Origin of the sequence: Dickeya sp. MK7 (genome assembly GCF_000406305.1) — a bacterium.
Classification (GTDB): Bacteria; Pseudomonadota; Gammaproteobacteria; order Enterobacterales; family Enterobacteriaceae; genus Dickeya; species Dickeya fangzhongdai.
The window spans coordinates 4,196,172-4,311,514 of sequence record NZ_CM001984.1 but is presented as its reverse complement, the minus strand read 5'-3'; the positions used below and the strand labels follow the sequence as shown (position 1 = coordinate 4,311,514).

The window sequence follows — 115,343 nt, the reverse complement described above, 5'->3', positions numbered from 1 at the left end:
GGCGGCTGCGCGTTTGACGGCGCGCAGATCACGTTGCTGCCGTTGGCGGACGTCGCCCATCTGGTGCACGGGCCGATTGGCTGCACCGGCAGTTCCTGGGATAACCGCGGCAGCCAAAGCTCCGGCCCGACGCTCAACCGGCTTGGTTTCACCACCGATCTCAGCGAGCAGGACGTGATCATGGGGCGCGGCGAACGGCGGCTGTTCCATGCGGTGCGGCATATCGTCAACCGCTACCGCCCGGCGGCGGTGTTTATCTACAACACCTGCGTACCGGCGATGGAGGGCGACGACATTGAAGCGGTATGTCTGGCGGCATCGGAGGCGGTGGGCGTGCCGGTGATCGCCATCGACGCCGCCGGTTTTTACGGCAGCAAGAATTTCGGCAACCGGCTGGCGGGCGAGGTGATGGTGAAAAAGGTGATGGGTCAGCGGGAACCGGCGCCCTGGCCGCAGGACACCCCATTCGCTCCCGAACACCGGCACGATATCGGCCTGATTGGCGAGTTCAACATCGCCGGCGAGTTCTGGAACGTGCTGCCGCTGCTGGACGAACTGGGTATCCGGGTGCTGGGCAGCCTGTCCGGCGATGCCCGCTTCGCTGAAATCCAGACGATGCACCGGGCCGAAGCGAACATGCTGGTGTGCTCGCGGGCGCTGATCAATGTCGCCCGGCAGTTGGAGCAGCGCTACGGCATTCCGTGGTTTGAAGGCAGCTTCTACGGCGTGCGGGCGATGTCCGACGCGCTGCGGCAACTGGCGGAGATGACCGGCGATGCGGACCTGATAACCCGCACCGACGCGCTGATAGCCCGCGAAGAGGCCGCCGTGACGCGGGCGCTGGCGCCGTACCGCGAACGTCTGCAGGGGCGCAAAGTCCTGCTGTACACCGGCGGCGTCAAATCCTGGTCGGTGGTGTCGGCGTTGCAGGATCTGGGCATCACCGTAGTCGCCACCGGCACCCGTAAATCCACCGAGGAGGACAAGCAGCGCATCCGCGAGCTGATGGGCGACGACGCGCTGATGCTGGAAGAAGGCAACGCCCGCACGCTGCTGGATGTGGTTTACCGTTACGGCGCGGACATGATGATCGCCGGCGGGCGCAACATGTATACCGCGTACAAGGCGCGGCTGCCGTTTCTGGATATCAATCAGGAGCGCGAGCACGCTTTCGCCGGGTATCGCGGGCTGGTGGCGCTGGCGCAGCAGCTGTGCCTGACGCTCGATAGCCCCATCTGGCGGCAAACTCATCAACGGGCCCCGTGGCACTAAGGAGCAGCGATGGCACAGGTGATTCGCAGTAAAAAACCGCTGGCGACCAGCCCGATTAAAAGCGGTCAGCCGCTGGGGGCGATTCTGGCCGCTCAGGGCATCGAACACAGCATTCCGCTGGTACATGGCGCGCAGGGGTGCAGCGCGTTCGCCAAGGTGTTTTTCATCCAGCATTTTCACGAGCCGATTCCGTTGCAGTCCACCGCGATGGACCCGACCACCACCATCATGGGAGCGGACGACAACATCTTTACCGCGCTCGCCACGCTGTGCCAGCGCAATACGCCGAAAGCGATCGTGCTGGTCAGCACCGGGCTGTCCGAGGCGCAGGGCAGCGATATGGCGCGGGCGGTGCGGCAGTTCCGCGACGACTATCCGCGCTTTAAATCGGTGGCGATCCTGACGGTCAACACGCCGGATTTTTACGGATCGCTGGAGAATGGCTTCAGCGCGGTGGTGGAGAGCATTATCCAGCAGTGGGTGCCGGAAAAACCGCCGGTGGGGATGCGCAACCGGCGCGTCAACCTGCTGCTGAGTCATCTGCTCAATCCCGGCGATGTCGAGCTGATCCGCAGCTACGTCGAGGCGTTTGGGCTGCAACCGGTGATCCTGCCGGATCTGTCGCAATCGCTGGACGGGCATCTCGCCGGCGGCGATTTTCAGGCGGTGACGCAGGGCGGCACGCCGCTGCGCGGTATCGAGCAGATGGGGCAAAGCCTGAGCACCATCACCATTGGGGCGTCATTCCAGCGCGCCGCCAGTTTGCTGGCGATGCGCAGCCGCGGCCAGTCGCTCAGCCTGCCGCATCTGATGACGCTGGAGAACATGGACTGCTTTATCCAGCATCTGCAACAGCTGGCCGGGCGCGAGGTCCCGGCGTGGATCGACCGTCAGCGCGGCCAGTTGCAGGACGCGATGATCGACTGCCATATGTGGCTGCAAGGTCGGCGGATGGCGCTGGCGGCGGAGGGCGATCTGCTGGCGGGTTGGTGCGACTTCGCTCTCAGTCAGGGCATCACGCCGGGCCCGGTGGTGGCGCCGGTCAACCAGCAAAGTCTGGCGGCGTTGCCGGTGGAACAGGTGGTGATCGGCGATCTGGAGGATTTGCAGGATCTCCTGTGCGACAACCCGGCCGACCTGCTGCTGTCCAATTCCCATGCCGTCGATCTGGCGGAACAGTTCGGCATGCCGTTGATCCGCGCCGGATTTCCAATCTTCGATAAGATCGGCGAGTTCCGCCGCCCGCGTCAGGGTTATGCCGGTATGCGCGACACCCTGTTCGAACTGGCGAACCTGATGCTGGCGGGCCATCACCACCAGCCGGTTTACCACTCGCCGCTCAAGCAGCAGTTTGCGCCGCCGCGGCGTCAGGAGGCGGACCATGCAGCATGTTAACCGGCATCTCAGCGCCATCAGCGCCGGCGTCTGGTCAATGAAAGTGGCGTTCGCCAGTTCTGATTATCACCATGTCGATCAACACTTTGGCGCCACGCCCCGGCTGGTGATCTACGGCGTGAAAGAAGATCAGGTCACGCTGTTGAAAGTGGTGGACTTCAACGTGCGCTACGGTCATCAGGAGGACAAACTCACCTGTCGCATCGACGCGCTGGAGGACTGCGTCACGTTGTATTGCGTGGCGATTGGCGACGCCGTATTCCGCCAGCTATTGCAGGTGGGGGTACGGGCGGTGCGCGTACCGACCGATACGCCGATCGCCCAACTGTTGCAGCAGATCCAGCAATGCTGGCATGACGGCGAGCCGCGCGTCACCCGCCGCCAGCGCGACCCTAACCGTTTCGAACGGCTGATCGCCGAGCAGGAATGGAGCGAGGAGGATGATGTGTTGTGAGTGATGGTTGTGTAAGCTTCTGGGGACTCACGCGGTTGCCGCGTTACAAGGCTCGTCATGAGCCTTGCCCCTGAAGGGCCAACGTATGGCGTTGTTCAACACGCGATCGCTTTGTGCTTCGGCCTGAACTGATTTGGCATAATGTAATGAAAAATATAATTTATTTTCTTATTTTGTTTTTCTTGATCGCATCTGTCCTGCCTGAACATGTATTAAGGAATTTGGTTATCAGCCACTTAACCATCAGCGGTGATGGTGAGGAAGCAATGGATGATTTCTCTTTTTCAGTATTGATTACCAGGGTGCTGATATCATCCGTTCTGTCTTTTACCGTGACTTATCTGGGCGGAATACTGTTAAAAAAGAAAAAGTAGTTTTTTCTGTTAGTTTGCTGGTGAACCTGACCGTTGAACGCCGTGACTGGGGCGGTTAGCGGGTATCTGCGCGTATTCACATGCACGTCCCTGTTCCAGCCGTTTAGTGTCACCTCTCTGACAAAACCGACATAAACCGCGACATTGGTCGCGGTTTTGTTATCGGCTATCACTTTCAGTATTGATATAATCATCCTGATGAGGTTCTATTACATGCTATATCGGAAGCTTATAATGAATAATGAAGTGTTTTTATAAATGTTTGTTAATTAATGATATCATTTTGAATAAATTTTAATTATTCACTATTCTAAAATTATTTAGATAACGACCTAATTGGATAACTATCCAAGGATTATGTATTTATCTGCTAATTTAATTTCTTTGTTGAATGCTATTCATGTATTATTCGTGGACTACTATCAATGTAGTTTTTTGTACTATTTTTCACAAGGATGGTAATCAATGTCACATGTTATTTATCTGACTCTGGAAGGTAATCAGCAAGGGTTGATTTCTTCGGGGTGTTCAACATTTGATTCTATTGGTAATCGTTATCAGAAAGGACATGAGGACCAAATACAGGTGCTGGGACTAAATCATACGATAACCCGAGAGGAGAATGTGGCTCATCACCCTATACAGTTAATTAAACCGATAGATAAATCTTCTCCTTTGCTTGGTGTTTCGGTTACATCAAATGAGTCACTTACTGCTACTTTTTTCTTTTATCGGACAAACCAGGCTGGGCAATTAGAAGTTTTCTATGAATTAAAGCTCACTGACGCCAGAGTTGTTGAGGTATCAGCGACCTATCCACATTCATTAAATGATAGTGACTCTCTGCCATATGAAGTTATCATGCTCAGATATAATACTATAGCATGGACCCATAAAACCGCAGGTACATCAGGGTATAGTATATGGAATGATAGTCAATTCTGATTAATATGGTTTTTTATTAAAAGCCTGTAATGACAGGCTTTTACTTCAGAGTGATACACTTGTTATTTTCCCGGATTTTCTAATCAGAGACTCTTCCTTTTTCTCTGAAGATAGGCTTGTCACCATTATCTGTTGCTTTATAGACATCCAGAAACCATATGCTGTCATCATAATTATCTGCTTCTGGAGAGGGGGTTAATGTATAAGTATATTCTCCGTTTTTGAATATATATCCCCTGAAGTTTTTTGATGGTCCAATGTTTAATGTCTTCCCTTTTATATTTAGCTCGCTTTTGTTTTTTTTGTTAACTGAATGATATGTTATATCACCGCATTCGATATCATTCTGTGAGCAATTACCATAGGATAGATAAATATTATACGTTTTTCCTTCAAAGAATGGGAGATTTTCTTCTTTAGAAAACGCATTGAATGAAATAATAACTGCGATTATAGATATAATTATATTTTTCATAATTTCACATAGATACCTTTTTGATATACATTGAGTTCGCTTCTTCTTCTATTAACCAACCCTCGCATTTGGTGTCCCTGAGATATTGTATATCTCATCCATGCGTTATCTATGTTCTCTGATGATTCACCGTTTATTATTTTTAATACGGTTGAGTAATATAGCCCCCTGTGTCTCTGTCTATCTTTTATTCCAATATTGAAAGATAGCATGACGATTGCGTCAAATTCATTTTGAGTTATATCTACTTTAACAAAATTTCTAACCGCGAGTATGAATCTGTTGATATCCTGAGAGAATAACATGTCTGCTTCTGAAATAGCTATTCCCTGCTTATATCTTTCAAATTCATTCTCGCTAATTAAATGCCCATAGCCTATCGTAGCACCTACTTTCCAATATGTTGTTTCTCTCCCTGTTTGATCATCATAGGGTTTGGTTTTTAGTTTTTCATATTGCTTCATTAAATGAATACATTGAGAGCTGGGAGACATGAGGGATGCTCTTTTCCTTTCGCCTCTGGGATTTATTCCGGTTGAGCCATGAGGATTAGGTAGAGAGTCTTCATGCGATTCTGATGTAAGGTTTTCAATAGTTTTTCCGCCAGGATTTATAATTCCATAGGGAGGAAAATGAAAGTATTTTTGGTACGCAATAATTGCTCTTTTTGTGTTTCTCCCACAAATTCCATCCACGCGTAGATATGGGAAACCACTTTTTTTCAGTAATTGTTGTACGGTAGTAACATCGTTTTTTCTATTTATACCACCAAGGCCAACTGATGACTCAATAGTATCCATACCATCTCCTTATGAAAAAATTCATTTCTCCTTCACCTTCTAATTCGACGATCTTATATCATAAATAATATTTTTCTGAATTAAAATGGTTAAATAATTTTTCAATTCGATTATACATTAGCAGGGAATCTATTTCCCTGCTGTCAGCCTTCCGTGCCGGAAGGATTGCCTTTGATTAGTGTCACCTCTCTGACAAAACCGACATAAACCGCGACATTGGTCGCGGTTTTGTTATCGGCTATCGCCGCTATCTCGTTGATCTGCATTTGTTTCTGTGACTGGCATCACATTTGCTCTGACTCTGTTTACTCAGACCATGCAACGCGGGTGAGCGCCGGGCGGCTGGGTGCCCGGCGTTTTCACCCATTCAGTAGGGAGCAGAGCAGATGTGGAACTATTCCGAGAAAGTGAAAGACCATTTTTTTAATCCCCGCAACGCACGGGTGGTGGCGGAGGCCAACGCCGTGGGCGATGTCGGCTCGCTCAGCTGCGGTGATGCCCTGCGGCTGATGCTGCGCGTCGATCCGGACAGCGAAACCATCCTTGACGCCGGCTTTCAGACTTTCGGCTGCGGCAGCGCCATCGCGTCGTCTTCGGCGCTGACGGAGCTGATCATCGGCCGCACCCTGCGGGAAGCGGAACAGGTAACCAACCAGCAGATCGCCGACTATCTCGACGGCCTGCCGCCGGAAAAAATGCATTGCTCGGTGATGGGACAGGAAGCGCTGCGGGTGGCGATCGCCAACTACCGTGGCGAAACGCTGGAGGACGATCACGAGGAAGGGGCGCTGATCTGTAAGTGCTTTGCGGTGGATGAAGGGCAAATCCGCCGCGCGGTGGTGGCCAACGGCCTGACGACGCTGCAGGACGTGATCAACTACACCAAAGCGGGCGGCGGTTGCAGCGCCTGTCATGAGAAGATCGAACTGGCGCTGGCGCAGATCCTGAGCGAGCACGAGGCGACGCCGGCGGCGGCGACGATCGTAGTGAAGGATGCGCGCTGGCAACAGGTGGCGGAGGCGGTGGCGGAGCTGCGGCCGCACATTCAGGCCGACGGCGGCGATATGTCGCTGGTGAATGTCAGCGAGCGTCAGGTCACGGTCAGCCTGTCCGGCAGTTGCAGCGGTTGCATGATGACCGACATGACGCTGGCCTGGCTGCAACAGAAGCTGGTGGAACGCACCGGGCAGTATATGGACGTGGTGGCGGCATAACCGTCAGGCAAACAGGCATGAGGAAAACAACCATGAACAACGTTTATCCGGACAAAAAAAGCGCTCCAGACAAAAAAATCTATCTGGACAACAATGCCACCACCCGGCTTGACCCGATGGTGCTGGAAGCGATGCTGCCGTTTCTGACTGAACACTACGGCAACCCGTCGTCGATTCACGATTTCGGCACGCCGTGCCGCGGCGCGCTGGAACGGGCGCGCCAGCAGGTCGCCAGCCTGCTGGGGGCGCGCTATGACAGCGAGATCCTGTTTACCTCCTGCGCCACCGAAGCCACCTCCACCGCGATTCATTCCGCGGTGAATCTGGCGCCGGAACGGCGCGAAATCATCACCACCGCGGTGGAGCATCCGGCCACGCTGGAGGTGTGCGAGCACCTGGCGCGGCAGGGCTATACCATCCATCGGCTGGCGGTGTCGCCGCAGGGCGAGCTGGATCTGGCGGCATACCGCCGCTTGCTGAGCGATCGCGTCGCGCTGGTCAGCGTGATGTGGGCCAACAATGAAACCGGGGTGCTGTTCCCGGTGCCGGAGATGGCGGCGCTGGCGCATGAGCACGGCGTATTGTTCCACTGCGACGCGGTGCAGGCGGTGGGCAAGATCCCGATCGTGCTCTCCGCCACCGATATCGACATGCTCTCGTGCTCGGCGCACAAGATCCACGGCCCGAAAGGGGTTGGTTGTCTGTATCTGCGTCGCAACACCCGCTTTCGTCCGCTGCTGCGCGGCGGGCATCAGGAACGCGGCCGTCGCGCCGGTACGGAAAATATCGCCGGTATTGTCGGCATGGGCAGCGCCTGCGAACTGGCGGAGGTGCATTTGCCGATGATGACGGCGGCCGTGGCGCCGCTGCGCGACACCTTGCAGCACGAACTGGCTCGCCGCATTCCCAGCGTGATGGTGATGGGCGACGGGCAGCCGCGCACCCCCAATACCCTCAATATGGCGTTCGAATTCATCGAAGGGGAAGCGATCCTGTTGCTGATGAACCATGTCGGCATCGCTGCGTCCAGCGGCAGCGCCTGCACCTCCGGCTCGCTGGAGCCGTCGCATGTGATGCGGGCGATGGACATTCCCTATACCGCCGCCCACGGCAGCATTCGTTTCTCGCTGTCGCGCTATACCCGCGAAAAAGAGATCGACTATGTGATTGAACAACTGCCGCCGATTATTGCCCGGCTGAGAACGCTGTCGCCTTACTGGCAGCAAGACAAACCGGCGGCGCTGGCCGGGACGGCGTTCGCGCCGACCTACGGTTAAGGAGCGCCGACGATGGAGCAGGTGATCATCAACGACACCACGCTGCGCGACGGCGAGCAGAGCCCCGGTGTGGCATTTCGCGCCAGCGAAAAGCTGGCGATTGCCGAAGCGCTGGCGGAGGCGGGCGTGCCGGCGCTGGAGGTCGGTACGCCGGCGATGGGGCTGGAAGAGCGCTCACGTATGGCGCTGGTCAGACGGCGGCTGCCGGGCATCGTGATGATGGCCTGGTGCCGGATGAACGAGGACGAAATTCGTCAGAGCGCCGATCTGGGTATGGACTGGGTGGATATTTCGGTGCCGTCGTCCGATCGGCTGCGGCAGCAGAAACTGCGCCAGCCGCTGTCCGTGCTGTTGCCCCGGCTGGCGGCGTTGATTGCGCTGGCGCGTCAGTGCGGGCTGCGGGTGAGCATCGGGTGTGAAGACGCCTCGCGTGCCGGCGACGATGTGTTGCGCCAGCTGGCGCAGACGGCGCAGGCCGCAGGTGCGGAGCGGCTGCGTTTCGCCGATACGCTGGGGGTGCTGGATCCGTTCGCCACCTATGACCGGATTCAGGCGCTGCGCCAGTGCTGGCCCGGCGAGATCGAGATGCACGCCCATAACGATCTGGGGCTGGCGACCGCCAACACGCTGGCGGCGGTACGGGCGGGGGCCACCCACGTCAACACCACGGTGCTGGGGCTGGGCGAACGGGCGGGCAACGCGGCGCTGGAATCAGTAGCGCTGGGGTTGCAGCGCTGCCTCGGGCGCTCAAGCGGCATCCGCTTCGCGCAGTTGCCGTCGTTATGCCATCTGGTGGCGAACGCCGCGCAGCGCGCCATTGATGTACAGCAACCGCTGGTGGGGGAGCAGGTGTTCACCCATGAGTCCGGGGTGCATGTGGCGGCGTTGCTGCACGATCGGGAAAGCTATCAGGGCATCGATCCGCATCTGATGGGGCGGGAGTTCCGGCTGGTTCTGGGCAAGCATTCCGGCCGCCAGGCGGTGGGCGGTGTGTTCGCCCGTCTGGGCTACGGGCTGGATGCGCAGCAGGTCGACGCGTTGCTTGATGCGGTGCGGGTGTTCGCGGAAAACGGGAAACGCAACCCGCGGGATACCGAATTGCGCCAGATCTATCAGGATCTGTTTGGCGACGATCGGGCGTTGCGCTGTCAGGGGGGATAAGGCGATGGAGTGGTTCTACCGTTTGCCGGGAGTACAGGCGTTACAGGGCGCCGACGCTTTTTTTGCCTTTTTTGAGGTGCCGTACGACGCCGATCGGTTGAACCGGTGTCAGGTGCCGGTGCTGCGCGAGTTTCACCGTCGGCTGACGACAGCGGTACCGCTGCGCAACGCGCTGGACGATGCGCCGAACGCTGACTGGCAGTTAGCGCGGCGGCTGCTGGCGGAGAGCTATCAACACTGGGTGAAGGGAGGCCGCGATGACGCCGAGGTTTGAATGCGGCGATGCCGTGCGGGTGGTGCGCGCGCTGCGCAACGACGGCACGTTCGTCGGACGGGCGCGCGGCGAACTGCTGGTGCGGCGCGGCAGCGTCGGGTATGTGCGCGAGTGGGGGGTATTCCTGCAGGATCAGATAGTCTATCAGGTGCATTTTCTCGATCGGGATCGGGTCGTCGGCTGTCGCGAGTCAGAGCTGATCGACGCGGATCGGCCCTGGCGGGCGGGCGATTTTCAGTACGGCGATCGGGTGTGCAGCATGCAGCCGCTGGCGATCAATGGCGACATCGTTGTGACGATGGGCCAGCAGGGCGAGGTGCTGGCGACGGCGCAGGGCGAACGGGGAGACAGCTGCATCGTCCTGTTCGGCGAGCGGCAGTTTCAGGTGCCGATATCGGCGTTGCATAGCCTGGAGGTGGACGAATGACGCCACCGGCCTGGCAGCGCTTCAGTCGCCTGCGGCTGGCGCAGACCCGTTGGCATTGTCTGCCGGAGCAACTGCCTGAGCCGGATCGGCCGCGCTTTGAGCGCCAGTTGCAGCGTCAGTTGGCGCTGGAGCACGCGGTGGTGACGGCGGCCCGTCGGCAATCGCTGGCGGCGACAGGCGCGCAGTTGCAGCAGGTGGCGCAGCAACTGGCGGAGGAACTGACCCGCACCGGCTTTTCCGCCGACGAGCAACAGGCCATCGTGCTGCACCACGCCTTGATGGAACTGCAACTGGCGAGCGTTGGCGCGCAGGCCGGCGAGCCGGAACAGGCCGAGATTCGGCGCTGGTATCGACAACACGCCGGGCGTTTTTGTCGCCCGGAGCAGCGGCTGACCCGCCACCTGTTGTTGACCGTCGACGATAATCGCCCGGCAGTCGGGCAGCAGATGGCCGAGCTGTTGCGTCAGCTGCGCGCCGACCCGGAGCGTTTCGAATCGCTGGCGCGGCGGCATTCTCACTGCCCGACCGCGCTGGACGGCGGGCTGATGGGCTGGGTCAGCCGGGGTTTGCTGTTTCCGGCGCTGGACCGCTGCCTGTTTGCTCTGACGGCGGGGGCGCTGAGCGAGCCGGTGGAAACCGAACTGGGCCTGCATCTGCTGCGCTGCGAGGCGATTCGCCCGGCCGCGCCGCTGCCGGAGGCGGAGGCGCTGGCTAAAGCGGCCGATTATCTGCGGGCGCAGCGTCAGCGTCAGCACCAGCGCCAATGGTTGCAGATGTTGTTGCCGTGCTGACGGCATAACGCCGCTCGTGCTCCAGCAGCCACTGCTTGGTCGCCAGCCCGCTTGCGTAACCGGTCAGCGCGCCGGAGGTGGCGATCACCCGGTGGCAGGGCACGATGATGGAAATCTGGTTTTTGGACGACGCCATGCCTACCGCCCGCGACCCGTTGGGATTGCCGACGGCGGCGGCGATTTGCTGGTAAGTACGGGTAACGCCGTAGCCGATGTCCAGCAGCCGGGCGTAGACCTGCCGGCGGAACGGCGTGGCGTCCTGATGCAGCGGCAGGTCGAAGGTGGTGCGCTGACCGGCGAAATACGCCTGCAACTGCTGGCAGCAGGCTTGCGTGACGGCGTCCGGCCGGGTGGGTTTTTGCTCATTGCTGAATAGCACGCTGGTCACGCAGCCGTCTGCCGCGGTGACGTCGGCGTAGCGCCAGGGAAAGCTGTCTGGGCAGTCCAGTTGTTGCGTCGCCATTTTCACACGATTTTCCTCCACAGGATGTTTTTTCACCACAGGTTGCATGTTTACAGCGTGTTCCACAGATGAAGGGTCAGATAGCTTTTCCACGGCGCCGCGCGTTGCGGGTCGATCTCCCCCAACTGACGCAAGGCGTTGCGGATACCCAGATCGCCGCCCAGCCAGATATCGGGATCGTTGAGCGCTCGCAGTTTCAGATAATCGAGCGTCCAGCGACCGATGCCTTTCACCTCGGTGAGTCGATCGATGTCGCTGATGTCGTGGCGGCAGAACCAGTCAGCGACATTCGCCAGCGTGGTTTTTTTCGACCGCATGCTGCGCAGTTGCTCAACAATTTCTGGGGTGATGCGGTCCGGCGTTGGGAAGTAACGCTGGCCGTCTTCCTCGATGGCGCAGAGCGACACCAGTTGGTTTAGCAGCGTGGTCGCGGCACTGACGCTCACCTGTTGCCCGCAAACGGCGCGGATGGCGGCTTCAAACGGCGAGAACACGCCGGGAATGCGGATGCCGGAGGCGATCGGCAATGTCGGATAAGCCTGACGCAACTGATCCTCGATCGCGTCGATATTGACGTTAAGATCGAACATGTTGCGGATCCGCTCCAGCACCTGAGACAACAGCGTCAGGCGGCTTAGCGCGATCGTCACGTCAAACCCGCCGGTCGCCGGACGTATCTGAAACGATCCCTTCTCGCCGTTGAGGATAAAGCGGCGGCCGTAAGTCGCGCCGTCGATCCATTCCACGCCGTCGATCAACCGCCGGGACTGAAAAGCCAGAAAATAATCCCAATGGTAGCGGCCGCCGACCGGGAGGCGCAGCCTGATGTGTTCCGCCTTATCCCGGCTGTCCGGTGGCGACAACATCATCCGTTTGGGCGTAGTTTTCAGGTACTTGTCGATAAGCTGATAAAACCCGCTCAGGCCGTTAAACCCGCACGAGGCGGCGATGTCGGTGATGCTGAGGCTGGAACTCTGGAACAGTTTCTTGGCGAAAAAAATCTTCGCGATGTTCTGGTATTCCTTCACCGAACAGCCGTAATGCTCGCGGAACAGCCGGTTCAGGTAGCGGCTGGAGAGATGGTGGGCCGCGGCAATCTGTTCCACCTTCGACAGCAGATGTTCGCCGCTATCGATGGCGGCGGCGATGCGCACCGGCAGTTGTTGCTTGCGGTCCAGTTCGGCGAAACGCGGCGCGTATTCCGGCTTGCAGCGCAGACAGGGGCGAAAACCGGCCTGAATCGCCTCGGTGCGGGTGCGGTAGTAAACGACGTTTTTCTCCAGCGGCAACGGCGCCGGGCAGATGGGGCGGCAGAAGATACCGGTGGATTTGACGGCGACGAAAAAGGTGCCGTCAAAACGCGGATCGCGGCTGATTCTCGCCTGTTGCCATGTGGTCAGCACGGTATCGTTCATGTGGTTCTCCCCTGAATTCCGGCCTTCAGTAAACCGCAAAAGCGTTCCCCAATCTTCCGCGTTTCGGAACAGGATAGTGGTCTTGGTGAGGAAATGTGATTTTCGTCACAAAAAAACGTGACGGATATTTTTTGATTTTAAAAATCAAATAATTAGTGTTTTTGAGCAGGATGTACCCGACCTTTTCTCCGAGGTGCGGGAAAGGCCGGGTGGGTATTGGGCGGGGAACCGAATGCGCGTTACAGGATGGCGGGCTTGATTTGCGCCAGCCAACTGTCGAGGCGCTGTTCCGTCAGGTCGTGCTGGTTGTCCTGATCCAGCACCAGGCCGACAAAGCGGTCTTCCTGCAATGCGGCGGACGTATTGAATTCGTAGCCGTCGCTCGGCCAGTCGCCCACCACGCGCGCGCCCAGATCGGTCATCACGTCGTAGAGCGGTTTCAGCCCGCTGGCGAAATTATCCGGGTAGCCCTGCTGATCCCCCAGCCCGAACAGCGCGACGATTTTGCCTTTCAGGTCGGTGCCGGCCAGCTCATCGGCAAATTCCAGCCAGGACGGATTTTCACAACCGGCGTCGATACCGGGTAGCTGGCCGTCGCCCAGCGTCGGGGTGCCCAGCAGCAGTACCGGGTAGGACAGAAAGGTTTCCAGCGAGGTGCGGTTGATGTTGACCGGCGCGTCCGCCGCCTCGCCCAGTTTCTGATGAATCAGTTTGGCGATCTTGCGGGTTTTGCCGGTATCGGTGCCAAAGAAAATGCCAATGTTCGCCATAGCGTTGCTCCTGATTACGTGATGAAAAAACAGGTAATGAAAAGAGAAGCAGCCCACCCTGAAGGATCAGGCCGTTCATTCATTTGCCATTTGCGAATCCCGTGCCAGTTTTGACTGTGCGCAATATGGATTTTTCTGCACATTGATGGCGCATCGCTGCACTTTTATTGTGCTTTTTTTGTACTGGCGAGCCGGCGGTTTTTCACGGTCAGGGCGCATGGCAACAGGGATGGGCGCTTTTGGGCGGTAAAACAGGGATCCGGATCAATGTTTAGTCGGCTTAATCAATAAAAGGTGCAGTGTTTGCATGGTTATTCTCCGTTATTCGCCAGCCGGACGGGGTGTCGCAGCCTGCGACAAATTGTCGACAAGCCGACATCCCCGCCGCCAAACCGTAAGGGAGTCACCCCATGTCCATGCATTTGATGACGGAATCTTTTCCGCTGGGCGAAATCGCCAGCCATTTGTCCCGGCAGCATCCGTCGCTGTTTTCCACCGTGGTGGAACAGTCGTCGGTGGCGATCTCCCTGACTGACCCGCACGCCCATATCGTGTACACCAACCCGGCGTTTTGCCGCCTGACCGGCTACAGCCTGCCGCAATTGCTCGGGCAGAATCACCGCATTCTCGCCAGCCAGCAGACCCCGACCGAGGTGTATCAGACGCTGTGGCAGACGTTGCTGCAGGGGCGCGCCTGGCGCGGTCAACTGATTAACCGCCGCCGCGACGGCAGCCTGTATCTGGCGGAAATCGACATCACGCCGATTTTCAATTCCCACGGCGAGGTGGAGCACTACCTCGGCATGCATAAAGACATCAGCGCCGGTTATGCGCTGGAACAGCGGCTGCGCAACCACATGACCATGATCACCGCGGTGCTGAACAATATCCCGGCGGCAGTGGTAGTCGTGGACGAGCAGGATCGGGTGATCATGGATAACCTGGCCTACAAGACGCTGTGCGCCGACTGCGGCGGCCGCGAACTGCTGGCGGTGCTGGATTACCCGGCCAATAAGGCGGCGTTGCAGCAGGGAACGGCGCTGCCGGTCACCATTCGCGGCGCGGTGCGCTGGCTGACGCTCGGCTACTGGGCGTTGCCCGGCGTCAATGAGGAAGCCAGCCGCTATTTCACCGACACCGCGCTGCCGCGCACGCTGATCGTCATCAGCGACTGCACCGAACAGCAGCAACAGCAGCAGCAGGGGCGGCTCGATCGTCTCAAACAGCAGATGACCAACGGCAAGCTGCTGGCGGCGATCCGCGAGTCGCTGGATGCGGCGCTGATTCAGCTCAATTGCCCGCTCAACATGCTGGCGGCCGCCCGCCGGCTCAACGGCGCGGACCGCAGCAACGTGGCGCTGGAATCCGCCTGGCGCGAAGGCGAAGAGGCGGTGGCGCGGTTGCAGGCCTGCCGCCCGTCGCTGGATTTCGAACCGGCGGCGGACTGGCCGATCGGCGTGCTGGCCGAGGATCTGGCCGCGCTGTATCACACCCGTTTTACCGACGGCGACCAGCTGCGCTGCGAACTGGACACGCCGCAGCTGACCGGGTTCGGGCAACGTACCCAGATTCTGGCCTGTCTTAGCCTGTGGCTGGACCGTACGCTGGCGCTGGCGGGAGAAATCCGGCCTTTCGCGCTTTCGGTGCATCTGTTCGCCCGTCAGGACGGCGACTGGCTGGCGCTATATCTGGAAGACAATGTACCGCTGGAGCAGGTGCGCTACGTCAGCACCCAGACCGCGCTCACCACGCCGGGCAAGGGCATGGAACTGCGTTTGATCCAGACGCTGGTGGCGCATCATCAGGGGGCGATAGACCTGACGTCCCATCCGGGCGGCGGCACCTGTCTGGTCCTGCGCTTCCCCCTATCTGCTGCACTCACGGCACACTCGGCTTCACTAACCAGACTCCCCACTTCACTGACAGGAGGCTCAAAATGACACAGGCACCCGATACGGGGAACGTCGTATGGCGTTTTGATTTGTCTCAGCAGTTTACCGCGGTGCAGCGCATTAGCGCGGCGCTGAGCCGGGCCACCGACATCGGGCAGGCGTTACAGGCGGTGTTGCGGGTGCTGCATGATGATGCCTTCATGCAGCACGGCATGATTTGCCTGTATGACCCGCAGCGCGGCGGGCTGAGAGTGGAAGCGCTGTACTGCGAGGATCAGCGAGTCCTGTCCAGCAGCAGCCAGGTGTGCTACCGGCCGGGCGAAGGGCTGGTGGGCACGGTGATGACCCAGCGTCAGCCGCTGACGCTGCCGCGCGTGGCGGACGATCAGCGTTTTCTCGACCGGCTTAATCTGTATGACTACGAGCTGCCGTTTATCGGCGTGCCGTTGTTGGGCATCGAACAACAGCCGATCGGCGTGCTGGCGGCCCAGCCGATGGCGCGTTACGAGGAACGCCTGCCGGCCAGCACCCGTTTTCTGGAAACGGTGGCCAGCCTGATCGTGCAGACGGTGCGGCTGATGCGCGCCCCCGGCGCGACGGCGAATCACCGTCGGCGGCGAGCCGCCCGGCCGCCTGTAAAACGCCGCGGCCGTTCGGCTTTGACAACATGGTGGGGAAAAGCGCGGCGATGCGCCAGACGATGGAGATCATCCGTCAGGTGTCGCGCTGGGACACCACGGTGCTGGTGCGCGGCGAGAGCGGCACCGGTAAAGAGCTGGTGGCGAACGCCATCCACTACAATTCGCCGCGCGCGGCGGCGCCGTTCGTGAAATTCAACTGCGCGGCGCTGCCGGATAACCTGCTGGAAAGCGAACTGTTCGGCCATGAAAAAGGCGCTTTCACCGGCGCGGTGCGTCAGCGTAAGGGGCGCTTTGAACTGGCGGACGGCGGCACGCTGTTTCTGGATGAAATCGGCGAGAGCAGCGCCTCGTTTCAGGCCAAGCTGCTGCGTATCCTGCAGGAAGGGGAGATGGAGCGGGTGGGCGGCGACGAAACCCTGCGCGTCAATGTGCGGATTATCGCCGCCACCAACCGCCATCTGGAGGAGGAGGTGCGCGCCGGCCATTTCCGCGAAGATCTCTACTACCGGCTGAACGTGATGCCGGTGTCGCTGCCGCCGCTGCGGGAACGGCAGGAGGATATCGTCGAGCTGGCGCAGTTTCTGGTGAAGAAGATCGCCGCGCATCAGGGCCGGGCGCTGCGCATCAGCGACGGCGCCATCCGCCTGCTGATGGGGTACAACTGGCCGGGCAATGTGCGCGAGCTGGAAAATTGTCTGGAGCGGGCGGCGGTGATGACCGACACCGGGTTGATCGACCGCGACGTTATCCTGTTTAACCACCACGACGCGGCGCCGATGATGAACAAACCGACGCCGCCGGCCGCCGCCGAAGAGGGCTGGCTCGATCAAAATCTGGATGAACGCCAGCGGCTGATCGCCGCACTGGAGAAAACCGGCTGGGTCCAGGCCAAGGCGGCGCGGCTGTTGGGAATGACGCCGCGGCAGGTGGCCTATCGCATCCAGATTATGGACATCAATATGCACCGTCTGTAACCGGACGACGGGATTGTGGCATGTGGCACATTGTCGGCCGAATGCCGCAATCCCGACAAACCGCTTTGGCAGTTTTCCTTATTATCACGTTGTTTTTTCAATAATAAATTTTTTGGCTATACGGTATGGCGCTTGCACTCTCCGGATATGATTCCATCCTTTGATAGGCCATAACCATGACATCCTGCCCTTCCGCATCCGGTTGCCGTTCCGACCAGACCGACCGTTTTACTCCCTTGCAAGCCAGCAAAGTGGCGCATCACCCCTGCTACTCGGTGAGCGGGCACCATCACTACGCCCGCATGCATCTGGCGGTGGCGCCCGCCTGTAACCTGCAATGCCATTACTGCAACCGCAAGTACGATTGCAGCAACGAATCCCGCCCCGGCGTGGTGTCCGAACTGCTGACGCCGGAGCAGGCGGTGGCGAAAGCGCATCAGGTGGCGGCGGCTATTCCCCAACTGTCGGTGGTCGGCATCGCCGGGCCGGGCGACCCGCTGGCGAATCTCGCCCGCACCTTTCGCACCCTGACGCTGCTGCGCGAACAGTTGCCGGATCTCAAGCTGTGCCTGTCCACCAACGGCCTGATGCTGCCGGAGGCGGTGGATCGGCTGCTGGATGTCGGCGTCGATCACGTTACGGTGACGGTCAACGCGCTCGATCCGGATATCGCGGCGCGGATCTACGCCTGGCTGTGGCTGGACGGCGATCGCTATACCGGGCGCGAGGCGGGGGCGATCCTGCTGGAACGCCAGCAGGAGGGGATCCGGCGGCTGACGGAGAACGGCGTGCTGGTGAAGATCAACTCGGTGCTGATCCCCGGCATCAACGATCGGCATTTGTTTGAGGTCAGCCAGCAGGCGCGGCGCTGGGGGGCGTTTTTGCACAACATCATGCCGCTGATCGCCCGGCCGGAACACGGCACGGTATTCGGCCTCAACGGTCAGCCGGAACCGGACGCCGAGGCGCTGGCGGCGGCGCGGACGCAGTGCGGCGCGGCGATGCCGCAAATGGCGCACTGCCAGCAGTGCCGGGCCGACGCTATCGGCATGCTGGGCGAAGACCGCAGCCAGCAGTTTCGGCTGTCGTCGCTGCCTGCCGAACCGCAGCCTTACCTGCCGTTGCTGCGCCAGCGCGCGCAGGTACACGCCAGTATCGCCTCGCGCGGCGAGTCCGAGGAGCCGGACGCCTGTCTGGTGGCGGTGGCGTCGTCCGGCGGCGAGGTGATCGACTGCCATTTCGGCCATGCCGATCGCTTTCAAATCTACAGCCTGTCGGCCGCGGGGGTGATTCTGGTCAACGAGCGTTTTGCGCCCAAATACTGCCGCGGCGGCGATGACTGCGAACCGACCGACAGCGAGGATCGCATGGCGGCGATGCTGGCGTTGCTGGCGGACGTGGAGGCGGTGTTCTGCGCCCGCATCGGCTACGCGCCGTGGCAGAAGCTGGAACAGCAGGGTATCCAGCCCTGTGTGGAAGGCGCCTGGCAGAATATCGCCGAGGTGCTGGGTCGCTGGTGGCGGCAACGTCAGCAAGCGCAACCCGTCGGGGAACGCGCGCAGGGAGCGGCCTGATGGCCGGGGCGGAGTACTGGCTGCGGCGGCTGCTGGCGTTGCATGACGCCGGCGCGGCCTGCTTCCCCCGGCAAATGGGGTTGGATAACGCCGCCTGGCTGGCGCTGCGACAGCGGCTGAACGGGCCCGCGCCGGGGGAGAACGCCGCGCGGGATCAACGCCAGTCGCTGATGAGCGAACTGCAACAAACCCGGCGGGAAGAACGGGCGCAACTGGCCGACTGGCTGTACGGCTATCTGGCGGCGGACGGCGCGCCGATGCATCAGATCATCGCCAGCGCTTCGCTGGGCTTCAATCACCTGTGGCAGGATCTGGGGCTGGATTCCCGCGCCGAGCTGCGTCTGCTGATGAGCGACTGCTTCCCTGAACTGGTGGCGCTGAACCACCAAAACATGCGCTGGAAAAAATTCTTCTACCGTCAGCGTTGCCTGCATCAGGACGGTGAACTGGTGTGCCGCTCCCCCAGTTGCGACGACTGCTGCGAATGGGCGCTGTGCTTTGCGCCGGAATAATTTCATCCGACGACGCCCTGCAATGAGGCGTAAATGATGCATTTATACTACGACTGGTCCTGCGGATGGTTTCCTGCCGTTTCCACTTTTATTCTCTTTCGTTCCTCCCGCGTTTAAAAATATATTTATTTTAAATATCTTTCTTACTTATCATTTTCGAGCCGCCGGTTAAATAAAAAGGCGGAATGGCCGATATAGCAGGCATCTCTGCAGCGATAAAAGGAGGCGGATAACAATTAATTAAAATGAGAACGAATCAATAGCCATAAAACCAATAATCAATCGCATGTTCGAGAGGTATTAAATGAGTTTTATTTGTAACGTCAGGGTTAAAATTATGATGCTGGCTATCCTGATCATATTTACCTTGTTATGGGGCGGGGTGTCAGTTTTCTCTCTGTATTCACTGAATAGTCTGACCGGCGAGATTGGTCTGACGAATGTGCAGCAAACTAACGGCGATATTATTAATGGCGCCAGCGATCGTTACTACAAAGTTAAATTGTCGATGGACGAAGCCGTCATTGCCGGAAATAACAGTGAACGCGCTCGCACATTGCTCAACGACGCCACCGCGGACGTGGATTTTCTGAAAGGCGGGCTGGCGCAGTTCAAAGTGACCGACCACGCCAATATCAGCAGCAACACCATTGATGATATTTACAATAGCTCCTATCAACTGTTCAGCGAAGCGATTGTGCCGATGTTGGATGCGGTCAAACAGAATAACCACGATGTCTATGACAAACTCGTCAGGGAGAAATACAACCCGCTGCGGGTAAAATTCACCGCCGCCATCAACGAATATAATCAGATTATTAAAAATCTGAAAACAGAAGCGCAGGCCCGCATTTCAGCCTGGGTATACTGGTGTAAGGTTACGCTGATCGTCGCCATGATTGTTGGGTTGTGCGCGGTGATATTAACCGACCGCTATCTCGCTATTCAGATGGGCCGCCCGCTGGAGAGGGTGAAAGCGCATCTGCAAATCCTGTCGAACGGACAACTGGATTCGACAATCGGCGAGATGGGACGCAATGAGATTGGGCAGTTAATTCCGTTTGTTCACACCATGCAGAATAACTGGATAAAGACGGTGACCGATATTCGCCGCAGCGCCAGCGAGATTTATCACGGCAGCAGCGAGATCGCCGCCGGCAACAGTGATCTTTCCTCCCGTACCGAAGAGCAGGCCGCCGCCCTGAGTGAAACCGCCGCCAGCATGGAACAACTGAGCGCGGTGGTGAAACAGAACGCGGATAACGCCCATCAGGCCAGCTCGCTGGCGCGGGATGCGTCAAAAGCGGCCAACAACGGCGGCGACGTGGTGAAAGCGGTAAGCAACAGCATGCAGAACATCACCCACAGTTCGCAGAAAATCGTCGACATCATCAATGTGATCGACAGTATCGCCTTCCAGACCAATATTCTGGCGCTGAATGCGGCGGTGGAAGCGGCGCGCGCCGGAGAAGCCGGTCGCGGGTTCGCAGTGGTGGCGAGCGAGGTCAGAAATCTGGCCCAGCGCAGCGCTCAGGCGGCGAAAGAAATCAAAACCTTGATCGACGAGTCGGTAGACAACGTCAAGAATGGCTACGAGCAGGTGTCGCTGGCCAGCAAATCGATGGAGGATATTCTGAAGTCGGTCACCAATGTGACGGATATCATGGGAGAAATCGCCTCGGCGTCCAGCGAACAGAGCAAGGGGATTTCCCAGGTGGGAACCGCCATCACGCAGATGGACAGCGTGACGCAGCAGAACGCGGCGTTGGTTGAACAGTCTTCGGCAACCTCGTCTTCGCTGGAAGAACAGGCGCATCAACTGAACGAGATTGTCTCGGTATTCAAACTGCCGGGCGTGGCCGATGCAACGGCGGCGCGTCGGGAACTCAAACCGGCCGGGAAGGTAGCCGCGCTGGCGAACCTGAGCCCGGCATCCCGACAGGAGAAGGCCGGCGACGACTGGACGTCGTTCTAATCCCGGCGGCGTCGGCTTCACACGGCGCCTTTGGTACGAATTTTACTGCGGCGGCGACCTGCGGGTTGTCGCCGCTTTTTTGCCTCAGCGACGTGTTAAGCCATCGATGTGTTAAATCATTGATGTGTTAAGCCATTGATGTGCTAAGCCATTGATGTACTAAACCGTAGATGTACTAAACCGTAGATGTGCTGTTGTCTGGCGAAAAACCTGAGCCAGCGTGCATGGCGCCGATTACCGGCAATAGCGCCGAAACAGTTTGGCTAATTGGGCGCCCATCGGCGACAGCATGGTGTCCTTACGCTGAATCAGATAGAAGGTGGCTTTGGGCAGCGGCTGGTCCAGTTCCAGCACCCGCAGGCGTTCGCCGAGGATCGGGTCGCGGATGACATCCCGTGACAGGATGCTGACGAAGTCGGTTTTGGCGACCAGACTGACGCTGGACATCAGGGTTTCACAGGTGACGCTGACCCGGGGCGTGACCGGCAGTGTGGCGAACAGGTCAAACAGCTGTTTGTAGTAGCTGCCGCGCGGGGTGGGCATGGTCCACTCGTAGTCCAGTAAATCCTCCAGCGAATGCGCCCGTTGAATCGGGTGATCACGCCGCACCACCACGCAGTATTCCTTTTCCATCAGTTTTTCGTATAACAGTTCGTTATCATAGGATGAGCCGGAGTAGGTATTGACGGTGAAGTCCAGTTCTCCCTGCCGCAGCTCGTGGATCATCGCCACCAGTTGCCCTTCGGTGATGCGCAGTTTGACCTGCGGATAAAGCCGGTGAAAACGGCTGACGATCTCCGGCATCACCGTGTGGGCGATGCTGGCGCCGACCCCGATATTGACCCGTCCGCTGGCCTGCCCAAGCCGCTGCTGGATGTCTTCGCGCGCCACGCGCAACTCTTCCATAATCAGGCTGGCGTGGCGGAAATAGGCTTCGCCGCAGTCGGTCAGCGCCATCCCCTGGCGGTGGCGCAGAAACAGGCGTGCGCCCAGACAGGCTTCCAGCTCCTGAATGGATTTGGTCAGCGCCGGTTGCGACAGATTCAACTGCCGCGACGCGGCCCGAATGCTGCCGTGGCGCGCCACTTCTACGAATGATTGCAACTGATGCAGCTTTACGTTCTGAGTCATCTGGTTCTCTGATCGCCATTCTGGTGATAACTATGATTTATCACGCCAAAGATCCTGACATCTTATTCACACTGGTGGGTTTGTGTACATTTTTTTCAATTACGTGACAGCCCGTTGCGCGGGCGTCGTCGATCAGGACACCACCAGAGAAAACAGGCTTATGCACTCAGACGTTCTTTATTCCGATTTGTCACAACGCGTGGAAAAACTCATTCCGTGGCTGCGGGAAACGCGCCGCGATTTGCATAAATATGCGGAATCCGGCTGGCTGGAGTTTCGTACCGCCACGCGGGTCGCCGAAGCGCTGCACCAACTGGGTTATCCGCTGAAGCTCGGGCGGGAGGTGATCAATGCCGACGCCCGCATGGGGCTGCCGCCGGACGAGGTATTGCAGGCGCAGGAGCAACGGGCGCTGGCGCAGGGGGCGCTGCCGCAGTGGCTGCCCTATTTCTCCGGTGGTTTTACCGGCATCGTGGCGACGCTGGACACCGGACGCCCCGGCCCGGTCATCGGCTATCGCGTCGATATGGACGCGCTCGATCTTAACGAACAACTGGCGGACGATCACCGCCCGTTCCGCGACGGGTTTGCTTCCTGCAACGCCGGCATGATGCATGCCTGCGGTCATGACGGCCACACCACTATCGGGCTGGGACTGGCGCAGGTATTGATGGCGATGCGCGAGCACCTGTGCGGCACCATCAAAATTCTGTTCCAGCCGGCGGAGGAGGGCACCCGCGGCGGCAAATCAATGGCGGAAGCGGGCGTGGTGGATGACGTGGACTACTTCACCGCCATTCATATCGGCACCGGCATTCCGAATGGGCATCTGGTGTGCGGCAACGATACGTTTATGGCGACCACCAAACTGGACGTCAGCTACCGCGGCGTGGCGTCTCACGCCGGCGGTCGACCGGAAGAGGGCCGCAACGCCCTGCTGGCGGCGGCGCAGGCCACGCTGGGGCTGCATGCCATTCCACGCCACAGCGGCGGCAGCTCGCGTATCAACGTCGGCGTGTTGCAGGCCGGCACCGGGCGCAACGTAGTGCCGTCGCACGCCGCGATGAAAGTGGAAACCCGCGGCGCCACCAACGAGGTCAACGAGTTTATTTATCAGCAGGCGCTGAAGGTGATCGACGGCGCCGCCGCCATGCACGGCGTTGAGGTGGATATCGCGTTGATGGGCGCGGCGCAGTGCAGCCAGCCCAGCCCGGAATGGGTGGCGTTCATTCGCCGTCAGGCCGGGAGAGTCGGGGAACTGACTCATATCATCGACCGCAAAGACGGCGCGGCCGGTTCTGAAGACGCCACCTACCTGATGGAGCGGGTGAAAGCGCACGGCGGTCTGGCATCTTACGCGGTGTTCGGCACCGAACTCAGCGCCGGGCATCACAACGAGAAATTCGATTTCGACGAAAGCGTGATGGCGGTGGCGGTGAAAACACTGGCGCTGCTGGCGCTCAATATCCGCGAGTTTGGGGAGGCGCAATGACCCAGACAATCGTCGGATTTGTTAACGACACGCTGGCGGCACGCGCGCAACAGCTGGCCGCCATCGCGGATGATATCTGGGATCACCCGGAAACCCGCTTTAGCGAGCATTACTCGGCCGAACGGCTGGCCAGTGCCCTGGAAGCGGAGGGCTTTTGCGTGCAGCGCGGCATCGCCGGCATCGATACCGCGTTTGTCGCCAGCTTTGGCAGCGGCCAGCCGGTGGTAGCGCTGCTGGGCGAGTTCGACGCGCTGGCCGGGTTGAGCCAGCAGGCCGGTTGCGCCGCGCCGTCGCCGCTGACAGCGGGCGGCAACGGCCACGGTTGCGGCCACAATCTGCTCGGCACCGCCGGGCTGGGCGGGGTGCTGGCGGTGAAAGCCTGGCTGGAGCAACACCCGCAGGCCGGTACCGTTCGTTTTTACGGCTGCCCGGGAGAAGAGGGCGGTTCCGGCAAAACCTTCATGGCGCGCGAGGGCGTGTTCGATGACGTGGACGCGGCGCTGACCTGGCACCCGGAAACCTTCAGCGGCATGTTCTGTACCCCGACGCTGGCCAATATTCAGGCCGCCTTTCGTTTCAAGGGCGTGGCGGCGCACGCGGCGGCCGCGCCGCATCTGGGGCGCAGTGCGCTGGATGCGGTAACGCTGATGAACACCGGCGCTAATTTCCTGCGCGAGCACATCATTCCCGACGCGCGGCTGCATTACGCCGTGACCGACACCGGCGGCCATTCGCCCAATGTGGTGCAGGCGGACGCCGAAGTGCTGTATCTGGTACGCGCGCCGCAGATCGATCAGGCGCAGGCCATCTATGAGCGGGTGGTGAATATCGCCCGCGGCGCGGCGCTGATGACCGACACCGCCCTGACGGTGCGCTTCGACAAGGCCTGTTCCAACTATGTGCCCAACCGGACGCTGGAACAGGCGATGTACGGTTTTGTCGCGGCGTTTGGCGTGCCGGCGTACAGCGGGCAGGAGCAGGAGTACGCCGCCGAGATAGCCCGGACGCTGAGCGCCGAGGATATCGCCAGCAATCTGGCGACCATCGCCCGCACCGGCGGCGCGGCCGGTCAGGCGTTCAGCCGCACGCTGAAAGGCCTGGCGCTGACCTCGCAGGTCGCGCCCTATGCGCCGACCGAATCGTTGCTATCCGGCTCCACCGATGTGGGGGATGTCAGCTGGCTGGTGCCGACCGCCCAGTGCTTCAGCCCCTGCTACGCGCTCGGCACGCCGCTGCATACCTGGCAGGCGGTGGCGCAGGGCCGCACTTCGCTGGCGCACAAGGGCATGCTGCTGGCGGCGAAAGTGATGTCCGCCACCGCGCTGGCGCTGTTGACCGACAGCGCGTTGTTGCAAGCCTGTCGGCAGGAATGGCGGCAGCAACGGCAGGAAACGCCGTACCGCTGCCCGATCCCGGCCGGTATCCAGCCGTCGCCGTTGCAAGGCTAATGCTCCCGGTTTGTTGACCGTAGTCCGGCAATCGTTTGCTGTCGTTGCGTCGTTCCCGCAACCGCCGCAAACGTCGGAGAAACCGAGCAGGGGAAGGTCGCTATTACCCGACGGCAGGGTTTGGGGGCGAGTCAACGATGTGTTCAGAGAGATACACGTGAATCACCGCCCGATACCTGACCGTGTTTTACCTATAAATCACAACAAAACAACCACATAAAAATTCAGTACAGAGGGGAAAACCATGAGTGTGACAGCGGAAAGCAGCCAGCCGCAGCCGGGCGGGCTATTTCAGTGGGTAGAGCGGGTGGGGAACAAAATCCCCAATCCGTTTCTGTTGTTCGTATACCTGATCGCCGCGCTGATGGCGGCCAGCGCGCTGTTTTCCTGGTTTGGCATCACCGCCACCAACCCGGCCAACGGCGAGGTGGTGCGGGTGAAAAACCTGCTCAGCGTAGAAGGGTTGCAATGGATTTTGCCCAACGTCATCAGGAATTTTAGCGCCTTTACCCCGCTGGGCGCCATTCTGGCGCTGGTGTTGGGAGCCGGGCTGGCGGAGCGCGTCGGCCTGCTGCAAACGCTGATGTACAAGATGGCCTCGCGCGTCAGCGCCCGCTACGCCAGCTACATGGTGCTGTTTATCGCTTTTTTCAGCCACATTTCGTCGGATGCCGCGCTGGTGGTGATGCCGCCGCTGGGGGCGCTGATTTTTCTGGCGGTCGGCCGTCACCCGGTGGCCGGTCTGCTGGCGGCGATCGCCGGCGTCGGTTCCGGTTTTACCGCCAACCTGCTGATCGTCACCACCGATGTGCTGTTGTCCGGGTTGAGTACCGAATCGGCCAAGGTCATCAATCCGGCGGTACATGTCAGCGTGATTGATAACTGGTTTTTCATGGCGGCGTCGGTGGTCGTGCTGACCATTACCGGGGCGCTGCTGACGGACAAATTCATCGAGCCGCGTCTGCCGCCTTATCAGGGCGAGCGTAACGAACATCTGTCCCGGTTGACGCCGGAACAAAATCGCGGCCTGCGCGCCAGCGGTATCGCCGCGCTGGCGTTCATCGCTATCGTCGCCTTGCTGGTGGTGCCGGAATGGGGGCCGCTGCGCGATCCGGTCAAGCATACCGTGATGCCGTCGCCGTTTATTCAGGGCATCGTGCCGTTGATCATTGCGTTTTTCTTTGTGGTGTCGATTCCTTACGGCATGGTTACCGGCCAAATCAAATCCCAGAACGACCTGCCGCAGTTGATGGTCGACCCGATGAAGGGCATGGCCGGTTTCATCGTCATGGTGTTTCCGCTGTCGCAGTTCGTGGCGTTTTTCAACTGGAGCAACATGGGCAAGTTCATCGCCATCGGGCTGACCGACTTGCTGGAATCGCTGGGCATGACCGGGATACCGGCGTTTGTCGGGCTGATCTTTCTGTCGGCGTTCCTGTGCATGTTTATCGCCAGCGGTTCGGCCATCTGGTCGATTCTGGCGCCGATTTTCGTGCCGATGTTCATGTTGCTGGGTTTTCATCCGGCCTTTGCCCAGATCGTGTTCCGGGTGGCGGATTCGTCGGTGATCCCGCTGGCGCCGGTGTCGCCGTTCATTCCGCTATTCCTCGGATTTCTGCAGCGCTATAACAAAGAGGCGCGGCTGGGCACCTATTACTCGCTGGTGTTGCCGTATCCGCTGGTGTTTTTTACCGTCTGGCTGGCGCTGTTGCTGGTGTGGTATCTGCTGGGGCTGCCGATCGGACCAGGTGTTTATCCGCATTTATAATCGCCATACGGCATAACGTTGGCTGTAACCAGAGTTGGCTGTAACCAAAGTTGCCTGTAACCATAACTGACGGTAAATCGGCGGTGCTATCCGCCGGTTTTTATTTGTTATCAATGTATTAGGATTTTCTTTTTGGTTTTTGTCATTTTTTAATCTAAATCGTTTGCTATTTAATTTTGAGCGATGTAGAGTGGCGACCATGAACAGAAAAGATACCGACACCAAACCAGCACTGAGTGATGACGCCCTCCGGCTGGACGGCCAACTCTGCTTTGCGCTCTACTCGGCGAATCTGGCGATGAACAAGTTGTATCGCCGCTTGCTGACCGAGTTGAACCTCACCTATCCCCAGTATCTGGTGATGCTGGTGCTGTGGGAGCGCGACGGAATAACGGTATCTGAACTGGGTGAACGTCTGTTTCTGGATTCCGCCACCCTGACGCCGCTGCTCAAGCGCCTGCAAACCGCCGGGCTGGTGACGCGCCGCCGCGGTACTGAAGACGAACGTCAGGTGCTGATTGAGCTGACCGATGACGGTCGTGGATTGCAGAATAAGGCGAAGGCGGTGCCGGAAGGCGTGTTCTGCGCGGCGGAATGTAATATCGAGCAGTTACGCGCTATCAAGACGGATCTGGAAACGCTGCGCGCCAGTCTCATCAGACATATTTGATGATGGAGGTAGCGGGACGCGCGGTTGTTGATTATGTTTTTTTATATCCAATTAAGTAGTGTACGATTTAATTTTTATCGATTTAAATCGCCAACCCAATCCACTCAAAAGGAGTCACACCATGTCTATTGAAAAAGTTCTCTATGTTGCTCATGCCCAGGCTAACGGCGGTCGTGACGGACGTGCGGTCTCTTCCGACCAGCAGCTGGACGTCAAACTGACTACCCCGCGCGAGCTGGGCGGCGCCGGCGGTGAAGGCACCAATCCGGAGCAGCTGTTTGCTGCCGGTTACTCCGCCTGTTTCCTGGGGGCGCTGAAGTTCGTCGGCGCACGCGACAAAGTGTCGATTCCGGCGGCGACCACCATCAATGGCAGCGTGGGGATCGGCGCGATTCCGAACGGTTTCGGCATCGAAGTCGAATTGAAAATCTCTCTGCCGGGTCTGGACCGTGCGGTAGCGGAAGACCTGGTACAGAAAGCGCACATCGTTTGCCCGTACTCCAACGCGACGCGCGGCAACATCGATGTAACACTGACCGTTATCTGAGTCAGTGAGAAGTAAGTGTAAATAAATAAAAAATAAACTCTTTTTCACTTAACACCAGGGTAATTCATCATGAGAAAATGTCTTGTCGCGGCCTTGCTGGCCGCTGTAACGGGAAACGCCTCCGCCGCGGATAACAACGCGCCGTATGCCGAACGTCATGTGCAGGCGTTTCTGGATAAACTGAACGCGGGCGGCGGCAAGCCGATCGAACAGCTGTCGCCGGCGGAAGCGCGCGAAGTGCTGGTGGCGGCGCAGGCGGGCGCGAAACTGCCGGCGGCCGACGTCACCCAGAAAACCATTACCGTCGACGGTCAGAAAATCCCGCTGATCATCGTCAAGCCGGCGGGCAGCACCGGGGTTTTGCCGGTGTTCATGTTCTTCCACGGCGGCGGCTGGATTCTGGGGGATTACCAGACGCACGAGCGTTTCGTGCGGGATCTGGTGGTACAGTCCGGCGCGGCGGCGGTGTTCGTCGATTATTCTCCATCGCCGGAAGTGCATTATCCGGTGGCGATTCGTCAGGCGTATGCCGCGACCCGCTGGGTGGCGGAGCATGGTAAAGACATCGGCGTTGATGGTTCACGACTGGCGCTGGCGGGCAACAGCGTGGGCGGCAACATGGTGGCGGCGGTGGCGCAGCAGGCCAAACAGGCGGGTACGCCGCGTATTCGTTATCAGGTGCTGTTCTGGCCGGTGACCGACGCCAACTTCAACACGGCGTCTTATCAGCAGTTCCAGAATGGCTACTTCCTGAGCCGCAACATGATGAAATGGTTCTGGGACGCCTACACCACCGACAGCAAACAGCGTCGCGATATTCTGGCCTCGCCGCTGCAGGCGACCCGCGAACAACTGACCGGCTTGCCGCCGGCGTTGATTCAAACCGCCGAACTGGACGTGCTGCGCGACGAAGGCGAAGCCTACGGCCGTAAACTGGATGCCGCCGGGGTGGATGTCACCGTCACACGCTATAACGGCATGATCCATGACTTCGGTCTGCTCAATGCGCTGAGCGACGTGCCGGCTACCCGCGCCGCGCTGTTGCAGGCGTCCACCGAACTGCGTGAACGACTGAAATAACCCTCTCTCCCCGGCGTCAGCCGGGGAATCGGGACACAATCTATAGCACCTTGTTTAAAGCTATAGCACCTTGTTTAAAAAGCTGGCGGTGCGCGGATGGGCTGGATGGTTCAGCACCTGATGCGCGTCGCCGCTTTCCACGATTCTGCCGTCCACCATAAACACCACCCGATCCGCTACTTCGCGCGCGAAGCCGATCTCATGGGTAACGATCACCATCGTGACGCCCGATCGCGCCAGATCCTTGATCACGTCCAGCACTTCGCCCACCAGTTCCGGGTCCAGCGCCGAGGTCGGTTCGTCAAACAGCATCACTTTGGGGTTGAGCGCCAGCGCGCGGGCGATGGCGATGCGTTGTTGCTGCCCGCCGGACAGGTGGCGCGGGTAAGCGTTCGCCTTGTGGCGTAATCCGACCCGGTCCAGCAGCGCCAGCGCCACGCTCTGCGCCTGCGCGCGGCGATACAACCGATGTACCCGCGGCGCTTCGATAATGTTCTCCAGCACCGTCAGGTGCGGGAACAGGTTGAAGTTCTGGAATACGTAGCCGACGCCGAGGCGCTGGCGCAGGATCTCCCGTTCTTTCAGTTCGTACAGCGTATCGCCTTCGCGGCGGTAGCCGATGTAGTCGCCGTCGATGCGGATGGTGCCTTCGTCCACCCGCTCCAGATGGTTGATGGCGCGCAGCAAGGTGGATTTGCCGGAACCGGACGGCCCGATAATTACCGTGACCGAGCCGGGCGGCAGCGTCAGGTTGATGTTATCCAGCGCCCGGTGCGCGCCGAACCACTTGCCGACCCCCTGAATATCGATCCGGCCTTGTTCGGTCACGGCGCGTGGCGCGGTACGTGGGATGGAATAGAGATCAATGGCTTCAGACATGGTGCTTCTCCCTGAAAATCAGTGTCGGCGGCGTGCGCTCAGGCGCCGGAATAGCCGTTGCAGCGGATGAGGCGTTATTTCCCGCACCGCGCCGCGGGCGACGTAGCGCTCCACGAAATATTGCAGCACCGACAGTACGCTGGTGATCACCAGATACCAGACGGTGGCGACCATCAGCAGCGGAATCACCTGCTGGGTGCGGTTGTAAATCACCTGCACGGTGTAAAACAGCTCCGGCAGCGCCAGCACGTACACCACCGAGGTGCCTTTGGCCAGGCTGATGATTTCGTTGAAACCGGTCGGCAGAATCGAACGCAGCGCTTGCGGCAGAATAATCCGCCAGGTGCGGCGGTAGCCCGGCAGGCCGAGCGCGGCAGCGGCTTCAAATTGTCCGGCGTCGACGCCGAGGATGCCACCGCGGATGATTTCGGCGGTATAGGCCGATTGCACCAGCGTCAGCCCCAGCACCGCCACGGAGAACGGGCCGAGCACATCAATGGTCGGATAGCGGAAAAACTCGATGGACGTGAAGGGGATGCCCAGCGCCAGCGCGTCGTACAGGTACGAAAAGTTGTAGAGGATAATCAGCACCAGAATCAGCGGCAGCGATCGGAACAGCCAGATGTACAGCCAGGCCAGCGTGCTGAGTAACGTGGACGACGACAGCCGCGCCAGCGCCAGCCCGGTGCCGGCGATAATGCTGAACAGGGTGCCGAGCAGCGTCAGCAGCAGCGTGCGCCCCAGCCCTTCCAGAATCACCGGGTTAAAGAAATAGCTGGCGAACACCGACCATTCCCAGCGGCTGTTGAGCGCCACCGACTCGGCGATGCCGGCGAAAATAAACAGCGAAAACAGCGCGCCTGCGATACGCAGCGGATAACGCGCCGGCACCACGCGCAACGGAGCGGCAGGGATATCGGCCGGGTTCTGGGACAGTGAAGGATGGATGGATTGCGTCATGAGCTTATACCTTTACCCGTTCCTGTTGCGCCGCCCGGTTAGGCACCGGGCCATACAAGGGTTTGCGAAACGGCAAGCGGCCATCGTGCGGCGGCAGACTGTAGTATTCCGGGTCGACCTGGGTATCGAACTGCGGCTGATAGCCTTCGCTCAGGTACAGGCCGACCGCTTCCGGCTGACGGAAACCGGTGGTCAGGAATAAATCCCGGTAGCCCAGCCGACGGGCGTGCTGTTCCAACTCATGCAGCACCCGTTTGGCCAGCCCCTGACGGCGCAGGGTTCTGTCGGTCCAGATCCGTTTGAGTTCAGCGGTGGTGGCGTCGTAGCGCTTGAACGCGCCGGTGGCGATCGGCCGCTCATCACGCAGCAGCACAATGAAGATGCCGTCCGGCTGCAGATAGAGTCCTTCCGGTTCCGGATCCCGATGGGCGAAGTAATCGCCATAGCGCTGGCGGTATTCGGCGAACAGGCCGTCCAGTACCGGTGCAATGCGGGCGTCTTCCGGGTAGGTGATAATAAAGCGTTCGTCAGACATGGTGTCCTCCCTGTTCAGCCGGATACGGGTTACAGCGGCGTGTCGCCCAGGCCCGGCGGGTTGATCTCCGAACGGCTGATGCGTTCCACGCTTTCTCCCCAGCGGTTCAGCACCCGGTCGTACTCGCCGCTCTGAATCACGCCGTTGAGCGCGGTATTGAGGGCGCTTACCAGCCCGTTGCCTTTGCGGGTGGTCACCGCGATGTGCGCCACCTGCGGCCAGCCGCCGTTGACCGTGCCCACCAGCCGGGTTTGGCCGTTCAGCGCCGCTTTGTACGCGCCGGTGACGTTCGGACCGAAGGTGACGTCGGCGCGGCCGGACTGAATGCTCAGGTTGGCGGCGGCGGCATCGGTGACGTAGACCGGCTGAAACGGCGGCAGGCCGGCGGCGTGGTTTTGCTTGTCCCAGTCGAGCAGGATAGCCTCCTGATTGGTGCCGGAGCCGACGATGATCCGCAGCCCGGCGATGTCTTTAGCGCTTTGGATCGATTGGATCTTGCTGCTGGATTTCACGTAGAAGCCCAGCGTATCGGCGCGGTAGGTGGCAAAGTCAAAACGCGCTTTGCGCGCTTTGGTCACCGTCACGTTGGTGATGGCGACATCGTACTTGCCGGAAGCGACGCCCAGCGGCCAATCTTCCCACGACGTCGACACCAGCTTCAGCTCCAGCCCGAGGCTGTCGGCTACCAGCCGGGCGATGTCCGGCTCGCTGCCGATGACGCTTTTGTTGTCGTCCGCCAGAAAGGCCAGCGGCGGCGAGGAACCCAATGCCGCGACCGCGACGGTGAGTTTGCCCGGTTCGACAAAGGTAAATCCGGCCGGAATCTGGGCGATGGCCTGCGGGTTTTTGGGCGCATGGATCGGTTGCTGATTAGCCTGGAGGTCGATGCCGGCGGCGTGTGCGCTGCCGAGCAACAGCCAGCCGCCGAACAGCGTGGCGGCCAGACGGTAAAACGGACGAACGGCGAGAGTCTGCATAGCGTATTCCTTGAACATAAAAAATCGACGGTCGGCGCGAGCCGGGTTATTCGTCCAGACCGCGTGGGTTGACGTCGGAGCGCGTGACTTTTTCGTCATTCTCGCCCCAGCGATCTAGCACCTGCGCGTATTGCCCGCCGGCGATGACGCCGTTGAGCGCGGTGCTGATTGGCTGCGCCAGCCCGTTGCCTTTGCGGGTGGTGACCGCCACCGGCGCCACGGTGGGGCCGATGCCCACCATCCGCGTCTGGCCGGTCAACGCCGCTTTGTAGGCCCCGATGGAATGCGGGCCGAAAAAGGCGTCCACCCGGCCGGACTGAATACTCAGGTTGGCGGCGGCATCGTCGGTCACGTAAATCGGCTGTACCGGCGGCAAGCCCTGAGCGCGATTCTGGCGATCCCAGCCCAGCAGGATGTTTTCCTGATTGGTGCCGGAACCGACGATCACTTTCAGCCCCGCCACGTCCGCCGGCCCGCGAATCGCCTGAATCCGGCTGGTGGATTTGACGTAAAAACCCAGCGTATCCACGCGGTAGGTGGCGAAATCGAATCGCTCCTTGCGCGCTTTGGTCACCGCGATATTGATGATGGCGGCGTCGTAGCGGCCGGAGGCGATACCCAGCGGCCAGTCTTCCCAGGCAGTCGGCACCAGCTTGAGCTTCAGCCCCAGCGCGTCGGCAAGCAGCCGGGCGATGTCCGGATCGCTGCCGATGCGCGTCTTGTTGTCCTCCGCCAGCAGCGCCAGCGGCGGGGAACTGTGGTTGGAGATCGCCACCGTCAGCGTGCCGGGTTCGGCAAAGGTAAACCCGGCCGGGATCTCGGCGATGGCCTGCGGGTTGCCCGGCGCGCGCACCGGCAACTGGTTGGCCTTCAGGTCGATGCGGCCGACGGTGGCGGGTTCGGCGTGCCCGCCGGCGCTGAACAGCAGTGCGGCAAGCAGCAGCGGCGTGGCATGGTGCGCGTTCACTGTGCCGTTTCCTCTGCCGGTTGGTGGGTGGCGGCGTAGCGATTGGTCGGATAATCCAACGCCAGGCTTTCCCGCAGCGTGTAGCCGGGGTACTCCCGGCGGAACAGGCCGCGCTGTTGCAGCAACGGCACCACCTGATCGACAAAGCGGGTGAAGTTGCCCGGCGTGGCGCTCTGGATAATGAAGCCATCGGCGGCGCGCTGTTCAAACCACAGTTGCAACCCGTCCGCCACCTGTTGCGGCGTGCCGCTGAATAGCGGACGCGGGGTGGTGGCTTCCAGCGCCGCCTGACGCAGCGTCAGTCCGCGCTCGCGGGCGTTGCGCTTGATTTCATCGGTGGTGCTGCGAAAACTGTTCTGGCCCAGCGCGCCGATATTCGGGAAGGGTTCATCCAGCGGGTGCTGCGAGAAGTCGTAGTGTTCGAAGTAGCGGCCGAGGTAATTCAGCGCGTCTTCTATGGTCACCAGCGCGGCGGTGTCCTGATACTGGCGTTCCACGTCTTCCGCGCTGTCGCCTACCAGTACGCTGACGCCCTGAAAGATGTGCAACTGGTCTTCGCGTCGCCCTTGTTCCACCAGCTGTTGCTTAACGTCGCGGTAAAACGCCTGCGCTTCCGCCAGCGTGTGCTGGTGGGTGAAGATGGCATCGGCGTGGCTGGCGGCCAGTTTCTTGCCGTCATCCGATGCGCCGGCCTGGAAGATAATCGGGCGGCCCTGCGGCGTGCGGCCGATATTCAGCGGTCCGGCGACCGAGAAAAATTCCCCCTGATGATTCAGGGGGTGTAGTTTCTGCGGGTCGAAGAAGCGGCCGCTGGCCTTGTCGCGGATAAACGCGTCGTCTTCCCAGGAGTCCCACAGTCCTTTCACCACCTGCAAAAATTCATCGGCGATGCGATAGCGCAGGGCGTGTTCCGGGTGCTGGGCGCGCGAGAAGTTTTTCGCCGATCCTTCCAGCGGCGAGGTCACCACGTTCCAGCCGGCGCGACCGTGGCTCAAATGGTCGAGGCTGGCGAACTGCCGCGCGGTGGTGAACGGCTCGCTATAGGAGGTGGACAGGGTGCCGACCAGGCCGATGTGATGGGTTGACGCCGCCAGCGCCGACAGCAGCGTCAGCGGTTCGAACCGGTTGAGAAAGTGGGGAATGGACTTCTCGTTGATGTACAGGCCGTCAGCCACGAAGGCGAAGTCGAATTTCCCCTGTTCGGCTTTTTTCACGGTATCCAGCACAAAACCGAAGTTGATGCTGGCGTCCGGCACCACATTGTTGTGCCGCCAGGCCGACATGTTTCCGGCCGCGCCCTGCAATATCACGCCCAGCCTCAGCTGACGCTGGTCAGGACTCGTCTTTTGTCGGGGAATCGTTTTTTCACTCATCAGCATGCTCCCTACAGCGAAATTTGGCGAAAAGAAACCCGTCTCCGGCACGGATAAAGCGCTGGAGAAACCTCATGTTCAGGTGGTTAATGGAGAGTTAAGAAAACTGAAAAATACTATTGATGAGAGGCTACAGGATGTAAAACAACAAAATTGAATATGACAAAGCAAAAAAACGTCTCAGGGGGTTTTGTGATTTGTTTATTCAGGAATTGAAATTGACGCTTATGGCGTACGCCTATTTTTCGAACGCGAGCAGAATAAAAATTAAGTTAGGAAAGTATGCAGTTCACTACGCTGATTATTGTGATTCTCATTTTATTTATAGTGCGGATTTGTACTAACCAAACCCTGTTTTGTTATTTATGGATTTTTCCAGGCTATGAAAATATGCGGGAAATTTAGGCTGGATCACAGAAGGGAAATATATGAGTTATCGTCTTGGCTTATTGGATCAAAGCCCGATTGCGGAGGGGATGACCGCCGCCGATGCGCTGGCCCGGACCGTCGAGCTGGCCGGCCTCGCCGAAGCGTCGGGGTATTCCCGTTTCTGGGTGTCTGAGCACCACAACTCCGATGCACTGGCGGGATCGTCGCCGGAAGTGTTGATTGCCTGGCTGCTGGCCCATACCCGCCATATCCGGATTGGTTCCGGCGGGGTGATGTTGCAGCACTACAGCCCCTATAAGGTGGCGGAGAATTTCCATGTTCTGTCGTCGCTGGCGCCGGATCGGGTCGATCTGGGCGTCGGCAAAGCGCCGGGCGGTTTTCCCCTGTCGACCCGTGCGCTGCAACAGGAGGTTGACCCGGCGCGTCAGGTGTCGTTTGCCGATAAACTGCGGCAATTGCATGAGCTGCTGGAGCCGGGAGCGACACAGGATGCCGACTTGCGCGCTACGCCGTCGCCACCGGCGCCGCCCACGCGTTTTTTGCTGGGCGCCAGTGCGGAAAGCGCGCGTCTGGCGGCGTCGCTGGGCTGGAATTTTGTGTTCGCCGGGTTTATCCAGCCCAGTGAAGCCCTGTTGACGGAAGCATTGTCGACCTGGCGCGAGTACCAGCCCGAGCAGGCGCAGGCGCTGTTGTCGCTATCGGTGATCGTGGCGGATAGCCATGACGAGGCGAAAGCGCTGGCGGGCGAGCGGTATAACTACAAGGTGTATATCGGGGACCGGGCGCCGCTGAACGTGCTGTCGCAGGAACAGGCGGATACGCTGGTGCAGCAGTCCGGCAGTGCGCAGTTTCGTATCGAGAAGCAGGCGCAGAACATCCTGTATGGCACGGCGGCGGAGGTCCACCGCCAGTTGCAGCACTATCACCAGCGCTTTGGCGTCAGCGAGTTCATTATTCATACCCCGGTTAACGACCCGGCAGCGCGGCTGACGTCAATCAGAGGGTTGGCCGCCGGGCTCAGGGCGCAGGATTGACGGTAGCCGTCGACATTTCCCGTCTGGGGCTGTCCTGCCGGATGGCAAGCAGCATTTCCAGCAGGCTTGGGTAATCAGCCAGACCGGAAAAGTCAAAGGGGTGGGTCCCGTCGCGATTGGGCAGCAGGTGACATTGCAATTCCCGTTCGTAGTAACGCGGGTATTGCGCTTTTTCAATCGCCGACAGCGCCCGGTAGTTTTTCAGAACCTCGGTAAAAAAGCGTATTTGCCACTGAGGATGGCGGTAGTTCAAGCGGGCCTGCGTGACGACGTGCTGTCGCCAGGCTTGATCCTGGGCGTAGGCTTCACTCCAGGCGGCCCGGCGTTCATTCAGGGTAAACACGCCGCTTTCATCGTAGACAATCAGCGATAGTTGCTGGTAAGTCAGGCCGTTGAACGGGTTTGCGCCGTAGTCGTTGACAAAGGCGGAGGCCTGCCGGGCGCGCGCCAGCCGTTCAGGGGCATCGTCAGCGGGTTGCCCGGAGCGGTCATCCTGATAACTATCGTCGTTGTCTATACCGGTGAGCTGGTCGAGCAGCGCACGGGCTTTTTGATGCAATTCCTGACGGCTCAACGCTTCCGCCCGGGCGCTGGCGCGCCTGGCGGCATCATGTAATTGCCGTTCGAGCAGGGAAGAAAAAAATATATTGATATCTGGCATACGCGTTCTCTCCAGAAATGAGCCAGCAACCTGCTTCTCAAAAGCCTGCATAAAAGAAGAATGAAATAGTGGTTGTGGTGTTGTCGAGTAATAACGCTATGTGAAATTAACGGCTTTATTTTTAATTCATGACATCAACAGTGATTGATGCGCCATTAGATGTCGATTTAATTTGCCAGAATGCCAGCGTGTGCTCAATCAGATTTTATATCTACCGCATCTTATTCATTTCACTCGCCAGATATTACCGATAAACCCACGTGATGGCGAGCGTTCTAAAATGACAGTTATTCCACAGCGATATTATGACGCTGCGCAATAGATGGTAATGATTGGAGAAAAACTAAAATACGGAGAGTTGTTGCGCTGAATAACCATCTTGCCTGACAGATGGAAACCGGGAAGGCGTTGGCGTGGCCTCGGCCGCGTCGGTGTCATCCTGAGAACGGCGCCGAGGGCGGGAAAAGGGCGCGGGCGGCATTGCCGCGCTGTATCGCCAGCCGGGGGATGCGCAGTAACGGATTGTCGATATTATAAACAAACGAAACTAAAGGCACGAAAAAACACTTGCCATAGTGGGCGAACCGGTCCATAATCAGCGCCATTCCAAACGCCTTAAAGTGTTAAAGCCTTTTTAATCAGTTGGTTACAAAGAATTAGATGCTTCAAGGCGCTTTGAATAACCATCATACGCGGGAATAGCTCAGTTGGTAGAGCACGACCTTGCCAAGGTCGGGGTCGCGAGTTCGAGTCTCGTTTCCCGCTCCAAGTTTTCTCTCTGTTTTTTCTTATTTTCTTATCGTTTCCCAAACAGCCTCAGTCATAAGCCACTGCTATTTGGCGCTATCTCGATTTCATATATTATCGTCGCATGAGTTTTTCATAGACGACGAACATGACATCCATTCTGCTGTTGGACTCCCGTGCGGATGAGCTACGGGACGTGCTGCGTGAAGCGGCGCCGGACTTACCGTTGCTGATTGGCTCAGGTGAGGTTGCTCAGGCTGCGACCTGTGATATCTGGGTGGGCGAGCCGGATAAGGCTGCCCAGTTGCTGGCTCAGGGGGCGAAACCTCGTTGGTTACAATCGACCTGGGCCGGCTATAAACCTTTACTGGCAGCGGGGTTGCCGCGTGATTATCGGCTGAGCAGGGCTGTCGGGGTGTTTGGGCAGCCTATTGCTGAATACGTGCTGGCCTACTTGTTGCAACATGAGCTTCATTTATCACAACGGTTGCGGAGTCAGCAAAGCGGCGAGTGGAAAAAGATATTGCCGGGGTCGCTGTTCGGGCGTCGGGTGCTGATTGTCGGCGCGGGGGATATTGGCCGGGAGGTGGCGGCTTTTTTGCAGCCTTTTGGCGTGGAACTGTTCGGGGTTGCTTATTCACCGCGAGAGATGCCGATGTTTGCACGGGTAGAAGGGTTGTCATCGCTTGAGCAAGCGGTAGCGTCTGCGGATTACGTCATCAATATTTTGCCGGATACGCCGGCTACAACGGATATCTATCGCGCCGGCGTGTTTGCAGCGATGAAGCCTTCGGCGTTGTTTATCAACGTTGGCCGTGGCACCGCGGTGGTGGATACAGATTTGTGCGCAGCCTTGCACGAGGGGCAGATTGCCGGGGCGGTGCTGGATGTATTTCGGCAGGAGCCTCTGCCGGGCGATCATCCGTTCTGGCGGACACCGAACCTCACCATCACGGCGCATGTCGCCGGGCCGCTGGTACCTGCTCGGCTGGGGAAACTGTTTCTGGACAACCTGCCGCGCTTCCGACAAGGACAGACGTTAGCGGGAGAGGTGGATTTCGATAGAAGTTACTGATGCTAAGGCAGGAAATCAGGCATCCTTGCCGCCGGAAAAGGGGATGACTATACGTGCTCTCTATGCAGAAGCTTTTTGTAAAGATTGACGTAGTCATTCACCATTTTTTCAGCCGTGAATAACTCATGGAATCGTTTTTGGGCGTTTTGGCCCATTTCCTGCGCTTTTTCCGGGTTAATCCACAGATATTCCATTGCTTCACGCAGTTTTGCCGGATCCGATGGCGGCACGACAATTCCGGTTTGTCCATCAATGTTAATAAAAGATGTGCCTGTGCCAATTTCACAAGAAATCAGCGGTTTACCATACATTGCCCCTTCCAGCAGGGTGATTCCAAATGCCTCTGTTCGTAATTGAGACGGAAAAACAATGCCGGAGCACAGCTCAAGTAATGTGTTCTTATCGTTGTCAGGCAGTGCGCCAAGAAAATAGACATTTTCAATGTTTTTTCTTGAGACTTGTTCTTTTAGCTGTTTTTCCTGAGGCCCGGACCCAATAATAACAATGTTTATTTCCGGATTATTTTCTATGGCAGCTAAAAGCGTGCCCAGTCCTTTGTAATACCTTAGATTTCCGATAAAAAGCAGAAAGCGTTCAGGTAGGATTTTCTGCCATTTCAGCTTATTGTCATTATCAATAACCTGATGAGCACGGGAATCAAGCCCAATGGGAATCACCGAGGTTTTATGGCTGAATTTTTGCAGCGTCTCACTTGTTGCCAGATAGTTTGGCGACGTTGCCACAATTGATGTCACCGACTCCAAAAAATTGTACATCAGCGGCTTATACAATTTCAGCAGATACTTTTGTTTCAGGATATCAGAGTGATAGCTGACGACTGTCGGCTTTTTAATTTTGCAGATAAAATGCAGCATATCAGCAAAAGGATAAGGGAAATGGTAGTGAATGATATCTGCGGATTCTGCCAGCTTTTTGAATTTTCTTATAGAGGATAGGGAAAACGGGGTCGAAGATATTTCGAAAAGTTTATGGTCACAGGTAACGTTATGGTGGTGAAACTTTTCTATACCGCTGTCTTTACCAGGAGCAATATATTCAACCGTTGAGTTAACGTCATGATGAGCCGCACCCTCACAAAGCTGAAATATAACCTGCTCAATTCCACCATAAGTATAGGGATAGTAAGTTTTATAAAAATGCAGAACGTTAATCATGTTTTTCCCAGAAGATAACGAGCCGCCTCATAAAGAGACGGCTCTTTCGCTTTATTCTGTTGACAGCTTGATATAAAGCTCAGCCTGAGACTGAAGAGTATATTTCTTCTCTCCAGATGATGGTTTTTTGGGCTTGGCAGGAATAAAACGTGTTGTTTTGGTTGCCAGTTCCAAATAGTTACCGATATCGAATCGAGAATAGTTGCTGTAGTCTGGAATCAGACGGAATAATTCATCAAATGCAAATGACGAAGAACACAGCACTTGTTTGGATACGTCCATACAAATGGAGGCGATACCGGAACCATCCTGGCCGTTTTCCACATATGGCAACCAAACGTAGTCAACCGATCCTGCAAGGTTGATAAAATCTTCGTTATCGTATTCACCCATGAAGAAGACGCGGTCCGCGACTTTATCGCAATGAATCTGATGCTGAAGTGATGAAATGTAATGGTTAACCAGTTCGTTATTCTTGATCGTCTGAGGGTGCTGTCTGCCAAAGATCATTAATTTATAACCTTTCGGCATGCAGGATAACGTCTTGATCGCCATTGAGTGGCCTTTGTATTCATTCACAAAGCCAAACATACCGATGATTTTATCATTCTCACGGAATTTATATTTTACTCTAATCGCCTTCAGGAGATCCGGCGATGTTTCATGTGATTCATCAACGATTTTCAACGGATGTACATGAACGTTATCGTAATTAAAGAATAATTCAATTTGCTCCTTCGCTCTTAAGGTATGAGCGATAATATTGATTCTTCTTTTGATAAGGTTCTTGATAATGGTCGCGTTCAGGCGGGTCGATACATTACGTCTGAGTTCGGCGAAATACATTCTGATGGCTGTTTTGACGCGCAGCTTGAGAGCCTGTTTAATGGCTTCACGCTGTGACGCGCTATCGCTAACCAGTCTTGGGCTATGCAGCGTCACACTGGTGTGCGGGTTGGCGGAAACCAGTTTTAATGTGCGCTTGATGATATCGGACGGGATAGTGCCATAGAGTCCGGCTTCAAACTGAATATTCACACCGTCAAACTGTTTGAGTTTTTCACACAGATCGTCGATATGTTTGTCGGCTTTCTTTCTGATATCAGGGTTAACAGACTGAGTTAACAACAAGTTTAAGCTGAGACACTCAACATGAACGCCAGCATCTGTCATGGAGTCCATTAAAATCTTTGTAAAATAAGCATTGCCACAGCTTTCGGAGAAGCTGGAAATTATAGCTATTTTTTTCATTTTCTTATCCTGGAAACATTGTTCTCATACCAAGAAATTGTATCTGAGATTTGCAGGTTTAAATCAAACTCTGGCTGAAAGCCTGAATCATTCAAGCGTTTTATTGATACACTTCTTTTCGGAATTCCGATCGGAGCATTCGCGTCCCACACTGCCGTTATCTTGTTATCATAATAACGGGCAATCGCGTTAACGATATCTCCCATTGACGTTTCTACGCCGCTGGCAATATTGACCACACCGCTCAGGTTATTCATGACGTGTAGTGCTGCCAGACCAGCCTGCTTATTGTATAAGAAATCTCGTGTCGTTTCAGGTCTACCCCATACTGTCAGTTGATTATCACCGCGTTGCAAACTGTTGTATGTTTTATCGATCAATGAAGGAATGACATGTCCATTGATTGGATCAAACTTATCGTTTGCGCCAAACAGGTTGGTGAACAGGGCATAACAATAATCAACATTATGATACTGGTTCAATATTTTGAGATAGGCCAGGGCATGCCGTTTGGACATGGCATACCCATACTCGCCTCCATGAGGCTCGCCCAACATCAAGTCGTCTTCATCCAATGGTAGCTGAACATACGGGAAAGGATAAGAGGCGACGGTACCAGCAAAGAAGATTTTTTTTACGTTAAACTTATGGCAAGCCAGAATAACGTTCTGGTTGATAATGGTATTGTTGGATATCGATTTTAGCTGGTTATCCAGATTTCCTTTCAAACCGAATACAAGCGATGCCAGATGGAAAACATAATCAGGTTGGTGCTGATTAAAATAATCATCAACACTTTCCTGACTCAGGCAGTTCATCTCATTTCTATTCGGTGTGAGTACATTATCATAACCATTTTTCGCCAGCGCATCGATTAAGCCATATCCTAAGACACCGCCTGCGCCAGTGATTAAAATCTTGCTCTTCCTTTCCATTTATTCACCATTATAGATAATTATCTATCTCAGAGAGTGCCAGTTCTGTAATAGTTCCGTTCTGTAGTAAGAAGAACTTATTACAGTATTTTTTGATAATATCTTTGGAATGAGAGGCCAGTACCAGGACAGATGTATTGTTGATCATCTCTTCCAGTTTTTTCCCCATTTTTTCTCTGAAATAGGTATCGCCAACGGTCAGCCATTCATCCATCAGCAGAACACTGGGTTTCAGGATAGAGATGATGGAGAAGGCAAGGCGTAACAGCATACCGCTGGAATAGGTTCTGACGGGGAGATTGATATAATCACCGAGTTCACTGAATTCGATAATGTAATCGATATGCTTGGAGATTTCTTTTCTTCTCAAACCAAGCAGGATTCCTCGTATAAAAATATTCTGGTATCCCGTTGCCTCACTGTCCATTCCCATTGCCATATCGATGAGGGAGACAACTTCCCCCTCAATATTGATAGCGCCGGAAGAAGGGTGATAGACACCGGCCAGAACACGTAACAGCGTAGTTTTCCCTGCGCCGTTATGCCCTATCAGCGCGACCCGTTCGCCTTCATGTATATCAAAGGAGACATTATTCAGGGCCTTAACCGTGACATAACTTGTGCTATCGTTGAATCCACCCCCGACGGTACGCTTGAAAAGCATCTTTTTCAGGCTTCGCTGGGATGATGAATATATCGGAAACTCAACGCTGACGTTTACCGCCTCAATTATTTTCTTCATATATTAAAGCCAGTACGCAATCTTGGTTTTAGTCTTATTGAGAGTTATCATTGACAGTATAAACAGAACAACAGTTATCGCGGTCGCGATAATTATTGAGTTCTGGTCTGGCAAATGACCAAGCATGGGCTCACGGATAATGTTAAAGAAATGAACTAATGGATTGAATTGTACCCAATAAAGCCATTGTTCATTCAGTTGATCTGTTTTCCACATTATTGGAGTAAAGTAGAAACTGACGAGCAGAATATTTTGAATAATCATCTGCATATCTCTGAATCGGGTACATATGATACCTAAGATCAGAGAGCTTGAGACTAATGCCACTGATAGCAATACAAACCCTATAATGGATAGCAGGGCGGTAACAGTCCATCCTGGACCGACAAAGGTAATAACAAAGATAATAATAATGAAGTTATGAAGGAAAACAATAATGTTTCTACTTAATATTCTTAACATTATTGATGTGAAAGATATTTTCGACTGACGGATTATATAATCAAACTGAATAAAACCATTGCTGGCTTCTGTCAGTTGGGTAGATATATATGTCCAGAATACCTGACCAATACAGAAAAAAGGAAGGTAATCTTGTACATCCAACTTAAAGAGAGTTGACCACAATAAGCTCAACATCCCTACCAGAATAGCAGTACTGATCGTTACCCAAAAAGGGCCTAGTGTTGAACGTTTATATCTCTGCTTTATATCATACCAGGATAAAACGACCCACGACTCTGGGTTTTTTAACGCTGATTTTAAGTCATTTAACATGTAGGAAATGCCCAAATTAATAAAAGAGCTGATTAACACAGCTCTTTTAATTTGTTGTATCGAGTTATTCTACGCTTACGCTTACATCGTAACCGTTGGATTTCAGCAAAGCGAATTGCTTGGCTTTTTCCAGGTCATAAGCGACCATTTCATCGATCATTTCTTCCAGTGTTGTTTCCGGTACCCAGCCCAGTTTGTTTTTGGCTTTGCTCGGGTCACCCAGCAGCGTATCTACTTCAGCAGGGCGGAAGTAACGTGGGTCGACAGCCACGATCACATCGCCTACTTTCAGTGCCGGCGCATTATTACCGGTGATTTTGGATACTACTGCTTTTTCGTTGACGCCAGTACCGGTGAATTCCAGTTCGATACCCAGTTTGGCCGCAGACATTCTGATGAAATCACGTACGCTATACTGAACGCCGGTCGCGATGACGAAGTCTTCCGGTTTTTCCTGCTGCAGCATCATCCACTGCATTCTGACGTAGTCACGAGCATGACCCCAGTCGCGCAGAGAATCGAGGTTGCCCATGTAAATGCATTTTTCCAGGCCCTGTGCAATGTTGGACAGGCCGCGTGTGATTTTACGAGTCACAAACGTTTCGCCGCGACGCGGAGATTCATGGTTGAAGAGGATACCGTTACAGGCGTACATGCCATAGGATTCTCTGTAGTTTACTGTAATCCAGTAAGCGTACATTTTAGCTACGGCGTACGGGCTTCTCGGGTAGAACGGCGTGGTTTCTTTCTGCGGGATTTCCTGCACCAGACCATACAGTTCGGAGGTGGATGCCTGATAGAAACGGGTTTTTTCGGCCAGGCCCAGGAAACGGATGGATTCCAGCAGGCGAAGCGTACCGATAGCATCAACATCCGCCGTGTATTCCGGGGATTCGAAGCTGACTGCAACGTGTGACTGGGCGCCCAGGTTGTAAATTTCGTCAGGCTGAACTTCAGCAATAATACGAGTCAGGTTGGAGGTATCAGTCAGATCGCCATAATGAAGGTTGAATTTTACATTCTCTTCATGGGGATCCTGATACAAATGGTCAACACGCTGTGTATTAAAGAGTGATGAACGGCGCTTAATACCGTGAACTTCGTAACCTTTTTCCAAAAGGAACTCAGCAAGATAAGAACCATCCTGCCCTGTTACACCGGAAATCAAAGCAACTTTCTTCATCTATAATTCTCCAATATTATTTTACTGTCTTGATATTAAGATTTAATAATTTTATCTAGCTTCTCAACTTCGGCACGCAGTAACTCGCTGCTGTTGTTGGTCTCTACATTCAGTCTCAGAAGCGGTTCGGTGTTGGAAACTCGGACATTGAACCTAAAATCCTCGTATTCAATACTCACTCCATCAACATATTCTGCGCGCTTGGCATTACCTATATAGGCTTCTTCAATCCGGGACAGAACTTCTTTTGAATTCTCAACGCGATAATTTATTTCTCCGCTGCACGGGAATAAATTTACTCTTTCATTCAGGGTGTCTGAAAGCGTGGTTTTTTTAATACACAGTAACTCTGCAACCAACAACCAGGGGATCATACCGCTATCGCAGTAGGCGAAATCTCTGAAGTAGTGGTGTGCGCTCATTTCACCGCCATAAATAGCGTTTTCGCTACGCATCCGTTCTTTGATGAACGCATGGCCGGTTTTTGACATGACGGGAACGCCGCCGGCTTTCTTAACGATATCAATCGTATTCCAGGTCAGGCGTGGGTCATGGATGATTTTTGCGCCAGATTCTTTCTGCAGAAAGGCTTCGGCGAGCAAGCCGACAATGTAGTAACCCTCGATAAAATCGGCATGATTATCATAAAGGAAGCAGCGATCAAAATCTCCGTCGAACGCAACGCCCATATCCGCATTATGCTTGAGCATGGCATCAGAGGTATCTTTGCGGCATTCAGGCAGTAGAGGGTTAGGGATACCATTAGGGAAATTACCATCCGCCTGATGGTGTACCTTGATAAATTCAACCGGGGCGTTGGCTTGTTTGAATCGTTTCTCGATCTCATCGATAACGTGACCAGCGGCGCCGTTGCCAGAGTTGATGACCAGCTTGAGCGGTTGCGTGAAATTGTTGAGATCGATGTAGCTCATTAGATGGTCGACATACGCATTCAGTATGTTGATCTTCTTATAAGAACCGCGCTTTTGCGGATCAACCGCAGGGAAATTGTTTTCTTCCGCAAGCCGCTGAATATCTCGTAACCCAGTGTCGCCGCTGATCGGCTTTGCATTATCCCGGACTAACTTCATGCCGTTGTAATTCATCGGGTTATGACTGGCTGTGACCTCAATGCCGCCATCGAGGTTCAGGTGGAAAGTGGTGAAATACACTTCTTCCGTGCCGCTTAATCCGATATCCAGCACATCGGTGCCAGAGTCCATCAACCCGTTTGCCAGCGCCATTTTTAGGGATTCGCTGGTTAGACGAACATCGCCGCCTACGACTACCGTTTTGGGTGAAAGGAATTGCCCGTAGGCTCGGCCGATGCGATAAGCGATATCCTCATTCAACTCTTTGCCTAATTCGCCGCGAATATCGTATGCTTTGAAACACGTTAATGCTGACATATATCCCTTCTGAAATTTTGATTATCAGTTTATTTCAATAAAATCATCATCACCCAAATAGGAACCAGATTGGATTTCCAGCATTTCCAGCGGGATCTTCCCAGGATTCTCAAGCTTATGCATAGCGCCGATTGGGATAAAAGTGGATTGATTTTCAGTTAATAACTGGGTTTTGTCCTGAATGGTCACCTTGGCTGTACCAGACAGAATGACCCAATGCTCGGTGCGGTGATAATGCATCTGCAATGGGAATGATTCGCCGGGTTTTACGGTAATGCGGTTAACATTAAATCTGTCAGTGCGTACAATCAGGTCGCAGCGTCCCCAGGGCCAGTAAGTTTCCCGGTGACGGCGGTATTCGCGGCGGCATTTTTCTTTCAGGAATTCAACCACCCGTTTTACATCCTGAACCTGATCTTTCTGGACCACCAGCACTGCATCCTTGGTATTTACAATTACCAGGTTATCAACGCCGATTGCGGCAACCAACTGATCATCGGTATTGATATAACAGTTCTTGGTGTTATGCAGGAAGGTATCGCCTTTCAGGGAGTTGCCGTCGTCATCTTTGTCATTGACTTCCCATAGCGCCGACCAGGAGCCGACATCGCTCCATCCTGCGTCCAAAGGAACAACAACGGCGTCTTCCGTTTTTTCCATTACAGCGTAATCGATGGACTCATCCGGGCAGGTAATAAAGTGCTCGGTCTGGACATTAATAAAGTCCCCTTGCTGACTAACGCCATCAATAGATAATTGGCACGCTTTCAAAATATCGGGGCGGAATTTTTCCAGTTCCTGCAAATAACGCTTGGCACGGAACATGAACATACCGCTATTCCAGTAATATTCGCCCGATTGCAAATATTCCTCTGCAATCTCAAGGCTTGGTTTTTCAACAAACCGTAAAACCTTATGAGGCGCAAATTCGTCACCGGGTAATTTTTCGCCGCGCTGAATATATCCGTAGCCGGTCTCAGGGCCGGTAGGGACGATACCAAACGTGACCAAACTTCCTTTCTGGGCGTAAGCGATGGCTTTTTTGATGGAGGAGTGAAAGGCGGCTTTATTTTCAATGATGTGGTCGGCGGCCAGCACCAGGAGGAGAGGGTCTTCTCCCTGCCTGATCGCATTCAGTGCGGCTAACGCGATCGCCGGAGCGGTATTACGCCCCGCAGGTTCCAGAATGATATTGTTGGATAGCTGGTTAATTTGTCTCAACTGTTCTGCAACCAGGAAGCGATGTTCTTCGTTACAGATAACTACAGGCGCTCGTGTTTCAATACCACTCAGACGGTTAACCGTTTCCTGCAGCATGGAATTCTGACCGTGGAGACAAATGAACTGCTTGGGATAAAGTTCACGTGAAAGCGGCCACAGGCGACTACCTGTACCACCAGCCATGATTACGGGGAGTAACATCTTGTAATAACCTTGATTGTTTTCCGTTCGAAAAAGGGTTTTTCGAATCGCTTGGGGATATATTAATTCAGACAAGCTACCGCCCTTGGCTCACAGTTGCCAAAGCTCTGAATTGTATGGGTTTTATATATATCAAGCAGATGCGCCTGCATCGTCTATGTTCAGTACCTATCTTTTACTGCGCCGATTTTACAGGTTAAGTCACTATTTTACAGCAATGACAGACTTTTTTTAGTGGTGATTTTCCTATTTGCTATTTTCGATAATAAGAATCTTTATCGTTTACTACCTTATATAGTAGAGTGTTCTGAAATAGGACAGCGCTTCCTTACTTCAAAAGTAAGGCTGGATAAGTTTTTGCGTCATCGGCAGAGTACGGAGGTGCTGCGATGGCTGGCGGATAAAATCATTTATCGGGTGTCTGCGCGGCGCAAAGAAAGTTGTTTTCCCCCCTTGTCAGAATGGGCGGATTGGTTCATAATGCTGCCCTCTTTGCGATACAGCTTTTAAAACACAGTTAAATCAATAAGTTAGCTGTGATGTAATAAAAGTAGCGCAAAATGTGATCACGTCAGTTTGCGTTTGGCGGAAAAGCGTCGATACTTAAGCGTTGCGTGTGCGGGAATAGCTCAGTTGGTAGAGCACGACCTTGCCAAGGTCGGGGTCGCGAGTTCGAGTCTCGTTTCCCGCTCCAGTTTTACACTTCTTCATCTCTTCATTTTCATACAACTTTTCTGCATATGTTCATACTTTTCTGAACAGACTTATCCACAGCCTGAAAATGGGTTGCGTGCGTTTGTCTGGAAATGTCATGAAAAAGATGTCATTTCAAGATATTGAAATAAAAAGATAAATTTATGATAAAAAACGCTATCCAGATCACTTGTACTTTTTGTGATGATTGATTGACAACGCTTTTTTAAAATTATCCACAGATGGATGGTTCAGGATCGTCAAACAATCGCAACGCAAAATTCAGGCGTCTCTCGGCAAACCTTTCTCTATCGCGCGGATTAACCGCTTTTTTTGCGGCGGCTGAACATCAATAGGCTGAACGTCGATAGATTGCTGGCTGCGTCGGGTTAGCTGTTGGTCGATGGCCCAATGAATATGTTCGTCCAGCAGGGCACTTTCTCCCAGCCTGCTCTGCAGCGCCAGGATGATCTTATCTTCGTAGGGCGCGTTGCCCAGTGCGACGGCGATATTACGCAGCCAGCGTTCGTGGCCGATGCGCCGGATAGCGGAACCTTCAGTTACCCGCAAAAAACGGGTTTCATCCCAACTAAACAGCGCCAGTAATTCTGGGGCATGCAAGGCCGCCCGCGGGCTGAAATCGGGTTCGTCGGTAAGTTGTGAGAAGCGATTCCAGGGGCAAATCAACTGGCAATCGTCACAGCCGTAGATGCGGTTTCCCATCAATGGACGCAGAGGCTCCGGAATTGCGCCTTCCAGCTCAATGGTCAGGTAGGAAATACAGCGGCGGGCATCAATAGTGTAAGGCTCGACGATTGCGCCGGTAGGGCAGGTCGTCATGCAGGCTACGCATTTACCACACTGCTCTTCAACCGGCTGGTCTACCGGCAAAGGCAGGTCAATAAGCAGTTCCCCCAGAAAGAACCAGGAACCCGCTTCCCGGTTCAACACCAGTGAGTGCTTGCCAACCCATCCAAGCCCAGCTTTAGCGGCCAGTGGCCGTTCCATGATCGGTGCGGAATCGACAAAGGGACGAAACTGTAATTCGCCGCAATGCTCCTGAATTCGGTCGCCCAGCTTTTTCAGCCGTTGGCGCAGTAACTTATGATAGTCGCGCCCCAGAGCGTAGCGGCTGACATACCCGAGATGCGGGTTTTTCAGCGTGCTGGCAAACGCGGCTTTGGCCGGCAGATAATTCATGCGCACGCTGATGACGCGTAACGTTCCGGGCAGCAGTTCATGCGGGCGGGCCCGCATCATGCCGTGGCGCGCCATCCATTCCATTTCGCCGTGATACTGATTGTCGAGCCACGCCTGAAGGCGGGGTTCTTCATGAGACAAATCCGTGTCGCAAATCCCCACTTGCTGAAAACCCAATTCAAGCCCCCATTGCTTGATGAGCTGTGCGAGTTCGTTGAGATCGTAGGGGTATGTCATGCGTAACCATCAAGAAGAAATCGGGCGTCTGATTTTATCACATTGTCCCGGCATCGTTCGCGGCGAGTCGGTGGTAGCGCAATTAACAAATAGACATAATTATTAATATTTTCCCACAAGGTGTCGATAACTTGAGCGAATTGGCGGTTTTCGTCATGGCTCTGGGAGGAGATGAAGTGGAAACAGTAGCGCTTTCAGCCTATCGGCTGGTGAATCAGGATCTGAATTTGCGTATTGACCCCAATCAGCCACAGGAGACGACGCTGGCGTATGTGACGCGCGCGGAGAAACCGATGGTTGAATACGTCCAAATCAGCAATGAGGGACGCCAGCTGGCAGAGGGCGATATTGTGGACTCGCCGGCGCGGTATTATTTTTCTTCGCAGATCGATAATGGGGTGTCGGCGGCGCTGGCCGATCAGCCGGAGCAGGTTTCGCAAGCCATATACCGCCTGATTGACGACAACTTCGTGAATGCGGCTGAGCTGGACGACGAGCAGCGTCAGCTGGCGCTGGAGCTTGGTTTGTCGCAGGCCGGCTATTTCGCCGAGCGCTATCTGAGCGGCAATAAGAAAACGGCGTTTATGGAAAGCATGAATCTGCTGGCATCGGTAGTGAAAACACGTCAGGTCGATGACAACGGCAACATTTCTTATCTTACCCTGCCTGAGCGTGTTCCCGGCACGAACGAGTATAAAGTGGATGTCGCCGAACTGATGAAGGAAAAAGATCCTGGCCGCTATCAGGCATATCTGGGCGCGCTGGAAAGCGGTGGCGACTGGTTTGCGCCTTATCTCGATTTTGTGAAGCAATTTCCCCAGCACCCCGAATGGATTAGTGAATATCAGGAGAATGCCGGGAAATTGTTCCAGTCGATTGCCGGCGACCAGGTAGCGAACCGTTTTGCCTCGGCGGATCTATCTTCATCGGCGACGTTGATTAACGATGTGCGTGAAACGTTGCTGATGAGCTACGACGAACAAACCGTGCAGACGCATGTACAAGCATTAAGACAGTTTGTCGACGTGCTGGAAGGATCGCTACGCTGAATTGCGTTCAGCCTATTGTTATCCTTATTCCGTTTCTCCGCATATGGCGCTTCCCGGCAGAGCTTGCTAAGTTGAGGCGCACTATCCTGCTACCGACGGAGGGATGACATGCATCAAGACCATCGCGTGTATCAGCCCGGCGGATCATTACCCGACCTGCCTCATACTGTTTTTTTACCCGACTGGCTGCGCCGTGAGGAGCCTTATGCCGCGCGTTATGTCGGCGTCTCATTAAATACGCTGATGCAGCGCGCGGGCGATGCCGCTTTTCGCATAGCGCAACAGCGATACCCTACCGCCCGGCACTGGCTGATTCTGTGTGGGCACGGCAACAACGGCGGCGACGGGTATGTGGTCGCCGCTCTGGCGCGCGGCGCAGGAATTGCGGTCACGGTGGTTGCGGGGAGCGGCGATCGGCCGCTGCCGGCAGAAGCGCATCTGGCGCGTCAGGCATGGTTCGATGCCGGGGGCAGCGAGCAGCATGTCGATGCGCCGTGGCCTGATGATGTCGACCTGATCATTGACGGCCTGCTGGGAACCGGGCTGTCGTCCGCTCCCCGCGCGCCTTATGACGCCCTGATCGCTCAGGCCAACCGCCATCCGGCACCGATCGTCGCGCTGGATATTCCTTCCGGATTGAATGCGCAAACCGGCGTCTGCGCAGGGGCTGCGATCCATGCCGCTCACACGGTGACGTTTATTGCGCTGAAGCTCGGTTTATTAACCGGCCAGGCACGGGATGTCGTCGGACAGCTTCATTACCATGATTTAGGGCTTGGCGACTGGCTGGCGCAACAATCGGCGCCGATCGCGCGTTTGACCGCGGCGTCGCTAACACAATGGCTGAAACCACGGCGTGCGGGCGCGCATAAAGGCGAGCACGGCCGTTTGTTGATTATCGGCGGCGACGAAGGCACCGGCGGTGCGATTTTCATGGCGGGAGAAGCGGCGTTACGCAGTGGCGCAGGGCTAGTGCGAGTGCTTACTCACAAAAGCTATCTGGCCGCCTTGCTGGTGGCTCGCCCGGAACTGATGGTACAGGAGCTGACCACCGATTCGGTCAAGGCTGGCGTCGAATGGGCGGATGTAGTGGTGATCGGGCCGGGGCTGGGGCAGCGCGAATGGGGAAAAAACGCACTGCGAATCGCAGAAAATTGTAACAAATCCATGTTATGGGATGCCGATGCGCTCAACCTGCTGGCAATCAGCCCGCATAAACGTCAGAATCGCGTTTTAACGCCTCATCCCGGCGAAGCCGCCCGTCTGTTGAACTGCCGGATTGCCGATATTGAAAGTGATCGCTTACTTGCTGCACAACGCCTGGTGAAACGCTATGGCGGCGTGGTAGTGCTAAAAGGCGCCGGTACGGTGCTGGCTGGCGAGCAGGGCGAATTGGCGATCGCCGATGTGGGAAATCCCGGCATGGCGACCGGCGGTATGGGGGACGTGCTGGCAGGCATGATTGGGGCGATGCTGGCGCAAGGGCTGTCGTTGTACGACGCCGCCTGCGCCGGTTGTGTAGCCCACGGAGCGGCAGCGGACTGGCTGGCGCAGCGGCAGGGCACACGCGGGATGTTGGCAACCGATTTGATGGCGGTATTGCCGCAGTATGTAAATCCTGAGCGGATATCCTTAGAAAACACAGAATGAAGACGCTTTTGTTACCTTTGCCGGACGAGGCAGCCACGATTGCGCTGGGAGCGGCGTTAGCCCGAGCCTGCGAGCGCGCCACCATTATTTATCTGCTGGGCGATCTGGGGGCGGGTAAAACCACGCTGAGCCGCGGATTTCTGCAGGCGTTGGGGCATCAGGGCAATGTGAAAAGCCCGACCTATACGCTGGTAGAGCCCTATGCGCTGCTGCCGCGTCCGGTGTATCACTTCGACCTTTATCGACTGGCGGATCCTGAAGAACTGGAGTTTATGGGCATTCGTGACTATTTGTCGCAGGACGCCCTCTGCCTGATTGAATGGCCGCAACAAGGCGCAGGCTTCTTGCCGCAAGCCGATGTTGAATTACATCTTGGCTATCAGGGGGCGGGCCGACAGGCGGAGATCAAGGCCCGTACGCCGCAGGGCGAGCAGATCGTAGCGGCGCTGGCCGCCTGGCCGGAGCAGGAAGCGCCATGACTGTGCGGTTGATGAAGGCCCTGCTGGGGCTACTGCTGATGTTGTCATGGCCGCTGTGGGCGAGCAGCCTGACCGATATCCGGGTGAATAACGCCGCCGGCGAGGCGGTCGTTACGCTGAGTTTTAGCGGTCAGCCGGTGTATGAATACTTTTCGCTGAATAATCCAAACCGGGTGGTTATCGATATCAGCCAGTCCGGCATGATGAAAGGGCTGCCGCTAGCGTTTAACGGCCAGAATCTGATTGCCCGCATTCGCACCAGCAACGCCAAAGACCCGAAAAGCCTGCGTCTGGTGCTGGACCTGACCCAGAAGGTGCAGGTTCGGGCCGTGAAAGAAGGCAATGGCGCCGTCTTTACCCTGACTGGCGAACGCAAAACGGTGGTCCGCAAACCAGTGGCCCAGCCTATGCAACCGTCGGCGCAGGCCGGGCGCAATCCTCTGGTTCCTCAGACATCGGCCACGGCGGTAGCGGCTGCGCCGACCCGGGTATCTGGGCGGGCGGGCAGCGGCGAGAAAATCATTGTCGCGATTGACGCCGGCCACGGCGGTGAGGATCCGGGCGCCACCGGGCCGGGCGGGCTACATGAAAAAAATGTCACCATCTCGATAGCCCGTAAACTTCGCGCCATTATGAGCGCCGATCCGGAGTTTAAACCGGTGCTGACCCGCGACGGCGACTATTTTATTTCGGTGATGGGGCGCTCCGACGTGGCGCGCAAGCAAGGGGCTAACCTGCTGGTATCGATTCACGCGGACGCGGCGCCTAACCGCGGCGCGACCGGCGCATCAGTATGGGTATTGTCCAACCGGCGCGCCAACAGTGAAATGGCCAACTGGCTGGAACAGCATGAAAAACAGTCCGAATTGCTGGGGGGCGCGGGCGATCTGCTGGCCAACAGCGCGGCCGATCCGTACCTGAGTCAGGCGGTGCTGGATCTGCAGTTCGGGCATTCGCAGCGGGTGGGGTATGATGTGGCGGTGAAAGTGCTGCGCGAGCTGCAGCGTGTCGGCAGCCTGCATAAGCGCCGACCGGAACACGCCAGCCTGGGCGTATTGCGTTCACCGGATATTCCATCTTTGCTGGTGGAAACCGGGTTCATTTCTAATCCGAGCGAGGAACGGCTGCTGGGCAGCAACGAGTATCAGGAAAAGATTGCCAACGCCATCTATCAGGGGTTGCGCAGCTATTTCCAGACTCATCCGTTACAAAATATCCCAAAGCAGGAAAACCGTCCGCTCGGCTCGCAGACGGTGAAAAACGCAGCAGCCCCTGAGCCGGCTCAGATCGCAACAGGAGCAACGGTACGCCATACTGTCGCGACCGGCGAAACATTATCGGGGATCGCCGCGCATTATGGCGTCAGTATGAACGCCATTCGTGAAGCAAACCGCCTGAAAAAAGACGTGGTCTGGGTGGGGCAACGGCTGAGGATCCCGTCCGGCGCCTCACCGGCGGTCAAGACGGTTTCGGCGACGAAGAGCAAACCCGTTGCGGCCGCGTTGTCTTCGAGCGTGAAGAAAAGCGCAACCGTGATAAAACACAAAGTGACGCGGGGCGATACGCTGAGTGCCATCGCCAGCCGGTATGGCGTGAGTATGAAAGCGATCCAGCAGGCGAACAACATGTCTTCCGGAACCGTGCAGTTGGGGCAAACGCTGATTATCCCTTCTGCCTGATCAGGGTGATAAAACGAGGAGAGTCCATGTCGATTCAGGTGCTGCCGCCCCAGTTGGCGAACCAGATCGCTGCCGGCGAAGTGGTGGAGCGGCCCGCTTCCGTCGTCAAGGAACTGGTGGAAAACAGCCTGGATGCCGGAGCGACGCGGATCGATATCGAAATCGAACGCGGCGGCGCGAAGCTGATTCGCATTCGGGATAACGGCTGTGGCATCGGTAAGGCGGATCTGGCGCTGGCGCTGGCTCGCCACGCCACCAGCAAGATCGCCACGCTTGACGATTTGGAAGCGATCGTCAGCCTGGGGTTTCGCGGCGAAGCGCTGGCCAGTATTAGTTCGGTCTCTCGCCTGACGCTGACTTCCCGTACCGACGCGCAGGCGGAAGCGTGGCAGGCCTACGCCGAAGGGCGAGAGATGGCGGTGACCGTCAAACCGGCGGCGCACCCGGTTGGCACGACGCTGGAAGTCTTGGATCTGTTTTACAACACCCCGGCCAGACGCAAGTTTCTGCGTACCGAAAAAACGGAATTCATGCACATCGATGAAGTGGTGCGCCGCATTGCGCTGGCGCGCTTCGATGTGGCGATCACGTTGCATCACAACGGTAAGCTGATCCGGCAATATCGCGCGGTGTCGGAGCCCGCCCAGCGCGAGAGGCGGCTTGGCAGCATCTGTGGCGCGGCGTTTCTGCAACATGCGCTGGCGATCTCCTGGCAACATGGCGATCTGAAAATTCACGGTTGGGTGGCGGATCCGGCTGGGTCGCGCCAGTTGCCGGAAATGCAGTATTGCTACGTCAATCAGCGCATGATGCGTGACCGCTTAATCAATCATGCGATTCGTCAGGCGTATCAGGATCAGTTGCGCGATGAACAACAGCCGGCTTATGTGCTGTATCTGGAGGTCGACCCTCATCAGGTGGATGTCAATGTGCATCCGGCCAAGCATGAGGTTCGCTTCCATCAGGCCCGGCTGGTACACGACTTTATCTATCAGGCGGTGATAACGGTATTACAGCAGGCGGCCTCGCCGGGGTTGACCGGCGTCGGCGATACGCAGACGCCGGCGACGACATGGCAGCCGGAAAACCGGACTGCCGCCGGTGAAAACCAGTTTGCCCGGCCGGCAGAACCAACGCCGGAGACGCCGAGAGCGGTATCGTCGGGTAGCGCGGGGCGTCACGTAGAGAGTCACCATGCTCGTGAGCGCCAGCCTGCCCGGACCGAGACGGCCGGTTATCAAAAGAAACAGGGCGAGCTGTACCAGCAGTTGCTGCATGCTGAGTCATCGCGGCAGCAAACGGTCGCCCGAGAGATGTCGCCGGTCAGGGATGTGCCTGCGGCGCAGCGCGATGTGACGGTAAAGGCGGCGGTAGTTGGCGAAGCGCCGCTGGAGAGCCATGCGTTAGGGCTGGGGCGTGTGTTGACGGTGTATCCGCCCAGCTATGCGCTGGTGGAATATCAGCAAGGTCTGGCGTTGTTGTCGTTGACTGTGGCGGAACGTTACCTCAGGCAGGCGCAGTTGACGCCGTTGGACGCCGGCGAGGGATTACGACCGCAGCCGTTGCTGATTCCGCAACGGCTGACGCTGAACCCGTCCGAGCTGGCGGTCATGCAGCAGCAACAGCCGCTATTGACCCGTATGGGAATCGAGGTGGAACTGGCGCCGCCGCGCGCTACGCTGCGGGCGGTACCTTTACCATTGAGACAACAAAATTTACAAAACTTGATTTCTGACCTGCTAGGCTATCTTGCTGATTCTCATGACGCGAAGCCTGATGCAGTGGCGGCGTGGATAGCCGGGCGACTTGGCAGCGAGCGTGAAAACTGGACGCTTGCTCAGGCCGTACAGCTGTTGTCCGATGTAGAGCGTTTATGTCCTCTGCACGTGAAAACGCCGCCGTCAGAATTGTTATATGTGATGGATATTGAATCCGCCATCAAGGCGTTGAAGAAGCATGAATGAGTTTAAAACGGCGCAGCATCCGCCTGCTATTTTTATCATGGGGCCGACGGCGTCCGGGAAAACCGCGCTGGCGATGGCATTGCGCGAGCAACTTCCCGTTGAGTTGATTAGCGTGGATTCGGCGCTGATTTATCGCGGTATGGATATCGGTACCGCCAAGCCTGGTTCGGAAGAGCTGGCGCGAGCCCCGCATCGCCTGCTTGATATCCTTGATCCGGCCGAGGCCTATTCCGCCGCGGATTTTCGGCGCGATGCGCTGCAGGCGATGGCGGAGATCACCGCCGCCGGGCGCATTCCGCTGCTGGTGGGCGGCACCATGCTGTATTTCAAGGCGCTGCTGGAAGGGTTGTCGCCGCTGCCGTCGGCGGATGCGCAGGTACGGCGGGAAATCGAAGAACGCGCACGGACCGAGGGATGGGAAGCGTTGCATCGTCAGTTGAGTGCCATCGATCCGGTGTCGGCGGCTCGGATTCATCCAAATGATCCGCAGAGACTGTCTCGGGCACTGGAAGTTTTTTTCGTTTCAGGTAACACTTTAACCGAGTTGACAAAGACATCCGGTGAAGCGTTGCCCTATCGTGTTCATCAGTTTGCGATTGCTCCGGCAACGCGCGAGTTGCTGCATGAACGGATAGCGTTGCGTTTCCGGCAGATGTTGGAATCAGGTTTTGAAACAGAGGCTCGGGCGCTGTTCGCCCGGCCGGATTTGAATCCTGCGTTGCCGTCAATCCGTTGTGTCGGATATCGCCAGATGTGGTCATATTTGTCGGGCGAGATCGATTACGATGAGATGGTGTATCGTGGCATCTGCGCCACCCGGCAGCTGGCGAAGCGCCAGATGACCTGGTTGCGTGGCTGGGAAGAAGTTTGCTGGCTTGACAGCGACCAGCCCGGAGAGGCGTTACGCAAGGTGATTCAGGTTGTTAGTGCATAGGTTAGACGATTGTGTACAATTGCCTGTGTCTACAATTGACTGATTCTCGGCACAAATTTTTATAACGTTATTTTAGGGCCGCAGGGTTCTTTGTTACAAATAACAAGCAAATAAGGAAAATATAGAATGGCTAAGGGGCAATCTTTGCAAGATCCGTTCTTGAACGCTTTGCGTCGTGAACGTGTTCCGGTTTCGATTTATTTGGTTAATGGCATCAAGCTGCAAGGCCAGATTGAGTCTTTCGATCAGTTTGTGATTCTGCTGAAAAACACGGTTAGTCAGATGGTGTACAAACACGCCATTTCTACGGTAGTTCCGTCTCGCCCGGTGTCGCATCATAGCAATAATCCCGGCTCAAATAACTACCATGCCAATAACCAGTCTGCGCAGCAACAGCCGCAGCAGGAAAGTGATGACGCTGAATAACGCGTCCTTACCAGTTTACCACGGCGGGAAAAGCGCTGATTGCAGCGACTTTCACTGCCGTGGTCGCTTTTTTCTGAGAGGGTGCCCGGTTGTTTGACCGTTATGAAGCCGGTGAACAGGCCATACTAGTTCATATTTACTTTTCGCAAGAGAAAGATACTGAGGATCTGCTGGAGTTTGAATCTCTGGTGTCTTCAGCCGGAATAGACGCGTTGCAGGTGATTACCGGCAGCCGTAAGGCGCCGCACTCCAAATATTTTGTCGGCGAAGGCAAGGCGGAGGAGATCGCGCAGGCGGTCAAAGCGACCGGCGCCTTTGTCGTGTTGTTCAATCATGCGTTGACGCCCGCGCAGGAGCGTAATCTGGAACGGCTGTGCGAATGCCGGGTTATCGACCGAACCGGGTTGATTCTGGATATCTTCGCTCAGCGCGCCCGCACCCATGAGGGTAAACTGCAGGTTGAGCTGGCGCAGTTGCGCCACCTGGCGACGCGTCTGGTGCGCGGCTGGACCCACCTTGAAAGACAGAAAGGCGGGATTGGTTTGCGCGGGCCGGGTGAAACCCAGTTGGAAACCGACCGGCGTTTGCTGCGTAATCGTATCAGTCAGATCTTGTCCCGCCTTGAAAGGGTGGAAAAGCAGCGTGAACAGGGGCGTCGGGCGCGAACCCGAGCCGAAGTGCCGACGGTTTCGTTGGTGGGGTACACCAACGCCGGGAAATCGACCCTGTTCAACCGCATGACATCGGCGGATGTGTATGCCGCCGACCAACTGTTTGCCACGCTGGATCCGACCTTGCGACGCATCAATGTGGATGACGTCGGGGATACCGTACTGGCGGATACCGTCGGCTTTATTCGTGAGTTGCCGCATGACCTGGTGGCGGCGTTTAAAGCGACGCTGCAGGAAACCCGTGAAGCGACCTTGCTGTTGCATGTGGTTGATGCTTCTGACGCTCGCATCGATGAAAACATTGATGCCGTGAATGAGGTATTGGCTGAAATCGAAGCGGACGATATTCCGTTTCTGCTGATCATGAACAAGATCGACCGGTTGGAAAACATTGAACCGCGTATCGACCGTGATGAAGAGAACCGACCGATCAGGGTATGGCTTTCTGCCCAGACCGGAGAAGGGATTCCATTATTATTCCAGGCGTTGACTGAACGGCTTTCCGGAGAAATTGCGCATTATTCTCTGCATCTTCCTCCGCAGGCCGGGCGTCTGCGAAGCCGTTTCTACCAGCTTCAGGCAATAGAAAAAGAATGGATTGAGGAAGACGGCAGCGTAGGGTTGGTGGTCAGAATGCCCATTATCGACTGGCGGCGCCTGTGCAAGCAGGAGCAGAAATTGCAGGATTATATTGTCTGAGCGACACAGACAGTCTCATAACTCTGGGACATTGACCCCGAAAAATACCTATCATAATGAATGGAGCTAAACATGGCGTGGAATCAGCCCGGTAACAACGGACAGGACCGCGACCCGTGGGGGAGCAGCAATAACAATAGCGGCAACTCTGGCGGAAACAATAAAGGTGGACGGGATCAGGGACCGCCTGACCTCGACGATATCTTCCGTAAGTTGAGCAAAAAGCTCGGCGAACTGGGTGGCAAGTCGTCTGGTTCCGGTACCGGTTCTCAGGGCGGCGGCGGTAACGGCGGCCGTATTCTGGGGCTGGTCGTGGCGGCTGCCGTGGTGGTCTGGGGCGTCAGCGGTTTCTATACCATCAAGGAAGCCGAGCGCGGCGTGGTCACCCGTTTTGGCAAATTCAGCCATCTGGTTGGTCCGGGCCTGAACTGGAAACCGACCTTTGTTGATTCGGTGCGTGCCGTAAACGTTGAGTCCGTTCGTGAACTGGCGACGTCCGGCGTTATGTTGACGTCTGACGAGAATGTGGTGCGGGTGGAGATGAACGTCCAGTACCGCGTCACCCAGCCGGACAAGTATCTGTTTAGCGTCACCAATGCCGATGACAGCCTGCGTCAGGCCACCGACAGCGCGCTGCGCGGGGTTATCGGCAAATACACCATGGATAAAATCCTGACCGAAGGGCGCACCATTGTGCGTACGGATACCCAGCGCGTGCTGGAAGAAACCGTGCGTCCTTATGATATGGGTATTACCCTGCTGGACGTGAACTTCCAGACCGCTCGTCCGCCGGAGGAAGTCAAAGCCGCGTTCGACGATGCGATCGCCGCTCGTGAAAACGAGCAGCAGTACATTCGTGAGGCGGAAGCTTACGCCAACGAAGTCCAGCCGCGCGCCAATGGTCAGGCGCAGCGTATTCTGGAGGAATCCCGCGCCTATAAAGACCGCACCGTGCTGGAAGCGCAGGGTGAAGTGTCCCGCTTCTCGCGTCTGTTGCCGGAGTATAAAGCCGCGCCGGAAATTACCCGCGAGCGTCTCTACATAGAGACGATGGAGCGCGTGCTGAGCCACACCAACAAGGTTCTGGTGAGCGACAAGAGCAACAATCTGATGGTCCTGCCGCTTGATCAAATTATGCGTGGTCAGGGGGGCGTTTCGACCAGTGCGCCGACGAGCGGCAACGCCGCCAATCCGGCGCCGTTGCGTCTGCCGTCAACCTCATCAAACAGTAGTGGTGTCGGCTATGCGCCGCGTTCTTCCGGCAACAACGGCAACATTATGGATCAACGCCGCGCCAACGCGCAGCGCGACGAGAACATTCGCGTAGGGAGAGAATAATCAATGCGTAAGTCAGTCCTCTTTATTCTTGTCCTGTTACTGCTGGTGGTCTATGCCTCGCTGTTTGTGGTGCAGGAAGGTCAGCGCGGTATCGTGATGCGCTTTGGCAAAGTCCTGCGCGACAACGAAAACAAGCCGCTGGTGTATTTGCCCGGTCTGCATGTGAAGATTCCGTTCCTTGAGTCGGTAAAAATGCTGGATGCCCGCATCCAGACCATGGAAAACCAGGCCGATCGCTTCATTACCAAAGAGCAGAAAGACCTGATTGTCGATTCTTATATCAAATGGCGTATCAGCGATTTCAGCCGTTATTACCTGGCTACCGGCGGTGGCGATGTGTCTCAGGCGGAAGTCCTGCTGAAACGTAAGTTCAGCGACCGTCTGCGTTCCGAGATCGGTCGTCTGGATGTGAAAGGCATCGTGACCGATTCCCGCGGCCAGTTGATGTCCGATGTGCGTGAGGCGCTGAACGCCGGTACCGGCGAGACTACGGAAGCGGATAACGCCATTGCCTCGGCGGCGGCGCGTGTGGAACGCGAGACTTCCAGCGGTGGTCCGCGGATCAACCCTAACAGTATGGCGGCGCTCGGGATCGAGGTGATCGACGTGCGTATCAAGCAGATCAACCTGCCAACCGAAGTATCGGACGCGATCTACCAGCGTATGCGCGCCGAGCGTGAAGCGGTTGCACGCCGTCATCGCTCTCAGGGCCAGGAGCAGGCCGAGAAAATCAAGGCGGCGGCCGATTATGAGGTCACTCGTACGCTGGCGGAAGCTGAGCGCCAGGGTCGAATCCTGCGCGGTGAAGGGGATGCCGACGCGGCTAAACTGTTCGCCGGCGCGTTTAGTCAGGATCCGGCTTTTTATGGTTTTATTCGTAGCCTGCGAGCCTATGAGAATAGCTTTAACAGCACCAATCAGGATGTGCTGGTGCTGAGTCCCGACAGTGATTTCTTCCGTTATATGAAATCGCCCGAGAAAAGCCTCTCTACTCGTTAAGGTTATTTACCGCCACTATCAAGCCCGTGTTTACGGGCTTTTTTCTGTCTGGAGTTTTTTTATGAATGTGAGCATCTGGCTGGCGCTGGGGTTGGTGCTAATCATGGAAGGGTTGGGGCCGCTGCTGTTTCCGCGTATCTGGCGGCGGATGATCCTGACCATGGCACAACTGCCCGATAATGTTTTGCGCCGGTTTGGCGGGGGTATTGTGGTCGCCGGCTGTGTGATCTACTACATGTTGCGTAGTCGGGCAGGCGGCTGAAATTTCCGCTAAAAATGTGCGCAAACGTGTGCTAAAAGTACTGAAAGCCGCAAGATGAGATGCTAGAATCCTTTTTTAACCAATCTGGTGATTCTTGAGATGGGTAAGAACGTTGTCGTATTGGGCACCCAATGGGGTGACGAAGGTAAAGGCAAGGTCGTAGACCTGCTGACTGAACGGGCCAAATATGTTGTGCGCTACCAGGGTGGTCACAATGCTGGTCACACGCTGGTTATCAACGGTGAAAAAACCGTTCTCCATTTAATTCCCTCAGGTATTCTGCGCGAAAATGTCATTAGCATCATCGGTAACGGTGTGGTGCTGGCGCCGGATGCGCTTCTGAAAGAAATGACCGCACTCGAAGCACGTGGCGTGCCGGTGCGTGAGCGTCTGTTGCTTTCCGAAGCCTGCCCGCTGATTCTGCCGTACCATGTCGCGCTGGATAATGCCCGTGAAAAAGCGCGCGGCGCTAAAGCGATCGGCACCACCGGTCGTGGTATCGGCCCTGCGTATGAAGACAAGGTTGCGCGTCGCGGTTTGCGCGTCGGCGATCTGTTTGACCGGGAAAACTTTGCCGTCAAGCTGAAAGAAATTATGGAATACCATAACTTCCAGCTGGTGCATTACTACAAAGCAGATGCGGTGGATTACCAGAAAACGCTGGACGACGTGTTGGCGGTTGCCGACATCCTGACCGCGATGGTCGTGGATGTTTCCGATCTGCTGCACAAAGCGCATCAGCGTGGCGATCTGGTGATGTTCGAAGGCGCGCAGGGCACGCTGCTGGACATCGACCACGGTACTTATCCGTATGTAACCTCTTCCAACACCACCGCCGGCGGTGTAGCGACCGGTTCCGGTCTGGGGCCGCGTTATGTGGATTACGTGCTGGGTATCGTTAAAGCCTATTCGACCCGCGTTGGCGCTGGTCCGTTCCCGACCGAGCTGTTCGATGACGTTGGCGAGCACCTGTCGCAGAAGGGCAACGAGTTTGGCGCAACGACTGGCCGTCGCCGTCGTACCGGTTGGCTGGATGCGGTCGCGGTGCGCCGCGCGGTGCAGATTAACTCTCTGTCCGGTTTCTGCCTGACCAAGCTGGATGTTCTGGATGGCTTGAAAGAAGTGAAAATCTGCGTCGGCTACCGTATGCCGGATGGCAGCGAGGTGGATGTGACCCCGCTGGCTGCTGAAGGCTGGGAAGGCATTGAGCCGATTTATGAAACGCTGCCGGGTTGGTCTGAAAGCACCTTTGGCGTGAAAGAGTACAGCAAATTGCCGCAGGCTGCGCTGAACTACATTAAACGCATCGAAGAAGTGACCGGTGTGCCGGTGGATATCATTTCCACAGGCCCGGACCGTGAAGAAACCATGATTCTGCGCGATCCTTTCGACGCGTAATCACAATGGTGACTGCATGAAAAAGGACGGGCTTGCCCGTCCTTTTTGCTATCCGCTTGCCGGCAAACATGTTGCCGGCGATGTACGCAGCCTGCGATAAACCCGTTAGTCTTCGTCGTTCGTCGCCTGCGCTTTGGCGTTCAGCGCATCCAGCAGTTTGTTGTGAATATTGCCGAAACCGCCGTTGCTCATGACCAGAATATGATCGCCAGGTTGAGCGGTTTTGCTGATCATCTCCACCAGCGTGTCGATATCCGCGCTCCAGTAGGCTGGCTGAACGCAGGCGTCAGCCACTTCAGCCACCTGCCAGGGAATATGCTGGGGCTGGAACAGGAAGACACCGTCAGCGCGGCCCAGCGCCGGTGCTAACTCGTTTTTGCAATGACCCATTTTCATGGTGTTGGAGCGAGGCTCCAGCACGGCGAGAATCCGCGCGGTGCCTCCCACCTTGCTGCGTAGTGCGGCCAGCGTGGCGAGGATCGCGGTCGGGTGATGGGCAAAATCGTCATAGACCGACACGCCGTGCGCGGTGCCGCGTAGTTCCAGCCGGCGACGGGCGTTAATGAAACCGCCCAGCGCGCGGCAGGCTTCTTCCGGCGGGACGCCGACATGGCGCGCCGCGGCGATCGCCATCAGGCCGTTATGCATGTTGTGTTCGCCCACCAGATTCCAGGTGACTTCCCCGACCAGTTGGTCGTTGAGGTACACCTGAAACACGCTGGCGTCGGTGGTGACCTTTTTCGCTTTCCAGATGCCTTCCTCACCCACCAGTTCCTGTTCGCTCCAGCATCCCATGCCCATCACCTGTTTCAAATGCAGGTCGTGAGACGGAACGATGATGCGGCCCTTGCCCGGAACCAGACGCACCAGATGGTGGAACTGTTTCTGGATGGCCTTGAGGTCGTCGAAGATATCCGCGTGGTCAAATTCCAGATTATTCAGAATTAGCGTGCGCGGGCTGTAGTGCACAAACTTGGAACGCTTGTCGAAGAAGGCGCAGTCATACTCGTCCGCTTCCACCACGAAGAACGGGCTTTCGCCCAGACGGGCGGAGACGGTGAAGTTGCCCGGCACGCCGCCGATGACGAATCCCGGCTGGTAGCCGCAGTCTTCCAGAATCCAGGTCACCATGCCGGCGGTGGTGGTTTTGCCGTGGGTGCCGGCGACGGCGATAACCCAGCGTTCGCGCAGCACGTGATCATGAAGCCATTGCGGACCGGACATATAAGGGATATTTTGTTCCAGCACCGCCTCAACGCAGGGATTGCCACGGGTCATGGCATTGCCAATGATGACCAGATCCGGAGCCGGGTCCAACTGCGCAGGGTCGTATCCCTGGATAAGGGTAATCCCTTGTTCTTCCAGTAAGGTACTCATTGGCGGATAGACGTTAGCATCCGAACCGGTTACCTGATGTCCTTGTGATCGGGCCAGCAACGCTAGTCCTCCCATGAAGGTGCCACAGATTCCTAAAATATGAATACGCATACGTTTTCCATCTATATTCAGAGAGTCTGCCGTCCATTCTAACGCTTGGAATACGTCATAAGAAATGGATTTGCTAGGTACTCGCTTTCTCTTTGGGCTACACTGCAGACGCAAACGCTGGCGGTACAAAAATGAAACCGCTTTTCATTCGTAGATTCTGGAATAGTGTTATGAAAACGTTAGGCGAATTTATCGTCGAAAAACAGCACGATTTCTCTCACGCCACTGGTGAGCTGACTGCGCTGCTGTCGGCCATCAAACTGGGTGCGAAGATTATCCACCGCGACATCAACAAAGCTGGTCTGGTGGATATTCTGGGCACCAGCGGCGTTTCCAACGTTCAGGGCGAAGTGCAGATGAAGCTCGATCTGTACGCCAATGAAAAGCTGAAAGCGGCGCTGAAAGCACGTGGCGAGGTGGCTGGGATTGCTTCCGAAGAAGAAGACGAGATCGTTATCTTCGACGGTGAGCGCGCCGAAAACGCCAAATACGTGGTATTGATGGATCCGCTGGACGGTTCCTCCAATATCGACGTAAACGTCTCTGTCGGAACCATTTTCTCTATTTACCGCCGCATCACCCCGCTGGGTATGCCGGTGCGCGAAGAGGATTTCCTCCAGCCCGGCCACAAGCAGGTAGCTGCCGGTTATATCGTGTACGGCTCTTCCACCATGCTGGTGTACACCACCGGTCATGGCGTGCATGCCTTCACTTATGACCCGTCGCTGGGGGTATTCTGCCTGTCTCACGAACGTGTGTGTTTCCCGGAGAAAGGCAACATGTACTCCATCAACGAGGGGAACTACATTAAATTCCCGCAGGGTGTGAAGAAGTACATCAAATACTGCCAGGAGCAGGATGAGGCGACTCAGCGCCCGTATACCACCCGTTATATCGGTTCGCTGGTGGCGGATTTCCACCGTAACCTGTTGAAAGGCGGTATTTATCTCTATCCGAGCACGGCCAGCTATCCGGAAGGGAAACTGCGTTTGCTGTACGAATGCAACCCGATGGCGTTCCTGGCGGAACAGGCGGGCGGCAAAGCCAGCGATGGTAAAAACCGTATTCTGGACATCACACCGAAGAAACTGCATCAGCGTGCGCCGTTCTTCGTCGGCAACACGTCGATGGTGGAAGATCTGGAAGGGTTCCTGCGCGACTATCCGGACGCGTAAATTCACGCCAGCAGTTTAATTCAGGCCCGCCAATGCGGGCCTGAGTCGTTTATGGCGTTGATAGCATCAGGAAAGGACGTGGTGTGAAACACTGAGCCTGATTTACTGCGGCCTGTCGAGTTGCTGCTCGAACCAGCTTTCCAGAATAATCACGGCGGAGGCGGCGTCCACACTGCCTTTGTCCAGCGCCCGAAACCCGCCGCGCTCGAACAGGTCTGCCCGCGCTTCTACGGTACTGAGCCGCTCGTCGTGCAGCTCAACCTTGACGCTGAAACGGCCATGCAGGCGCTGGGAAAACTTGCGCGCCCGGGCGGTCAGCGGTTGCTCGGTGCCGTCCATGTTCAGCGGCAGACCGACGATAACCAGCGCGGGCTGCCACTCGTTGAGCAGCTTTTCCACTTTTTGCCAGTCGGGTACGCCGTCCTGCGCTTTCAGCGACGTCAGAGGACGAGCGGTGCCGGTGATCTCCTGACCGATGGCGACGCCGATGCTGCGGGTGCCGAAGTCGAAGGCCAGCAAAGTACGATTTCCCATCAGGCGTGCCCCGCTTCGGCGGCGATATTATGAATGTCCACGCCCAGTTTTTTAGCGGCAGCGCGCCAGCGCTCGGCAATCGGGGTGTGGAACAGCAGATGATGGTCCGCCTGCACCGTCAGCCAGGCATTTTCCAGCAGTTCGTTTTCCAACTGACCGCTTTCCCAGGCGGAATAACCCAGCGCTACCAGCGTATTGCGCGGTTGTTCCGGCGTTCCAAGCGTTTCCAGCACATCCTTTGAGGTGGTGATCATGGTTTCGTCGGAAATGCTGATGCTGGACGCGAAGCCGGGGAGCGGCGTATGCAGGATAAAACCACGATCGTCCGCCAGCGGGCCGCCGGAAAAGACCGGTTTGTCGAGGCGAATCGCCGTATCCCGCGGGTTAGGCGTGATTTTCAGCTTTTTGAGGATATTTTCGACGGTGAACTGTTCCATTGGCTTGTTGATGATAAGGCCCATGGCGCCGTCCTCATTGTGCTCGCAGATGTAAATCACCGTCCGCCTGAACACGGGGTCCAGCAGAGAGGGCATCGCAATCAGAAAATGGTGCTGTAAATTCATCGTCTTATTATCGCTTCTCTGTCGGAGTGGATGTTTCCGGTTCGCCGCCGGGCAGCGAACCGGGCAGGGATACATCACCGACCGGGATACGGTCCGTGTATCGTTAACGCTGAGCCAGCCGGCGCTCAATGGCGTCCATCAGCATGCCGGTAATAGAGACATCCGGATAAGCCGCTTCGATTTCACGCACGCAGGTCGGGCTGGTGACGTTGATTTCAGTCAGGCGGTCGCCGATGATGTCCAGTCCGACGAAGATCAGTCCCTTCTGTTTCAGCACCGGCGCTACGGTACGGGCAATCTGCCAGTCGCTTTCGCTGAGCGGGCGGGCTTCGCCGCGGCCGCCGGCCGCCAGGTTGCCGCGGGTTTCACCGCTTTTCGGGATACGGGCCAGACAGTAGGGCACCGGCTCGCCGTCCACCACCAGCACGCGCTTGTCGCCGTCTTTGATGGCGGGCAGGTAATTCTGCGCCATGCAGTAACGACTGCCGTGTTCGGTCAGGGTTTCGATGATCACTGATACGTTGGCGTCTTCCGGTTTCAGGCGGAAAATCGACGCGCCGCCCATGCCGTCGAGCGGCTTGAGGATCACGTCGGTATGTTGCTGATGGAACGCACGCAGTCGGTCGGCGTTGCGGGTCACCAACGTGTCCGGCGTTAGTTGCGGGAACCAGGCGGTGAACAGTTTCTCGTTGCAGTCGCGCAGGCTCTGCGGTTTATTGACGATTAGCGTCCCTTTCTCTTCCGCACGCTCCAGAATATAGGTGGCGTAGATGAATTCGGTGTCGAACGGCGGGTCTTTACGCATCAGCACCACGTCCAGTTCATGCAGGGCGATGTCCTGCGTCGCGCCGAAGTTGTACCAGCCGTTGTAGTCGTACTGAACGCTCAGGATACGGGTCGTAGCGCGAGCTTCACCCGCATGCAGGTAGAGATCGCCCATTTCCATATAGTGCAGTTCCCAGCCGCGACGCTGCGCTTCCTGCAACATTGCAAAGCTGGTGTCTTTCTTGATATTGATGGACGAAATTGGGTCCATCACGATACCGATTTTAATCATTGTTATCTCCTTTACCCCAGATCGCCGAATCGTACCTGCAGCGCGGTGATTGCGGTGAGCGCGGTGGTTTCTGTTCGCAGAACGCGAGGCCCCAGCAGAATATCAGTAAAACCCTGGGTTGCGGTCATGGCGATTTCGTCCGCCGACAACCCGCCTTCCGGGCCAATCAGCAGCCGGATGCGCGATACCGGCAACGGTAGCGTGTTGATACTGTTCGCCGCCCGCGGATGCAGATTCAGTTTTAACCCATTGTCCGGTTCCGCGCACCAGCTTTCCAGCGTCTGGACGGGGCGAATTTCCGGCACGCGGTTTCTGCCGCATTGTTCACAGGCGGCAATGGCGATTTTCTGCCACTGAGTGATTTTCTTCTCCAGCCGTTCGCCGTCCAGTTTGATGCCGCAGCGTTCGGAGAGCAGCGGGGTGATGACATTCACCCCCAGCTCAATGGATTTTTGGATGGTGAACTCCATTTTCTCGCCGCGCGACATCACCTGGCCCAGGTGCAGGTGCAACGGCGATTCCCGATCTTCGGTCTGCCCGGCGGCATAACGGACCCGCACGCTTTTTTTCCCTGCCTGCAAAATCTCGGCGTCAAATACCTGATTGCTGTCGTCGAACAGCTGCAGCGCCTGTCCGGCGTTCATGCGCAGCACTCGGCCCACATGGTTGGCGGCGTCTTCGCTCAGGTCCGTCTCTCCCCCCTGCGGGGCAAGCGTATCGGGATGAAAAATACGCGGTATTCGCATGAATAATCTGGCCTTACGTGGTTATCAGTCGGATGGGCGAATGGCCCGACGGACGTCAGCCACCGTGCGGCGACGGTGGCGACAGCGGCAGGCAATCATTATAAGAGACAAGCCGTTATAGTAGGGAGCGGCGTCAGGGCTGGCAAGCCTGTTGCACGTACGGGTTGTGGTTGCCCTGTACGGCGGCGATGCGTTTTTCGCGGGTGCACTCCCACGCGGTGACCGGATACTGCTTGTTCCAGGCGTCAAACAACTGGGTTTGCTGGCGGGACAGGTTCAGGTTGTAACGGTCGCGCATATAGAAGTAGGTGCGGGCGATCGCGCCGCGGGCGCGTTCGGGCGGCTCCGCCAACTGATTTTTAAAATCAATCTTCATCTCGCACTGGCCGTACTGGCGTTCGCCGCCATTCCACTGGCTGTACATAAAGTTGCCGCGATCGCCGTTCACTTCGCCAATCGCCGGCTGCAGGTTGTGTAAGTCGGTTTCTATCTGGCGGTAAACATCGTCTTTGGTGCAGTTTTTGCGGCCGCCGTCCTGCCAGCATTGGCGCTGATGACCAAACTGCCACGCCGGCACCACGTGTTCCCACTCAATGCGGCTGGCGCGGTTGGCGTCTTTACGCACCTGATAACCGCAGGAAGCCAGGTCCGGCGTCCCTTTTTTGCCCTGCCAGTTGATCTTACAGCCGCAATAGAAGGTACCGGGCGCATCCTGATGGATTTTGGCGGCGGCGGCCTTGGCCTGCGTAAAATTGTTGATGTTCTGACCGGCGGCGGCCAGCGTCGTCAGGCCCGCGCCTAACACAGCGAAAATGACAAGATTGCGAAGCATATTCCAGAATCACCAGCAGGGTTGAAAGTGGGCAGCGTACCTGAAGAACACCATGCAGGCAAACGCAAAAAAGGCAGCATGAAACGCTGGATTTATGGTTTAAACAGAGTTTGTTACGAGGGCGCGTAACCGCTCGCCGCAAGACCGGCAGCGGTATTCCGACTCGCCCCGAACGACCCGGTTATGGCGGCGCAGCGTCAGTTCATGCCGGCGGCAGGCGCACTGATAAGGGAAGGTTTTGCCCTGCACCGAGGCGAGCGCAAACTGGTGGGTCCGGCGGGCGGGCACGTTCAGTACGTTTTCCATCATCCAGCGCCATTCCCGGCCATGCGGCGCGGTTTTGCCGAAACGGGCGTATACCAGCAGATGCGCCAGCTCATGCGGGACGACTTCATCAATAAACGCCTGCTGGTTTTCCTGCAGCAATACCGGATTAAGGCGGATTTCCCACGTTTTTAGCCAGGCGCTGCCGGCGGTGGAGCCGCGTTGCTGATAATTGATGACGGGTTCGGGGTAATCACAGCCCAATACCGTGTTGGCCTGCTGAAGTTTTTCCCGCAAACAGCGCATCACCGCTTGCTGCAGGGCGATAGGGAGTCGTGGCGTGTTCATGCTGGCAGCTTACGGTCTGGGCGGGCCGGATGCAATAATGCCCGCGGCGGCTCTACAATAAAAAACGGCGAAGCAGAGGCTTCGCCGTTTGGCATGACAGCGCGGGTCGATTATTTCAGACCGGCGGCGTCACGCAGTTTTTCTGCCACGTCGGTTTTTTCCCACGGGAATTCCGCACGGCCGAAGTGGCCGTAAGCCGCGGTTTGCTGGTAGATCGGGTGCAGCAGGTCCAGCATCTGGATCAGGCCGTACGGGCGCAGATCGAAGAACTGGCGGACCAAATCGACCAGACGGTCGCTGGACACTTTCTCGGTGCCGAAGGTTTCCACCATGATGGAGGTCGGCTCCGCTACGCCGATAGCGTAGGACACCTGAATTTCACAGCGATCCGCCAGACCGGCGGCAACGATGTTTTTCGCCACATAACGGGCGGCGTAGGCAGCGGAACGGTCCACTTTGGACGGGTCCTTGCCGGAGAACGCGCCACCGCCGTGACGTGCTGCGCCGCCGTAGGTATCGACGATGATTTTACGACCGGTCAGGCCGCAGTCGCCCATCGGGCCGCCGATCACGAAACGGCCGGTCGGGTTGATGAAGTATTTGGTATTGGCGGAGAGCCATTCAGACGGCAGAACCGGCTTGATGATCTCTTCCATCACCGCTTCCTGCAGATCTTTCTGCGCGATGGATTCCGAATGCTGGGTAGACAGCACCACCGCATCGATACCGACGATCTTGCCGTTGTCGTATGCGAAGGTCACTTGGCTTTTGGCGTCCGGGCGCAGCCACGGCAGGGTGCCGTTTTTACGCACTTCGGACTGACGCTGTACCAGACGGTGCGCGTAAGTGATCGGCGCCGGCATCAGCACGTCGGTTTCGTTGGTCGCATAACCGAACATCAGGCCCTGGTCGCCCGCGCCTTGTTCCAGCGGGTCTTTACGGTCAACGCCCTGATTAATATCCGGAGATTGTTTGCCAATCGCGCTCAGTACGGCGCAGGAGTTGGCGTCAAAACCCATCTCGGAGTTGACATAACCAATTTCGCGGACGGTGCGGCGCGTGATTTCTTCGATATCAACCCAGGCGCTGGTGGTAATTTCGCCACCAACTAACACCATACCGGTTTTTACGTAAGTTTCGCAGGCAACCCGCGCTTTGGGGTCCTGCTCCAGAATCGCGTCAAGGACGGCGTCGGAAATCTGGTCAGCGATTTTATCAGGATGTCCTTCGGAGACCGACTCGGACGTAAAAAGGTGTTTAGCCATGAGTTTCTTTACCTTATAAGCTAAAGCCGTTAAGCAATATATCAGTTAATCAGTATAGATGGATTAACATCTGGACGGCTATTCTAGGTCACACTGTAGCCCCATGCCAGCAGTTTTTATGCCGCACGGGCCGGTTGAAGATGTTCATCGGCATCTTTTGCAGAAATGATAGGGTTTTTTACCATTTTCATTTTGCTTTTCCGGGGCCGGATAGGTATAAACGGCGGGCGGTTTTGTTGTCCGTAATTCGGGCGATTCCGGCGCGCTGCGCGACGCTTATCCAGGGTGATGCGCGAGCGTTGGCGACGGGGTTCGGCCCGATACTGTTTGACCATTTTCCTGATGGTTTTTCGTGATAGCCTGACCGCATCATCTGCGGCGAGCGTGGAGGTGATAGGATTAATGATCCGTTGTTTATTGAGTGAGTTGCGCCCGCTGCGCTTTTCTTCTGACGCCATCGCGTCACTGACTCAATCCTTTCCGACATTTGCCCGAAGTTGCCTGTCCCGCAGCGCAACGCAGGACTCCCGAGCTGGCTAACCTGCTTTTTTCTCCGCGCCAGTGAATGCGTTTGCATTCTTCCTGGTGATGTTTTCCCTGGTTTTCACCGACCCGAACCTCGGAGTCTGACATCGTGTTTTACACTAATAAGAGTCATAAAACGGCGGCATACTACTGCCCGTCGGGTTTTTCACTGCCGACGTTGCGCGCTTTTGCCGTGCCGCCGGTGTTTGTTGCGGGAAAAAATGTGATTATTCATCAAGAAGTGGAAGAAGGGGATCGCCATGTCTGACGATATGATTCAACCGTACTCGTCAGCGGCGGGTAAACACGATCATCTGCGCTCCATGCAGGAGGTAGCCATGAATGACCGCGACGCCAGCGAGATGCTGAGAACCTATAATATTGCCTGGTGGGGCAACAACTATTACGACGTCAACGAGCTGGGGCACATCAGCGTGTGCCCGGATCCGGATGTGCCGGAAGCGCGCGTTGACCTGGCCAAGCTGGTGAAAACCCGTCAACAGGGCAACCAGCGTCTGCCAGCGCTATTCTGCTTCCCGCAGATTTTGCAGCACCGTCTGCGCTCCATCAACGCGGCGTTTAAACGCGCGCGTGAGTCCTTCGGCTATGAAGGCGGCTATTTCCTGGTATATCCCATCAAAGTTAACCAGCATCGCCGCGTGATTGAATCGTTGATCAATTCAGGCGAGCCGCTGGGACTGGAGGCGGGTTCCAAAGCCGAACTGATGGCGGTGCTGGGCCACGCCGGTATGACCCGCTCCGTAATCGTCTGCAACGGCTATAAAGATCGCGAGTACATCCGTTTGGCGCTGATCGGCGAAAAGCTGGGCCACAAGGTGTATCTGGTCATCGAAAAGATGTCGGAAATCAACATGGTGCTGGAAGAAGCCGAGCGGCTGAACGTGGTGCCGCGTTTGGGCGTGCGCGCTCGTCTGGCATCGCAGGGCTCCGGCAAATGGCAGTCGAGCGGCGGCGAGAAATCCAAGTTCGGCCTGGCGGCGACGCAGGTACTGCAACTGGTAGAACTGCTGCGCAAGGCCAATCGCCTCGACAGCCTGCAACTGCTGCATTTCCATCTCGGCTCACAGTTGGCGAACATCCGCGATATCGCGACTGGCGTGCGTGAATCGGCGCGTTTCTACGTCGAACTGCACAAGCTGGGCGTCAACATCCAATGCTTTGACGTGGGCGGCGGTCTGGGCGTCGATTATGAAGGAACCCGTTCGCAGTCCGACTGTTCGGTCAACTACGGCCTGAACGAATACGCCAACAACGTCATTTGGGGTATCGGCGACGCCTGTAACGAATACGGTCTGCCGCACCCGACGGTGATCACCGAATCCGGACGCGCCGTCACCGCGCATCACACCGTACTGGTGTCCAACATCATCGGGGTGGAACGCAACGAATTCAGCGAGCCGGTAGCGCCGGATGAAGACGCGCCGCGCGCGCTGGAAAGCCTGTGGAATACCTGGCAGGAAATCAAGGAGCCGGGCAACCGTCGCTCTTTACGCGAGTGGCTGCACGACAGCCAGATGGACCTGCACGACATCCACACTCAATACACCCACGGCATGTTGGATTTGACCCAACGCGCGCAGGCGGAGCAGCTGTATCTCAATATCTGTCAGCAGATTCAGCAGCAGCTTGATCCGAGCAACCGCGCCCACCGGCCGATTATCGATGAACTGCAGGAGCGTATGGCGGACAAGCTGTACGTCAACTTCTCGCTGTTCCAGTCGATGCCGGATGCTTGGGGGATCGATCAGTTGTTCCCGGTGCTGCCGCTGGAAGGGCTGGACAAGCCGCCGCAGCGTCGTGCGGTGCTGCTGGATATCACCTGTGATTCCGATGGCGCCATCGACCACTATGTCGACGGCGACGGCGTCGCCACCACCATGCCGATGCCGCCGTATGACCCGGAAAACCCGCCGCTGCTGGGCTTTTTCATGGTCGGCGCTTATCAGGAAATTCTCGGCAACATGCATAACCTGTTCGGCGACACCTCCACCGTGGACGTGTTCGTATTCCAGGACGGCACCGTCGAACTGGAAGAGTCGGACGAAGGCAACACCGTGGCCGATATGCTGGAATATGTGCAGTTGGACCCGGACGTGCTGATGTCCCGCTTCCGCGATCAGGTCAAGGAAACCGATCTGGCGCCGGAACTGCAAGCACAATTCCTTGAAGAATTTGAAACCGGCTTGTACGGTTATACGTATCTGGAAGACGAATAATATTTCGTACGGAAAGGTTGAGTACTGAAGAGGTACTCAACCTTTTTCTTTTTCAGGGTGGCAGAATAGCCGGTTCTGATTGCTCTGCGGAATCGGGTTCCAGTTAGTATGTTGTTGCATACGGCTTATAAATACTTTGATGATAACGTTGTGGCGCAATACCGATACTGAATGTGGTATGGCATTGCGCTTTTCATATTTGATGACAGGAAAGGGTATATGTCTGATCTGAATCGTCAGCGGCTATTTTTTACCAGCTGCTTTTCCTATGCGTTGACCGGTGCGCTGGTTATCGTGACCGGTATGGTCATGGGTGATATCGCCCAGTACTTCAATGTTCCGATAGCCAATATGAGCAATACCTTTACGTTTCTGAACGCCGGTATTTTGCTGTCCATTTTCCTCAATGTGTGGCTGATGGATATTTTCCCGCTGAAAAAACAGTTGGTCTTCGGTTTTGTCCTGATCGTGCTGTCGATCATCGGGCTGTTCGTGGGTAAATCGCTGGCTGTCTTTTCCGTCTGTATGTTTACGCTGGGCGTGGTCAGCGGCATTACCATGTCGATCGGCACCTTCCTGATTACGCAACTGTATTCCGGCCGCCAGCGCGGCGCCCGTCTGTTGTTCACCGATTCGTTTTTCAGTATGGCCGGCATGATTTTCCCGATTGTGGCCGCGGCATTATTGTCCCGCCATTTCGGATGGTACTGGATTTACGCCTGTATCGGGCTGCTGTACGTGGCGATTCTGGTGCTGACGCTGTTGTCTGACTTCCCCGCCATCGGCACGGATAAAACCAGCGCTCAGAAAACGGCTGTCGAGACGGAAAAATGGGGCATGGGCGTAGTATTTCTGTCGATCGCCGCGCTGTGCTACATCCTGGGACAACTGGCGTTTATCCAGTGGGTGCCGGAGTATGTGACCAAATCCTTTGGCATGAGCATCGGCGATGCCGGCGAACTGGTCAGCAGTTTCTGGACGTCATACATGATCGGCATGTGGGTGTTTAGCTTTGTGCTCAAGTTCTTTGATTTGCAGCGCGTCGTTACCGTACTGGCTATTCTGGCCGCCGGGGCGATGTACCTGTTCGTGAGCAGCGATCAGCCCCAATTGCTGAAATACTTCATCTTCGGCCTGGGCTTTATTTCCAGCGCTATCTACACCACGCTGATTACGCTGGGTTCCCAGCAGACTAAAGTGCCGTCGCCGAAACTGGTGAACTTCATTCTGACCTGCGGAACGGTCGGGACCATGCTGACCTTTATCGTCACCGGGCCGATCGTACAACACTTTGGCGTGCATGCCGCACTGGTGACCGCCAACGGCCTGTATTTTGTGGTGTTCGTGATGTGCTTCCTGCTGGGGCTGGTGACCCGTCACCGTCTGCACGGGCATGAGGCCGCCGCGCATTAATCGGGGATAAACTCCGGCCAGTAACACCAAAAGGCATCCCTGGGGATGCCTTTTTTTATCAATCTTTCTGATGGATGCCGCGTGATTGTTTAGCGGACGCGCTCGCCCCGAGCCAGACGAACCGCCGCCCCGGTGAGTGCTGCGATTATATCCGTGCAAAATTATACCGCCCAAATGTAATGAAAAATCGCGGGCGTAAACAGGCAAAGCTGCTACATCGTGTGAGCTGGAACGAATAAAACCGCCCTGATAAAGCGAAAAGCCTGCTATCCGGCCTGCATGTCAGCAGATCCGTGCGTTTTTTCCGCTTGCTGTTCCATGTGCAATCGGCCGGGTTTTCATGTACATTTGTGGATATCTTTTCTTTGCCTTTTTGAGCTAACACATTGATTAATATGTTTTATGTTCGACAGGCAACTGTTCAATCCGATCTGGAGTAAAGCATGTCCTCTCGTAAAGAACTTGCCAATGCTATCCGTGCGTTGAGTATGGATGGCGTGCAGAAGGCCAAATCTGGTCATCCGGGCGCACCGATGGGTATGGCGGATATCGCCGAAGTCCTGTGGCGTGACCATTTGAACCACAATCCGGCCAACCCGCACTGGGCCAACCGTGACCGCTTCGTGCTGTCCAACGGCCACGCATCCATGCTGATCTACAGCCTGCTGCACCTGACCGGTTACGATCTGCCGATTGAAGAACTGAAAAACTTCCGCCAGCTGCACTCCAGAACGCCGGGTCACCCGGAAGTGGGTTATACGCTGGGCGTGGAAACCACCACCGGCCCGTTGGGCCAGGGGATCGCCAACGCAGTCGGTATGGCGATTGCCGAGCGCACGCTGGCGGCGCAGTTCAACCGTCCGGGTCATGACATCGTTGACCACCACACCTATGTGTTCCTGGGTGACGGTTGCATGATGGAAGGGATTTCCCATGAAGTCTGTTCGCTGGCCGGGACCCTGAAACTGGGCAAACTGGTCGCCTTCTACGACGACAACGGCATTTCCATCGACGGCCACATCGAGGGCTGGTTTACCGATGACACCGCCGCCCGTTTCGAATCCTACGGCTGGCATGTAGTGCGCGGTGTTGACGGCCACGACGCCGACGCTATCCAGCGCGCCATCAAAGAAGCGCAGAGCGTGACCGACAAACCGTCGTTGCTGCTGTGCAAGACCGTGATCGGTTTCGGTTCGCCGAACAAGGCCGGCACCCACGATTCCCACGGCGCGCCGCTGGGCGACGCCGAAGTGGCCGCCACCCGCGAACAGCTGGGCTGGAAATACGGTCCGTTTGAAATCCCGGCTGATATCTACGCCGCCTGGGATGCCCGCCAAGCCGGTCAGAGCAAAGAAGCGGCCTGGCAACAGGCGTTCAACGCTTACGCCAGCGCTTATCCGGAACTGGCTGCCGAATTCACCCGTCGCGTTAGCGGCGAACTGCCGGCTAGCTGGCAGGCGGAGTCGGCTAAGGTGATCGAACAACTGCAGGCCAATCCGGCCAAGATCGCCAGCCGTAAAGCCTCGCAAAACGCGCTGGAAGCCTATGGCAAGCTGTTGCCGGAATTCCTGGGCGGTTCCGCCGACCTGGCGCCGAGCAACCTGACCATTTGGTCCGGTTCCAAAGCCTTGAATGAAGACCCGGCGGGCAACTACATCCACTACGGCGTGCGCGAATTCGGCATGACCGCTATCGCCAACGGTATCTCGCTGCACGGCGGCTTCGTGCCGTACACCGCGACCTTCCTGATGTTCGTTGAATATGCCCGTAACGCGGTGCGTATGGCGGCGCTGATGAAAGTGCGCAGCATCTATGTCTACACCCACGACTCTATCGGTCTGGGCGAAGACGGCCCGACCCACCAGCCGGTGGAACAGCTGGCCAGCCTGCGCGTGACGCCGAACATGAGCACCTGGCGCCCGGCGGATCAGGTAGAAACCGCGGTGGCCTGGAAATACGCCATTGAGCGCAAAGACGGCCCGACGGCGCTGATCCTGTCTCGTCAGAACCTGGCGCAGCAGGATCGTACCGCTCAGCAGTTGGCGGACGTCGCCAAAGGCGCCTATGTGCTGAAAGACAGCGGCGGCCAGCCGCAGCTGATTCTGATCGCGACCGGTTCTGAAGTGGAACTGGCGGTTGCCGCCTGGCAGAAACTGACCGACGAAGGCGTTAAGGCGCGCGTGGTGTCCATGCCGTCTACCGATGCGTTCGACAAACAGGATGCGGCCTACCGTGAAGCGGTACTGCCGTCTGCTGTGGCTGCCCGTGTGGCGATCGAAGCCGGCATCGCTGACTACTGGTACAAATATGTCGGTCTGAATGGCGCGATTGTCGGTATGGAAAGCTTTGGCGAATCCGCGCCGGCAGAAAAACTGTTCGACGTATTTGGCTTCACCACCGACAACGTGGTTGCGAAGGCGAAAGCATTGCTGAAATAAGCACATCGCTTTGTTAGCCTCTCATGCAAGGCCGGGATCGTCTCCCGGCCTTTTTTGATCCCGTCAGCTTTTTGGTAGCAAACCGTGCGGTAATTTTTTGACGCAGATCACTCTTCTGGCATCCGTCCTGTCGCCATATTTCCTTTGACCGGCAATTCGTTTATGCTAGCTGAAGCGTTTCAGTTGTTGGTGTGACAGCATTTGGCCGTCGGGATCCCAATCGGATCCGGTTCGCAGCCCACCGCGCGCAACAAGCGGTTTATTCCTGACGACGTACTGATTATTCTATGATGCGCGATGCTTTTATCACTACACAGGGAATTTCATGACAATCCGTATTGCGATAAACGGTTTTGGTCGCATAGGTCGTAGCGTACTGCGCGCGTTGTATGAGTCCGGTCGGCGGGCCGAGATTGCGGTAGTGGCGATTAACGAACTGGCCAACGCCGAAGGGATTGCCCACCTGCTTAAATACGACAGCAGTCATGGCCGCTTTTCGTGGGATGTGCGTCAGGAATGCGATCGTTTGTCGGTAGGGGATGACACTATCCGCCTGTTGCATGAGCCGGACCTTCGTTCCCTGCCGTGGGGGGAGCTTGGCGTCGATATCGTGCTGGATTGCAGCGGGGTATACGGCAGTCGCGCCGATGGCGAAGCCCATCTGGCGGCGGGGGCGAAGAAAGTGTTGTTCTCCCACCCCGGCGCGCCGGATCTCGACGCCACCATCGTGTACGGCGTCAACCATCCGGATTTGCAGCCGGTTCACCGTCTGGTGTCCAACGCGTCCTGCACCACCAACTGTATTATTCCGATTATCAAGCTGCTGGACGATGCGTACGGCATCGAGAGCGGCACCGTCACCACGATCCATGCATCGATGAACGACCAGCCGGTGATTGACGCTTATCACCATGACCTGAGGCGCACCCGTGCGGCCAGCCAGTCGATCATCCCGGTGGACACCAAACTGGCGGTGGGTATTACCCGTTTCTTTCCGAAATTTGAAGACCGTTTTGAGGCGATTTCGGTGCGGGTGCCGACCATCAATGTGACGGCCATTGACCTGAGCGTCAGTGTGAAAAACGCGGTAAACGTAAGTGAAATCAATACGCTGTTTCGTCAATCAGCGCAGAATACATTTCGTGGTATAGTTGACTATACCGATTTGCCGTTGGTTTCCGTGGATTTCAACCATGACCCGCATAGCGCGATTGTGGATGGAACGCAAACCCGGGTCAGCGGAGGGCATCTGATCAAGACGCTGGTCTGGTGCGATAACGAATGGGGCTTTGCCAACCGGATGTTGGATACAACTCGGGCGATGGCGGCCTGCGGTTTCTGATAGGCGGCGCCGGGAGACCGACGCCTCACTCAAGCAACTTTAAAGAGAATCAACAAGAGGATTCACCATGGCTGTAATTAAGATGACCGACCTGGATCTGGCTGGCAAACGCGTGCTGATCCGTGCGGATCTGAACGTGCCGGTTAAAGATGGCAAAGTGACGTCTGACGCCCGTATCCGCGCTTCCCTGCCGACCATTGAAATCGCCCTGAAGCAGGGTGCCCGCGTGATGGTGACATCCCACCTGGGCCGTCCGACCGAAGGTGAGTACAACGAAGAATTCTCCCTGCTGCCGGTCGTGAACTACCTGAAAGATCGCCTGTCTTCACCGGTGCGTCTGGCGAAAGACTACCTGGACGGCGTTGACGTAGCGGAAGGCGAACTGGTTGTGCTGGAAAACGTCCGCTTCAACAAAGGCGAGAAGAAAGACGACGAAGTCCTGTCCAAAAAATACGCCGCGCTGTGTGACGTGTTCGTGATGGATGCGTTCGGTACCGCGCACCGCGCCCAGGCTTCTACCCACGGCGTGGGCAAATTCGCGCCGATCGCCTGTGCCGGTCCGCTGCTGTCCGACGAACTGGAAGCGCTGGGCAAAGCGCTGGGCAACCCGGCCCGTCCGATGGTCGCTATCGTAGGCGGTTCTAAAGTTTCCACTAAACTGACCGTGCTGGACTCGCTGTCCAAAATCGCTGACCAGCTGATCGTCGGCGGCGGTATCGCCAATACCTTCGTGGCCGCTCAGGGCCATAACGTCGGTAAATCGCTGTATGAAGCAGAACTGATTCCGGAAGCGAAGAAACTGCTGGAAACCTGTGATATTCCGGTACCAAGCGACGTTCGCGTTGCTACGGAATTCTCCGAAACTGCCACGGCGACATTGAAATCCGTTGCCGCCATTAAAGATGATGAACAGATTCTGGACCTGGGCGATGTGTCCGCAGAGCGTCTGGCTGAAATTCTGAAAAACGCCAAAACTATTCTGTGGAATGGCCCGGTCGGCGTATTCGAATTCCCGAACTTCCGTAAAGGTACGGAAATCATCGCCAATGCCATCGCCAACAGCGACGCGTTCTCCATCGCAGGCGGCGGCGATACGCTGGCGGCGATCGATCTGTTCGGCATTGCCGACAAGATCTCCTATATTTCTACCGGTGGCGGCGCTTTCCTGGAGTTCGTGGAAGGTAAAAAACTGCCGGCGGTGGTAATGCTGGAAGAGCGCGCTCGTCAGTAAGCGGTTTTAATCCGTTATCCGAAGCGGGAAACACGCCCGCTTCCGGTTGCCCGGTCAGCGGCCGGGCAACCAGCAAGTAAATCGTGCAGTAAAGCGTAATGATGCCGGCACAATCGCGGTTATGTCGGTAAGTAGCAACAGACAAATCTCTAACCCTCCACGGCCAACGAAACAGGACACGTGACATGTCTAAAATCTTTGATTTCGTAAAACCTGGTGTCATCACGGGTGATGACGTTCAGAAAGTATTCGCAATTGCCAAAGAAAACCACTTTGCATTGCCGGCGGTTAACTGTGTCGGTACCGACTCTATTAACGCCGTTCTGGAAGCCGCAGCCAAAGTGCGCGCGCCGGTAATCGTTCAGTTCTCCAACGGCGGCGCTGTATTTACCGCTGGTAAAGGTCTGAAAGCTGAAGGTCAGCAGGCGGCAATTCTGGGTGCGATTTCTGGCGCTCACCATGTACATCAGTTGGCTGAGCATTATGGCGTGCCGGTGATTCTGCACACTGACCATTGCGCGAAGAAACTGCTGCCGTGGCTGGACGGCCTGCTGGACGCCGGCGAGAAGCACTATGCCGCCACGGGTAAACCGCTGTTCTCTTCCCACATGATCGACCTGTCTGAAGAATCTCTGGAAGAAAACATCGAGATTTGCAGCAAGTATCTGGCGCGTATGGCCAAACTGGACATGACGCTGGAAATCGAACTGGGTTGCACCGGCGGCGAAGAAGACGGCGTGGACAACAGCCATCTGGACAACTCCGCGCTGTACACCCAGCCGGAAGACGTGGCTTACGCCTACGAAAAACTGAACGCCATCAGCCCGCGTTTCACCATCGCGGCGTCCTTCGGCAACGTACACGGCGTGTACAAGCCGGGTAACGTTCAGTTGACGCCGAAAATCCTGCGCAACTCTCAGGAATTCGTGTCCAAAAAATTCAACCTGCCGCACAACAGCCTGGATTTCGTATTCCACGGCGGTTCCGGTTCTTCTGCGGAAGAAATCGCCGAAGCGGTCAGCTACGGTGTGGTGAAGATGAACATCGACACCGACACCCAGTGGGCGACCTGGGAAGGCATCCTGAACTACTACAAGAAAAACGAAGGCTATCTGCAGGGCCAGCTGGGCAACCCGGAAGGCAGCGACAAGCCGAACAAGAAATACTATGACCCGCGTGTCTGGCTGCGTGCCGGTCAGGCGAGCATGGTAGCTCGTCTGGAAAAAGCGTTTAAAGAACTGAACGCGATCGACGTGCTGTAATTTTCTCAGTATGGTTTGACTAAGGCTCCTACGGGAGCCTTAATTTTATCTGCGCACAGATGACGCTAATAACGCTAACAGGAGCGAACAGATGGAAGAACTCAACGTAGCCGAAAGCATGGGTCGCCTGCAGTCATGGCTGGTAAACAACCAACATATCTTGCTGCAGTACGCGGTGAATATTGTCGCTTCGCTGGTGATCCTGTGCATCGGGATGCTTATCGCCCGCATTATGTCGAACACGATAAACCGGCTGATGGTGGCTCGCGGCATCGACGTCACGGTGGCGGATTTTCTGTCCGCGCTGGTGCGCTACGGTATCATCGCTTTTACGCTGATCGCGGCGTTAAGCCGGGTCGGGGTGCAGACCGCATCGGTCATTGCCGTACTGGGCGCCGCCGGCCTGGCGGTCGGTCTGGCGTTGCAAGGCTCGCTGTCGAACTTTGCCGCCGGGGTGCTGCTGGTGGTGTTCCGGCCGTTTCGTACCGGCGAATCGGTGGATCTGGGCGGAGTCGCCGGTACGGTGACGCAGGTGCAGATTTTCTCCACCACGCTGCTGACCGCCGACGGTAAAGTCATCGTGGTGCCGAACGGCAAGATTATCGCCGGCAATATCACCAACAGTTCCCGTGAGCCGGATCGCCGCACCGAAATTATTGTCGGCGTGGCGTATGACGCGGATATCGATGTGGTGAAAAAGGTGTTGGGCGACATTGTGGCGGCGGATACGCGCATCCTGCAGGATAAGGGCGTCACCATTCGTTTGAATGAAATGGGCGCTTCCTCGCTCAATTTCGTCGTGCGGGTATGGACCACCAACGGCGATGCGGCGGCGGTGTACTGGGACCTGCTGGAAAGCTTCAAACGCGCGTTGGATGAACACCGTATCGGTATTCCCTACCCGCAGATGGACGTGCACCTGCATCAGGCCGCTTCTTCGGCGCAGACGGGCTCCCAGGGCGCGCCTACGCTGTAACAACACGCCTCCGGTCGGCACCTGATGACGGCGCGGAGGCGGTTTCCTCTATTGCATCACATAAAATGCTGTTTCATGATGGTCCCCGTCCCGTCAGAGGTTGATGTCCTGGCGGGCGTTATGATGAGGAAGATCAGACGTGATAAATGAACATAGCATTGATGAAGAGGGGAAGGCGGAAAAGCCGCTGGGTAGCCAAAGCCTGTTTCGCGGTTTGCAGTTGATCGAAATACTGAGCGATTACCCCAACGGGTGCCCGCTGGCGCGGATTGCCGAGTTGTCCGGCATGAACAAAAGCACCGTCCACCGTTTGTTGCAAGGGCTGGCCGGGTGCGGTTATGTCGCGCCGGCACGCCAGCCGGGCAGCTATCGCCTGACCACCAAGTTCATCGCTATCGGGCAGAAGGCGCTTTCGTCGCTAAATGTGTTGCACGTGGCGGCGCCGCACCTTGAAGAACTCAACCTGACGGTGGGCGAGACCGTCAATTTTTCAACCCGTGAAGACGACCACGCCATCCTGATTTACAAGCTGGAACCCACCACCGGCATGATGCGTACCCGTGCTTATATCGGACAGCATATGTCTCTGCACAGTTCGGCGATGGGCAAGATTTTCATGGCCTATGGCGCAGATGACTACCCGGCCGAATACTGGCATACCCATCAGGACAGCATTCGTCCGCTGACCGATAATACCATCATCGAACTACCCGACATGGAGCGGGAACTGGCGGAGATTCGTCGCCAGGGGCTGGCAATGGATCGGGAAGAGAATGAACTGGGCGTCTCCTGTATTTCCGCGCCGGTGTTTGATATTCAGCATCGGGTGGTTTATGCCGTTTCCATTTCGCTGTCGATGGCGCGTTTGCAGCAGATTGGCATTGATGCGCTGGTCGCGCCGTTGCAGGAAACCGCCCGGAACATTTCCCACGAGCTGGGCTTTACGCCGTCGGCGTAAGCGTCTTCGTCCGGTTTTCATCCGGTTACGTCATTCTTAACCGGTATTCGGACATTCGCCTATATTGAATGGAGCCTGCCCGCGGTAGGCTTTGTCATTCACTCACATGCAAAGGGGATAACGTGAAGCTGAAAGTTCTGGCACTGACCACTCTGCTTGGTATTGGTCTGTCGTCGATGACGGTTCAGGCCGGCAATGAATTACCCAGCGGGCCGCACATCGTGACTTCCGGCACCGCCAGCGTCGATGCGACGCCGGATATCGCCCGGCTGGCGATAGAAGTCAGCGTTTCATCCAAGGATGTGGCCGACGCCAAAAAGCAGGTGGATGAACGGGTCGCGCAATACTTTGCTTTTCTTGATAAAAGCGGTATCGATAAAAAAGATATTAACGCCGCCAACCTGCGCACGCAGCCGGAGTACGACTACCTGAAAAACGGCGGTTCGGTGCTGAAAGGCTACCGGGCGGTGCGCCAGGTGGAGGTGACATTACGCCAGTTGGACAAACTCAACGAACTGCTGGACGGCGCGCTCAAGTCCGGTCTTAACGAGATTCGGGCGGTGGATCTGGGCGTCGCCAATCCGGACGCCTACCGCGAGCAGGCGCGCAAAAAAGCGATAGAACAGGCAACGCAGCAGGCGCAGTCGCTGGCTAGCGGGTTTAACGCCGCGCTGGGGCCTGTTTACAGCATCCGCTATCACGTCGCCAATTATCAGCCGGTGCCGGTCGCCCGCATGTTTAAAACGGCCGACATGGTGGCGCAAAGCGAAGTCTCTCAGACCTACGAACAACAGACCATTCACTTTGACGATCAGGTGGATGTGGTGTTTGAACTGCAACGCGCCCCCTGAGCCGGGCGCGGCGCAGCCCTAAAATAGACTGAATAGGGCTGCGGTTTTTAACGTCAGGACTGGCGCAGAACCTGACGCCCATGCGTGAGCAGGGCGTCGGTGACCTGCCGCATCATCCGGCTTTCCGGTGCAAAACGATGCCAGTACAGCATGCGGCGCTGGAACAGTCCCGGCGTCAGGTCGATCAGCTCGCCATTGGCCAGTTCTCTCTCGATTTGCAAATGGGGGATCATACAGCAGGTGGTGCCCTGACGAGCGAGCTGAACGAAGGCTTCGGACGAGTTAACGATGTGGCAGGGTACGCTGCCGGGCGGCAGATCGAAGTTCTGCTGCAAAAACGCCTGATGCATGTCATCCAGATGGTCGAACGCCACCACCGGCGCGCGCAGCAACGCGGAGCGGGTCACGCCGTTCGGGAAGTAACGGTTGGCGAATCCCGGCGACGCGACGAACAGGTAGTCCAGCGCGCCCAGTTTATCCACCAGACAGCTTGGCAACGGCTGAGGCTGAATACTCACCGCGCCCACCACTTCACCCCGGCGCAGGCGCTCCTGGGTGCGGGTTTCATCTTCCACCTGCAGATTCAGCCGGATCGGCGAATCCACCAGCACCGGTTGCAGCGCGGGCAGCAGCCAGGTCGCCAGGCTGTCGGCGTTGACCGCCAGCGACAGCAACAGCGGCGTTTCGCTGCTATTTTCGTTGCCCAGCCACTCTTCTTCCAGCAATTCCACCTGATGCAACAGCGCCAGCAGCTTCTGCCCTTGCTCGGTCGGACGCGGCGGAATCGTTCTCACCAGCAGCGGCTGGCCGAATAGGTTCTCCAGCTGTTTGATGCGCTGCGAGACGGCGGACTGTGTAATACAGAGTTTTTGTGCGGCGCGTTCAAAGCCTCGCTCACGGATCACGGCGTCCAGCGCCTGAAGGGTGCGATAGTCCGGGCGTTTCATGAAGGTGAAGATTCCTTTGCGTAAAAACCATTTCGGCAATATGCCACATTTTTGTGATGCACCGCCGAAAAAAATCGCCTGACTCTGCGCACGGAAGCTGAAATATTGCCGCGCTCAGGGTACAACCCTCTGCTTTTGAGCATGCCATGCCCTATAATACGCACACGTTTTCGTAGCTACAGGCACAAGCACACCATGACGCAGGATGAACTGAAAAAAGCCGTTGGCTGGGCCGCACTCGACTATGTTCGCCCCGGTACTATTGTTGGCGTGGGCACCGGCTCCACCGCCGCCCACTTTATTGATGCGCTGGGTTCGATCAAACATCAGATCGAAGGCGCAGTTTCCAGCTCGGACGCTTCCACCGCCAAGCTTAAAAGTTTGGGGATCCCGGTCTTTGACTGCAATGACGTCGATGTGCTCGATGTCTACGTGGATGGCGCGGATGAAATCAACCCGCACATGCAGATGATCAAGGGCGGCGGCGCGGCGCTGACCCGGGAAAAAATCGTGGCGGCGATCGCTCGTCAGTTTGTGTGTATTGTCGATGCGTCCAAACAGGTGGATGTGCTGGGACGTTTTCCGCTGCCGGTGGAAGTGATCCCGATGGCGCGCGCCTACGTGGCCCGCGAACTGGTCAAGCTGGACGGGCAGCCGGTATACCGCGACGGGGTGATTACCGACAACGGCAACATCATTCTGGATGTGCATAACATGGATCTGTCCGATGCGGTGGCGATGGAAAACCGTATCAATGGGCTGGCCGGCGTGGTGACGGTGGGATTGTTCGCCAATCGCGGCGCGGATGTCGCGCTGGTAGGCTCATCCGACGGGGTGAAAACGGTTCGCCTGAAATAACTCGTTGTTGTTTCTTGCCAACATCCGGTGACGCTAACGGCGGCCGGATTTTTTTATCTAAAAAATCCGGCTATTCTTAACGGCTCATTTTTGGTACTTAATATCAGTTTTTCTTATTTCGCATCATCCCTGTGTGGTCCGGCTGGTGGTTGGCAGTATTTTTTGCCATGAAACCGGCTGAGCGAGGTGGCGCGAAAAAATGGGCAGGCAATCGTTTGTATTGCCGCTTGCGTATTTTTTGTTATGTTTGCAGAGACCGGTTTGCAAACCGTCATATCTGAAGTCTGAAAATAAGGTCGGGAAATGGCAAAGGTATCACTGGAAAAAGACAAGATTAAGTTTCTGCTGCTGGAGGGTGTACACCCGAATGCGCTGGAGAATCTGCGCGCCGCAGGTTACACCAATATTGAATACCATAAGGGGGCGCTTGACCCGGAAGCGCTGAAAGCATCGATTCGCGATGCGCACTTTGTGGGGATTCGATCGCGCACGCATCTGACGGAAGAGGTTTTCGCCGCTGCCGAGAAACTGGTGGCCGTTGGTTGTTTCTGCATCGGCACCAATCAGGTTGAACTGCCGGCCGCGACCAAACGCGGTATTCCGGTCTTCAACGCGCCTTTTTCCAATACCCGTTCCGTGGCCGAACTGGTGATCGGCGAATTGCTGCTGCTGCTGCGCGGCATTCCGACCGCCAACGCCAAAGCTCACCGTGGTATCTGGCACAAACAGGCGGTTGGCTGCTTTGAAGCGCGTGGTAAGAAACTGGGCATTATTGGTTACGGTCACATCGGTACCCAACTGGGTATTCTGGCCGAAAGCCTGGGGATGCACGTTTATTTCTACGATATCGAAAGCAAATTGCCGCTGGGCAACGCCCAACAGGTACGTCATTTGTCCGATCTGCTGAACATGAGCGATGTGGTCAGCCTGCATGTGCCGGAAACCGACAGCACCCAGAATATGATCGGCGCCGAGGAACTGGCGCTGATGAAGCCGGGTTCTATCCTGATCAACGCATCGCGCGGCACCGTGGTGGACATTCCGGCGCTGAGCAATGCGCTTGCCAGCAAGCACCTCTCCGGCGCGGCTATCGACGTGTTCCCGCAGGAGCCGGCGACCAATAGCGATCCGTTCCTGTCGCCGCTGTGCGAGTTCGATAACGTGCTGCTGACGCCGCACATCGGCGGCTCTACTGAAGAAGCACAGGAGAACATTGGTGATGAAGTCGCCGGTAAGCTGGTGAAGTATTCCGACAATGGCTCCACGTTGTCTGCCGTCAACTTCCCGGAAGTGTCGCTGCCGACGCACAGCGACCGCGCCAGCCGTCTGCTGCACATTCATGAAAACCGCCCGGGTATCATGACGCAGATTAACCACATTTTTGCCGAGCAGGGCATCAACATTGCGGCGCAGTATCTGCAGACCAGCCCGGAAATCGGTTATGTGGTTATCGATGTGGAAACCGACGGCGCCGACACCGCGCTGCAACTGATGAAATCCATCCCTGGCACCATTCGCGCCCGTTTGCTGTACTAAGTGCGAGTGCCGGCCGGTTGTAACCGATAATTCGGCTTGATGAGGAAGCCAGCCCACCGGGCTGGCTTTTTTTACGCTGGTTTGGCGCTACAGCGTGATTACGACCTTGCCGCGCATATGACCGGCCAGTACGGCATCGTGCGCTTGTTTCAGCGTTGTCGTCGTCAGTCCGTTAAACGTCTGGCTGAGGGTGCCCTGCAATTCGCCGCTATCCACCCGTTGCGCCACCTCGCGCAGGATTTCTCCCTGACGCGCGATGTCCGGCGTAGTGAACATGCTGCGGGTAAACATGAATTCCCAGTGCAGCGCCGCGCTTTTCAGCTTAAGTTGATTCTGGTCCAACGGCCGGGTGTTTTCCACGATGGTGCAGATGTGCCCCATCGGTGCGATTAACCGGCTGATGGCATCCCAATGGCCGTCGGTGTCATTCAGGCAGAAAATGTAATCGACCTGCTCAATATTCTGCTTTTTCAATTCATCCACCAGATGGCGATAATCCACCACCAGATGCGCGCCCCGGTCGCGGCACCATTGTGCGGAGTCGGGACGGGAAGCGGTAGCGATGATCGTCGCTTCGCTGCGCTGCGCCGCCAGAGAAATAGCCAGCGAACCGACGCCGCCGGCGCCGCCGATAATCAGCAGCGTTTTACCTTTAGCCGCGTCCTGAATTTTCAGATGCTCGAATAATCCTTCCCAGGCGGTTAGGGCCGTCAGCGGCAGGGCGGCTGCTTCAGCCCAGTCCAGCGTGGCGGGTTTATGCGCGGCGATACGCGCATCGACCAGTTGGTGCGTGCTGTTGCTGCCGGGGCGGGTGATATCGCCCGCATACCAGATTTCGTCCCCAGGTTGAAAACCGCTTACCGCTGAGCCGGCCTTGATCACCACGCCGCTGGCGTCCCACCCAAGAATGCGCGGATGTTGCAGGCCGTCCCGACGCAACCCGGCATGAACTTTGGTATCTACCGGGTTAACCGATACCGCTTTTACGGCTACCAGCAGGTCGTGCTCGCCGGGTTGCGGTAATTCGGCGGTGATTTCTACGAAGTTCTCGGGTTGTCTGGGGTCAACGGCTATTGCTTTTACTGTCATGATGCGTTTTTCCATTGTTACGTGTTGGACTGCATAACAGTGTAGAACCTGTCGATAGTGCTGATAAGATGGACAATTACTAACTAAGTGTTCGGCTATGAAGAACAATTATGTTCAAACAATTACAGGATATGGCGCTATTTACGCTGGTGGCGGAATGCGGCAGTTTTACCGAAGCCGCCAGACAGGCGGGCATGGCCAAGTCGAGCCTTAGCCTGCGCATCAGCCAGTTGGAGCAGTCGCTGGGGCTACGGCTGTTTAACCGCACCACCCGCAAGCTCAACCTGACTTTTGCCGGCGAACGCTATCTGGTGCATTGCCGGGAGATGCGACAAGCCAGCGAACGCGCCGAGATGGCGATGCAGCATTTGCGCGATAACCCCAGCGGGCGTTTGCGGATCACCAGTCCGGCCGGCTTGGGGGCCACCCTGCTGGCGCGCCTGACCGCGGAGTTTCAGTCGCGCTTTCCGGCGGTTTCGCTGGATATCATTGTTGCCGACCGGGTAATCGATCTGGTGGAGGAAGGGTTTGACGCCGCGCTGCGCACCGGCAAGCCGCAGGATTCTTCCCTGATTGGCCGCTCGCTGGGGCGGGTTCCGCATTATCTGGTCGCGTCGGCCGGGTATCTGGCTGGCTCCGCGCCGATCGCGCATCCGCGTGAATTGCAGTCGCACCGGTGTATTGCACATCGAGCCTGGCCGGAGTGGGGTTTTCACCATGAAGCGGAGTATTTCCTCTGGCGACTGCCGCAGTCGCATATTACCGATAATTTGCTGTATGCCCGAGCCTGCGCGCTGGCCGGCGGCGGCATTACGTTGTTGCCGGAGTTCCTGTGCCGAGAGCAGTTGGACCGTGGCGAGCTGGTCTGCCTGTTGCCTGGGTGGCGGGCGGATACCAACGATCTGTATCTGATTTATCCCGGACGCAAACTGAATTCGCCCGCCCTGAACTGCTTTATTGATTTTGCCCTGAGTTTTGAGGCATTGTGTGATTATTCTGCTCGTTAAGCTGTATCTCGTTCTCCACGGAGCCGGAGATTTGATCACGCGTGATTACACGCTGCCCGTCCGCCTCGTCAGAGAACGTTATTGCTTGCCTTAATGGCTTCAAACCTGGTGGTTTTAAACCTCAGCGGTTTGAAACCGTGAAACCTTAATAACTTCATAGCTTCAAATCTTGCATCTTCTGGCTGCAAACGCGGTTTTTCCGGTTTATGTCCCTGCCACGCATGAATAACTCGGCCAGAAAAAGGAACCTGACCGTTTCTGTTGACCACTTATCAGCAGAGCATGCTACAGTCATCACGGTTTTTCTTTTTTAAAGAAACAACAATGCAATTAAATTAAAATGTTGTTTTGTTTTCCTGCTCCTGTGTGACGTCTGTTGCCTTTTTAGGCGCTTACGTGCAGTGGTCGGTGTTTGTCAGGAAAGAGTGAATGGCGCAAAGCTATACGTGCTTCTGCTGTTGACGCGGCGGAAGTGATCAGCATCCTGTAGTGAAAGTGAGAAATCGGAATGGCAGAACAAAAAGGGAATATCTCTTCCATAAATAACATTCGTCTTGTGACGCTCTTTATCACGCTGTTAACTATTATTCTGATTCTGTTTGCCCTCTCAATTGGTACTGCCAGTTATTTTCTCAAACAGAGTAATGCCTCTCTGGGGCGGGCTAATCTGGTGTCCGAGATCCGTGCCGGGATCAGCAGCAGCATGGACAATTTCCGTGTTTCCCGCCAGTTGCTGGTGCAGGCTGTAGCCGCATCGCGTATTGGTGATAAGGATTCCTACAATCAGGCTTTCAATGAAGGCATGGAACGCATCAAAAGCTCGCAGAAACGCTTTGATGACTATATGGCTCGCACCGATAAGTCGGATGAAGAGAAGGCGCTGGATGCTGACCTGACCACCAATTACACCGCCTATCGGGACAAAGTAATGGTGCCGATGGTGGAGTTTGTGCGTAACGGCGAATTCGAAAGCACCATTGAGCTGGAAACCTCGCTGGCGCGCCAGCTGGATACCAGTTATGCCGTGCAGGTACGAAAGGAAGTGAAATACCTGACGGACCATGCGAACAATATTAATACGCTGGCTTCTGATAATGCTCGTCTGGGGAATATCCTGATGGGCGTGTCGTTCATTCTGTCTATTCTGCTGGCAGCGTTGACTTATCTGGTGATCCGCCGGGCGATTCTGGTGCCGGTCAATGTGCTGATTACCCGTATCCAGAAAATTGCGCAGGGCGACCTGACGCAGCCGGCCGAAAATCTGGGGCGTAACGAAATCGGTATTCTGGGCCAAAACCTGCAGCATATGCAGGAGTCGTTGACCAACACCGTGACGGTGGTTCGTGAAGGCGCTGACTCTATTTATCAGGGCGCTTCCGAAATCAGCGCCGGCAACGTCGATCTTTCTTCCCGCACGGAACAACAGGCGGCGGCGCTGGAGCAGACGGCGGCCAGCATGGAAGAGTTGACCTCCACGGTGAAACAGAACTCGGATAACGCCAACCATGCCAGCCAGCTGGCGCGCAACGCCTCCGGTAAGGCGGAGCAGGGCGGCAATATCGTTCAGGATGTGGTGAAGACGATGGGGGATATTTCGTCCAGCTCGAAGAAAATCTCTGAAATTACCAGTGTTATCAATAGCATTGCTTTCCAGACCAACATTCTGGCGCTGAACGCCGCCGTAGAGGCTGCACGCGCTGGCGAGCAGGGCCGGGGCTTCGCGGTGGTTGCCGGAGAGGTGCGTAGTCTGGCGCAGCGTAGTGCGCAGGCGGCGAAAGAAATCGAATCTCTGATTGGCGAATCCGGCAGGCTGGTGGATACCGGTTCGGAACTGGTTGCCAGAGCCGGGAGTACGATGGAAGAGATTGTGAAAGCGGTAGTCAGCGTGACGGATATCATGGGGGAAATTGCTTCAGCGTCTGATGAGCAAAGCCGGGGCATCGGTCAGGTGAATCAGGCCGTGCTGGAGATGGAAGGCACAACCCAGCAGAACGCCGCGCTGGTGCAGGAGGCTTCGGCCGCCGCCGTCTCGCTGGAATCACAGGCTGAACGTTTGACTCAGGCGGTGGCGGTCTTCAAGCTGAGACACCACAAGGAAAACGAGCCGGGCCGCGCCTCGTTGCCATCCCGGCCGGTCGCTCAGCCGGTGCCGGCGGTAGCCGCTCTTGGTGCGGGCAGATCAGGCCGTAACGACCAGAACTGGGAAACGTTCTGATTGCAGTGATGTGTGGCGGTCATCAGCAGGCCACATATCTGATGGAATCAAATGCGATCGAATGAAAATGGTCAAAACAGTTACCACCTCCCAGGAGGTGGTTTAACGCTGACAATGAAAAAGCCCGCCGGTTGGCGGGCTTTTGCTGTCACGGCGTCTTGACCGTGACAGGTGGCAGACGGACTGTCACGCCATTTTCTTGTACTTGATACGATGCGGCTCCAGCGCTTCCGCACCCAGAGTACGTTTCTTGTACTCTTCGTATTCTGTGAAGTTGCCTTCAAAGAATTCCACCTTACCTTCATCCTGATAGTCGATGATGTGGGTGGCGATACGGTCCAGGAACCAGCGGTCATGGGAAATCACCATGGCGCAACCGGGGAATTCCAGCAGGGCGTTTTCCAGCGCGCGCAGGGTTTCGATATCCAGGTCGTTGGTCGGTTCGTCAAGCAGCAGCATGTTGCCGCCAACCTGCAGTAGTTTTGCCAGGTGTACGCGACCACGTTCGCCGCCGGAGAGTTCCCCGATACGTTTGCCCTGATCGACGCCTTTGAAGTTGAAACGGCCGACATAGGCGCGGCTCGGAATCTCGAAATTGCCGATACGCATGATGTCCTGACCGCCGGAGACTTCTTCCCATACGGTCTTGCTGCCGTCCATCTTGTCGCGGAACTGATCCACCGACGCCAGTTGCACCGTTTCGCCCAGCGAGATCGTGCCGGAGTCCGGTTGTTCCTGCGCGGACAACATACGGAACAGGGTCGATTTACCGGCGCCGTTGGGGCCGATAATCCCGACGATGGAGCCTTTCGGGATGGCGAACGACAGGTTATCAATCAGCACCCGGTCACCGTAGGATTTGGTGAGGTTCTGCACTTCCAGCACTTTGTCGCCAAGGCGCGGGCCAGGCGGAATGAACAGTTCGCTGGTTTCGTTGCGTTTCTGGTATTCGACGCTGTTGAGTTCGTCGAAACGAGCCAGACGCGCTTTGCCTTTGGCCTGACGGCCTTTCGGATTCTGACGCACCCACTCCAGCTCTTTCTCGATGGATTTGCGACGAGCGGCTTCGGTGGAGGCTTCCTGTGCCAGACGCTGGTCTTTCTGTTCCAGCCAGGACGAGTAGTTGCCTTCCCACGGAATCCCTTCGCCGCGGTCCAGCTCCAGAATCCAGCCGGCAACGTTATCGAGGAAGTAACGGTCATGGGTGATGGCAACTACGGTGCCTTCGTAGTCGTGCAGGAAACGCTCCAGCCAGGCGACCGATTCCGCATCCAGGTGGTTGGTGGGTTCGTCGAGCAGCAGCATGTCCGGTTTTTCCAGCAACAGGCGGCAGATTGCGACGCGACGGCGTTCGCCCCCGGAGAGATTGGCGATTTTCGCTTCCCACGGCGGCAGGCGCAGCGCATCGGCGGCCCGCTCAAGCTGGTTATCAAGGTTGTGGCCGTCGTGGGCCTGAATAATCGATTCCAGCTCGCCCTGTTCTTTCGCCAGCTTGTCGAAGTCGGCATCCGGGTCGGCATAGGCGGCATAGACTTCGTCCAGACGGGTCAGCGCGCGTTTCACTTCGCTGACAGCCTCTTCAACCGCTTCACGGACGGTATGTTCCAGATTTAACTGGGGTTCCTGAGGCAGATAGCCGATTTTGATCCCCGGCTGTGGGCGGGCTTCGCCTTCGATGTCTTTATCAATCCCCGCCATGATGCGCAGCAGGGTGGATTTACCCGCCCCGTTCAGACCCAGCACGCCGATTTTGGCGCCCGGGAAAAAACTGAGGGAAATATTTTTCAGGATATGACGCTTCGGCGGAACAACCTTGCCGACGCGGTGCATGGTGTAAACGTATTGAGCCACGTTGCTCTGAGCCTCTTTCTGTCCAGTTTAGCGTTATGCCATTAAAGCATGGCGCCTGTAGGGGCATGATACCGGAAGCGCGCTGACGCCCCGCCGGCAAAAGGAATTTACTGTTGACGGAGTTTAGCTGTTTTCGCTGCATGATCCCAGCCATCCCGTCATCGTGTTGTTGACTCTGCGATGCAGCTTCCACCCATGATGGAACCATTGGGACGAATATCAGCCGAAACTGCGGGCGCTCTGGTAAAAGGATGTTAACGCTGCGAATTTCGTTCTGTTTTAAGCTGCTTTCGGCGTATCGTTGCCGGGCAGGATATGCCACACTGATTTAGTTTGAAAAAACCAACGTTAGTCAATGCAATGCAGCCGTCACGGGTATGAACGATGGCCGTGAACATTAATGACGGCGTTCGGCGGTAATGGCGGAAACGATAACGAGTGAGGTCAGGGCAGTTATGTTCAAATTAGGGTATTGGCGATATGTGGCCGCCGCACTGTGTCTCATTGGGGTATCGTGCCAGGCGTTGGCGGATTCTCTGGATGAGCAGCGGCAGCGTTATCAGCAAATAAAGTCCGCGTGGGATAATAACCAGATGGATGTGGTTTCCCAATTAATGCCGACGCTACGTGATTACCCGCTTTACCCTTATCTGGAATACCGAGCGCTGACGCAGGATTTATCGACGGTCAGCGAGGCGCAGGTCAAACAGTTTATGGCTTCGCACCCGACACTGCCTGCGGTGCGTACGCTCAATAACAGCTTTATCAATGAACTGGCTCGTCGTCAGGACTGGAATGGGCTGCTGGTGTTCAGCCCGGAGCAACCCAAGCCGGTCGCCTCTCTCTGCAACTATCTGTATGCCAAAGTCATGGTGGGGCAACCGCAAGGCGTCTGGGAGCAGACCCGCGAAATCTGGCTGACCGGTCGTTCATTGCCGCCGACCTGTGACAAGCTATTCTCTGCCTGGCAGCAGCAAGGCGGATTGACGTCGTTAATGGTTCTTGAACGGATGCGACTGGCGATGGATGCGGGCAGCGCAGGTCTGGTGAATCATCTTTCCAGACAATTGCCGGCAGATTACAAGACCATCACCGATGCGTTGCTGAGATTGCAAAGCAATCCTAAAACGATCGAGCGCTTCGCCCGCTCTGTCGGCCCGACGGATTTTACCCGGAGAGCGGTATTATCGGCGTTCAGCCGCATTGCCCGTCAGGATCCGGATGAGGCGCGGGCATTGCTGCCGCAGTTGATTCGCCTGCAGAAAATGCGCCCGCAGGAACGCCAGAGCATGGAAGATGACATCGCCTGGCGTCTGATGGGCAGCGATACCACCGAGGAGCAGGCGCTCTGGCGTGATGCCGTAATTCTGCGTAGCGCCTCGGCGCCGCTGCTGGAGCGACGCGTCCGTATGGCGCTGGGTCAGGGGGATCGGCCCGGGCTGAAGCAGTGGATGGCGCGCTTGCCGGCCGACGTGCAGCAAAAGGATGAGTGGCGCTACTGGCGAGCGATACTGCTGATCGAACAAGGGCAAAAGCAGGAAGGCGAGAATCAACTGCGCGAATTGATGACGATTCGCGGTTTTTACCCGATGGCCGCCGCGCAGAAGCTCAATGTGAACTATCCGCTGACCATTATGATTGCCGCCAAACCGGAGCGCTCGATTGGGCAGTTACCGGAAGTGGCGCGGGTACGCGAGCTGATGTTCTGGGGACTGGAAAGTCTGGCTCGTTCCGAATGGGCGGGGCTAGTGGCTAGCCGGGATCGTCCGCAGCAGGAAGCGCTGGCGCGTTTTGCGTTCGAACAGCATTGGTATGACCTGAGTGTTCAGGCCACGATTGTGGCGAAACTCTGGGACAATCTGGAGGAACGCTTCCCGCTGGCATGGAATGACGATTTCCGCCGGGCGACGCAAGGTAAGGGCATCAGCCAGAGTTATGCCATGGCGATTGCCCGTCAGGAAAGCGCCTGGAACCCGCAAGCGCATTCCGCCGTGGGGGCGGCCGGCCTGATGCAACTGATGCCCGCCACCGCGCAGCACACTGCCGAAATGTTTAATATCGCCAGCTATACCAACAGCAGCCAGTTACTGGATCCGCAGATGAATATCCAGCTTGGCACCAGCTATCTGGATTATGTTTATCAATCGTTCGGTCAGAACCGCATTCTGGCATCCGCTGCCTACAACGCCGGACCATCGCGGGTGAGTAACTGGTTGAAAGACAGCGACGGTCGGATCGACGCCATCGCGTTTGTGGAAAGTATTCCGTTTTCCGAGACGCGGGGATACGTCAAAAATGTACTGGCCTACGACGTTTTCTACCGTAGCCTGATGCAACAGCGCCCGACGACGTTGCTGATGGACAACGAGTGGCAGCGGCGTTACTGACCGTTAGCGGGGATTGCACGATATACGCATTCCCCGCCTTACGCAGGTGAAGAAAAGTCTCATCATGCTGGCAGTCGTTACCTCACGCCTGTCTCGTTAAGGCGGGCGTTTATCCTATTTGTTACGCTTTTTTTCATCATGAAGAGTATGTTATGCTGATGTACTAGTTAAATAGTATGGCGGCCGTTATGACATCACCTTCACTTCATGATCCGGTATTTTCCGAACAAGACGATGAAAACTGGCAGGCGTTTGTCAGCCTGTTCCAACAGGCGATGGCGGAAGGGCTGGAGCAACCGCTGCTGCAACTGCTGTTAACGCCGGATGAGCGAACCGCGCTGGGAACTCGGGTACGTATTATTCAGGAATTGATGCGCGGCGAGATGAGCCAGCGTGAGCTGAAAAATGAGTTGGGTGCGGGCATTGCGACCATCACCCGAGGTTCCAACAGCCTCAAATCCGCCCCGGCCAGGCTGAAAGTCTGGCTGGAGGAGCAATTGCTACCGGAGAAGAAGGGCTAGCGTTCGGGAAGCAATCAAACGGACGGCGCATGAATCGGGTGCTGATAAACCGGATTATGAAACGGCACTAGCGCCAGCAGCAACGCCTGATAATACACGCTGGTTCTGGACAGTTTGCCATCCGTGAATACGCCAATCGCGCCACCCTGACGTTTGATATCCTGAATGCCGGTCAGACGGGCCATTTCATCACCCAGTTCGCGGCCTTCGCCAATTCCCTGCAGAATGCTTTCCGGCAATACCAGACTGGCTGAACGGGATTCGCCGCGGATGACTGCATTTTCAATCACCATCCAGGCGAACGTCATGCTTTCTTCAATGCCGGCTTCCACGCCTACCCAGAAATCAGCTTCTGGACGGACCTGCCGCGCTCTCATCACCCGATTCCTGGCGCCCGTTCGGGTTTCGACGGAACCTAACGGTTGACTGGGAACTCCACTATCTACATCAACCCCTTCGATGCGGCAATTATCCACACCAAAAACGTCGGCAAATGCTAAAGTGATGGCGTTAATCTTGGCCGGGTTGGTCGTAGAAGCGACAACATGGTACATAATGTTTCCCTACCTTGTAGTTAATTTGACGCAGTATAACGGAAAAAAATCATGTTACAGGTATATCTTGTTCGCCATGGTGAAACAGAGTGGAACGTGGCGCGACGCATTCAGGGGCAGTCGGACAGTCCGCTGACCTCGGGTGGCGAGCATCAGGCCCGGCTGGTTGCTGCAAGGGTCAGGAAACTGGGGATTACCCATATTTTTACCAGCGATCTGGGGCGGACCCGCCGCACTGCCGACATTATCTCGCAGGCTTGCGGCGACTGCCCGGTGATCATGGAGCCGGCTTTGAGAGAGCTGAACATGGGCGTGCTGGAGGAAAGGCTGATTGATTCGCTGAGCCTTGAAGAAGAGCGCTGGCGTAAACAGTTGGTGGATGGCACCCGCGATGGCCGTATCCCCAACGGCGAGTCCATGTCGGAATTGGCTCTGCGTATGCAGAGCGTGCTGGCAAAGTGCCTGGCGTTGCCGGAAGGCAGCCGCCCACTGCTGGTGAGTCACGGTATTGCGCTGGGCTGCCTGCTGAGTACGTTGTTGGGATTACCGGCCTGGGCGGAGCGCCGCTTGCGGCTGCGCAACTGTTCATTGTCTCGTGTTGATTATCAACAGAGCCCCTGGCTGGCGCCTGGATGGATAGTAGAAACCGCCGGAGACGTCTCCCATCTTGACGCTCCGGCGTTGGATGAATTGCAGCGTTAACGCTGAATTGGAATCAGGTATTCGCAGCGGATGATTTTGGGCGGTTCAGCTTCTTTGTGGCCTTTGGGGTAAAAGCGTTCAGCATCAAAACCTTTGCGGCGTGTCAGTTTATAAGTCGGCAGGCAGGTGTCGTAGAGGGTGATGATGAAATCCTGCAAATCATCCGCCGGGCCTTCATAAATAAACATGGCATAGTCGCCGCTCGGTAATACCACCGGTTCGCCGGGATGCACGCCCTCCGGAACATGGTGTGGTTCCAGCGCGGTGGTATACAGCACTTCATGTTCATCATCCTTCTCCTTGCTTGGGCGAGAATGATGCAGACCGTACAGCACCGGCGGGACCTGTTTGACTTCTCCCAAATACTGCCGCCAGAAATGGACGCGTATTTCGGTACGAAAACAGGTAATTTGCTCCAGATTACAGGTATAGCTCTGGGTCAGACCAACCAACTGCGTTTCCGGCAAGGTGACGAAGTGCGGTTGCGGCATGGTAAAAGCGCCGAGACGAATCGGTGGGTGGATACCGAAAGTATTCCAGTCATCCGCCCGACGATAGGATGCCGGCGTCTGGGCAAACTGCTTTTTGAACGCCCGGGTGAACGTCTGTTGTGAATCGAAACGGTACTGCAAGGCGATATCAAGAATCGGGCGACTGGTCAGACACAGTGCGACAGCCGCTTTGGTGAGCCGACGGGCACGAATGTATGAACCGATGGCATGACCCGTTACGTCCTTGAACATTCTCTGCAAATGCCACTTGGAATAGCCGGCCTTGGCTGCGACATTATCCAGCGATAAAGGCTGGTCAAGATGACCCTCCAGCCAGTTGAGCAGGTCACGTATGATACTGGCTTGATCCATAGATCGTCCTCATAGAACACACCGAGAGCTAAGCGTATAAGCCCGGCATAATAGCAACTTTTTCCCTGGGGCACTTACCAAGATTTTTGTGCCTGATGAATAAAGAATCTGATTAACATAGGCTGCTAAAGAAATCTATCCGACAAATGGTCTTTGAACCACAGAAACTACGCCATGGCGGCGACAAAGTGAGAGAAAGGCAATGATGAAAAGACGAATTGTGTTGATGGCTGCGGCCCTGCTCTGCGGTGCAACGTCAGTCTGGGCCGAGGAAATCGGAACGGTGGATACGGTCTTTAAGCTGCTGGGACCAGACCACAAAATCATCGTGGAAGCGTTTGACGATCCGGATGTGGCAAACGTGACCTGTTATCTGAGCAGAGCCAAAACCGGTGGCATCAAAGGGGGGCTTGGCCTGGCGGAGGATACGTCGGATGCCGCCATTTCCTGTCAGCAAGTAGGGCCGATTACCCTGAGCGATAAGATCACCAGTAGCAAGGGAAAAGGCAGCGTGGTGTTTCAGCAGCGCACGTCGCTGATTTTCAAGAAACTGCAGGTGGTGCGTTTTTACGATGCAAAACGCAATGCGCTGGTTTACCTGACCTATTCCGATCGTATAGTAGAAGGGTCGCCGAAAAACGCGCTCAGCGCGGTGCCGATTCTGCCCTGGAGCAAGTAACGGCGATCTATCCCGGAAATAAACAACATCTCAGAAATAAAAAAGCCGGGGCAAACCCGGCTTTCTACATATTGGATATTGGCGCGTGATGACCGCGCCGGGAATCAGTCTTCCAGATCGCCGCAGAAGCGATAACCTTCGCCGTGAATGGTGGCGATGATTTCCGGCGTATCGGCAGTGGATTCGAAATGTTTGCGGATACGGCGGATGGTGACGTCTACCGTACGGTCATGCGGCTTCAGCTCGCGGCCGGTCATTTTCTTCAGCAGTTCGGCGCGGGACTGGATTTTTCCCGGGTTCTCGCAGAAGTGCAGCATAGCGCGGAATTCGCTGCGCGGCAGTTTGTACTGCTCGCCGTTCGGGCTGACCAGCGAACGACTGTTGATATCCAGCTCCCAACCATTGAAGCGGTAGCTTTCCACCAGACGACGCTCTTCGGTGCCGCCGCCCAGATTCATGGTGCGGGACAGCAGATTGCGTGCGCGGATGGTCAGTTCACGCGGGTTGAACGGCTTGGTGATGTAGTCGTCTGCGCCGATTTCCAGGCCTAGAATCTTGTCGACTTCGTTATCGCGCCCGGTCAGGAACATCAACGCCACGCTTGCCTGCTCGCGCAGTTCACGCGCCAGCAACAAGCCATTTTTGCCCGGCAGGTTAATATCCATAATGACCAGATTGATGTCATGTTCGGACAGGATGTTATGCATCTCGGCGCCGTCGGTGGCTTCGTGAACAACGTATCCCTCGGCCTCAAAAATGCTTTTGAGGGTGTTACGAGTTACCAACTCGTCTTCGACAATAAGAATGTGGGGGGTCTGCATGTTTGCTACCTAAAATTGCCAACTAATATAGAGATTCGAAAGTACAGAAGTCCTGGTTCTCTCGGGCGCTTTGGGAAATCGTGTTCACCGTTTTTTCGCCGACTGACTCAAGTACGTAAATACGTTTTGAAGCACTTGTTTCCACCCGACGCGAGCCTGATAACAGGTGGCGATGAGGTTTTGCAACAGAGCCTATTGTGGCGCACAGTTTAACCTTATTAACAGCAACATAACAGTGAGCACTGATTTCGCCGACTGGCAAATCTACGGTTCCATTGACATATATCAAATTTCATTGTAGCACGTTAGCAATTTGTGGAAAACGCACCACGAATACCGCTATCTATCACAATTTAACATTTTTATATTCACCACGGCATAATAAATGCTGATAGCTGAAGCGTTTCCATTTCCGTCGCGTCATTCGGCGGCGCGTCAATGCGGCTACGATTTCAGGCCATCTGGCGGGATGCGTCAAATCCCGGTAGGGACTTATTTTCCAGCGTAAATCATCGCTACATTTTATTCGTCAGCGCACCTGCCAGGTGCGTGCTGGGAGGTTGTGTGCAGTTTTATATCATTTTGGTGGCGCCCGCCCGGGCCGAAAACGTCGGTGCGGCGGCGCGCGCCATGAAAACCATGGGGTTTGGCCGGTTGCGGATTGTCGACAGCACTGCGCATCTTGAGCCGGCGGCGCGTTGGGTGGCGCATGGCTCCGGCGATATTCTTGATGGGGTCGACGTTTTCCCGACGCTGGCCGACGCGCTGGCGGATGTTGAGTTCACGGTAGCGACCACCGCCCGCAGCCGCGCCCGTTTTCATTACTACTGTGAGCCAGCGCAGTTGCTGAGCGTGCTGGAGGAAAAGCGGCAATGGGTCAGTTCTGCAGCGCTGGTGTTTGGCCGCGAAGATTCCGGGCTGACCAATGAGGAACTGGCGCTGGCGGACATCCTGACCGGCGTGCCGATGGCGGCGGATTATCCGTCATTGAATCTGGGGCAGGCGGTGATGGTGTATTGTTATCAACTAGCGTCGTTGATGCAGGTGACCGCGGCCGAGCCGACGCAGGCTGAGTCCGGACAACTGGCGGCGTTGCGCGAGCGGTTTGCGCGTTTGCTGGTTCGGGTCGGCGCGCAGCAGGACGAAAAACTGCGCGACTGGCTGCAACAGCGGCTCGGATTACTGGAGCAACGTGACAGCGCTATGCTGCATAGGCTGCTGCATGATGTGGAAAAAGCGCTATCGGCAGAAGATCAGGGAAAATGAGGATTCTCTGGCGAATCATCACGACTGGCCGCTTTTTCTGAATCATTGTTTGGGTTTTTTGTTTTTCCATAGTGACTTTATCCGCCGTCACCGGCGTAAAGTGGAGGGAGGAATGAAGAAATCCGTTGACTTAGCAGGGCGATTGCCCTAACTAATAGGGCAGATAATTTTTCGCTCTACGAGAACGTTACGCAATGCATCACATCAGCCTGGTTACCACCACCATTATTATTACCACCGGTACGACGAGTAACGGTGCGGGCTGACGCGTACAGATGAATCCAGAAAAAGCCCGCACTTCACAGTGCGGGCTTTTTTTTTACCGTTATCGCGGGTTTATTGCTGCCCGCCAACCTTATAAGGCCGTTGCAAATGGCTTTCAAAAACGCTCCCGGCGTTTTTGGCAACTGAAAATTCAGGAGAACAGACAAAAATGCGAGTGTTGAAATTTGGCGGGACCTCGGTAGCCAACGCAGAACGATTTGCGCGTGTTGCCGATATCATCGAAAGCAATGCACGTCAGGGACAGGTCGCTACGGTGCTGTCGGCACCGGCGAAGATCACCAATCACTTGGTGGCCATGATTGAAAAAACCGTGGCTAAACAGGATATCCAGCCAAATATCACCGAAGCGGAAGTCATTTTTGCCGATTTGCTGCAGGGACTGGCGCAATCCCAGCCTGGTTTTGCCTATGACCGGCTGAAAGCGCGGGTGGACGAAGAGTTTTCCCAGCTCAAACAGGTGCTGCATGGCATCGCTTTGCTGGGGCAGTGCCCGGACAGCGTTAACGCCGCCATTATCTGCCGGGGCGAAAAACTCTCCATCGCCATCATGGAAGCCGTATTTCAGGCGCGCGGCTATCAGGTATCGATCATCGACCCGGTGCGCAGCCTGCTCGCGCAGGGCCATTATCTGGAATCCACGGTAGATATCGCTGAATCCACCCGCCGCATTGATGAGCAGGCGATCCCCGCTGACCATGTGATCCTGATGGCGGGCTTTACCGCCGGCAATGATAAAGGCGAACTGGTGGTGCTGGGCCGCAACGGCTCTGACTATTCGGCGGCGGTGCTGGCCGCGTGTCTGCGGGCCGACTGTTGTGAGATCTGGACTGACGTCGACGGCGTGTACACCTGTGACCCGCGTCAGGTGCCGGATGCGCGGTTGCTGAAGTCGATGTCCTATCAGGAAGCGATGGAATTGTCGTACTTCGGCGCCAAAGTTCTCCACCCCCGCACTATCGCCCCCATCGCCCAGTTCCAGATTCCCTGCCTTATCAAGAATACCGAAAATCCCCAGGCGCCCGGCACGCTGATCGGTCTGGAAAGCAACGATAACCAGTATCCGGTCAAAGGCATCACCAACCTGAACAATATGGCGATGATCAACGTTTCCGGCCCTGGTATGAAAGGGATGGTCGGGATGGCGGCGCGCGTGTTCGCCGCCATGTCCCGCGCCGGTATCTCGGTGGTGCTTATCACCCAGTCCTCTTCCGAGTACAGCATCAGTTTCTGCGTGTCTCAGAGTGAGTTGCCGCGCGCGCGCAAAACGCTGGAAGACGAATTCTATCTGGAACTGAAAGAAGGCGTACTGGAGCCGCTGGACGTGGTGCAACGGCTGGCGATCATTTCCGTGGTGGGCGACGGTATGCGTACGCTGCGCGGCCTGTCGGCCCGTCTGTTCACCGCGCTGGCCAGCGCCAACATCAATATCGTGGCGATTGCCCAGGGCTCGTCCGAGCGCTCGATTTCGGTGGTGGTGAACAATGACGTAGCGACCACCGGCGTGCGGGTGGCGCATCAGATGCTGTTCAACACCAATCAGGCGCTGGACGTGTTCGTGATTGGCGTCGGCGGCGTCGGCGGCGCATTGCTGGAGCAGATTCAGCGCCAGCAGCCGTGGCTGAAACAAAAACACATCGACGTGCGGGTATGCGGCATCGCCAATTCCAAAGCGATGCTGACCAACGTGCACGGTATTCCAATGGATCGCTGGCGCGACGAGCTGGCGCGGGCGCGTGAACCGTTTAGCCCGGCTGCGCTCAGCCGTCTGGTGAAAGAGTATCACTTGCTGAACCCGGTCATCATCGACTGTACCTCCAGTCAGGCGGTTGCCGATCAATACGCCGATTTCCTGGCGAACGGCTTCCATGTCGTCACGCCTAACAAGAAAGCCAACACGGGCACGCTGCGTTATTACCACCAGTTGCGTCAGGCGGCGGCCAAATCCCGTCGCAAGTTCCTGTACGACACCAACGTCGGCGCCGGTCTGCCGGTGATCGAGAACCTGCAGAACCTGCTGAACGCCGGCGATGAGCTGATTCGCTTCAACGGTATTCTGTCCGGTTCGCTGTCCTTTATCTTCGGCAAGCTGGATGAAGGCATGTCGCTGTCCGCCGCCACGCTGCTGGCGAAAGAAAAAGGCTTTACCGAGCCGGATCCGCGCGACGATCTGTCCGGTATGGACGTGGCGCGCAAGTTGTTGATTCTGGCGCGTGAAGCGGGTTATGAACTGGAGCTGGACGACATTCAGGTCGATTCCGTGCTGCCGCCGGAATATGCGCAGGGCGATGTCGCCAGCTTCCTGGCGCGCCTGCCGGAGCTGGACGCCGAATTCGCCCGTCGGGTTGAAGCGGCGCGGGCGGAAGGTAAAGTGTTACGCTACGTCGGTAAGATCGACGACGGCAAGTGCCAGGTGACGATCAGCGCGGTGGGCGGCAACGATCCGCTGTTCAAGGTGAAGGACGGCGAGAACGCGCTGGCGTTTTACAGCCGTTATTACCAGCCGCTGCCGCTGGTGTTGCGGGGTTACGGGGCGGGCAATGATGTGACGGCGGCCGGGGTGTTTGCAGACCTGTTGCGTACGCTGTCGTGGAAGGTGGGAGTGTGAGAATGGTGAAGATTTATGCCCCGGCATCCATCGGGAATGTGAGCGTGGGGTTTGACGTGCTGGGCGCGGCGGTATCGCCGGTGGACGGCACCCTGCTGGGCGATTGCGTCACCGTGCGGGAAGCCGAACTGTTCAGCCTGTACAACGAAGGGCGTTTTGTCAGCAAGCTGCCGGACAACCCGAAAGAAAACATCGTATATCAGTGCTGGGAACGTTTCTGTCAGGAAATCGGCAAGACCGTGCCGGTGGCCATGACGCTGGAAAAAAACATGCCGATCGGTTCCGGGCTGGGGTCCAGCGCCTGTTCGGTGGTAGCCGGCCTGATGGCGATGAACGAATTCTGCGGCAAACCGCTGGACGACACCCGCCTGCTGACGCTGATGGGCGAACTGGAAGGGCGCATTTCCGGCAGCGTGCATTACGACAACGTGGCGCCGTGCTTCCTGGGCGGTATTCAACTGATGGTGGAAGAGATGGGCATCGTCAGTCAGCCGGTGCCGGGATTTGACGACTGGTTGTGGGTGATGGCCTATCCGGGCATCAAGGTGTCCACGGCTGAAGCGCGGGCGATCCTGCCGGCGCAGTATCGTCGTCAGGATTGCATCAGCCACGGCCGCTATCTGGCGGGCTTTATCCACGCCTGCCATACCGGCCAGGCGGCGCTGGCGGCGACCCTGATGAAAGATGTCATCGCCGAGCCTTACCGCACGCGTCTGTTACCCGGCTTTGCCGAAGCGCGTCAGGCGGCCAACGAGTTGGGCGCGCTGGCCTGCGGTATTTCCGGTTCCGGGCCGACGCTGTTCTCCGTGTGCAACAACATGGGCTCGGCAGAGCGTCTGGCAAGCTGGCTGCGGGAAAACTATCTGCAGAACGACGAAGGTTTTGTTCATATTTGCCGTCTGGATACCGCAGGCGCGCGACAACTGGGATAACGCATGAAACTGTACAATCTGAAAGATCACAATGAACAGGTGAATTTCGCCGAAGCGATCCGCAAAGGGCTGGGGAGCAATCAGGGCCTGTTTTTCCCGCTGGAGCTGCCGGAATTCGACCGCACGGCGATTGATGAACTGCTGGAACAGGATTTTGTCACCCGCAGCAGCCGTATTCTGTCGGCGTTCATTGGTGATGAGATGTCTGATGAAACCGTCTACCAGCGCGTTAAAGCGGCTTTCCGCTTCCCGGCGCCGGTAGTGCCGGTGAGCGAAGACATCGCCGCGCTGGAGCTGTTTCACGGCCCGACGCTGGCATTCAAGGACTTCGGCGGCCGCCTGATGGCGCAGATGCTGGCGGAAGTCGCGGGCGATCAGCAGATCACGATCCTGACCGCCACCTCGGGCGATACCGGCGCGGCGGTTGCGCATGCGTTCTACGGCCTGAAGAACGTGCGGGTGGTGATCCTGTATCCGAACGGCAAGATCAGTCCGTTGCAGGAAAAACTGTTCTGTACGCTGGGCGGCAACATTCACACTATCGCCGTCGACAGCGATTTCGATGCCTGTCAGGCGCTGGTGAAGCAGGCGTTTGATGATGAAGAGCTGAAACGTGCGATAGGGCTGAATTCCGCCAACTCCATCAACATCAGCCGTCTGCTGGCGCAGATCAGCTACTATTTCGAAGCGGTGGCGCAGTTGCCGCAGGAAGCTCGCAATCAACTGGTGATATCGGTACCGAGCGGCAACTTCGGCGACCTGACCGCCGGCCTGCTGGCGAAATCGCTGGGCCTGCCGGTGAAGCGCTTTATCGCCGCCACCAACGCCAACGACACGGTGCCGCGTTTTCTGCAAAGCGGCGCCTGGCAGCCGAATCCGACCGTGGCGACGTTGTCCAATGCGATGGACGTGAGCCAGCCGAACAACTGGCCGCGTGTGGAAGAGCTGTTCCGCCGCAAGAACTGGCAACTGAAAGAGCTGGCGTTCGGCGCGGTGAGCGATGAGACCACCAAAGCCACCATGCTGGAACTGGCGGCGCTGGGCTACACGTCCGAGCCGCACGCGGCGATCGCTTACCGCCTGCTGCGCGATCAGTTGCAGCCGGGCGAATACGGCCTGTTCCTGGGCACCGCCCATCCGGCGAAGTTCAAGGAGAGCGTCGAGGCGATTCTCGCTAAGACATTGCCGCTGCCGGCAGCGCTGGCCGAACGCGCCGATTTGGCGCTGCTGTCGCACCACTTCGCGCCGGACTTCGCGCAGCTGCGTCAATTCCTGATGGAACTGCCGCGCTAATTCTGCAACGTATTACTTCTGCAACGTATTACTTCTGCACGTATTACGGCCGGAAAGGGGGAAACCGCTTTCCGGCCGTGTTCGTTTATGGAGCGGATAACCCGTTTTGTCAGGCGTCGCGTTCGCGGCGCTTGAAGATCAGTTCGTCTGCCGAGGAATTGGCGGCGTCAAAGTAATAGCCTTCGCTGTCAAAGTTTTTCAGTTGCTCCGGCGTGGTCAGGCGGTTCTGAATGATGAAGCGGCTCATCAGGCCGCGCGCTTTCTTGGCGTAGAAGCTGATCACCTTAAACTTGCCATTCTTCTCATCGAGAAAGACCGGTTTTATCAGCCGCGCCTTGAGTCTGGCCGGTTTGACGGATTTGAAGTATTCGTCGGACGCCAGATTGATCAGAATATCGTCGTTCTGCGCTTTCAGCGCCTGATTGAGCGTGTCGGTGATGGTATCGCCCCAGAACTGATACAGGTCGTTGCCCGCGTCGTTTTTCAGCCGGATACCCATTTCCAGCCGGTAAGGCTGCATCAGGTCCAGCGGCCGCAGCACGCCGTACAGGCCGGACAGAATACGCAGATGCTGCTGGGCGAAATCGAAATCCGCCTCGTTGAAATCCTCCGCCGCCAGCCCGGTGTAGACATCGCCTTTGAACGCCAGCAACGCCTGACGCGCGTTATCCAGCGAAAATTCCGGGTGCCATTCCTGAAAACGGGCCGCATTCAGGTCCGCCAGCTTATCGCTGATACCCATCAGCGAGGCGATATTCGCCGGGGTCAGCTGTTTGCAATGCCGCATCAACTGCTGGGAATACTCCAGCAGAGCGGGTTGCGTGTAGCGTTGCGTGGGCAGCGGGCTGGTGTAATCCAGCGTTTTGGCAGGTGAAAGGGTGATCAGCATAAACGTATCCCGTTGGTGTCTTGAATGGCCTTACTGTAGCAAAAGCCGGTAAAAAAGGGGCGATGGCTGTGACAGGCGTGATAAATCAGCGTGGTTTAGGCTCTCGTGTGATTTTTCATCAAAAACAGGGGTAAAAGAAAAATGAATGATGTTTATTCTATTGATTTTTAATTGAAAAAAGGTTTTGTTTCCTGCGTGCGGTTTTTTTCTGGTCCGCTTGCGCGGGCTTGGGCGCGTGTTATTATCAGGCTCTGGCGACAGTTCCTGCCACCAGTTCATGCACAAACAATGAGAAAGGCCAACATGACGGATAAACTGACTTCCCTACGCCAATTCACCACTGTGGTGGCGGATACCGGCGATATCGCGGCAATGAAGCTTTACCAGCCGCAGGACGCCACCACCAACCCTTCCCTGATTCTGAATGCCGCGCAAATCCCGGAATACCGTGCGCTGATTGATGACGCTGTGGCCTGGGCCCGCGCGCAGAGCGACAAACGCGAGCAGCAGGTTGTCGATGCGACGGACAAACTGGCGGTTAATATCGGTCTGGAAATTCTCAAGTTGATTCCGGGGCGCATCTCCACCGAAGTGGACGCCCGTCTTTCCTATGACACCGCAGCCAGCGTCGCCAAAGCGAAACGCCTGATCAAGCTGTACAACGATGCCGGCATCAGCAACGACCGTATCCTGATCAAACTGGCGTCCACCTGGCAGGGGATCTGCGCCGCCGAGCAGCTGGAAAAAGAAGGCATCAACTGTAACCTGACCCTGCTGTTCTCGTTTGCTCAGGCGCGTGCCTGCGCCGAAGCGGGCGTGTTCCTGATTTCCCCGTTTGTGGGCCGTATTCTGGACTGGTACAAAGCCAACAGCGACAAGAAAGAGTTTGCGCCGCACGAAGATCCGGGCGTCATCTCCGTTACCGACATCTACAAATATTACAAACAGCACGGTTATGAAACGGTAGTGATGGGCGCCAGCTTCCGCAATGTCGGCGAGATTCTGGAACTGGCTGGTTGCGATCGCCTGACCATTGCGCCGGCGCTGCTCAAAGAACTGGCGGAAAGCCAGGGCGACGTGGCGCACAAACTGTCTTACAGCGGTGAGGTGAAAGCGCGTCCGGCCAGACTGACCGAGTCCGAATTCTACTGGCAGCACAATCAGGATCCGATGGCGGTGGACAAACTGGCCGACGGTATCCGTAAGTTTGCGGTAGACCAGGAAAAACTGGAAAAAATGATCGCCGCGCTGTTGTAAGACGCGACGTCTTTTTCGTGTGGAAAACGGTCAGCTGGCGCTGGCCGTTTTTGTTTCTGCGTCGCCTTGCAGAGGCCGGGCGAGCGGGGTGGTGATCGTGCAGTTGCGGGTTCTTTTTGCCAGATACAGGTTAACGTCGGCGCGGCGGATGATTTCATCCAGCCCTTCATCCGGCGACTCGACGGTCACTAGCCCGATGCTGACGGTAATTCCCGGCGACATGGATGTTGAGGCATGGCCGAGCTCATGGATTCCCTCTCTGACGCGCTCCGCTACGCGCACCGCGTTTTCCTGCGAGATGTTGGGCAATATGACGGCAAACTCGTCGCCGCCCAGACGGCAGAGGATGTCATGACGGCGAAACGAATGCCGAATAACGTCCGCCACCGCTTTCAGCGCTTCGTCGCCCGCCGCGTGTCCCAGCGTGTCGTTGACCTGCTTGAAGTGATCGATATCAATCAGCATGGCGCACAGCGGCTTGTTTTCATGACGCGCCGCTTTCAACGCGCGGTTGGCTGACTGGTAAAACGCATCCCGGCGCAGAAAGCCGGTCAGATCGTCGTAACGGGCGGTGGTCGGCAGCTCAATCAGATATTTTTTTGCGACCAGCGACAGCAGGCTGCCCATGACGGCAACCATCAGGCTGATGCAGGCCAGCGTGATGACTTCCGCCGAGGTGGTGGCAATGTTGCCAAAGCCGGGCGAGGAGCCCAGCGTGGTGACGCGTATGCGTAAGCCGATCAGTTTGTCGGTGGGCGAGAGAATCGGCATGACGGTGGTGAGCTGCTCCTTTTCCGGCGGGTTACCGGCGGACGGCAGCAGATTCTGGCATACCCGAATGATCGCCATGTCGTTGAGGGAAAGATTCAGTTCTGACAGGCGGTTGATGCATTCGTGGCCGACGTCGCGGGTGTTGAACGCCATAATGCGCACCCGGGAAAACATCGAGTTGCCGACCTTGTAGAAATGGTCGCTTTCAGCGATTTCGCCGCTGGTGTTATAGGACTCGTACAGACGGATGATGCTGTCGAAATTGCGTTTTTCCTCCTGCCAGTCTTTCTGGCGGGAGTTCAGCAACAACAGGCTGGTTAGAGCAACCGAGAACAGGCCAAACAAAACAAAAGCGGAAACCGGATTGGCAAGCAATCTGACAATGTGATTTTTAATAAAATTCATTCACTTTTCCTGCATTTCCCGATGATGCGCCGTTGCCCGGCAATCGGTCTTACTTACCGAGTCTGCTCCGCTCGGGGATTTCGCTTACCGGGTTGAACCGAATGGTGCCCGGAATTCGCACAGTCGTGATTAACGTTGTGGTTTCCGTTCACTTTCCTTGTTCAATCTGGCTGCGACAATCACGCTGGCTGAGGTAGACTCTTAATTATTGTTATTGTCAGAAACATTAATCGATGAGCGAGAATTAACTCGTTGAATCGTTAGATATTGTGCACGGTCATAACGTATTTTCTTGTGGAACCGCGCAGATTTCGAACATTGTCGCATTAGCGAGCGGATTTTTGAACGGATTTAACGCTTCGGATTATTAATCAGACTGATAGAATAAATTTTTTGATAAACAAGAGGTGCTTATGAACAGTCTATGTGTTGGTTTGGTATCCATTTCTGATCGCGCCTCCAGCGGTGTCTATCAGGATGAAGGCATTCCGGCTCTGCAGGCATGGCTGGCGGAAGCACTGACCACCCCCTTCGACGTGCAAACTCGTTTGGTGCCGGATGAACAGCCGCTGATTGAGCAGACGCTGTGTGAACTGGTGGATGAGTGCGGTTGCCATCTGGTGCTGACCACCGGCGGCACCGGCCCGGCGCGTCGGGATGTGACGCCGGACGCCACGCTGGCGGTGGCCGATCGGGAAATGCCGGGATTCGGCGAGCAGATGCGGCAGATCAGCCTGCGGTTTGTTCCCACCGCCATTCTGTCGCGTCAGGTTGGCGTGATCCGTAAACAGGCGCTGATCCTCAACCTGCCGGGGCAGCCGAAATCCATCCGCGAGACCCTGACCGGCCTGAAAGATGCGTCCGGCCAGGTCATCGTACCGGGGATTTTCGCCAGTGTTCCCTACTGCATCCAACTGCTGGAAGGACCTTATATCGAAACCAATCCGGACGTAGTAGCAGCTTTTCGCCCCAAGAGTGCGATACGCGATATAAAAAGCTGAAGTTAACGCAATTTGTTGATAACCATCGCCCGGTGCTGGTGTGCCAAAAATCTGCCGCTATAGTAAGGTTTCATTTACACAGCGATTTGAAATTATTTTCTTATTGTACTGGCATTGTGCGGTGATTTATGGCTGGCGAACAACACCGTCGATTGAATCGACACGATTATCAAACCCTTTCATTGGCGGCGCTGGGCGGCGCGCTGGAGTTTTACGACTTCATCATCTTCGTCTTTTTTGCCGCTGTTATCGGCGATCTGTTTTTTCCGTCGGATATTCCTGAATGGCTGCGGCAGGTTCAAACCTTTGGCATCTTTGCCGCCGGCTATCTGGCTCGCCCGCTGGGCGGTATCGTGATGGCGCATTTTGGCGATCGGGTCGGTCGCAAAAAAATGTTCAGCCTGAGCATCTTACTGATGGCCCTGCCCACGCTGGGAATGGGGATGCTGCCGACCTATGCTTCCATCGGCATCGCGGCGCCTTTGCTGCTGCTGTTGATGCGGGTGCTGCAGGGCGCGGCGATCGGCGGTGAAGTGCCGGGCGCCTGGGTGTTTGTCGCGGAACACGTTCCCCGCTCTCGTATCGGCATCGCCTGCGGCACGTTGACCGCCGGGCTGACGCTGGGGATTTTGTTCGGTTCGATGATCGCCACGCTGCTTAATACCTTGCTGCCGCCCGTGCAGATCGTCGCCGGCGGCTGGCGTATCCCATTCTTTATCGGCGGTATCTTCGGACTTATCGCGCTGTATTTGCGCCGCTGGCTGCAGGAAACGCCGATTTTCCGCGAGATGCAGGCGCACAAAGCGCTGGCGGACGAACTGCCGCTCAAGACAATCGTGTTACGTCATAAGAAAGCGATACTGGTCAGCATGTTGCTGACCTGGATGTTGTCCGCTGGAATTGTGGTAGTGATTCTGATGGCGCCGGTGTATTTGCAAAAATTGCATGGTATCCCGGCGGCGTTGACGTTACAGGCCAACAGTCTGGCCACCGTTGCGTTAATGGTCGGCTGTATTATCGCCGGGCTGGCGGCGGACCGGATTGGCGTCGGCCGTACCTTCATCATCGGCAGTCTGTTGTTTGCGACGTGCAGCTGGCTGTTTTACTCCCATGCCGCGCAGAGCCATAGCCTGCTGTTTATCAGCTATGCGCTGGCGGGATTGAGCGTCGGGGTGGTGGGCGCGGTGCCTTACGTGATGGTGCGGGCGTTCCCGGCGGCGGTGCGTTTCTCCGGCATTTCCTTCTCGTATAACGTGGCATACGCCATTTTTGGCGGCATGACGCCCATTTTCGTTACGCTGATGATGAAGTGGACGCCGCTGGCGCCGGCCTTCTATGTGCTGGCGTTGTGCGCGTTGGGGCTGGTGCTGGGCGTTTATCTGCAAAGCCAGACTCACCGCGAGGTGGAAGCACAGGCTGAGCAGGTCGGTTCTCCGGCCGGGGTGTAGACCCGCGTGGACATCCGGACAAAAAAAGAGAGGCGCCTGATGCGCCTCTCTTTTTGCGTTGATTTGCGTTGGTGCCGCTCTAAACGGTTTTCCGTCAGTGCGCGCCGCGAGCGCCAATCGGCAGTACGGTACGGCCGTACTGTTCGTTGAGCACTTCGGCCATCGCCAGGTAGATAGCGCTGGCGCCGCAGATAATGCCTTCATAACCGGCGAAGGTCAGCAGCGCGTGGTTGCCGGTGATGTTGCCGATCGCCAGCAGGGCGAACAGCACGGTCAGGCTGGCGAACACGAACTGCAGTGCGCGGTTGGCGCCCAGGGTGCCGAAGAACATGAACAGGGTGAAGATGCCCCACAGCGCCAGGAACACGCCGAGGAACTGCGCGTCGGCCGCTTCCGCCAGGCCCATTTTCGGCAGCATGATGATGGCGACCAGCGTCAGCCAGAACGCGCCGTAGGAGGTAAAGGCAGTCACGCCAAAGGTATTGCCTTTCTTATACTCCAGCAGACCGGCCAGGATCTGGGCGATGCCGCCGTAGAAGATTCCCATGCTCAGAATAATGGAAGTCAGTGGGAAAAAGCCTGCGTTGTGCAGGTTTAACAGAATGGTGGTCATCCCGAAGCCCATCAGTCCCAGTGGGCCCGGATTCGCCAACGTTTTCGCGTGCATACATCCTCTGCAATAACAAAATGGTCAATGTGTTGTTGTGTCTCAAGGTTTGCCCGGCGGGCGTTCCCATGAGGTAAACGGAGCGTCGCCGGTACCCGCTGTCAGGCCGGGGCAATCCCTTTTCTGCGGCGAGCGCGGCATCATAGCGGGCGGGAATGGGCGATACAACCAGATAGGATGCGAATACTTTGATCAAAAACCGGGAAGATGCAGTTTTTTTTGGTTAGTGCCCCTTGATGCAGGAATTGTCGTCCCCATCTTAGAGTCATCAAAGCGGTTTGACCGAAAAGACAAAGACGATTTCGGGGTGTTGAAAAGCAACATTTCGCCCGCATAGTAGGTTAAACCACCACACCGGATATGACTTTTAAGTGGAGATGTTTAGATGGGTAAGATTATTGGTATCGACTTGGGTACAACCAACTCTTGTGTAGCGATTATGGACGGTACGCAGGTTAAGGTACTGGAAAACAGCGAAGGCGATCGCACCACGCCTTCCATTATTGCCTATACGCAAGATGGTGAAACTCTGGTTGGCCAACCGGCTAAACGTCAGGCGGTGACTAACCCGAAAAATACGCTGTTCGCCATCAAGCGTCTGATTGGTCGTCGTTTCCAGGATGAAGAAGTACAGCGCGACACCAACATCATGCCGTACAAAATCCTGCCGGCCGACAACGGCGACGCCTGGGTGGAAGTGAAAGACCAGAAACTGGCTCCGCCGCAGATTTCCGCTGAAGTCCTGAAAAAAATGAAGAAGACGGCGGAAGATTATCTGGGTGAAACCATCACCGAAGCGGTCATCACCGTACCGGCATACTTCAACGACGCCCAGCGTCAGGCGACCAAAGACGCCGGCCGTATCGCCGGTCTGGAAGTCAAACGTATCATCAACGAACCGACGGCGGCTGCGCTGGCTTACGGCCTGGACAAAGGCGTCGGCAACCGCACTATCGCTGTATACGACCTGGGCGGCGGTACGTTCGATATCTCCATCATTGAAATCGATGATGTCGACGGCGAGAAAACCTTCGAAGTACTGGCGACCAACGGTGATACTCACCTGGGCGGCGAAGACTTCGACAGCCGTATGATCAACTACCTGGTTGACGAATTCAAAAAAGAGCAGGGCTTTGACCTGCGTAACGACCCGCTGGCGATGCAGCGTCTGAAAGAAGCGGCGGAAAAAGCGAAGATCGAACTGTCTTCTGCCCAGCAGACCGATGTTAACCTGCCGTACATCACGGCGGACGCCACCGGCCCGAAACACCTGAACATCAAGGTAACTCGCGCCAAACTGGAATCGCTGGTCGAAGATCTGGTAACCCGTTCTCTGGAGCCGCTGAAAGTGGCGTTGCAGGATGCCGGGCTGTCGGTTTCCGAAATCCACGACGTGATTCTGGTCGGCGGCCAGACCCGTATGCCGCTGGTGCAGAAGAAAGTTGCCGATTTCTTCGGTAAAGAACCGCGTAAAGACGTGAACCCGGACGAAGCGGTGGCGATTGGCGCCGCGGTGCAGGGCGGCGTGCTGGCTGGCGACGTGAAAGACGTGCTGCTGCTGGACGTTACTCCGCTGTCTCTGGGTATCGAAACCATGGGCGGCGTGAT

The 115,343-nt window shown here is 56.4% G+C and carries 102 protein-coding genes, 2 tRNA genes, 1 pseudogene and 1 other annotated feature (2 of these 106 cut by a window edge); of the genes and pseudogenes, 64 read left to right on the top strand and 41 right to left on the bottom strand.

The window, feature by feature from the left end; genetic code table 11:
* From nifE to DXXMK7_RS22125, 4 genes are all read left to right on the top strand, one after another.
* Positions 1–1,272: the 3' portion of a nitrogenase iron-molybdenum cofactor biosynthesis protein NifE gene (nifE, locus tag DXXMK7_RS18630; RefSeq protein WP_038920345.1), read on the top strand. Its footprint begins 102 nt before the window's first position; only the last 1,272 of its 1,374 coding nucleotides appear in the window; its start codon lies off the left edge, out of view; the stop codon is at positions 1,270–1,272.
* A gap of 9 nt (positions 1,273–1,281) precedes the next feature.
* Positions 1,282–2,667: a nitrogenase iron-molybdenum cofactor biosynthesis protein NifN gene (gene nifN / locus DXXMK7_RS18625; RefSeq protein ID WP_038920344.1), complete on the top strand. Its 1,386-nt coding sequence runs from the start codon at positions 1,282–1,284 to the stop codon at positions 2,665–2,667.
* Positions 2,654–3,121, top strand: coding sequence for a NifB/NifX family molybdenum-iron cluster-binding protein (locus tag DXXMK7_RS18620; protein ID WP_038920343.1), 468 nt, complete (start codon positions 2,654–2,656; stop codon positions 3,119–3,121). The genes nifN and DXXMK7_RS18620 overlap by 14 nt, the downstream gene beginning before the upstream one ends.
* 839 nt (positions 3,122–3,960) lie before the next feature.
* Positions 3,961–4,440: an Hcp family type VI secretion system effector gene (locus tag DXXMK7_RS22125; protein ID WP_071605238.1), complete on the top strand. Its 480-nt coding sequence runs from the start codon at positions 3,961–3,963 to the stop codon at positions 4,438–4,440.
* 79 nt (positions 4,441–4,519) lie between these two features.
* Here the strand turns inward: DXXMK7_RS22125 and DXXMK7_RS22120 are convergent, their stop codons facing one another.
* Both DXXMK7_RS22120 and DXXMK7_RS18610 read right to left on the bottom strand, forming a co-directional pair.
* On the bottom strand, positions 4,520–4,915 hold the full coding sequence (locus DXXMK7_RS22120) for a hypothetical protein (protein WP_071605237.1): 396 nt from the start codon (positions 4,913–4,915) through the stop codon (positions 4,520–4,522).
* Positions 4,912–5,715, bottom strand: a complete 804-nt coding sequence (locus DXXMK7_RS18610; RefSeq protein WP_038920341.1) for a glycoside hydrolase family protein — start codon at positions 5,713–5,715, stop codon at positions 4,912–4,914. The genes DXXMK7_RS22120 and DXXMK7_RS18610 overlap by 4 nt, the downstream gene beginning before the upstream one ends.
* Positions 5,716–6,101: 386 nt before the next feature.
* Here DXXMK7_RS18610 and nifU point away from each other — a divergent pair, with 386 nt between their 5' ends.
* The 6 genes from nifU to nifM are packed head-to-tail and all read left to right on the top strand — an operon-like array spanning position 6,102 to position 10,859.
* The gene (nifU, locus tag DXXMK7_RS18605; RefSeq protein ID WP_038665294.1) at positions 6,102–6,929 is read left to right on the top strand and encodes a Fe-S cluster assembly protein NifU; all 828 of its coding nucleotides are present in this window, start codon (positions 6,102–6,104) and stop codon (positions 6,927–6,929) included.
* A gap of 32 nt (positions 6,930–6,961) precedes the next feature.
* Entirely contained in the window at positions 6,962–8,206 is a 1,245-nt protein-coding gene (gene nifS / locus DXXMK7_RS18600) for a cysteine desulfurase NifS (RefSeq protein ID WP_049842640.1), read from the top strand.
* Between the two features lie 12 nt (positions 8,207–8,218).
* Complete coding sequence (nifV, locus tag DXXMK7_RS18595; protein ID WP_038920340.1) at positions 8,219–9,367, top strand: homocitrate synthase; 1,149 nt, start codon at positions 8,219–8,221, stop codon at positions 9,365–9,367.
* A 4-nt stretch (positions 9,368–9,371) separates the two neighbouring features.
* A complete protein-coding gene (locus tag DXXMK7_RS18590; protein ID WP_038920339.1) occupies positions 9,372–9,641 on the top strand; it encodes a nitrogenase-stabilizing/protective protein NifW in 270 nt (89 codons plus the stop codon).
* Entirely contained in the window at positions 9,625–10,068 is a 444-nt protein-coding gene (locus DXXMK7_RS18585; protein WP_038920338.1) for a nitrogen fixation protein NifZ, read from the top strand. Before DXXMK7_RS18590 ends, DXXMK7_RS18585 begins: the two co-directional genes overlap by 17 nt.
* Complete coding sequence (gene nifM, locus DXXMK7_RS18580) at positions 10,065–10,859, top strand: nitrogen fixation protein NifM (RefSeq protein ID WP_038920337.1); 795 nt, start codon at positions 10,065–10,067, stop codon at positions 10,857–10,859. The genes DXXMK7_RS18585 and nifM overlap by 4 nt, the downstream gene beginning before the upstream one ends.
* Here nifM and DXXMK7_RS18575 read toward each other — a convergent pair.
* The 3 genes from DXXMK7_RS18575 to DXXMK7_RS18565 all read right to left on the bottom strand — a co-directional run bounded on the left by DXXMK7_RS18575 (position 10,780) and on the right by DXXMK7_RS18565 (position 13,507).
* On the bottom strand, positions 10,780–11,322 hold the full coding sequence (locus DXXMK7_RS18575; protein WP_082202668.1) for a methylated-DNA--[protein]-cysteine S-methyltransferase: 543 nt from the start codon (positions 11,320–11,322) through the stop codon (positions 10,780–10,782). The genes nifM and DXXMK7_RS18575 overlap by 80 nt on opposite strands.
* A 50-nt stretch (positions 11,323–11,372) precedes the next feature.
* Positions 11,373–12,737, bottom strand: a complete 1,365-nt coding sequence (locus DXXMK7_RS18570; protein WP_038920336.1) for a DNA-3-methyladenine glycosylase 2 family protein — start codon at positions 12,735–12,737, stop codon at positions 11,373–11,375.
* Between the two features lie 239 nt (positions 12,738–12,976).
* Entirely contained in the window at positions 12,977–13,507 is a 531-nt protein-coding gene (locus tag DXXMK7_RS18565; protein ID WP_038920335.1) for a flavodoxin, read from the bottom strand.
* Between the two features lie 410 nt (positions 13,508–13,917).
* Here DXXMK7_RS18565 and nifL point away from each other — a divergent pair, with 410 nt between their 5' ends.
* From nifL to DXXMK7_RS18540, 5 genes and pseudogenes are all read left to right on the top strand, one after another.
* Positions 13,918–15,447: a nitrogen fixation negative regulator NifL gene (gene nifL / locus DXXMK7_RS18560; RefSeq protein ID WP_038920334.1), complete on the top strand. Its 1,530-nt coding sequence runs from the start codon at positions 13,918–13,920 to the stop codon at positions 15,445–15,447.
* A pseudogene (gene nifA / locus DXXMK7_RS18555) lies at positions 15,444–17,014 on the top strand (nif-specific transcriptional activator NifA). The gene nifL and the pseudogene nifA overlap by 4 nt, the downstream one beginning before the upstream one ends.
* 176 nt (positions 17,015–17,190) lie before the next feature.
* Positions 17,191–18,588, top strand: coding sequence for a nitrogenase cofactor biosynthesis protein NifB (nifB, locus tag DXXMK7_RS18550; RefSeq protein WP_038920333.1), 1,398 nt, complete (start codon positions 17,191–17,193; stop codon positions 18,586–18,588).
* Positions 18,588–19,100, top strand: coding sequence for a nitrogen fixation protein NifQ (locus DXXMK7_RS18545; RefSeq protein WP_038920332.1), 513 nt, complete (start codon positions 18,588–18,590; stop codon positions 19,098–19,100). The genes nifB and DXXMK7_RS18545 overlap by 1 nt, the downstream gene beginning before the upstream one ends.
* A 304-nt stretch (positions 19,101–19,404) precedes the next feature.
* Positions 19,405–21,075 (top strand): methyl-accepting chemotaxis protein, encoded by a 1,671-nt coding sequence (locus DXXMK7_RS18540; RefSeq protein WP_038920331.1) that lies wholly within the window; start codon positions 19,405–19,407, stop codon positions 21,073–21,075.
* A gap of 234 nt (positions 21,076–21,309) precedes the next feature.
* On the opposite strand, the gene DXXMK7_RS18535 is transcribed toward DXXMK7_RS18540, so the two are convergent.
* Entirely contained in the window at positions 21,310–22,206 is an 897-nt protein-coding gene (locus DXXMK7_RS18535) for a LysR family transcriptional regulator (RefSeq protein WP_022635009.1), read from the bottom strand.
* Between the two features lie 160 nt (positions 22,207–22,366).
* On the opposite strand from DXXMK7_RS18535, the gene DXXMK7_RS18530 reads away from it, so the two are divergent.
* From DXXMK7_RS18530 to DXXMK7_RS18505, 6 genes are all read left to right on the top strand, one after another.
* On the top strand, positions 22,367–23,698 hold the full coding sequence (locus DXXMK7_RS18530) for a M20 family metallo-hydrolase (protein WP_038921134.1): 1,332 nt from the start codon (positions 22,367–22,369) through the stop codon (positions 23,696–23,698).
* Positions 23,695–25,146: a M20 family metallopeptidase gene (locus DXXMK7_RS18525; protein WP_038920330.1), complete on the top strand. Its 1,452-nt coding sequence runs from the start codon at positions 23,695–23,697 to the stop codon at positions 25,144–25,146. The genes DXXMK7_RS18530 and DXXMK7_RS18525 overlap by 4 nt, the downstream gene beginning before the upstream one ends.
* A 244-nt stretch (positions 25,147–25,390) precedes the next feature.
* Positions 25,391–26,914 carry a p-aminobenzoyl-glutamate transporter gene (abgT, locus tag DXXMK7_RS18520; protein ID WP_038920329.1) on the top strand — a complete coding sequence of 508 codons (1,524 nt, stop codon included), beginning with the start codon at positions 25,391–25,393 and terminating at the stop codon, positions 26,912–26,914.
* A 199-nt stretch (positions 26,915–27,113) separates the two neighbouring features.
* The gene (locus DXXMK7_RS18515) at positions 27,114–27,584 is read left to right on the top strand and encodes a MarR family winged helix-turn-helix transcriptional regulator (protein ID WP_038920328.1); all 471 of its coding nucleotides are present in this window, start codon (positions 27,114–27,116) and stop codon (positions 27,582–27,584) included.
* Positions 27,585–27,705: 121 nt separating this feature from the next.
* Positions 27,706–28,131, top strand: a complete 426-nt coding sequence (locus DXXMK7_RS18510; RefSeq protein WP_038665340.1) for an organic hydroperoxide resistance protein — start codon at positions 27,706–27,708, stop codon at positions 28,129–28,131.
* 69 nt (positions 28,132–28,200) lie between these two features.
* Positions 28,201–29,211 (top strand): alpha/beta hydrolase, encoded by a 1,011-nt coding sequence (locus DXXMK7_RS18505; protein WP_038920327.1) that lies wholly within the window; start codon positions 28,201–28,203, stop codon positions 29,209–29,211.
* Between the two features lie 60 nt (positions 29,212–29,271).
* On the opposite strand, the gene DXXMK7_RS18500 is transcribed toward DXXMK7_RS18505, so the two are convergent.
* Genes DXXMK7_RS18500 through DXXMK7_RS18475 form a run of 6 tightly spaced genes read right to left on the bottom strand, consistent with a single transcriptional unit; the run spans position 29,272 to position 34,902 of the window.
* Positions 29,272–30,090 (bottom strand): amino acid ABC transporter ATP-binding protein, encoded by an 819-nt coding sequence (locus DXXMK7_RS18500; protein ID WP_038920326.1) that lies wholly within the window; start codon positions 30,088–30,090, stop codon positions 29,272–29,274.
* Between the two features lie 18 nt (positions 30,091–30,108).
* Complete coding sequence (locus DXXMK7_RS18495; RefSeq protein ID WP_038920325.1) at positions 30,109–31,050, bottom strand: amino acid ABC transporter permease; 942 nt, start codon at positions 31,048–31,050, stop codon at positions 30,109–30,111.
* 4 nt (positions 31,051–31,054) lie between these two features.
* On the bottom strand, positions 31,055–31,585 hold the full coding sequence (locus DXXMK7_RS18490) for a GNAT family N-acetyltransferase (RefSeq protein WP_038920324.1): 531 nt from the start codon (positions 31,583–31,585) through the stop codon (positions 31,055–31,057).
* A 29-nt stretch (positions 31,586–31,614) separates the two neighbouring features.
* The gene (locus tag DXXMK7_RS18485) at positions 31,615–32,562 is read right to left on the bottom strand and encodes an ABC transporter substrate-binding protein (protein ID WP_082202665.1); all 948 of its coding nucleotides are present in this window, start codon (positions 32,560–32,562) and stop codon (positions 31,615–31,617) included.
* A 46-nt stretch (positions 32,563–32,608) separates the two neighbouring features.
* Positions 32,609–33,529, bottom strand: coding sequence for an ABC transporter substrate-binding protein (locus DXXMK7_RS18480; protein ID WP_038920323.1), 921 nt, complete (start codon positions 33,527–33,529; stop codon positions 32,609–32,611).
* Positions 33,526–34,902, bottom strand: a complete 1,377-nt coding sequence (locus tag DXXMK7_RS18475; RefSeq protein ID WP_038920322.1) for an LLM class flavin-dependent oxidoreductase — start codon at positions 34,900–34,902, stop codon at positions 33,526–33,528. Before DXXMK7_RS18475 ends, DXXMK7_RS18480 begins: the two co-directional genes overlap by 4 nt.
* Positions 34,903–35,330: 428 nt before the next feature.
* Here DXXMK7_RS18475 and DXXMK7_RS18470 point away from each other — a divergent pair, with 428 nt between their 5' ends.
* On the top strand, positions 35,331–36,326 hold the full coding sequence (locus DXXMK7_RS18470) for an LLM class flavin-dependent oxidoreductase (RefSeq protein ID WP_038920321.1): 996 nt from the start codon (positions 35,331–35,333) through the stop codon (positions 36,324–36,326).
* Here the strand turns inward: DXXMK7_RS18470 and DXXMK7_RS18465 are convergent.
* Positions 36,310–36,987 carry a hypothetical protein gene (locus DXXMK7_RS18465; protein WP_038920320.1) on the bottom strand — a complete coding sequence of 226 codons (678 nt, stop codon included), beginning with the start codon at positions 36,985–36,987 and terminating at the stop codon, positions 36,310–36,312. The genes DXXMK7_RS18470 and DXXMK7_RS18465 overlap by 17 nt on opposite strands.
* Before the next feature lie 434 nt (positions 36,988–37,421).
* The gene (locus tag DXXMK7_RS22855) at positions 37,422–37,592 is read right to left on the bottom strand and encodes a hypothetical protein (protein WP_157987360.1); all 171 of its coding nucleotides are present in this window, start codon (positions 37,590–37,592) and stop codon (positions 37,422–37,424) included.
* A gap of 87 nt (positions 37,593–37,679) precedes the next feature.
* On the opposite strand from DXXMK7_RS22855, the gene DXXMK7_RS18460 reads away from it, so the two are divergent.
* Together DXXMK7_RS18460 and DXXMK7_RS18455 are read left to right on the top strand one after the other, a co-directional pair.
* Positions 37,680–37,755: transfer RNA gene (locus DXXMK7_RS18460), tRNA-Gly, on the top strand.
* Positions 37,756–37,882: 127 nt separating this feature from the next.
* Positions 37,883–38,809, top strand: coding sequence for a D-2-hydroxyacid dehydrogenase (locus tag DXXMK7_RS18455; RefSeq protein ID WP_038920319.1), 927 nt, complete (start codon positions 37,883–37,885; stop codon positions 38,807–38,809).
* Positions 38,810–38,856: 47 nt separating this feature from the next.
* On the opposite strand, the gene DXXMK7_RS18450 is transcribed toward DXXMK7_RS18455, so the two are convergent.
* The 8 genes from DXXMK7_RS18450 to DXXMK7_RS18415 form a co-directional block, all read right to left on the bottom strand.
* Positions 38,857–39,984 (bottom strand): glycosyltransferase, encoded by a 1,128-nt coding sequence (locus tag DXXMK7_RS18450; RefSeq protein WP_038920317.1) that lies wholly within the window; start codon positions 39,982–39,984, stop codon positions 38,857–38,859.
* 51 nt (positions 39,985–40,035) lie between these two features.
* The gene (locus DXXMK7_RS18445; RefSeq protein ID WP_038920316.1) at positions 40,036–41,235 is read right to left on the bottom strand and encodes a hypothetical protein; all 1,200 of its coding nucleotides are present in this window, start codon (positions 41,233–41,235) and stop codon (positions 40,036–40,038) included.
* Entirely contained in the window at positions 41,232–42,170 is a 939-nt protein-coding gene (locus DXXMK7_RS18440) for a GDP-L-fucose synthase (RefSeq protein ID WP_038665376.1), read from the bottom strand. Before DXXMK7_RS18440 ends, DXXMK7_RS18445 begins: the two co-directional genes overlap by 4 nt.
* Positions 42,171–42,180: 10 nt before the next feature.
* Positions 42,181–42,912 (bottom strand): ABC transporter ATP-binding protein, encoded by a 732-nt coding sequence (locus DXXMK7_RS18435; RefSeq protein WP_038920315.1) that lies wholly within the window; start codon positions 42,910–42,912, stop codon positions 42,181–42,183.
* A gap of 3 nt (positions 42,913–42,915) precedes the next feature.
* Positions 42,916–43,689 (bottom strand): ABC transporter permease, encoded by a 774-nt coding sequence (locus DXXMK7_RS18430; RefSeq protein ID WP_038921132.1) that lies wholly within the window; start codon positions 43,687–43,689, stop codon positions 42,916–42,918.
* Between the two features lie 64 nt (positions 43,690–43,753).
* Positions 43,754–44,872 (bottom strand): GDP-mannose 4,6-dehydratase, encoded by a 1,119-nt coding sequence (gene gmd, locus DXXMK7_RS18425; protein ID WP_038665385.1) that lies wholly within the window; start codon positions 44,870–44,872, stop codon positions 43,754–43,756.
* Between the two features lie 35 nt (positions 44,873–44,907).
* The gene (locus DXXMK7_RS18420; RefSeq protein WP_038920314.1) at positions 44,908–46,281 is read right to left on the bottom strand and encodes a phosphomannomutase/phosphoglucomutase; all 1,374 of its coding nucleotides are present in this window, start codon (positions 46,279–46,281) and stop codon (positions 44,908–44,910) included.
* A 24-nt stretch (positions 46,282–46,305) separates the two neighbouring features.
* Positions 46,306–47,703: a mannose-1-phosphate guanylyltransferase/mannose-6-phosphate isomerase gene (locus DXXMK7_RS18415; protein WP_038665391.1), complete on the bottom strand. Its 1,398-nt coding sequence runs from the start codon at positions 47,701–47,703 to the stop codon at positions 46,306–46,308.
* A gap of 618 nt (positions 47,704–48,321) precedes the next feature.
* Here DXXMK7_RS18415 and DXXMK7_RS18410 point away from each other — a divergent pair.
* A tRNA-Gly gene (locus DXXMK7_RS18410) sits at positions 48,322–48,397 on the top strand.
* Positions 48,398–48,678: 281 nt separating this feature from the next.
* Here DXXMK7_RS18410 and queG read toward each other — a convergent pair.
* Positions 48,679–49,833 carry a tRNA epoxyqueuosine(34) reductase QueG gene (gene queG, locus DXXMK7_RS18405; protein ID WP_038920313.1) on the bottom strand — a complete coding sequence of 385 codons (1,155 nt, stop codon included), beginning with the start codon at positions 49,831–49,833 and terminating at the stop codon, positions 48,679–48,681.
* Between the two features lie 155 nt (positions 49,834–49,988).
* Between queG and DXXMK7_RS18400 the strand changes: the two genes are divergently transcribed.
* From DXXMK7_RS18400 to DXXMK7_RS18345, 12 genes are all read left to right on the top strand, one after another.
* Positions 49,989–50,882 (top strand): hypothetical protein, encoded by an 894-nt coding sequence (locus DXXMK7_RS18400; RefSeq protein ID WP_225623140.1) that lies wholly within the window; start codon positions 49,989–49,991, stop codon positions 50,880–50,882.
* Between the two features lie 108 nt (positions 50,883–50,990).
* Positions 50,991–52,532: a bifunctional ADP-dependent NAD(P)H-hydrate dehydratase/NAD(P)H-hydrate epimerase gene (nnr, locus tag DXXMK7_RS18395; RefSeq protein ID WP_038920312.1), complete on the top strand. Its 1,542-nt coding sequence runs from the start codon at positions 50,991–50,993 to the stop codon at positions 52,530–52,532.
* Positions 52,529–53,011 carry a tRNA (adenosine(37)-N6)-threonylcarbamoyltransferase complex ATPase subunit type 1 TsaE gene (tsaE, locus tag DXXMK7_RS18390; protein WP_038920311.1) on the top strand — a complete coding sequence of 161 codons (483 nt, stop codon included), beginning with the start codon at positions 52,529–52,531 and terminating at the stop codon, positions 53,009–53,011. The genes nnr and tsaE overlap by 4 nt, the downstream gene beginning before the upstream one ends.
* Positions 53,008–54,690, top strand: a complete 1,683-nt coding sequence (gene amiB / locus DXXMK7_RS18385; protein ID WP_038920310.1) for an N-acetylmuramoyl-L-alanine amidase AmiB — start codon at positions 53,008–53,010, stop codon at positions 54,688–54,690. The genes tsaE and amiB overlap by 4 nt, the downstream gene beginning before the upstream one ends.
* Before the next feature lie 26 nt (positions 54,691–54,716).
* The gene (gene mutL, locus DXXMK7_RS18380; protein ID WP_038920309.1) at positions 54,717–56,654 is read left to right on the top strand and encodes a DNA mismatch repair endonuclease MutL; all 1,938 of its coding nucleotides are present in this window, start codon (positions 54,717–54,719) and stop codon (positions 56,652–56,654) included.
* Positions 56,647–57,588 (top strand): tRNA (adenosine(37)-N6)-dimethylallyltransferase MiaA, encoded by a 942-nt coding sequence (gene miaA / locus DXXMK7_RS18375; RefSeq protein ID WP_038920307.1) that lies wholly within the window; start codon positions 56,647–56,649, stop codon positions 57,586–57,588. The genes mutL and miaA overlap by 8 nt, the downstream gene beginning before the upstream one ends.
* Before the next feature lie 126 nt (positions 57,589–57,714).
* Positions 57,715–58,014, top strand: coding sequence for an RNA chaperone Hfq (gene hfq, locus DXXMK7_RS18370; protein WP_033567471.1), 300 nt, complete (start codon positions 57,715–57,717; stop codon positions 58,012–58,014).
* 89 nt (positions 58,015–58,103) lie between these two features.
* Positions 58,104–59,384, top strand: coding sequence for a ribosome rescue GTPase HflX (gene hflX / locus DXXMK7_RS18365; protein WP_038920306.1), 1,281 nt, complete (start codon positions 58,104–58,106; stop codon positions 59,382–59,384).
* A 72-nt stretch (positions 59,385–59,456) separates the two neighbouring features.
* Positions 59,457–60,722, top strand: a complete 1,266-nt coding sequence (hflK, locus tag DXXMK7_RS18360; protein WP_038920305.1) for an FtsH protease activity modulator HflK — start codon at positions 59,457–59,459, stop codon at positions 60,720–60,722.
* Between the two features lie 3 nt (positions 60,723–60,725).
* The gene (gene hflC, locus DXXMK7_RS18355) at positions 60,726–61,721 is read left to right on the top strand and encodes a protease modulator HflC (protein WP_038665419.1); all 996 of its coding nucleotides are present in this window, start codon (positions 60,726–60,728) and stop codon (positions 61,719–61,721) included.
* Positions 61,722–61,782: 61 nt separating this feature from the next.
* Positions 61,783–61,983: a DUF2065 domain-containing protein gene (locus tag DXXMK7_RS18350; protein WP_033567467.1), complete on the top strand. Its 201-nt coding sequence runs from the start codon at positions 61,783–61,785 to the stop codon at positions 61,981–61,983.
* Positions 61,984–62,082: 99 nt separating this feature from the next.
* Positions 62,083–63,381, top strand: coding sequence for an adenylosuccinate synthase (locus DXXMK7_RS18345; protein ID WP_038920304.1), 1,299 nt, complete (start codon positions 62,083–62,085; stop codon positions 63,379–63,381).
* A 105-nt stretch (positions 63,382–63,486) separates the two neighbouring features.
* On the opposite strand, the gene mpl is transcribed toward DXXMK7_RS18345, so the two are convergent.
* On the bottom strand, positions 63,487–64,869 hold the full coding sequence (mpl, locus tag DXXMK7_RS18340) for a UDP-N-acetylmuramate:L-alanyl-gamma-D-glutamyl-meso-diaminopimelate ligase (protein WP_038920303.1): 1,383 nt from the start codon (positions 64,867–64,869) through the stop codon (positions 63,487–63,489).
* A 170-nt stretch (positions 64,870–65,039) separates the two neighbouring features.
* Here mpl and fbp point away from each other — a divergent pair, with 170 nt between their 5' ends.
* The gene (gene fbp / locus DXXMK7_RS18335; RefSeq protein ID WP_038665429.1) at positions 65,040–66,044 is read left to right on the top strand and encodes a class 1 fructose-bisphosphatase; all 1,005 of its coding nucleotides are present in this window, start codon (positions 65,040–65,042) and stop codon (positions 66,042–66,044) included.
* 102 nt (positions 66,045–66,146) lie between these two features.
* Here fbp and ruvX read toward each other — a convergent pair whose 3' ends face one another.
* The 8 genes from ruvX to DXXMK7_RS18295 all read right to left on the bottom strand — a co-directional run bounded on the left by ruvX (position 66,147) and on the right by DXXMK7_RS18295 (position 72,111).
* Positions 66,147–66,578 carry a Holliday junction resolvase RuvX gene (gene ruvX, locus DXXMK7_RS18330; RefSeq protein ID WP_038920302.1) on the bottom strand — a complete coding sequence of 144 codons (432 nt, stop codon included), beginning with the start codon at positions 66,576–66,578 and terminating at the stop codon, positions 66,147–66,149.
* Positions 66,578–67,141: a YqgE/AlgH family protein gene (locus DXXMK7_RS18325; RefSeq protein ID WP_038665434.1), complete on the bottom strand. Its 564-nt coding sequence runs from the start codon at positions 67,139–67,141 to the stop codon at positions 66,578–66,580. Before DXXMK7_RS18325 ends, ruvX begins: the two co-directional genes overlap by 1 nt.
* A 103-nt stretch (positions 67,142–67,244) precedes the next feature.
* Positions 67,245–68,198: a glutathione synthase gene (gene gshB, locus DXXMK7_RS18320; RefSeq protein WP_038920301.1), complete on the bottom strand. Its 954-nt coding sequence runs from the start codon at positions 68,196–68,198 to the stop codon at positions 67,245–67,247.
* 11 nt (positions 68,199–68,209) lie between these two features.
* Positions 68,210–68,944, bottom strand: coding sequence for a 16S rRNA (uracil(1498)-N(3))-methyltransferase (gene rsmE / locus DXXMK7_RS18315; protein WP_038920300.1), 735 nt, complete (start codon positions 68,942–68,944; stop codon positions 68,210–68,212).
* A gap of 133 nt (positions 68,945–69,077) precedes the next feature.
* Positions 69,078–69,776, bottom strand: coding sequence for a deoxyribonuclease I (endA, locus tag DXXMK7_RS18310; protein ID WP_038920299.1), 699 nt, complete (start codon positions 69,774–69,776; stop codon positions 69,078–69,080).
* Between the two features lie 99 nt (positions 69,777–69,875).
* On the bottom strand, positions 69,876–70,388 hold the full coding sequence (locus tag DXXMK7_RS18305; protein ID WP_038920298.1) for a SprT family zinc-dependent metalloprotease: 513 nt from the start codon (positions 70,386–70,388) through the stop codon (positions 69,876–69,878).
* A 110-nt stretch (positions 70,389–70,498) separates the two neighbouring features.
* On the bottom strand, positions 70,499–71,653 hold the full coding sequence (gene metK / locus DXXMK7_RS18300; protein ID WP_038665452.1) for a methionine adenosyltransferase: 1,155 nt from the start codon (positions 71,651–71,653) through the stop codon (positions 70,499–70,501).
* 116 nt (positions 71,654–71,769) lie between these two features.
* The gene (locus DXXMK7_RS18295) at positions 71,770–72,111 is read right to left on the bottom strand and encodes a hypothetical protein (RefSeq protein WP_038665453.1); all 342 of its coding nucleotides are present in this window, start codon (positions 72,109–72,111) and stop codon (positions 71,770–71,772) included.
* Between the two features lie 176 nt (positions 72,112–72,287).
* Here DXXMK7_RS18295 and DXXMK7_RS22850 point away from each other — a divergent pair, with 176 nt between their 5' ends.
* The 10 genes from DXXMK7_RS22850 to DXXMK7_RS18250 all read left to right on the top strand — a co-directional run bounded on the left by DXXMK7_RS22850 (position 72,288) and on the right by DXXMK7_RS18250 (position 84,886).
* The gene (locus DXXMK7_RS22850) at positions 72,288–72,446 is read left to right on the top strand and encodes a hypothetical protein (RefSeq protein WP_157987359.1); all 159 of its coding nucleotides are present in this window, start codon (positions 72,288–72,290) and stop codon (positions 72,444–72,446) included.
* Positions 72,439–74,415, top strand: a complete 1,977-nt coding sequence (speA, locus tag DXXMK7_RS18290) for a biosynthetic arginine decarboxylase (protein ID WP_038665455.1) — start codon at positions 72,439–72,441, stop codon at positions 74,413–74,415. Before DXXMK7_RS22850 ends, speA begins: the two co-directional genes overlap by 8 nt.
* A gap of 219 nt (positions 74,416–74,634) precedes the next feature.
* Entirely contained in the window at positions 74,635–75,828 is a 1,194-nt protein-coding gene (gene tsgA, locus DXXMK7_RS18285) for an MFS transporter TsgA (RefSeq protein ID WP_038920297.1), read from the top strand.
* A 443-nt stretch (positions 75,829–76,271) separates the two neighbouring features.
* Positions 76,272–78,266, top strand: coding sequence for a transketolase (tkt, locus tag DXXMK7_RS18280; RefSeq protein ID WP_038920295.1), 1,995 nt, complete (start codon positions 76,272–76,274; stop codon positions 78,264–78,266).
* 325 nt (positions 78,267–78,591) lie between these two features.
* Positions 78,592–79,608: an erythrose-4-phosphate dehydrogenase gene (gene epd, locus DXXMK7_RS18275; RefSeq protein WP_038920294.1), complete on the top strand. Its 1,017-nt coding sequence runs from the start codon at positions 78,592–78,594 to the stop codon at positions 79,606–79,608.
* A gap of 67 nt (positions 79,609–79,675) precedes the next feature.
* A complete protein-coding gene (pgk, locus tag DXXMK7_RS18270; RefSeq protein WP_038920293.1) occupies positions 79,676–80,839 on the top strand; it encodes a phosphoglycerate kinase in 1,164 nt (387 codons plus the stop codon).
* Positions 80,840–81,024: 185 nt separating this feature from the next.
* Positions 81,025–82,101, top strand: coding sequence for a class II fructose-bisphosphate aldolase (fbaA, locus tag DXXMK7_RS18265; protein WP_024107364.1), 1,077 nt, complete (start codon positions 81,025–81,027; stop codon positions 82,099–82,101).
* Positions 82,102–82,192: 91 nt separating this feature from the next.
* Complete coding sequence (gene mscS, locus DXXMK7_RS18260) at positions 82,193–83,077, top strand: small-conductance mechanosensitive channel MscS (protein WP_038920292.1); 885 nt, start codon at positions 82,193–82,195, stop codon at positions 83,075–83,077.
* 157 nt (positions 83,078–83,234) lie between these two features.
* The gene (locus tag DXXMK7_RS18255) at positions 83,235–84,035 is read left to right on the top strand and encodes an IclR family transcriptional regulator (protein ID WP_167389581.1); all 801 of its coding nucleotides are present in this window, start codon (positions 83,235–83,237) and stop codon (positions 84,033–84,035) included.
* A gap of 122 nt (positions 84,036–84,157) precedes the next feature.
* The gene (locus DXXMK7_RS18250) at positions 84,158–84,886 is read left to right on the top strand and encodes an oxidative stress defense protein (RefSeq protein WP_038920291.1); all 729 of its coding nucleotides are present in this window, start codon (positions 84,158–84,160) and stop codon (positions 84,884–84,886) included.
* A 53-nt stretch (positions 84,887–84,939) separates the two neighbouring features.
* On the opposite strand, the gene DXXMK7_RS18245 is transcribed toward DXXMK7_RS18250, so the two are convergent.
* Complete coding sequence (locus tag DXXMK7_RS18245; RefSeq protein WP_038665480.1) at positions 84,940–85,833, bottom strand: LysR family transcriptional regulator ArgP; 894 nt, start codon at positions 85,831–85,833, stop codon at positions 84,940–84,942.
* 195 nt (positions 85,834–86,028) lie between these two features.
* Here DXXMK7_RS18245 and rpiA point away from each other — a divergent pair, with 195 nt between their 5' ends.
* Both rpiA and serA read left to right on the top strand, forming a co-directional pair.
* Positions 86,029–86,691 (top strand): ribose-5-phosphate isomerase RpiA, encoded by a 663-nt coding sequence (gene rpiA / locus DXXMK7_RS18240; protein ID WP_038920289.1) that lies wholly within the window; start codon positions 86,029–86,031, stop codon positions 86,689–86,691.
* A gap of 303 nt (positions 86,692–86,994) precedes the next feature.
* A complete protein-coding gene (gene serA, locus DXXMK7_RS18235; protein ID WP_038920288.1) occupies positions 86,995–88,227 on the top strand; it encodes a phosphoglycerate dehydrogenase in 1,233 nt (410 codons plus the stop codon).
* Positions 88,228–88,314: 87 nt separating this feature from the next.
* Here the strand turns inward: serA and DXXMK7_RS18230 are convergent, their stop codons facing one another.
* Complete coding sequence (locus DXXMK7_RS18230) at positions 88,315–89,316, bottom strand: zinc-binding alcohol dehydrogenase family protein (protein ID WP_038921127.1); 1,002 nt, start codon at positions 89,314–89,316, stop codon at positions 88,315–88,317.
* A gap of 110 nt (positions 89,317–89,426) precedes the next feature.
* Here DXXMK7_RS18230 and DXXMK7_RS18225 point away from each other — a divergent pair, with 110 nt between their 5' ends.
* Both DXXMK7_RS18225 and DXXMK7_RS18220 read left to right on the top strand, forming a co-directional pair.
* Positions 89,427–90,323, top strand: coding sequence for a LysR family transcriptional regulator (locus tag DXXMK7_RS18225; protein ID WP_038920287.1), 897 nt, complete (start codon positions 89,427–89,429; stop codon positions 90,321–90,323).
* 508 nt (positions 90,324–90,831) lie between these two features.
* A complete protein-coding gene (locus tag DXXMK7_RS18220; RefSeq protein WP_038920286.1) occupies positions 90,832–92,538 on the top strand; it encodes a methyl-accepting chemotaxis protein in 1,707 nt (568 codons plus the stop codon).
* A gap of 186 nt (positions 92,539–92,724) precedes the next feature.
* Here DXXMK7_RS18220 and ettA read toward each other — a convergent pair whose 3' ends face one another.
* Complete coding sequence (gene ettA / locus DXXMK7_RS18215) at positions 92,725–94,389, bottom strand: energy-dependent translational throttle protein EttA (RefSeq protein ID WP_038665495.1); 1,665 nt, start codon at positions 94,387–94,389, stop codon at positions 92,725–92,727.
* 455 nt (positions 94,390–94,844) lie between these two features.
* Between ettA and sltY the strand changes: the two genes are divergently transcribed.
* Both sltY and trpR read left to right on the top strand, forming a co-directional pair.
* Positions 94,845–96,776: a murein transglycosylase gene (sltY, locus tag DXXMK7_RS18210; RefSeq protein WP_038920285.1), complete on the top strand. Its 1,932-nt coding sequence runs from the start codon at positions 94,845–94,847 to the stop codon at positions 96,774–96,776.
* Positions 96,777–96,964: 188 nt separating this feature from the next.
* The gene (gene trpR, locus DXXMK7_RS18205) at positions 96,965–97,297 is read left to right on the top strand and encodes a trp operon repressor (RefSeq protein WP_033567439.1); all 333 of its coding nucleotides are present in this window, start codon (positions 96,965–96,967) and stop codon (positions 97,295–97,297) included.
* 14 nt (positions 97,298–97,311) lie between these two features.
* On the opposite strand, the gene yjjX is transcribed toward trpR, so the two are convergent.
* On the bottom strand, positions 97,312–97,851 hold the full coding sequence (gene yjjX / locus DXXMK7_RS18200) for an inosine/xanthosine triphosphatase (RefSeq protein ID WP_038665502.1): 540 nt from the start codon (positions 97,849–97,851) through the stop codon (positions 97,312–97,314).
* A gap of 51 nt (positions 97,852–97,902) precedes the next feature.
* Here yjjX and gpmB point away from each other — a divergent pair, with 51 nt between their 5' ends.
* A complete protein-coding gene (gene gpmB, locus DXXMK7_RS18195) occupies positions 97,903–98,553 on the top strand; it encodes a 2,3-diphosphoglycerate-dependent phosphoglycerate mutase GpmB (protein WP_038920284.1) in 651 nt (216 codons plus the stop codon).
* Here the strand turns inward: gpmB and robA are convergent.
* Entirely contained in the window at positions 98,550–99,416 is an 867-nt protein-coding gene (robA, locus tag DXXMK7_RS18190) for an MDR efflux pump AcrAB transcriptional activator RobA (RefSeq protein ID WP_038920283.1), read from the bottom strand. The genes gpmB and robA overlap by 4 nt on opposite strands.
* Before the next feature lie 202 nt (positions 99,417–99,618).
* Between robA and creA the strand changes: the two genes are divergently transcribed.
* Complete coding sequence (creA, locus tag DXXMK7_RS18185; RefSeq protein ID WP_038920282.1) at positions 99,619–100,095, top strand: protein CreA; 477 nt, start codon at positions 99,619–99,621, stop codon at positions 100,093–100,095.
* A 104-nt stretch (positions 100,096–100,199) separates the two neighbouring features.
* On the opposite strand, the gene arcA is transcribed toward creA, so the two are convergent.
* A complete protein-coding gene (gene arcA / locus DXXMK7_RS18180; RefSeq protein WP_012768295.1) occupies positions 100,200–100,916 on the bottom strand; it encodes a two-component system response regulator ArcA in 717 nt (238 codons plus the stop codon).
* Positions 100,917–101,480: 564 nt separating this feature from the next.
* Here arcA and DXXMK7_RS18175 point away from each other — a divergent pair.
* The 4 genes from DXXMK7_RS18175 (at position 101,481) to thrC (ending at position 107,297) form a co-directional block, all read left to right on the top strand.
* Entirely contained in the window at positions 101,481–102,182 is a 702-nt protein-coding gene (locus DXXMK7_RS18175) for a tRNA/rRNA methyltransferase (RefSeq protein WP_038665508.1), read from the top strand.
* Positions 102,183–102,383: 201 nt separating this feature from the next.
* Positions 102,384–102,503, top strand: a sequence feature (Thr leader region).
* Between the two features lie 112 nt (positions 102,504–102,615).
* A complete protein-coding gene (thrA, locus tag DXXMK7_RS18170) occupies positions 102,616–105,072 on the top strand; it encodes a bifunctional aspartate kinase/homoserine dehydrogenase I (protein ID WP_038920281.1) in 2,457 nt (818 codons plus the stop codon).
* Positions 105,073–105,074: 2 nt separating this feature from the next.
* A complete protein-coding gene (gene thrB / locus DXXMK7_RS18165; protein ID WP_038920280.1) occupies positions 105,075–106,004 on the top strand; it encodes a homoserine kinase in 930 nt (309 codons plus the stop codon).
* A gap of 3 nt (positions 106,005–106,007) precedes the next feature.
* Positions 106,008–107,297 (top strand): threonine synthase, encoded by a 1,290-nt coding sequence (gene thrC, locus DXXMK7_RS18160; RefSeq protein WP_038920279.1) that lies wholly within the window; start codon positions 106,008–106,010, stop codon positions 107,295–107,297.
* A 109-nt stretch (positions 107,298–107,406) separates the two neighbouring features.
* Here thrC and yaaA read toward each other — a convergent pair whose 3' ends face one another.
* A complete protein-coding gene (gene yaaA / locus DXXMK7_RS18155; RefSeq protein WP_038920278.1) occupies positions 107,407–108,186 on the bottom strand; it encodes a peroxide stress protein YaaA in 780 nt (259 codons plus the stop codon).
* Between the two features lie 303 nt (positions 108,187–108,489).
* Between yaaA and tal the strand changes: the two genes are divergently transcribed.
* The gene (gene tal, locus DXXMK7_RS18150; protein WP_038920277.1) at positions 108,490–109,443 is read left to right on the top strand and encodes a transaldolase; all 954 of its coding nucleotides are present in this window, start codon (positions 108,490–108,492) and stop codon (positions 109,441–109,443) included.
* 30 nt (positions 109,444–109,473) lie between these two features.
* Here tal and DXXMK7_RS18145 read toward each other — a convergent pair whose 3' ends face one another.
* Positions 109,474–110,619 carry a GGDEF domain-containing protein gene (locus DXXMK7_RS18145; protein ID WP_038920276.1) on the bottom strand — a complete coding sequence of 382 codons (1,146 nt, stop codon included), beginning with the start codon at positions 110,617–110,619 and terminating at the stop codon, positions 109,474–109,476.
* A 413-nt stretch (positions 110,620–111,032) separates the two neighbouring features.
* Between DXXMK7_RS18145 and mog the strand changes: the two genes are divergently transcribed.
* Both mog and DXXMK7_RS18135 read left to right on the top strand, forming a co-directional pair.
* Positions 111,033–111,620 carry a molybdopterin adenylyltransferase gene (mog, locus tag DXXMK7_RS18140; protein ID WP_038665531.1) on the top strand — a complete coding sequence of 196 codons (588 nt, stop codon included), beginning with the start codon at positions 111,033–111,035 and terminating at the stop codon, positions 111,618–111,620.
* Positions 111,621–111,748: 128 nt separating this feature from the next.
* Positions 111,749–113,068 (top strand): MFS transporter, encoded by a 1,320-nt coding sequence (locus DXXMK7_RS18135; RefSeq protein ID WP_038920275.1) that lies wholly within the window; start codon positions 111,749–111,751, stop codon positions 113,066–113,068.
* A 94-nt stretch (positions 113,069–113,162) separates the two neighbouring features.
* On the opposite strand, the gene satP is transcribed toward DXXMK7_RS18135, so the two are convergent.
* Complete coding sequence (gene satP, locus DXXMK7_RS18130) at positions 113,163–113,735, bottom strand: acetate uptake transporter (protein WP_022634932.1); 573 nt, start codon at positions 113,733–113,735, stop codon at positions 113,163–113,165.
* Positions 113,736–114,120: 385 nt separating this feature from the next.
* Between satP and dnaK the strand changes: the two genes are divergently transcribed.
* On the top strand, positions 114,121–115,343 hold the 5' portion of the coding sequence (gene dnaK, locus DXXMK7_RS18125; RefSeq protein ID WP_038920274.1) for a molecular chaperone DnaK. It continues 688 nt past the right edge of the window; 1,223 of the gene's 1,911 nt are visible here — the first part of the coding sequence; its start codon is at positions 114,121–114,123; the stop codon falls past the right edge of the window.

Bases quoted from the DNA above. Each gene is read 5' to 3' on its own strand.
- nifN (WP_038920344.1), top strand. From the start codon at position 1,282: ATGGCACAGGTGATTCGCAGTAAAAAACCGCTGGCGACCAGCCCGATT.
- DXXMK7_RS18620 (WP_038920343.1), top strand. From the start codon at position 2,654: ATGCAGCATGTTAACCGGCATCTCAGCGCCATCAGCGCCGGCGTCTGG.
- DXXMK7_RS22125 (WP_071605238.1), top strand. From the start codon at position 3,961: ATGTCACATGTTATTTATCTGACTCTGGAAGGTAATCAGCAAGGGTTG.
- DXXMK7_RS22120 (WP_071605237.1), bottom strand. From the start codon at position 4,915: ATGAAAAATATAATTATATCTATAATCGCAGTTATTATTTCATTCAAT.
- DXXMK7_RS18610 (WP_038920341.1), bottom strand. From the start codon at position 5,715: ATGGATACTATTGAGTCATCAGTTGGCCTTGGTGGTATAAATAGAAAA.
- nifU (WP_038665294.1), top strand. From the start codon at position 6,102: ATGTGGAACTATTCCGAGAAAGTGAAAGACCATTTTTTTAATCCCCGC.
- nifS (WP_049842640.1), top strand. From the start codon at position 6,962: ATGAACAACGTTTATCCGGACAAAAAAAGCGCTCCAGACAAAAAAATC.
- nifV (WP_038920340.1), top strand. From the start codon at position 8,219: ATGGAGCAGGTGATCATCAACGACACCACGCTGCGCGACGGCGAGCAG.
- DXXMK7_RS18590 (WP_038920339.1), top strand. From the start codon at position 9,372: ATGGAGTGGTTCTACCGTTTGCCGGGAGTACAGGCGTTACAGGGCGCC.
- DXXMK7_RS18585 (WP_038920338.1), top strand. From the start codon at position 9,625: ATGACGCCGAGGTTTGAATGCGGCGATGCCGTGCGGGTGGTGCGCGCG.
- nifM (WP_038920337.1), top strand. From the start codon at position 10,065: ATGACGCCACCGGCCTGGCAGCGCTTCAGTCGCCTGCGGCTGGCGCAG.
- DXXMK7_RS18575 (WP_082202668.1), bottom strand. From the start codon at position 11,322: ATGGCGACGCAACAACTGGACTGCCCAGACAGCTTTCCCTGGCGCTAC.
- DXXMK7_RS18570 (WP_038920336.1), bottom strand. From the start codon at position 12,737: ATGAACGATACCGTGCTGACCACATGGCAACAGGCGAGAATCAGCCGC.
- DXXMK7_RS18565 (WP_038920335.1), bottom strand. From the start codon at position 13,507: ATGGCGAACATTGGCATTTTCTTTGGCACCGATACCGGCAAAACCCGC.
- nifL (WP_038920334.1), top strand. From the start codon at position 13,918: ATGTCCATGCATTTGATGACGGAATCTTTTCCGCTGGGCGAAATCGCC.
- nifB (WP_038920333.1), top strand. From the start codon at position 17,191: ATGACATCCTGCCCTTCCGCATCCGGTTGCCGTTCCGACCAGACCGAC.
- DXXMK7_RS18545 (WP_038920332.1), top strand. From the start codon at position 18,588: ATGGCCGGGGCGGAGTACTGGCTGCGGCGGCTGCTGGCGTTGCATGAC.
- DXXMK7_RS18540 (WP_038920331.1), top strand. From the start codon at position 19,405: ATGAGTTTTATTTGTAACGTCAGGGTTAAAATTATGATGCTGGCTATC.
- DXXMK7_RS18535 (WP_022635009.1), bottom strand. From the start codon at position 22,206: ATGACTCAGAACGTAAAGCTGCATCAGTTGCAATCATTCGTAGAAGTG.
- DXXMK7_RS18530 (WP_038921134.1), top strand. From the start codon at position 22,367: ATGCACTCAGACGTTCTTTATTCCGATTTGTCACAACGCGTGGAAAAA.
- DXXMK7_RS18525 (WP_038920330.1), top strand. From the start codon at position 23,695: ATGACCCAGACAATCGTCGGATTTGTTAACGACACGCTGGCGGCACGC.
- abgT (WP_038920329.1), top strand. From the start codon at position 25,391: ATGAGTGTGACAGCGGAAAGCAGCCAGCCGCAGCCGGGCGGGCTATTT.
- DXXMK7_RS18515 (WP_038920328.1), top strand. From the start codon at position 27,114: ATGAACAGAAAAGATACCGACACCAAACCAGCACTGAGTGATGACGCC.
- DXXMK7_RS18510 (WP_038665340.1), top strand. From the start codon at position 27,706: ATGTCTATTGAAAAAGTTCTCTATGTTGCTCATGCCCAGGCTAACGGC.
- DXXMK7_RS18505 (WP_038920327.1), top strand. From the start codon at position 28,201: ATGAGAAAATGTCTTGTCGCGGCCTTGCTGGCCGCTGTAACGGGAAAC.
- DXXMK7_RS18500 (WP_038920326.1), bottom strand. From the start codon at position 30,090: ATGTCTGAAGCCATTGATCTCTATTCCATCCCACGTACCGCGCCACGC.
- DXXMK7_RS18495 (WP_038920325.1), bottom strand. From the start codon at position 31,050: ATGACGCAATCCATCCATCCTTCACTGTCCCAGAACCCGGCCGATATC.
- DXXMK7_RS18490 (WP_038920324.1), bottom strand. From the start codon at position 31,585: ATGTCTGACGAACGCTTTATTATCACCTACCCGGAAGACGCCCGCATT.
- DXXMK7_RS18485 (WP_082202665.1), bottom strand. From the start codon at position 32,562: ATGCAGACTCTCGCCGTTCGTCCGTTTTACCGTCTGGCCGCCACGCTG.
- DXXMK7_RS18475 (WP_038920322.1), bottom strand. From the start codon at position 34,902: ATGAGTGAAAAAACGATTCCCCGACAAAAGACGAGTCCTGACCAGCGT.
- DXXMK7_RS18470 (WP_038920321.1), top strand. From the start codon at position 35,331: ATGAGTTATCGTCTTGGCTTATTGGATCAAAGCCCGATTGCGGAGGGG.
- DXXMK7_RS18465 (WP_038920320.1), bottom strand. From the start codon at position 36,987: ATGCCAGATATCAATATATTTTTTTCTTCCCTGCTCGAACGGCAATTA.
- DXXMK7_RS22855 (WP_157987360.1), bottom strand. From the start codon at position 37,592: ATGGCGCTGATTATGGACCGGTTCGCCCACTATGGCAAGTGTTTTTTC.
- DXXMK7_RS18455 (WP_038920319.1), top strand. From the start codon at position 37,883: ATGACATCCATTCTGCTGTTGGACTCCCGTGCGGATGAGCTACGGGAC.
- DXXMK7_RS18450 (WP_038920317.1), bottom strand. From the start codon at position 39,984: ATGATTAACGTTCTGCATTTTTATAAAACTTACTATCCCTATACTTAT.
- DXXMK7_RS18445 (WP_038920316.1), bottom strand. From the start codon at position 41,235: ATGAAAAAAATAGCTATAATTTCCAGCTTCTCCGAAAGCTGTGGCAAT.
- DXXMK7_RS18440 (WP_038665376.1), bottom strand. From the start codon at position 42,170: ATGGAAAGGAAGAGCAAGATTTTAATCACTGGCGCAGGCGGTGTCTTA.
- DXXMK7_RS18435 (WP_038920315.1), bottom strand. From the start codon at position 42,912: ATGAAGAAAATAATTGAGGCGGTAAACGTCAGCGTTGAGTTTCCGATA.
- DXXMK7_RS18430 (WP_038921132.1), bottom strand. From the start codon at position 43,689: ATGTTAAATGACTTAAAATCAGCGTTAAAAAACCCAGAGTCGTGGGTC.
- gmd (WP_038665385.1), bottom strand. From the start codon at position 44,872: ATGAAGAAAGTTGCTTTGATTTCCGGTGTAACAGGGCAGGATGGTTCT.
- DXXMK7_RS18420 (WP_038920314.1), bottom strand. From the start codon at position 46,281: ATGTCAGCATTAACGTGTTTCAAAGCATACGATATTCGCGGCGAATTA.
- DXXMK7_RS18415 (WP_038665391.1), bottom strand. From the start codon at position 47,703: ATGTTACTCCCCGTAATCATGGCTGGTGGTACAGGTAGTCGCCTGTGG.
- queG (WP_038920313.1), bottom strand. From the start codon at position 49,833: ATGACATACCCCTACGATCTCAACGAACTCGCACAGCTCATCAAGCAA.
- DXXMK7_RS18400 (WP_225623140.1), top strand. From the start codon at position 49,989: ATGGCTCTGGGAGGAGATGAAGTGGAAACAGTAGCGCTTTCAGCCTAT.
- nnr (WP_038920312.1), top strand. From the start codon at position 50,991: ATGCATCAAGACCATCGCGTGTATCAGCCCGGCGGATCATTACCCGAC.
- tsaE (WP_038920311.1), top strand. From the start codon at position 52,529: ATGAAGACGCTTTTGTTACCTTTGCCGGACGAGGCAGCCACGATTGCG.
- amiB (WP_038920310.1), top strand. From the start codon at position 53,008: ATGACTGTGCGGTTGATGAAGGCCCTGCTGGGGCTACTGCTGATGTTG.
- mutL (WP_038920309.1), top strand. From the start codon at position 54,717: ATGTCGATTCAGGTGCTGCCGCCCCAGTTGGCGAACCAGATCGCTGCC.
- miaA (WP_038920307.1), top strand. From the start codon at position 56,647: ATGAATGAGTTTAAAACGGCGCAGCATCCGCCTGCTATTTTTATCATG.
- hfq (WP_033567471.1), top strand. From the start codon at position 57,715: ATGGCTAAGGGGCAATCTTTGCAAGATCCGTTCTTGAACGCTTTGCGT.
- hflK (WP_038920305.1), top strand. From the start codon at position 59,457: ATGGCGTGGAATCAGCCCGGTAACAACGGACAGGACCGCGACCCGTGG.
- hflC (WP_038665419.1), top strand. From the start codon at position 60,726: ATGCGTAAGTCAGTCCTCTTTATTCTTGTCCTGTTACTGCTGGTGGTC.
- DXXMK7_RS18350 (WP_033567467.1), top strand. From the start codon at position 61,783: ATGAATGTGAGCATCTGGCTGGCGCTGGGGTTGGTGCTAATCATGGAA.
- DXXMK7_RS18345 (WP_038920304.1), top strand. From the start codon at position 62,083: ATGGGTAAGAACGTTGTCGTATTGGGCACCCAATGGGGTGACGAAGGT.
- mpl (WP_038920303.1), bottom strand. From the start codon at position 64,869: ATGCGTATTCATATTTTAGGAATCTGTGGCACCTTCATGGGAGGACTA.
- fbp (WP_038665429.1), top strand. From the start codon at position 65,040: ATGAAAACGTTAGGCGAATTTATCGTCGAAAAACAGCACGATTTCTCT.
- ruvX (WP_038920302.1), bottom strand. From the start codon at position 66,578: ATGGGAAATCGTACTTTGCTGGCCTTCGACTTCGGCACCCGCAGCATC.
- DXXMK7_RS18325 (WP_038665434.1), bottom strand. From the start codon at position 67,141: ATGAATTTACAGCACCATTTTCTGATTGCGATGCCCTCTCTGCTGGAC.
- gshB (WP_038920301.1), bottom strand. From the start codon at position 68,198: ATGATTAAAATCGGTATCGTGATGGACCCAATTTCGTCCATCAATATC.
- rsmE (WP_038920300.1), bottom strand. From the start codon at position 68,944: ATGCGAATACCGCGTATTTTTCATCCCGATACGCTTGCCCCGCAGGGG.
- endA (WP_038920299.1), bottom strand. From the start codon at position 69,776: ATGCTTCGCAATCTTGTCATTTTCGCTGTGTTAGGCGCGGGCCTGACG.
- DXXMK7_RS18305 (WP_038920298.1), bottom strand. From the start codon at position 70,388: ATGAACACGCCACGACTCCCTATCGCCCTGCAGCAAGCGGTGATGCGC.
- metK (WP_038665452.1), bottom strand. From the start codon at position 71,653: ATGGCTAAACACCTTTTTACGTCCGAGTCGGTCTCCGAAGGACATCCT.
- DXXMK7_RS18295 (WP_038665453.1), bottom strand. From the start codon at position 72,111: ATGGCGTCAGAAGAAAAGCGCAGCGGGCGCAACTCACTCAATAAACAA.
- speA (WP_038665455.1), top strand. From the start codon at position 72,439: ATGTCTGACGATATGATTCAACCGTACTCGTCAGCGGCGGGTAAACAC.
- tsgA (WP_038920297.1), top strand. From the start codon at position 74,635: ATGTCTGATCTGAATCGTCAGCGGCTATTTTTTACCAGCTGCTTTTCC.
- tkt (WP_038920295.1), top strand. From the start codon at position 76,272: ATGTCCTCTCGTAAAGAACTTGCCAATGCTATCCGTGCGTTGAGTATG.
- epd (WP_038920294.1), top strand. From the start codon at position 78,592: ATGACAATCCGTATTGCGATAAACGGTTTTGGTCGCATAGGTCGTAGC.
- pgk (WP_038920293.1), top strand. From the start codon at position 79,676: ATGGCTGTAATTAAGATGACCGACCTGGATCTGGCTGGCAAACGCGTG.
- fbaA (WP_024107364.1), top strand. From the start codon at position 81,025: ATGTCTAAAATCTTTGATTTCGTAAAACCTGGTGTCATCACGGGTGAT.
- mscS (WP_038920292.1), top strand. From the start codon at position 82,193: ATGGAAGAACTCAACGTAGCCGAAAGCATGGGTCGCCTGCAGTCATGG.
- DXXMK7_RS18245 (WP_038665480.1), bottom strand. From the start codon at position 85,833: ATGAAACGCCCGGACTATCGCACCCTTCAGGCGCTGGACGCCGTGATC.
- rpiA (WP_038920289.1), top strand. From the start codon at position 86,029: ATGACGCAGGATGAACTGAAAAAAGCCGTTGGCTGGGCCGCACTCGAC.
- serA (WP_038920288.1), top strand. From the start codon at position 86,995: ATGGCAAAGGTATCACTGGAAAAAGACAAGATTAAGTTTCTGCTGCTG.
- DXXMK7_RS18230 (WP_038921127.1), bottom strand. From the start codon at position 89,316: ATGACAGTAAAAGCAATAGCCGTTGACCCCAGACAACCCGAGAACTTC.
- DXXMK7_RS18225 (WP_038920287.1), top strand. From the start codon at position 89,427: ATGTTCAAACAATTACAGGATATGGCGCTATTTACGCTGGTGGCGGAA.
- DXXMK7_RS18220 (WP_038920286.1), top strand. From the start codon at position 90,832: ATGGCAGAACAAAAAGGGAATATCTCTTCCATAAATAACATTCGTCTT.
- sltY (WP_038920285.1), top strand. From the start codon at position 94,845: ATGTTCAAATTAGGGTATTGGCGATATGTGGCCGCCGCACTGTGTCTC.
- trpR (WP_033567439.1), top strand. From the start codon at position 96,965: ATGACATCACCTTCACTTCATGATCCGGTATTTTCCGAACAAGACGAT.
- yjjX (WP_038665502.1), bottom strand. From the start codon at position 97,851: ATGTACCATGTTGTCGCTTCTACGACCAACCCGGCCAAGATTAACGCC.
- gpmB (WP_038920284.1), top strand. From the start codon at position 97,903: ATGTTACAGGTATATCTTGTTCGCCATGGTGAAACAGAGTGGAACGTG.
- robA (WP_038920283.1), bottom strand. From the start codon at position 99,416: ATGGATCAAGCCAGTATCATACGTGACCTGCTCAACTGGCTGGAGGGT.
- creA (WP_038920282.1), top strand. From the start codon at position 99,619: ATGATGAAAAGACGAATTGTGTTGATGGCTGCGGCCCTGCTCTGCGGT.
- arcA (WP_012768295.1), bottom strand. From the start codon at position 100,916: ATGCAGACCCCCCACATTCTTATTGTCGAAGACGAGTTGGTAACTCGT.
- thrA (WP_038920281.1), top strand. From the start codon at position 102,616: ATGCGAGTGTTGAAATTTGGCGGGACCTCGGTAGCCAACGCAGAACGA.
- thrB (WP_038920280.1), top strand. From the start codon at position 105,075: ATGGTGAAGATTTATGCCCCGGCATCCATCGGGAATGTGAGCGTGGGG.
- thrC (WP_038920279.1), top strand. From the start codon at position 106,008: ATGAAACTGTACAATCTGAAAGATCACAATGAACAGGTGAATTTCGCC.
- yaaA (WP_038920278.1), bottom strand. From the start codon at position 108,186: ATGCTGATCACCCTTTCACCTGCCAAAACGCTGGATTACACCAGCCCG.
- tal (WP_038920277.1), top strand. From the start codon at position 108,490: ATGACGGATAAACTGACTTCCCTACGCCAATTCACCACTGTGGTGGCG.
- DXXMK7_RS18145 (WP_038920276.1), bottom strand. From the start codon at position 110,619: ATGAATTTTATTAAAAATCACATTGTCAGATTGCTTGCCAATCCGGTT.
- mog (WP_038665531.1), top strand. From the start codon at position 111,033: ATGAACAGTCTATGTGTTGGTTTGGTATCCATTTCTGATCGCGCCTCC.
- DXXMK7_RS18135 (WP_038920275.1), top strand. From the start codon at position 111,749: ATGGCTGGCGAACAACACCGTCGATTGAATCGACACGATTATCAAACC.
- satP (WP_022634932.1), bottom strand. From the start codon at position 113,735: ATGCACGCGAAAACGTTGGCGAATCCGGGCCCACTGGGACTGATGGGC.